The organism is Sorangiineae bacterium MSr12523 (genome assembly GCA_037157775.1).
Lineage (GTDB): Bacteria > Myxococcota_A > Polyangia > Polyangiales > Polyangiaceae > Pendulispora > Pendulispora brunnea.
In genome coordinates, this window is record CP089982.1 from 749,730 (window position 1) to 865,072 (window position 115,343).

The window sequence follows — 115,343 nt, forward strand, 5'->3', positions numbered from 1 at the left end:
ATCGCGTGCGGCGCCACGCATTACATGGAGATATGGACTCTCTGGACGCCGGTGTACCGGCTGTCCGGTGTCGTCAAAGCCATTACGGCGGCCGCTTCGGTTCCAACAGCGATTCTTCTGGTGAGGCTCGTGCCCAAGGCCCTCACCATTCCGACCCCCGCACAGCTGTCGAAGGCCCACGAGGAGTTGAAGAAGGCCCACGAGGTGCTGGAAACCCGCGTTCGCGAGCGAACCGAGGCGTTGCGCCGCAGTGAGAGCCGTTTTCGCAGGCTCGAGGAGGCCGGGATCATCGGGGTGATGACCGCGGATCTCCGCGGAGGCATCCTCGAGGCCAACAGCGCTTTGTTGAGCATGATTGGCTATACCCGCGAGGAGGTCCTCGCGGGCAAAGTCCGTTGGTCGGACATGACGCCTCCCGAATGGCGAAGCCTCGACGAGCGCGCCATCGAGCAGCTCCGGACGACGGGAATCGCCAAGCCGTGGGAAAAGGAATATTTCCACAAGGATGGTGCGCGGATCCCCATCGTTCTGGGCGTGGCGATGCTCGAGGGCAGCAGTGACGAATGCATCGTCTTCATCGTGGACCACTCGGAGTACAAACGCTCCGAACGGGAGAAGGTGGAGTTGCTCGGGCAGCTGCGCGCGCTCAACGGCCAGCTCGAAGAGCGCGTGCGCGCCCGCACGGCGGAGTTGTCGGCGATGCTCAAAGAGCGGGAGATCCTCCTGCAAGAGGTCCACCACCGGGTGAAGAACAACTTGCAAGTGATCTCCAGCCTCATCAACATCCAAATGAGAAAACTCGACGAGCGCGGGAGCCGCATCGCGCTCGAAGAGTGCCAGACGCGCGTGCAAGCCATCGCGCTGATTCACGAGAAGCTCTATCAATTCCAAGATTACGCGCGTGTTCCATTTTCGGAATATGCCAAGAGCCTTGCCGGCAACGTGCTCGCGGCGGGCATCGCCCCGTCGAACATTGCACTCCAGCTCGCCGTGGAAGATCTGACCATCGCCGTGGACAGGGCAATTCCGTGCGGGCTCGTGTTGAACGAGCTGATGACCAATGCCCTCAAGCATGCCTTTCCCGACGGGCGCCGTGGGACGATTCGCGTGGGCCTATCGCGTTTGGAAGATGGGCTTTTGCAGCTTTCGGTGCGCGATGACGGTGTCGGGCTGCCCGCCGGGGTCGACGTGCAAAGGGCCGGTTCGCTGGGGCTGCAGCTCGTGTCCACATTGGCCGAGCAGCTCGAGGGAACGGTGACCGTCCGCAACGACCTTGGGACGACCTTCGAGCTGACCTTTCCCTCGGATTGATGACCCGCGCTCTAGGTATTCTCGATGTATGCGCAGCACGTCCGCACCGGCGACGCGGAATGGCCGGCCCTCGCCATCCTCGGGTCGAGGTCCACATATCGAGCGCGGACCGTGCGACCGCGACCAGTCTTTTTCACCCCTGGAAGCGCGTCGCTACGAGGTAATCGCACCAGCGCATCACGCTCTCGAGGATAGGAGGATGCTCGAGCCCCATCGCGGCGGCGTGCGCCTCCGCAGTCGCCGTGTCGTAGCGGTCCTCTGAGAGGAACGTGAGCGTCTCCGGCTCGACCCCGGTGAGTGCTTTTGGCAACGCGCGAACGAAGCCCGCGCATAGCAAGAGCCGCGGCGAGGTCACCCCGAGGTGGGCCGCCGCGGCACGGATCAAATCCGGAAGCGGCGGAGTGGCCGGGTCCAGAACGCATAGCTCCTGCCCGAGCGTCTCCGCGCGCTCGGGCACCGTCGCGAGAAAGGCCGCGAGGTAGTCGACCGTCACCACGGGCACGAAGGTGCGCGAAGTACCGACCAGCGCGGGCAGCTTGCGCCTCCAGAGTCGCTCGATGGTCTCGCCGAGGCCGAGCACCTGCGTGGTCTCTCCCGTGCGCGAGTCCCCGATGACGCTGCTCGGGTGAACCGAGGTCCACGGCAGCCCCCGCGTTTTCGCGAAGTGCTGCAATGTCAAATAGGACTCGTGCTTCGAAGCCTCGTACGCGCCATGCCGTTGATAGAGTCGCGTCTGCTCGGCAGGACGCAACGGGTACACGTCGCGCGAAAGGCCGGGCACCGGCCGCGTCATGCGGTAGCCGCCGACGAAGACGAACCGCCGCAGCGCGCGCCGGGCCAGGGCCCACTCCGCCGCATGAAGCGAGCCCTCGACATTCGCGCGCCGCGCCTCGTCGGTCTTCATGCCGAAGGCGTAGCGCCCGGCCACGTGGAACACGTCCCGCACGTCCTCGAAGCCTTCATCGAGCCCGAGCGACGGAGCCTCGACGTCGCCCTCGACGAACACGAGATTCCCGGGCTTGCCACCGATCTTGCGCACGAAGGCCGCGAGCTCTTCGGCGCGCGCATCGGCGCGGCGCATCACTGCAGCCACGCGCCGCCCGCGTGCGGTGAGCGCTGCCAAAAGCCAGCGCCCGACGAGCCCCGTACCACCCGTGACCATCACCTCGATGCCGGCGTTTTTCATGCATTCAGCATGGCGCGCCCCAAGTATGAGCAAAAGAGAATATATCTCATGCCAAACCATGAGCGATTTCGATATCCACGCGATCAATCTGAACCTGCTGCCTGCGCTGGAAGCGCTCTTGGTCGAGGGCAGCGTTGGCGCGGCGGCGCGGCGCATGCACGTCAGCCAATCGGCGATGAGCCACTCGCTCGCAAAGCTCCGCGAGCTGTTCGACGATCCGCTTTTCGAGCCGTCGGGACGCCGCCTCGTGCCCACGGCGCGGGCCATGGCCCTTTCGGCGACGCTGCCGCTGGCGCTCGAGCACCTTCGCGATGCGATGAGCCCTGCCCAACCCTTCGATCCGCGCGCGTCGGTCCGCATCTTTCGGCTCGCCACGGTCGACCACTTCGAGCTCACCGCGCTGCCGGACGTGCTCGCGCACCTGCAGCGGCACGCGCCCGGCGTCGGCCTGGAGATCGAGCGCTTCTCGCCCGCGAGCCTGGCGCATCTCGTTGCGGGCGAGCTGGACCTCGCCCTCATCGGCGGTTCGGTGCCGACGCCGCCCACGGGCCTACGCCGCGCGTCCCTCTACCACGAGCCCTTCGCGGTCATTGCGCGGCCCGGGCACCCGCGCATGGGCCGGCGGCTCGATCTCGGCACGTACCTGGCACTCGGGCACGTGCTCGTCAGCGTCGAAGGGCGCCGCGACGGCGTCGTCGACCGCGCCCTCGCGAAATTGGGAAAGACTCGGCGTGTGGCCTTGCGTGTGCCGCACTTCATCTCCGCGCCCATGGCGGTGCTCCATTCCGATCATATCTGCACCATCCCGAGCAGCGTTGCCCGCCGCGCTCACGAGCTTCTTGGGCTTCGGGTCCTCTCGCCCCCGCTTGCCGTGCCAGCGGCGGAAGTCGTCGCACTCTGGCCGGAGCGCCACGAGAACGATCCCGCCCGGCGCTGGTTTCGCGACCTGTTCGTCTCGGGGCGGGCGCTCTCGTCCCATGCGCGCGCCCTCATGCGCAGGCGCGGCGTGGAAGGTGTATCCTCGCGCGGTGGCGCAGCTCCTTCCGTATCCGCCGAAGCCGAAAACGAAACCCGCCACGAAACAGGCGTGGCTCGCGGCCGAACTTCTCGAGCTCGCCGCACGCGGCGCCCCCAAGGAGGGTGACACGGAACATGCCTTCCCCGGTTTGCGATTCTTACGTGTCTCCAGGCCGTCCACCTATCGCAAATGGCACGCCTTCGGACCGATGCTCATCGTGGTGGCGCAAGGGCGCAAAGTCTCGACCTTCCGCGGTTTGAATCTTAGCTACGATCCGTCGCGCTTCTTCGTGGTCACGGGGGCGGCGGAGTTCGAAGGCAAGGTCATCGAGGCCACGCGCGAAAAGCCCTTTCTCGCGTTTTGCTATGCGATCTCGCCCGACATCGTCGCAAAAACGTTGCTGGCACTCGCCGGTGAAACGCCCGAGTCCCCCGAGGAAGACGTTCCCGCGTTCGTCGGTGCAATGGATACGGCGATGCTCGATTGCGCCGTCCGATGGTTGCGCGCCCTGGAGGACCCAGTCGAACGCCGCGTCGTCGCCCCGCTGGTCGTCGAAGAACTGGTCTTCCGGCTCCTGCGCTCGGACGCCGCGGCCGCCATCCGGAGTGCCGTCGGCCAGGAGCGCGATACCGACAAAGTGCAATTGGCGATGCAGTTTCTCCGCGCCAACGTGGAGCGCCCGCTCTCCGTCGAAGACGTCGCCCGCCACGTGGCCATGAGCTCATCGCACTTCGCCCATCGCTTCCGTGCCGTCGCGCGTGTGAGCCCCATGCGCTACTTGAAGCAACTGCGCCTGGAGCATGCACGCACCTTGATGGTCGGCGAGGGCCTCCGCGTCAGCGAAGCCGCGGTCCGCGTGGGCTACGAGAGCACGTCGCATTTCACGCGCGACTTCCGCCGCCTTTTCGGCGCCTCGCCCGGCGAATACGCGCGCCGCTTTCGCGAAGGGTAGTTTGGTTCGCGTCGCAGGATTGGGCACCATCTTCGCAGAAGCCGTCGTGGTGGGTTGGCCGTCCCATGCCCAAACATGCTCCTCGACAAAGGAGGATGTCGCATGCGCGCCATCGTTGTTTCGGAAATACATCGAGAGTGGACGCTCACCCAAGTTGCCGATCCAAGGCCGGGTCCCGGGCAAGTTCTCATTCGCGTTCGCTATTCGGGAATGTGCGGCACGGACGTGCACCTTCACCGCGGCCAATTCCCAGCGAAGCTACCCATCGTCGCAGGCCACGAGCCCACGGGCGAAATCGTCGAACTCGGCCCCGGTGTCACGGACTTGAAGGTGGGGGATCGCGTCGGCGTCGTCTGGGATCAAAAGGGCTGCGGCCGCTGCAATTCATGCCAATCGGGCGAGCCTTGCCCCCATTCGCAAACTTGGATGGACCTCGGCGGCGGCAATTCCGAGCTGATGCTCGCATGGGCCTCCGGGTGCGCGCTCATTCCGGACGGACTCGCGCTCGAGGCGGCGGCGCCCATGTTTTGCGCCGGATACACCGTCATGAGCGCCTTACGAAACGCGAACCCGAAGCCTGGAGAGCGCGTCGCCGTGCTCGGGGTTGGAGGCCTCGGCCATCTTGCCGTCCAGGTGGCGCACGCGCTGGGACTCGAGACCTTCGCGATCACCGGCCAGGCCAACAAGCGCGCGGAGCTCCTGGCCCTTGGCGCCGACGACGTGGTGGTGGCGGCCGACGACCCGGGCAAAGCGCTCCTCGACGCCGGAGGCGCCGACATCGTTCTGTCCACCACGAGCTCCGCCAAGCAAATTGGCTCTATTTTCCACGGCCTGCGGCGCCGCGGCCGGCTGGTCAACACCGGCGTCGCCGACGGCCCGGTGAGCATCGATTCGTTCGCCGCCATGCTCGCCTTTTGCGAGTTCCGCGGTGCCGTGCCCGATCACCGCGGCCACCTCACCGAGGTCCTCGAGCTCGCGGCCAAGGGCAAGGTGAAACCGAAACTCGAGATCTACGCACTGGAGCGGGCCAACGACGTGCGCGATCGCCTCGAGGCCGGCAAAGTCCGCTACCGCGCCGTACTCGCCCACGCGTAAATCGTATTCCGTCAATGCACTGTCGTGGTCACCTGACTTGTCAGACGTCGGCGTGAACATTCATTTCACACCAAAAATCGACATTCGATATCGCGATTATTAACAATTTCGTAAGATCTGCCGAGTAGACTCCAACGTGAATCGCCATCAAGGGGTATTCATTTTGGAGCTCGACGACTCGACGGTATACGAGGAGCTCCGTGCGTACATCGCGCGGGAATTGCTGGATGGACAGGACGATGGCCTCGACCGAACCACGCGTTTGCTCGAGTGGGGAATCATCGATTCGATGTCCATGGTGGCGCTGCTGGAATTCATTCGAGAGCGCTTTGGCGTCGCCATCCCGGACGACGACGTCATACCAGCTCATTTTTCCAATCTGGATGTGCTCACGCGATGCATATTGCGGCTCCACGCACTCCAGCAGGCGTCCGGCGAGCCGCGAACTGGTACACCGAATTACCATTATGCACTGATCCGCGCCCTCGAGCCGTATGGAGTCGTCTCCGAACGGCTCGAGGGGGAGGGGACTTCGGTGCACCATCTGCGCACGGTAGGTCGAGAGCCTGCGTGGGTGCTCCTACCGGCACTGGGTAACCCCGCGAGCTCGTGGGGAATCGTGTTGCGCGGCCTCGCCGGGGAACAAGAGGCCATTGCGCTGGATTTCGCTGGCTTTGGTCTCACCACGGGGCCTGTCGCCGCGCCCACGTTCGACGATCAACTCGCGCTCACGTTGGATGCCATGGAGCGATTGACCCGCGGCCGCGTGGTCCTCGTCGGCCACTCGGCAGGCGCCATGGTGGCCATCGACATCGCGCGGAGATTTCCTCACAAAGTCGCGGCGTTGGTCGTAACGAGCTTCGGCGCCATCGCCGAGCCCCGCGCGTGGTGGTCGTCGCTTCAGGAGCTGTCGCGCGATCCGAGCACCTTCCTCCAGCGCGCGTATTACGGAGCTCCGACCCTGGGCCGCGCGCTTCGCGGGTTGCTTTCGAGCGCCCTCGAGAGCACGGCCTACCAGAGCTTCCTCGACGAGCGCGCGCTCGATCGAATGCCGTCCATCTTCGAGGGGCTCACCGTCCCCACTTTGTTCGTGGCCGGCGAACAGGACCGCATCATCCCCGCCTCCGCGGTGAACGCCGCCGTCGCCGCCGTCCCGCACGCGCGGATCGAGTGGCTGGCGCGCTGCGGGCATTTCCCGCAGGCGGAGCGCCCTCAAGAGCTGTTCACCTTGATGCAATTGTTCGTCGCATCCCTGTCGGAGGGCACATGAATCGACGTTACGACGCCGTCGTCATCGGCGGAGGCCCCGGCGGCGCGGTGGCCTCGTATTTTCTGCGCCAGCATGGATTGTCCGTTCTCATGTTGGAGCGCACCCCCTTTCCGCGTTACCGCATCGGGGAATCGCTCACCGGCGTCACCGGTGATTTCATTCGAGAATTGGGGCTCGTCGAGAAAATGGGCGAGCATCGATTTCCGCCCAAGTCGGGGGTCAAAGTCCTCGGGCGCGAGGCCAAGAACGAGTTCTTCATTCCCGTGCCGCGTCCCACGTGGCAGGTCCTGCGGTCCGCGTTCGATGGCATCGTGTTGGAGCGCGCTCAGGAAGCGGGCGCGGAACTTCGTCATGGCACGGTGACGGCGGTCTTGCGCGACGGCGACCGCATCACCGGCGTTCGCTACCGTGTTTTCGAGAGCGACGAAGAGCTCGAAATCGAATGCCGCGCCGTCATCGATGCCAGCGGACACAGCGCGGTCCTGTCGAAGCTCGGCCTCGCGGGCCGCCGGCGCGTCGATGCCTTTGGACGGCAGATCGCCGTCTTTTCGCAATACCACCGTCCCATCCGCGACCCTGGGGCGATGGGTGACAACACCTTCATCTTCTATTCGAAGCAATACCACTGGGCGTGGTTCATCCCACTATCGCCCGACGTCGTATCCGTCGGCGTCGTCATGCCCGTGACGACCTACAAGGAGCGCGGGGACTCCCCCGAGGCGGTGCTCCAATGGGGTCTGGAAAACGTCAATCCCGATCTCAGCCGGCGTGTCCGCGACGCACGCCAAGTGGAGCAGGTGCGCTTCATCCGCAATTACTCGTACCGCATCGAACCTTTTGCAGGCAATGGCTGGTTTTGCGTGGGCGACGCCCACCGTTTCACCGATCCGATCTTCTCGTTCGGGGTCTCCCTGACCATGCTCGAGGCCAAGGCAGCCGCCGCCGCGGTCGCCGAGGGCCTTCGAACGGGCGACTTCCGCGAGCCCGTGGCCAACTACGTGGCCTACAGCGATGTCGGGCAGAATGCCATTTACGACTTCATCCGCTATTTCTGGAAGTATCCAGCCTTCTTCGGCATTCAGAGCCAAGGCCGCATGCGCAAGAGCATCATCAGCCTCTTCGCCGTGGAGTGCCACAACGAGGAGGTGCAACTCATGCTGAAGGAGATGCGCCGCAGCCTGTACACCATGCAGGCCGAGCAGCTCCCGGGCGAACGGCTTCGCGCCATCGGAGAACGAGCCTTGGCGCGCTTTACGGATTTTCAAGGCATCGACGCCATCTACGTCGCCGAGCGCGATACGGGCATCCATCTCTCCTTTTACTTGGACGAGAGCACCGACGACGTTCGCGAGTCGCTGGCGGACTTCGAACGCGAGCTGGACGCCGATTTCGGCAAGGACCGCGTCATCACGGCGAAGTGGCCCGCCACCGCGCCGCGCGACACCGCGGCCTCTGCCATCTTCGACCGCCGCACGCTTCGCGTGTCCTAGATAGAGGCCCCGCGGACGTGCTTTCATGTACGCATGACGGACGTTCGCGGTAGGAGCATTTTCGGCACATTCTTTCATGCACCGGCGCCCGGGGCGCTCGAGGTGCTCCACGAAGCGGTCGTGGCCGTCGATGAAAAAGGCACCATTTCACGGGTGGCGCGCCGTGGTGAGTCGGGCTACGAGGCGGCACGCGCCGCGGCCGATGTCGTCTTGCCCGATGGCTGTTACCTGCTGCCGGGCTTCGTCGACCTCCACGTTCACGCGCCGCAGTATCCCCAGTTGGGGCAGGCGCTCGACGTCCCGCTGGAGGTATGGCTGCAGAAATATACGTTCCCACTCGAAGCTCGTTATGCGAATACCGATTTCGCTCGGCGCAGTTACGAGGCGCTGGTGGCCGATCTTCTCTCGCACGGCACCACCACGGGGTTGTATTTCGCCACCGTGCATCAGGAGGCTACGCGCCTCCTCGTGGACATTTGCCTCGAGAAAGGCCAGCGCGCGCTCGTCGGCAAGGTCGTCATGGACGATCCGGCGACGTGTCCCGACTTCTACCGTGACGGTTCCACGGAAGCTGCGCTCGCAGACACGCGTGCCTTCATCGACTACGTGCGCGCTCACCCGGACAATGGCGAGGCGCGCGTTCTTCCGGTGGTTACGCCGCGGTTCATCCCGTCGTGCACCGACGAGAGCCTCGCGGGGCTTGGCAAGATTGCCGCCGAAAGCGGCTGCCACGTGCAGACCCATTGCTCGGAAAGCGATTGGGAGCATGGCTTCGTCCTCGAGCGTCACGGCGTCACCGACACCGAGAGCCTCGACCGCTTCGGCCTCCTCACGCGTCGCACTGTCCTCGCGCATGGCACCTTCATCACGGGCGCCGACATGGATCGCATCGCGCAGCGAGGCTCGGCCGTCGCGCACTGTCCATTGTCCAATGTCTATTTCTCCAGTGCCGTCTTCCCGCTTCGCGCCGCGATGGCCCGCGGGGTGCGCGTGGGCCTCGGCACCGACATTTCAGGCGGTCCCTCGGCGTCGCTTTTCGACTCCGTGCGCATGGCCCTCGCCGCGGGGCGCATGCTCGAAATCGGTGTGAATCCCGATTTGCCGCCCGAGCGCCGCGGCCGCCCCGATTCGCGCATCGATACCGCGACGGCCTTTCACCTCGCCACCGCCGCCGGCGGTCACGCGCTCGACCTCCCCATTGGGCAATTCACGCCGGGGTATCACTTCGACGCGATGCTCATCGACACGCGCGTCCCCGACGGCACCATCCGCATCCTCGCCGAGAGCAGCCTGGAGGACGTGCTCCAGAAGATCCTTTATCTGGCTTCCAAGCCCAACATCGTCCAGGTGTGGGTCGGAGGTCACTCCGTGGCGACACGTACCCCCAGCGCGATCAAGACGGTACCGAGCAATCCATCCTGAACGCGACGCGCTCGGCGCGACCGAAGCAGATCGCGCAGCCGATGCACGGCCAGCGCCGTGAGCGTAAGGCCGCAAAGGCTGAAAAGCACCGCGAGCATCGCCAGCCCCAAGGCCACGGGCAGCGCATGGGACGGTTCGCTCGTTCCAATGAACTGCGGCAGCGTGGCCACGAAAAAGAGCGTTGCCTTGGGATTGGTCAGGTTGCACAAAAGCCCCTGCACGAACGGTGTCGAGCCACGGACGCGGGCGGTTTCTTCCGCCGGCGGAGCCTCGGGGGCGCGGTACGCGGCCCAAAGCGTGCGACCGCCCAGCGCGATCAGCAGAATGGCACCCACGAGCTTCAGCGCGGCGAAGGCCGCTGCGCTTCGCAAGAGGATCTCCGCGAGGCCCATGGCGACGGCCACCGCGTGGACGAAAAGGCCCGCGGCGCATCCGATGGCGGTGCGCACCCCCGCGCGCTTTCCGCCGGCCAACGCCGAGCGAATGACAACGGCGGTATCGAGCCCCGGTGTGATGGTGATGAGCAAGCACAAGAGCAGATAGGGGACCAGCATGGCCGTCATCTTAGCCGCTCGGTTTCGCACTCGCACGGGATCCTGGGGCGTGGGAGAATCGCTGCCGAAAGGGGGCATCCATGGCGATCGATCCGCGCACCACCGCCGTCGTTCTCATCGAATATCAAAACGAGTTCACCTCCAAAGGAGGCGTACTCCACGAGGCTGTCGCACCGGTGATGGCCGAGACGAACATGCTGTCCAACACCGTCAAATTCGTGGATGCGGCCCGCCGCAAGGGCGTGACCGTCATGCACGCGCCCATCACGTTCGCGGCCGACTACGGAGAGCTCACCAAGCACCCGTACGGCATCCTGAAAGGCGTGGTCGATGGCAAAGCCTTCGTCAAAGGCTCATGGGGCGCGACCATCGTCGATGCGCTGAAACCCGCTCAAGGCGATATCGTCATCGAAGGCAAACGCGGCCTCGACACCTTTGCCAGCACGAATCTCGACTTCATCTTGCGCAGCAAAGGCATCAAAACCGTCATTCTCGGCGGCTTCCTGACGAACTGTTGCGTCGAATCGACGATGCGAACCGCCTACGAGCACGGCTTCGACGTGATCACCCTCACGGATTGCCTGGCCGCGACCTCCGCCGAGGAGCACCGCAACGCTCTGAAATTCGATTTCCCGATGTTCTCCAAGCCGATGCCCTCCACCGAGGTCATCGCGCAGATCGGTTGATTGATCCAAAGCGGCGCGGGCGATCGCAAGATCTTCCAAGAACCCCGCGCCGCGCGTCCTTAGGCTCTCGGGCATGGAGGACGTCAACATGTACGATCATATTGGCCTATTGGTGAGCGATCTCGATGCCAGCGTGCGTTTCTATACGGCGGCGCTGGAGCCTCTGGGCTTCGTGCTCTGCTCGAAGGATGCGTCGTGTGCAGGATTCGGCCCCGCCGGCGAGCCCGCCCTTTGGCTCTATCCGGCGTCGCAACCCGGCGCGGCGAAGACGCATATCGCTTTCCGCGCTTCCGGGCGCAAGGCGGTCGACCAATTCCACGCCGCCGGCACGAAAGCCGGCGGGCGCGATCACGGCAAACCTGGTTTGCGGGCCGACTACAGCCCGACGTATTACGCCGCCTTCTTGCTGGATCCCGACGGCAACAACGTCGAAGCCGTCTGTCTCAAGGCTCCTTGAGCGAGTTCATTGCGAAGATCGGACCGCTTCGGTGAGCAGCAGCTTCCACCCGGGAATCGCCGTCGTCGATGCCTTGGTATCGAGGTGGCTCGTCAGCTGATAGAGCCGCTGCGCATCGGGCAGACCCACCGCGAAGCGGTCGCGCAAGAAATAGGGCGGTATCGCCTGGTAATTCAGGCGAGCCCGCACCTTGGCATGGCCGCCCACCGCAGCGAGCGGCACGCGGAAGGTCACCACGTCGCAGCCGCACGCCGGTGATCCATCTTTGGGATACTCCGCATCATCGTCCACCCCGTGGGGCTCGAGTCCATCGGGGACCACGCCATTTTCCATCGTGGGCGCGAAATGCGATTTCCAGCCCGCCGGAAGAAGACGATTGTCCTTGATGGACTCGTAGATGCCGAGAAAGCTCGTGGTGAGCTGGTGGCTCGAATCGAGGGTGCGCTCCTCGTAAATCTGCACTTCGTCTTCGCGCGTGATGACGCGATGGTGCGGCTCGTATGCGGTCGCATCGAGTTCGCTCGCGAGCACGTTGCCGTCGTGCCCCACGATGGCGCCTGCGCCGTTGGTGCGGCCCGACGCCCAGAGAACGCCGCCCGAGCCATCCTCGATGGCCACCTCCAAAAAGGCGCGCCGGAAGGCCACACCCGAGGGAAGCTTGTGCCCCGCTTTGTTCGTCACCGTGACCGCGAATTCCAGCGCCCCATCGCGAACCTGGGGCGCACCAATGTCGATCGTCGCCGCCGTATCGGCAAAGGAACGGCCGCTGCGCAACGCCGTGGCCATTTGGAGGCGGGTCGGCTCGCCGTACTGGTTCGACATGTAATCGTAGTCGGCCAAGCCGAGCACGCGCGGCGCCTGCGCGAACATGCTCAACGTGAACAAATTGATGCCATTGAGCTGATGCCGCGAAAACGGCTTTCGCTCGACGAGGTCCACGCCCACGTGCAAATCGGGCACGCCGGGCAAATTGGCCGTCGGAAAATCCGCATCCTCGATGCTGGCCATCTTCTTTTGCAGATCGGTCCCGCCGAACTCGCGCGGCATATGGCAATCTTGACACCGCTTCGGGTTGCTCCCGTCGTGCCCTTCGTCTTTCACGAAGTCGTCGTTCTTCCGGTACACGCTATCGCGCCATTCGAGGAACGTCGCCTGCTCGTAGACGAAGCGGTCGTCCGCACACGAGCCAACTTTGCGCACGGGAAGCCGCACGGCATGGCACGAACCGCACAGCGCGGCGCTCTTCATCACGCGATCGCGTCCGCCGTCGCCCGACGGCGTCTTTCCCAGCGAGCGCACCATGGGATCGACCCGGACATCGGCCGCAAAGGGCCCTTGCAGATCGCCCGGCGCAGTCGGCGTCCAATTTCCCGTGTAGCTCGCCGGCGTACCCAGATCTTTCGCGCTGATTTGATGGCACACGGTGCAGGTGATTCCGTCCCGCGCCAAACTGCCATATTTGCCGTCCGGGCTATCGGGCAATGCGTAGACCATCGCATGCTCGAATTGTCGCGACGGTGCATCGATGTGCAGCTGATGCTGCCCCGCCGCGCCGTGGCACTTGTAGCACAAATCGGTAATGTCCTTGGCGCAGCCGCTGCGGTGATCCGTTTCCCACTCGCGCTGGGCGCGGAAAACGGGATCGCGACCCGCGAGTCCCATCATCGACATCGACCATTCGCCGAACGGCGATACGTCGGCAAAGCCCTGTTTGCCTGGAGTGAATTCCCCGTCCCGCGACACCATGGATCCATTGCTGTCGAGCTTCTGGGCGATGTGACCGACGGCCGAGTGGCACCCCCAGCACTGATTCGACGTGAGAAAGGTATCCGGCTTTCCATCGTCGGCTTTCGGGACCACGTGATCGAAAAAGCGCGGAATGTCTTCATGGGGCGCCTGCTCATTGGGCGGAATCCCAAACAGGGCCACGAAGTCCGTATCCGCACTTCCCAGCGCATGCGTGATCTTCGGCCGGTCGGGATGGTCGGCGATGTACGTCGACGCCGGCGTATTCTTGTATGCGTCGTACCCGTAATCGGGATTCTTCGCATCCGCTTTGTTCCACAACCGACGGAAGTTGTAGATCGTCTGTTTCGGCTCGTGCACACCGCCCGTGTTCTCCGGTAGGTGCGACGTCTGCGAAAAGGTCAGATCCCGCTGCGAGGCATGGCAGCGCAAGCACGGTTGGCCGAAGCTGCTCGGCGGCCGGCAGTCGTCGAGGCGCAACGTATCCGGCGATTCCCAGGCGAGGGGAGGCCTGTGACACTTCGCCTCGCCATGGCGTCCCTCTTCTTGGGATATCTCCGCCCAGAACCACCCGTCGCGCGCGTCCTTCGGGCGCCTTACCATCGGTTGCCAGGCGACGAATTTGAAGACCCCGCCGTCCTCCTTGGCCTCGCCAAGCGGTTTGTACCGTTCTTTGATGATGAGCGCCTTGTCGGGCACCTCGCCCTCGGGTCTCCCGCGCGCTAGCCACGCGGCCACCTCCGGCGAATACCAAACACGCACCCATCCGTGCGTGTCACCTTGTGTTTCCGTCCCACTGAGGTGGACGCCGTCTTCACCAGCCCAACCCGGCTGGCGATAACACTGTTTTTCGACGAACGCGTGAACACGTTCCGTGAGCCCGGCCTCGAGCCGCATGCGCGGATCCTCGACGGTCGAAGGGGGTTGCGACGCCACGATCGCATCGGAATCCTCGAACAGCGCCGCGCGGAGGCGAGCGCACTCTTCCGCGCTACCGAGTTCGTAGCCTGGCTCGTAGTCGCGAGACTCGCCACATCCCGCCATGGCGAGCAACGACACGGGCGGCAGCGCGCACGAAAGCCACAGTTGCCAACGCACCATGATCGACCCCCTGTCTCACATCGGATGATCCGGCGCGTGACGCGAGTCGATAAAAACGTTGCCCATCTCGCTGCAAAAAAAGCATGCCGCGTCCGCTCGGTGTGAGACGAACAGCGCGCGAACGATCCGTGCCCTGGACCTATGCCATACGGGCCCCATACTCCAGAGTATGGAACCCATGGCACCTCCCCGAACGCGGGATCTTGCCCGCGTGGACTTCCGCGACCAACACGAAGGGCCGCCCGCGGATGCGTCCCTCGATGAACTCGTGCACCGCCTCTTCCGAGACCGACCCCGCTGGGTCGATATCGCCATGAGCGTGCGTCATTTCCTCGTCCGCCCCTTTGGACTGGACACCACCTCGGGCTCCGACGCGCCACGGTCCCTGACCGAAGGGACTCGCGCAGGCCCTTTTTGGATCCTATCCGTCAACCCTGACGAAATCGTCGCGGGTCTCGACGATCGCCACCTCGATTTCCGCGTCTACCTCACGAAGAAACAGGGCCTCGTCGTTCGCACCGACGTCTCGTTCCACAACGCGTTGGGGCGTATTTACTTCGCCCTCATCCGGCTCGGCCACGTCTGGGTCGTCCGGAGCATGCTCCGCCGAACGGTGCCCTCGATCGCGTCTGCCGCATGACGAGGATCTCGGTCGACAATGTTCGACACTCCAAGAGACCCGCGCGCCGTACGAACCGCGTCCAAGCGCCCCTCGAGAGGCGGACTACTTCCATGTGTGAATAGAAATTCATGATAATTGGATAACCCCCAATCGAGTGTTCACATCACGTCGTCGCCACCGACGATGACGCACGCCCCTTGACTGCAAACGGCGCTCTTGCCGCGACAGGGATCGACGAAGCAAGCACCCGGGTTTTTGCACGTCGAGGATGAAGCTTTCAGCGAAGAGCCCGTCTGGAGCAGCGCATCGCAAGCGCAATTGCCTCCACACGTATTCGGCACTGCGCGGCAGTCGGAATCTTTGACACACGTATTCGGAGCCAGTGCTTGCTGGATCGACGTCCCCTCGTCCACGACCTTCGGAGTCGCCGATGATGTTTCGTCGTCCGATGCGCCCGCACACGCTCCAATGAATAGACAGCCCACGAGGATAATTTGTTTTGCAAACCGCGTAACAACCATGACGAGTCTTTATAAGCAGCACCCAGCCCGCGAGAAGAGGTAGGACCTATTGCTTTCACTCGTTTAGCGGGGAATTTACGCCTTTTACATTTGATTTACGGTCCTGAAGCCGAGCTCTCCACCGATTGTTATTTGCCAATTGAAACGAAATAATGGGCATTACCGCCTGCCCGCGCCCGTCATTGCGGCGGTGTCATCCTGACATCGCGACCGAGCGTCCGGTCTAGCTCGCTCGCAGGAAGCCCACGAAAATCGCAAGTCACCCGGTCGGATGACGCGACATGTAGCTGACGCATGCATACGATGGTCGTTTGGCAAGGGGGCGTCCTCAATGTCCGTCTCGAAACTATGGCGCGTGGTCGGAGTCGGTTCGTTCGTCGCAGCTGGGTACGTCGGCTGCACGTGCACGCCGCCCCCGAACAACCCCCCCGCCGGCGAAACCTGTGTGAATCCGAGCTTTTCGCCCACCAAGTGGGCGTTCGTCGATCAAGGCTGTGGCTGCCGACAAGACGATGCCAAGTGCCTCTATGAAGCTCGGATCATGCGATGTTTTGCCGCTTCGAAAGCGGAACCGTACCATTGTGGCAACTTGCCGCCGATCTCGTTGGCGAAGGACAACCAGCGCCAAGTCTGGGAGAGGCTCGACCTATCCGCACTCCAACTCTCCAAGGAAACCGTGAGCCGACTTCATGACTGCATCGACGAAGTAAACAAGGAACCCAGCATCTCGAGCTGCCCCGCCGGCTCCTCCGGCAAGCCGGTGGCCGGGCATTTCTCGAGGAGCTGCGAAACCAGCGCGGGCCTGCAGGCTTCTTCCGCATCCTCGGAAGCCTTCGACTCAGGCTCGCCGGCACCCGCGCAATATCCGTGCACCGGAGGCGGCTGCGCACTGCCCGAGCCCAACGCGCTCTGGTACCCGTGCACCGGCGCCGGCTGCTGCCTGCCCGACGGCAAAGACGCATCCACCCCGCGTTGACCCTCTCGAAACCCGATTAGGGACAGCGCAAGGGAAGCCCCTCGATCCTCTTCGTGGCGGCACGGAAAATCGGACCCGGTTCGATGGCCTCGTTGGCCATTCCGTGTTCGTCCGTGCCCACGCAGAGAAGCGCAAAATCGATGGGCGACTCCCCGGTTGCCAAATCGAAATCGAGCGGCGTGGCTGCACCGCGCAGATCGATTGACTTTCCCTCCTGCAGCAGGCGGAAGGCTTCGAAAATCTTGGTCGGCCCCACGTCGATGGGTTCACCCGGCGGAACCAATCGACCGATCCCGCGCGCCAAATTCGAGCCGGTCATGGGCAGATCGCCCATCGCGTAGGCGGCATAGGCCAGCAGATACACCGCATCGTACACGGCCCCGGGCGCACCGGATTGGGTCACTTTGGGCGTGTAGGTCTCATTGTAATGCATGGTCAACTTGGCATTGACCAATGTCGACGTCGGCAGACCCACCCCCAGAAAACGCCGCCGCCGCTCCGCGTTCTTTCCCAAAAGCTGAAAGAAATCGTCCCCGTACATTCCCGCAACGACGTAACGCGGTCGGAAACCCTCCGACCGCGGCCACCGCGTCTCGAGGGGCGCGAGCACCGTTTTGGTATTCGTATCGAACCCCGCGCTGATGATCACGTGCGGCCGGAACTTCAATAATGCATCCACGATGCTGGAATCCGCAATGGGCCGCGGATCTTGCGGATTCGTGTACAAAAGCTCGAGGTAATTCGAGCCATTTTCGACGGCGCTTTTGCCATTGAAGCGCAACGTGCCGAGCAGCGCATCGGAGCCGCTCAGGCCCGTCGTATTGCGGATTCGCAAATGCACCACGCGCATGGGTTCATCGGGCTTCAGCACGTGTGATGCGCGCAAGCTGGGTTCGATGACCTCGGCCACCACCGCGCTCACGGGAATCATGTTCACCGCCGTGTTGAAGGTGGTGCGCCACACCAGCCGCGGCTCGTAGGGCGGGTGCGGAATGGTCGTAATCAGCGAACTCCGGTTTTGCGTCGCCACGGCCAGGATGCCATTGGGAATGAACGACTCCGTGGCCAGGTCGATGACCTCTTGGCTCGAGGTAAAACCGATGACGGCGGGCACCTGAAGGTCCACCAAGTGGCGCGCGGCCTCTTTCGGATTCACGGCATCGTCGCACGCGATGATGCCAATGGGGCGAGCCGGCTTGCCGGGGGCGGGGGAGGGAATACCCCGTGCAATCTGCACGAAATCGCGGCGCGCCAGGTCGACGGTGTTGACGCTTTCCAGGCCGAACGCCTCCGCGTTCTTGCCTGACATGGGAAACATCGCGCCGAACCAAATCGTCGCATCGTTCTCGATGTCGCCTTTTTCCGCGAGCACTTTGCAGCCCGGTGCTTCGAGCGACACGCACGCGCCGTCCGTCGATTTGCGGCAGATATATGGATGCCCGTCGTTTTGCCTGACGCATGCGGCATTCGAGGTACACCCTGCGAGAACCGGTGCATCCTGCGTCGCCTCCGCAGCGGGATGCGTCCGCGCGCGCGACGCCAAGCCGATGCCCGCCGCCCCGGCCACCGCCGCCACCGCCGCGCCCATCGCGACCGCCGCCCAACGCGGCACGCGCCGGCGCCGCACGGTCTTCGAGTTCCCATGATGCGGTTCCGTGCGCGTTCCCGTGCTGGTGCGCCCCGCCGGATCGATGCCGAGCGCGATGACGGGCAGCGACGGAGCCTGCCCCAACACGGGAAGCACCTCGAACGACTCGTCCGCCCGTGCGGCCAGCCGCGCATCGATCTGGGCCTTGTCGGCAGCACGGCGCTCGGCAAAATAGGCGATCATCGTGCGCGCGAGCTCGACCCGCCCCACCTCGCCCCAGCGCGTACGCCGCTCGTGCGAAAGCGCGACGCGCAGTTCCTCCGCCGTCGTATAGCGTTGGGCAGGATCGAGCGCCAGCGCCTTCATGCAAATGGCCTCGAGCGCCTCGGGCACATCGGGCCGCAGGGTGCGCGGCGGATCGATCTCGCCCCGATCGAGCTTGTGAAAGAGGAGCGGCTCGGGCACATCCGCCCAGAGCCGCTGCCCCGTGAGGCACTGCCAGAGCATCACGCCCACGGAGAAAATGTCGGCGCGTCGATCCACGTTCCGCCGGCCCGCCTGCTCCGGGGCCATGTACGTGATTTTGCCCTTGATGATGCCGGTCGACGTCTCGTGCGAGGAAATCGCCGCCTTGGCGATGCCGAAATCGAGCAGCTTCACCGCTCCGTCGTAGGTGACGAGCACATTGTGGGGCGACACATCGCGGTGCACGATCGCGAGCGGCCGCCCATGCGCATCGGTGAGCTCGTGCGCGTAGTGAAGCCCTGCGAGCACCTGCTCCAGCGCAAAGATGCCCACGGCCCAAGGCAGCCCGTCCTTCGACGAAGCAGCCGTGCGCATGAGCACATCGAGGGTCTGCCCCTCGAGGTACTCCATCTCGAGGAAGTAATGCCGCGCCTCGAACCCGACGTCCCAAGTGCGAACGATGTTCGGATGATCGAGCCGCATCGCCAAATGCGACTCATCGAGAAACCCCTGGAGAAAGCGCAAATGCGACGCAAGCTCCGCCCGCAGGTGCTTCACCACGACCAACGCCGGCCGCTCCGCCACCTGATCCCGACGTGTCGCCAGGTAAACGGTGCCCATGCCACCGCGCCCCAGTTCAATCAACAGTCGATGCTTGCCTGCTGCGCGGCTCTGATTCATACCCCGCCCGGATCGCGACCTCCCAGCATAGAGCCTGCTTGAGCGTGGGCTAGCTAAGCAATCAAAATGTGTGACTTCTCGCACCTCTTTCGATGAAGAGGTCGCTTCTGCTCGACGCCAGGCTCACATGGCAAAGGCGAGTCGGAAGGGAAAATACCAGGTCGGCGTTCCAAGGTCTTCGACATCGACGATGCCGCGCGACATCAAGAGTCGCAGGGCACCGAGAGCGTCAATGGCCAAGACGTCGATGGTGGTCACATCGCCAGGCATGCCGGTGCCTTCATGGCGTTTCAACATGCGTCTGATCGCAGACCGGGCGCCGCGCCGGTCTTCGACGAGGCAGGCACTCACGAGTGCAGCCTCGGGCATGCTCGAAGGTACGTGGGCTAGCTCCTCACGTACGTTGCCGTCGACCAGCAGCGCCCGGACGGCGCGTGCTGCGCGCTGTTGGGCGAAGCTGCACGTTCGCGAGTTCGGACCCAGGTACGGTGCGTGGGGCGGATCCCACATGGGCTCGACGAACCTTCCGAGCAAGCGCGGCGTCACCAGCGGCGAGTGCGGCCCACGCATAACCGAGCGTCGCCCACGAATTCGTGGACGAGTAGTCGGGTTCGAGCGGCAGCGAGTCCGCCATGGCGAGGAACGCGAGTAGATCTTCCTTCGTAGCAATGGGCGTTGTACTTCGCTGAGAACCGGCGAGCGTGCGCTTCGGTTCCTCAGCGTCCCGATAGCGCTGAAGATCGACGAAATTCGAGGCGGCTCGCCGAAGCCATTCCCCGACGACGGTCCACGGCTCGCCCAGCGCATAACGCACCTTCGCGATCCACAGCGCATCGCTGCTCCCGAAGTCGCACGACTTGTCCGCCTCCAACTGCGAACGAAAATGCGCGAGGCTCGACTCGAGCGATGCTCGCGTTCTGCCTGGAACTCGAATCCTGCCGCGCGACTGATCCATTCACGAACCTCTGCGCTAAGGAGTTCGTCCGGCGTTGTCGGGAGTTGCGAACATTCCGGGCCGTGCCTGAACCATCAAATGTGTAACGTTTCTGCGGCATCCACAGCATGAAGCCGCTTCCCCGTTGTGGGATGGACCACTCCCGTGTATGAGAGCTGAGCTGCCAATGCTGGGCGCGCTTCTCTTCCACGCGCTCCGCGGCCTGCCGAAGGATGGTCGACGATGTTGAAGAATGACCGATTGGGTACGAAAACCTGGCGCCTGGTCTCGCTCCTCGCCTGCACCGCCGCGCCGTTCGCGGGGTGTTCGGGGCATGAAGATGAGACGGTGGCCCGAGGTGCCTCACAGGCGTTGGTCGGAGAGGGCATCGTCATCAGCCAGCTCTACACGGCGGGCGGAAATGCCGGCCCCCCGGTGGCTACCTTCAATCGTGACTTCGTCGAGGTTTTCAATCGATCGAACGTGCCTGTATCCCTCGCGGGCCTGTCTTTGCAGTACGGGTCGAACACGGGAAATTTCGGCGGAACGTTGTCCGATGGGGGGCTTGGCGGCAACGTTTACATCTTCCCCTCGAACGTCACGCTCGCACCGGGGCAATACTTCCTCGTTGGTATGGGCTCGACGAGCGCGACCAATGGTGCGGCGCTTCCAGAGGTGAATGACAGCGGGACCCTCAACATGGGGGCAACCAATGGGAAAATCGCTCTTGCCCGCACGGTGGAATCGTTGAGTTGCGGTAGTTCCGCGACGCCATGTGATTCGGCAAAGATCGTGGACATCGTCGCTTTTGGTAACGCGACACCGTTCGAAGGCACCGGTGCGACGGCGGCTCTCAATACGACGTTGGCTGCTCTCCGCAAAGATGCGGGATGCATCGACGCGAACGACAACAAGAACGACTTTACTGTCGAGACGCCTGCACCGCGAAACGCGGCCAGTGCAGCGCACGTGTGCGCGACGGATGGTGGTGCTCCGGATGCAGAGGTGGATGCCAATCCCGGCATCGACGCGGGCAGTCCCGATGATGCCGGTCCCGCCGATGGTGGCGGCGGCACGCCGGAGGATGGTGGTGGCATCGACGCGGCACCGGAGGATGCGGGGCCCGCCGACGCCGGTCCGGAGGATGCCGGCCCTGTGGATGCCGGTCCTGGCGATGCATCGACCGACGGCGGGAATGACGCCGGTCCACCGGGTGATGGAACAGGGGTCGTGATCAGTCAGATCTTCGGCGCGGGTGGTAACTCCGGTGCGAGTTTCAGCCGCGACTACGTCGAGCTGTTCAATCGATCGAACGGGCCCGTGTCGCTGGCTGGGCTGTCGGTTCAATATGGAAGCGCGACGGGCGACTTCTCGAACAACTCCTTCACGGCGCCGGTGGTCCTACCCAACGTGACCTTGCCCAAGGGTGGATACTTCCTCGTGGCCTTCGCGGGCGGCGACGCCGGTACGGGGGCTGGGCTCCCGAAGGCGGACGCGGAAGGGCTCACCAATTTCAGCGCCACGAAGGCCAAGGTAGCTCTTGCACGTGTGATTACGCCGCTCGGATGCGGAGGCGCGACCCGGTGCCCTGACACCAACATCGTCGACAAAGTCGGCTACGGCGACAACACCGTGACGGACTGGCTAGGCAATAGCCGCGCGCCCGCTCCTGCGGGCGGCGAGAACACGACGTCGATCGTTCGGAAGAACAACGGCTGCCAAGACACGCGCAACAACGACGCAGACTTCGCACTGACCAAGCCGGCCACGGTACCCCACAACAGCGAGTCCACGCCCGCTCCGTGCTCCGAGACCCCCACCGACGCGGGGACGGACTCCGGCACCGGTCGAGCCGATGCGGGTAAATCCGATGGCGGCACCGGCAATCCCTTCGACTCGGGAACGCCGCCTCGCAACGATGGAGGCAGCGGCAACGGTGCCGTCGATGTCGACTCGGGCTGCTCCTGCAGCACCCCCGGCTCGAGCACCCCGATGAACAAAGGCCTCGCCTTCGCCACCTTCGCTGCCCTCGGCCTGGCCATCACCGCGCGCCGCCGCCGCGCTTCGTAATGTGCAATGGCAAGGAGCTGGACGATCCCCGTCCAGCTCCTGTCTTGTTCAATAATATTGCCACTCGAAGTTGAGCGCGGAGCCCATGACGAAGGCGTCCTTGTACTTGGACGGAAACACTTCCACCGCGAAACGCAGCGAGTGGTGCTTCGTCGATAGGACGCCGAATCCTGCGCGGAAGGAGGCGCCGTAGCCGACTTCGGTGTCGTTCGTGCCCGTATGCAGGAACGTATTTTCACCGAAAAGAACGAGCCCGGGTCCTCCGCTCAGCATGATGTCGTCGTTCACCCAGAACTGAACGTGGCCGCCGTAAAAGCCATTCACGAATTGATGGAGATCACCGTGAGCGTCTTCACGGAAATATGAGGTGCCCGCGGCACGGGCTAGAAGAGCCACGTCCGGGGAAAGAAAGCCTCCGACGCTCATGGATAGCGGTGCGAGACCGAATCGCGTGAGGCTCTCCCCGCGCTCCGGCGAGACGTGGGTGAGCGCCCCGCCAAGCCCGAGTTCCAACGTGAAACCCTGGCGCAATGGACGGGAGGAGACGCTTTCGTCTCCCTCCGCCGCGTGCGCAAGTGACGGGAACCAGGCAGCGGCGCAGCATGCAGCCGCAATCGAAGCTTTTAAGAATTTCATATTGGGCGCCGGTTAGCAGAAAGCAGGCCAAGGCTTCGCACCGAACTTTCCCGGGGAAAGTCCACCCATTGCCCGCCAGAGATAACGCCCGTTGACGCCCTCTCGGAAACGACAGGGGGCCCCACGCACTGTCCGAGTACGACTTCGCGACCATCCGCATCGGGCGAAGGCAAGGAGCCGGACGTCGCCAGCTCCTTGCTCTGCGCATCACCGCTTCGCGCCAAGGCGATAAAGCATAGCCGCGACCCGATCGAGCAATTCGTCGGCGGCCTCGAGCTCGCGCGGTTGCACGTAGCCCCAAGCGACAGCCACGCGCAACGCAGCCCGCGATTCGCCGTTGGAGCCAGCCGCCGTCGAGAAGCGTGCGATGCGATGACCTCCCTGACTGCGATTTCCTTCCGCAATGTTGAGCGCGACGGAGCTGAGGGCCCGTCGAAGCTGCTCGCCGAGATCCCGGTCACAGCGGCGAATGCGAGCCACAACGGGCGCAAGGACCTCAATGGCCTGAACAGCGAGTTCGAGAACCTGAAAGCGAGAGGGGCGGTGGGGCGGGGTTGCTTGCATGCCCTTTTCAAGCGAAAGAATCATGACAACGCCCAGCCTCACCCCCCGCCAACCGCCGGCGTTGGCGTGATTCTTTCGCGCACAGCAGGCAAGCAACCCCGCCCCACCGCCCCGCCGTGAGGTCGACCCGCGATCTGTCAACGATGTCCTGTCCTGCTCCCTGTCCTGCTCCCGGAGTCGGAATCGGAATCGGAATCGGAGTCGGAGTCGGAATCGGAATCGGAGTCGGAGTCGGAATCGGAATCGGAGTCGGATTCGGAATCGGAGTCGGAGTCGGAATCGGAATCGGAATCGGAATCGGAGTCGGAATCGGAGTCGGAGTCGGAGTCGGAGTCGGAATCGGAGTCGGAGTCGGAGTCGGAGTCGGAGTCGGAGTCGGAGTCGGAGTCGGAGTCGGAGTCGGAGTCGGAGTCCCTCGGCAGCCGCCTGGAAGCCGGCGAACCGCCGGCAAGATGCCGGCGCTCCATGCCGGCGCTCCATCAAAAGCGCGCGGCAAAGAAAAAGGCCCCCCGCCCGCGAACCGGGGGGGAGCCCTCTTCATTCAGCCCGAAGCGACGGCTTACTGCGTCTCTTCGAACTCGGCGTCGATGACGTTGCCGTCCTTCTTCCCTTTGCCATCGGCACCCGGGGCGCCACCCTCGGCGCCGCCGTTCGGCGGGGCGCCCGGGGCGCCGCCTTCGGCGCCGGGGGCGCCTTGGTACATCACGCTGGCGATGCGGTGCGCTTCCTTCTCCAGCTTCTCGAGAAGCTCCGTCACCTGGGCGTCGTCTTGCTTCTCGACGGCGGCGCGGCCTTCCTTGATCAAGCCCTCGAAGGTCGACACGTCGCTGGCTTGCAGCTTGTCCTTGTTCTCGCTGATCGTCTTCTCCAGCGAGTAGCACAGGTTGTCCAGCTTGTTGCGCCGCTCGATCTGCTCGCGGCGGGCCTTGTCCTCTGCCTCGTTCTCGGCGGCTTCCTTGACCATGCGCTGGATGTCCGAGTCGCTCAGACCGGAGTTCGCCGTGATGGTGATCTTCTGATCCTTGCCCGTCGCCGTGTCCTTCGCGTGGACCGACAGGATGCCGTTCGCGTCGATGTCGAACGTCACCTCGATCTTCGGCACGCCACGCGGGGCCGGCATGATGCCCTCGAGGTGGAACTTGCCCAAGGTGCGGTTGTAACGCGCCTCGGTGCGCTCGCCTTGGAGGACGTGCACTTCCACGCTGGGCTGGCTGTCCGTCGCCGTCGAGAACACTTCCTTCTTCTGCGTCGGAATCGTCGTGTTGCGCGGAATCATCGCGGTCATCACGCCGCCGAGCGTCTCCACGCCGAGCGACAGCGGGGTGACGTCGAGAAGAACCATGTCCTTCACGTCGCCGGAGAGAACGCCGGCCTGCACCGCCGCACCGATGGCCACGACCTCGTCCGGGTTCACGCCCTGATGCGGGTCCTTGCCGAAGAACTTCTTCACCGTCTCCTTCACGAGCGGGATGCGCGTGGAGCCACCGACGAGGACGACCTCGGCGATGTCCGAAGGAGACTTCTTCGCGTCGGCGAGCGCCCGCTTCACCGGCTCCATCGAGCGATCGATGAGCGGGGTCATCATCTGCTCCAGCTTGGAGCGCGACAGGCGCATGTCGAGGTGGACCGGGCCGCCCGGACCGACCGTGAGGAACGGCAGGTTGATGCTCGTCTCCTGCACGCTCGACAGCTCGATCTTTGCCTTCTCCGCGGCCTCCTTGAGGCGCTGCAGGGCCATCTTGTCCTTGCCGACGTCGATGCCCGAGGTCTTGCGGAACTCCGCGACCAGCCAGTCGATGATCAGGTTGTCGACGTCGTCACCGCCGAGGTGCGTGTCGCCGTTGGTCGAGATGACCTGCACGACATTGTCGCCGACCTCGAGGATCGAGATGTCGAACGTGCCACCGCCGAAGTCGTACACGGCGATGATCTCGTCGCTCTTCTTGTCCAAACCGTACGCGAGCGCGGCCGCCGTGGGCTCGTTCACGATGCGCTTCACATCGAGGCCGGCGATACGGCCGGCGTCTTTCGTCGCCTGGCGCTGGGCATCGTTGAAGTAGGCCGGGACCGTGATGACGGCTTCGTTGACCTTCTCGCCCAGGTAATCTTCCGCAGCCTTCTTCAGCTTTTGCAGGACCTTCGCGCTCACCTCGGGGGGCGACACGACCTTGCCACGCACTTCGAACGCCGTGTCGGCGTTGGAGGCCTTCACGGCCTTGTACGGAACGCGCTTGAGTTCTTCGGAGACCTCATCGAAACGCCGGCCGACGAAGCGCTTGGCGCTGAAAATCGTATTCTCGGGGTTGGTGACCGCTTGGCGCTTGGCGATCTGACCGACGAGGACCTCACCCTTGTCGTCCCACGCCACCACGCTCGGCGTGATGCGAGAGCCTTCCTCGTTCACGATCACTTTGGGTTCCCGACCCTCCATGATCGCCACGACGCTGTTCGTGGTGCCGAGGTCGATGCCGATGATCTTACCCATGGTTTTTCGTCCTTTTTGCCTTCTCGTCGAGTCAAGAATTTCAGTGCGGAAAACGTCGATACTTCGAGGTCCGGCCCCTACAACCCAGGTGAGACACACGTCTCCGGGGACGGGTCATAGTCCAGCTCGCGGCGCCAGGGGAAGGTCGTGCCCAGGAAATCGGGTTCAACCCGGGCCCCGTCTCCAAGAGGCGAAGGCGAGGCCCAACCCCGCCAAAAAAGCCCGTGAAATCGTGGGCTCCCGGCTGGCCAAGGGTTGGAGGGGAAGCTAATCACATGGACGCTGGCGTCAACGGTTCCGGCACGGTTCTCTCCGGCATTCGCCCCCAGGTCTGCCGAGGGGTCCTTTGCCGCCCGATCGGCTTCGTGGTCGCATTGGCCCAGTGTATGGATTGCCGCGGTGCGTGCCCCCTGGTAGAGTCCACGCCACCTTAATCCAAAGCGCATCGGCTCCACCGGTCTTTCGGGCGTCTTTCGGGCACGCACCCGCTCGGCTCGAGGCGCGGCCGACCCAGCTTCGCATGCGACAGCCCAAGCAAAAGAACACGTTGTTGATGACCCCCTCGGATTCCCCGCCCGACGATGGGCCGCGGTCCGACTGGCCCGATTTACCTGAGCTCCCCTCGTTCACGATCCAACACGCCGACGAGTACGTGGCCCGGCAAGAGCCGCCCGAAAGTCTCTCGGCCGAGGACGCTGCAGCGGCCTTCAGACCGGACGAGGACGCGATTCTCGAGCGCCATGCCGGAACTGGACTCATCCGCCATGACGCCCCCCTGAACGAGGCCAACATCGATCCGGACGCGGCCAAAGTCGTGCGCCGGTTGGAACGCAGCGGCTACCAGGCCTACCTGGTGGGAGGCTGCGTTCGCGATCTCCTCCTCAATGGCCGCCCCAAAGACTTCGATGTCGCCACCAACGCGCGCCCCGAAGACGTACGCGGCTTGTTTCGCAACTGCCGCATCATCGGTCGCCGTTTCCGTCTTGCCCACATCCTCTTCGGCGGTGGCAAGGTCATCGAGGTGGCCACCTTCCGCCGCAACCCGCAGGTCGAGAACCCGGGCGAGGACGACGCGCCGCCGAGCTACGACGACCTTCTCATCCGCAGCGACAACGTCTTCGGCGACGCGCATGAAGACGCCCTCCGGCGCGACTTCACCATCAACGCGCTCTTCTACGATCTCGACCGGCGCCAAGTCCTCGACTGGTGCGGGGCGATGCAGGACATCCAGCGTCGCGCCATCCACACCATCGGCAACCCGGTGGTTCGCTTCCGCGAAGATCCCATCCGCATCCTGCGCGCGATCAAATTCGCGGCGCGCCTCGACCTGGGCATCGACCCCGACGTGTACGAGGCCATGGTCGGTTGCCGGGACGAGCTCGCGAAGGCCGCGCGCCCGCGTATTTTCGAAGAAATTTTGCGGCTTCTGCGGGGTGGCGCTGCCCACCGTTCGATGTGGCTCCTCTGGGAGACCGGCATCATGGCCGTGCTCATTCCGGAGCTTTCCGCCTTCCTCGACGACGGAGACGCCACCGACGGTGGCGCGGATCGCTTCTGGCGAAGCATGGACATCATCGACGAGATGACCAAAGAGCGCGGCGGTCCGTTGGACGACGTGGTGCTCTTCACCACCTTGCTCCGCGAGCCGCTCGAAGAGGCCACCTCCGGCGTTCGCGACCGCGGGCAGGCCACCCTCGAGTTCATCGACCCCATCATTGCGCGCATCGCCCTGCCGAGGCGCGTGGCCGATGCCATGCGCGGCATTGCCGCGTTGAAGCCGCGCCTCTGGACGGCTGCACGCAGCCTCCCCGAGGGCGAGGTTCCGCGCCTCGGCCGCCTCGCGCGGAGCGAGGTCATCGTGCAAGCGCTCGATGTCGTCGAGATCGATCTTCGCGCGCGCCAGATGCCCGCCGTGGGGCTGCAGTCGCTCCGGCGCGAGCTGCCCGCGGAGTTGTACGATCGCAGCCGAGGCACGCCGCGCCGCCGGGCCATGCCCGAGCGGCGCCGTCTCAGCAGCGGGCCCCCCGCCCGCCGCCGCTAAGCTATTTCCCCTCGGTAAGAAGCTCCCGCAGCGCTGCCGCGTTCGACACCGGCAGCGAGCACGTTCGCCCGCGGCAGACGTAGGCCACGGGCGCCTCGCCCTTGGGTTCCTTGCCCTCCGCCAGCGCCGCACAAGCTTCTCGCGAGGCCGCGTCGTTCGGGTCGAGCCAGGCCACATTGCGGTTCGGGAGGTACGCGCGGAAGGCCTCGCGCGCCAGCGCCTGCGTGCGCGCATCGTCGCGCTTTCCCACCACGACGACATCGACGGCCCCGCGGGCCAGCCGATCGAGCACCGCCAATGTCTGCCCGAGGCCGAACGGATTCTCCAACGCCGCCGGCGCAAGCCGCTCCAACTCGGCCACCGCCGGCTCCGCGTACGAAGCTTCCACCAAGCTTCCCAAGCGAAGCAGGAGCAAGCATGCCATCGCTTGCCCGCTCGGCACGGCCTGATCGTACGGATCCTTGGCGCGGTGGATCAGCGCCTCGCCGTCGTTCGGCGTGAAGAAGAAGCCACCCTTGTCGCGGTCCGCGAAGTGCTGGAGCAACGAATCCGCCATCGCGCGCGCGGCCGTCATGTACTCGGTCTTTCCCGTTGCCTCGTACAGATCGACGGCGGCATTGCCGACGTATGCATGGTCGTCGAGGAAGCCGGGGCCCTTCACGATGTCGCCCTTCACGTGCCGGAGCACGCGCCCCCCGTCCAGCAACCGCGCCCGCAGAAAGCCGAATGCGCGCTCCGCGAGGGCGAGCATCTCCGGCGCATCCAGCGCGATCGATGCATCCGCCAGCGCGCCGATGAGCAGCCCGTTCCATCCCGCGAGGATCTTCTCGTCGCGGAACGGCTTTACGCGCTCTTCGCGCACTTCGAAGAGCTTCGCCTGAATGCGCGCGAGCAAGCCTTTCGCATGCTCGTGCGTCATGCCCAGGTCCCGCGCCACCGTTTCCAGTGCACGCGGCGTATGAAGCACGGTCTTTCCCGTTTCCTCGAAGTTCCCTTTGTCCGTCACGTCGAAGTACGCGAGCGCAAGCTGCGTAGCCTGGTGCGAATCGACGTCGTCTTGCGAAGAATCGGCCGCCAGCGCCGTCTTGATCTCGTCGCGCGACCATACGAAGAACTTCCCCTCGACGCCTTCGCTGTCGGCATCTTGCGTCGCGTAAAAGCCTCCGCCTGCGTCGGTCATCTCGCGTGCGACATACGTCGCAATCTCGCGTGCCGTTTCGGCATACCGCGGCTCCTCGAGCCCGCGTGCGCCATCGGTGTAGAGCCGGAGCAAGAGCGCGTTGTCGTAGAGCATCTTCTCGAAGTGCGGAACGAGCCAGCGCTCGTCCGTCGAGTAGCGATGGAACCCACCGCCGAGATGGTCGTAGATACCGCCCGCCCGCATCGCATCCAAGGTGATGGACACGTGCGCACGCGACGGCACGTCCCCGTCGAGCGCCGCGTAGCGCAGGAGCAAATCCACGGACATCGTGTTGGGGAACTTGGGCCGCGAGCCAAAGCCACCGTGGCGCGCATCGAAACGCGGCGAAAGCTTGGCCACCGCCCGCGCGAGCCGCTCCTTGGCCGACAGGGCATGCACTGCCGCGGCCTCGGCGCCTTCCTTCTCGGTGGCGGTTGCCTGGGCAATGGCCCGCGTCAGCTCGGCGGCCTGCAGATCCACCTCACCGCGCCGTTCACGGTACGCCGACGAAATCGCCTGCAGCACCTTGGGGAAGCCCGGCATCCCGTAGCGGTCGTGCGGCGGGAAGTACGTGCCGCCGAAGAACGGCTTTTTGTCCGGCGTGAGGAACACCGTGAGTGGCCAGCCGCCGTTCTGCCCCATCAACTGCACCACCAGTTGGTAGATCTGATCGAGATCCGGCCGCTCCTCGCGGTCCACTTTGATGTTCACGAAGAGCTCGTTCATCGCCTGCGCGATGTCCGGATCCTCGAAGCTTTCGCGCTCCATCACGTGGCACCAGTGGCAGGCGGAGTAGCCGATCGACAGCAGGATCGGCCGGTCCTCGCGGGCCGCGCGCTCGAGCGCCTCGGGGCCCCACGGATACCAGTCGACCGGATTTTTCGCATGTTGAAGCAGGTACGGTGACGCTTCCTTCGCGAGCCGATTTTCGTGCGATCCCATGTGAAGACGCTAGCACCACAGGCTCCCGAAGATCCCCTGGCCGGAGTACTGTGCAGGGACATGCCTCGGGCAGCTCGCTCTTCTCGCGAATCCCAAGACCAGGATGCGGTCGCGCTGGCCCAGCGGACCCTGCTCGAAGGTGTCGGTGCCGAGGTCGCTGCAAGCTTTCCCGGCGTCACGCGCCTCGGCGGGCAAATCGTGGCGGCGCTTTACTTGGCCGAAGGCCCCGTCTCGATGGACGAACTGAGCCTTACGCTCGGTCGCTCCAAGAGCAACATCTTCGGCAACCTGAAGAACCTCGAGGCGGCCGGCATCGTGGAGCGCCAGCGCATCTCCGGCGAGCGCTTCGATGCCTACTCGCTTCGCGGCAAGTACCCCGATGTCATCATCGGCGCCTACCTCGCGCGCCTGCGCCGGGTCGTCGCCGACAAGCGCGCCCTCTCCCAGCGCGCGCTTTCGCTGCTAGGCGATGCCCGCGGCAAGGAGGCCGAGGCCCTCCGCACGCGCCTTCACGATCTCTCGCGCAAGTACGACCGCTTCGGTGTTCTCTTCGAAGCGCTGCTGCCCGGCATCGATGGCCCGTTCGATCTGGAGTCGCTCCTCGACGCCGTTCCGGTCAACGTCATCTCGGTGTTGGCGAGCCTCACCCGCCGCGCCGCCGGCCTCACGGCGGGTCTCACCCCCCCACGCGAGAAACGCAACGGCAAGAAATAAGCTTACGCTGCCGTGATCTCGACGCGCAGCAGCTTGCGCCCGATGAACAGGTAATCCCCGTGCGTGAGCTCGCGCTCGCCCTTGAGACGGACGTACGTCCCATTGCGGCTGTTGAGATCCGTCAGCGTCAGCCGCCCGGTGTTCTCCTCCAGCTTGCAGTGCGAGGCGCTCATGTAGAGATCCGTCGGGAAGTTCAAATCCCCGCCTTCGCGCCCGATCTGCAATCCCTGGTTGCGCGCACACACCGTCATGCCCGTGGCGCCGCCTTGCAGCAGCTGCGTGATGCGGAAGGGGCTCTGGTGCTTCGGGGACGAATAGAAGTACGTGCCATCGGGTGCGGGGCCGTCGGCCTGTTTCGGCGTGGCGTCGATGCGAAAGAGCTGCTCACCCGCGAGGAAGTGATCGCCCACCGCGATGTCGACGGTGCCGCGCACGCGCAGGAACACGCCGTTGAGCGAGCCCTCGTCGCGCACCACCAATTTGCCGCTTCGGTAGAACAGGTTCGCGTGCTTCGGCGACACGAAGGGATCGTCGGGGAAGACGAGCTGCCCGTTGCGACCCACGATGTGTTGCTCGGCGTTGAGCTGGTACGAGAGCCCTTCGACCCCTTCGCCGCGGATCAAAATGAGCTTGGCTTTGCCCGGAACCTGGAGCTGACCGAAAAACTGCGTCCGCGCATTCAAGATCTCGGGAGGAACCGCGGCACCGCACCGACCGCAGAACTTGTGCCCCATCGGCACGGGGGTCGAGCACGACCTGCAGACGAAGTTTTTCGCTTGATCCATGAGTTCCTCCAGACTCAATCCGGATGCAACTTGTCCAAGAGCGCCTTTGGCTTGCGCACGCTCACCTGACGCACCCTGTTGCAAAACAGAATTTTCCGCTTCGCGCAAAGATGAAGTCGACGTCGACCGCGTCCGAGTCGAAACGCGGCTGTCGAATGCCCCCGATGACGACACCGCCGAGTCACCCATTCGTTGTTGCCCAGGCACCCGCCCCGTGCTGACGGGCGGCGGCGTCGGAGGGGGGGGTTCCGCGGACTTCGGGCCCTCGCCCGAACGCGGGCTGGCGTTGTCGAGATTCGCCGCCGCGGACGATCCGCGCCGCGGACGAAGGGGATCCAAGAAGAGCGCCGACGGGGGCGCAATGTCGCTGTTCTCCAGATCGGGCTGACTCGGTGCAGGCTCGCGTGACGCGAGCTCGCCCTCCACATCGATGTGGGTATCGCGCGCCGTCGGAGGTATCGACGCTGGTCGCGGAAAAAGCGCAAGCCCGTGCCCACACGATGGGCACGTGGCGGTCTTCATAGGGCTGTACCAGTCGCAACGCCCGCAGACGATGCCGAGCTCGATCTCCATGGGGTAGTTTCGGGCGGAGCTTATCAGATGTACGTGCGGCTCGTCCTTTGCCGATCACCGGCGAGACTATCCGAGCACGAGGTCGAAGCCCACTTCTGCGCCATTTTTGCCGTTCTGGGCAAAGACGGACCCCCCATGAGCCTCGATGATGCGCCGAACCAGGGCCAAACCGAGGCCCGTCCCTCCGGTTGCGGACGATTCCGGCCGGACCCGAGCGACATCCCCCCGCACGAATGGGTCGAAGATTCGCGGCAAAAGCTCGGGCGCAAAGCCAGGCCCGCGGTCGCGGACCGTGGTGCGGAGCTTCCCATCCGACGTGCGCGAGACCTCGACGAGCAACGGCTCTGTTTCGGGATGCCCATGGGCCCGGGCATTCGCGAGCAGGTTGTGCAGCGCCCGCCCGAGCAACGCTCCATCGATGGTCACCTGCGCCGTTTCGATGCTTTCGTCCTCGATCACGAGCTCCACATCGCCGGGGCGCTCGGTGGCCATGCGCGCCCGCACCCAGGCGAGGTAGCCCACTTTTTCCGTGCGCAGATCCGTGAGCCCCGCACGTGTGACCGCCAAAAGGTCCGACAGGATGGCGTCCACGTCGACCAGCTGCCGCTCCACGCGATCCAGTGCGGTGGTGCCTTGCTGCTCCCGCGCGATTTCGAGCGCCACGCGCGCACGCCCGAGCGGGGAGCGCAGTTCATGACTGATGGCCGCGAGCAGCTCCCGCTGATCGCGCAGGGTGCGCTCGACGCGTTCGGCCATCGCGTCGAAGGCGCTGGCCACTTGGTGCACTTCGTCGGACACGGGTTTGCTGGCGGACGCGCCACCGACGCCCGTACGCGCGCCCAACTCCCCGCCGCCGAAACGATGCGCCGCATCTGCCACGCGCTCGAGCGGCCTCGCCAGATCGCGTGCAACGCGATCCGCTGCCAGCGCGAGCACCAGGGCTCCGGCGAGCAGACCGGCAAAAAGACGCCACCAGCGCGTGTTGGGGATGTTCGCGGGGAATGCGACCGCGCCCAGGATTTCGCCATGGCGCATGACGGGGATGTAGCCGTTGCGTTCCCGGTCGAACAGAAAGGGGCCACGTCCGCGACCGCGGCGCGCATTCTCCGGGATGGCGTGCGGATCGCGGCGCAGCTCGAAAGCGTAGCCGGAGAGTTCGCGCATCTCGGCGATGTAGTTTTCGGCCGCGCCGGCATCGTCCCAGAGGGTCTCCAGCCGCGAGGCGATGTTGCGCCCCATCATGCCGCTGGGCACGGGCGGGGCCTCGGGGCGCATGAGCGCGACGGTGAGGGTGCTCGTGCCCATGGCGAAGACGATGGCCGCGAGAAACCAGAGAAAGATGCGCGTCTTCAGGCGAAGCACGGGCTCACCGCGCGGGCTGCACGAGCACGTAGCCTACGCCGCGCACCGTTCGGATCCGACGCGGATCGCGCGGATCGTCCCCAAGTTTTTGCCGCAGGTGGCTGATGTGCACGTCGAGCGAGCGATCCACCGAGGGATCATAGCCGGCGGTCGCTGCCGCATCGCCTCCTCCTTTGACCGCCGCCGCGAGCTCCTCACGCGTCACCGTCTCACCGGCCCGCCGCGCCAGGGCAACGAGCACGCGAAACTCGAACGACGTCAGCGGCACGGCTTTTTCTCCGAGCGCCGCCGCATGCCCGGGGACGTCGACCCGGAGATCGCCCACCTCGAGCACGTCGCCCATGTTCGCGGCTCGGCGTTGAACATCGGCCGCCTGCGGCGAACCTCCGCGAGTGCGCCGGAGGACCGCCTTCATGCGCGCGAGCAGTTCACGTGCGTTGTACGGTTTGGGGACGTAATCGTCGGCCCCCAGCTCGAGGCCAACGATGCGATCGTTGTCGTCCCCGCGGGCCGTCAGCATCAGGATGGGCAGCTCAGGCCGGGTTTCGCGGATGGTGCGGCATACGGCAAACCCATCCATTCCCGGCAGCATGACGTCCAGCAAGACGACATCGACGGCTGCGGCTGCCGGGCGGGCGAGCCGTTCCAGCCCCTTGGGTCCGGTGGCGGCGTGTTCCAGCTCGACTTGGTGGGTCGCCAGGTATTCGCGCAAGAGCCGCGCGAGTTCTTCGTCATCGTCAATCAGGAGCGCTCGAATCATTTTCTTACAGAGCAACCAATCCTTGGACGACATTGTCGCCGCGAAAAGTCGCCGGGGTTCGTAAAGAAAAGTAAGCTCATGCTACGTTAGAGTTTTGCTCGCTTTTCCGCGCACTTGGAAAAGCACTTGGAGGTTTCCCGTGGAGTTACGTCGGACGCCGCGTGCCCCCATCGATCTGGTCGTCGAGTTCGTGTCCAAAGCCAAAGAGGCGGACAGGCGCACGGGGCGCGCCAAGGATATTTCGCTCGGTGGCATGTTCGTCGAGACCGTCGATCCTCCAGGCTTCGGCGACGAGGTCGTGATCGAATTGACGTTGCCTGGGCAACGTTCAGCCTTTGCGATACCGGGCGTCGTTCGGTGGACACATCCCCATGGAATGGGCGTCCAATTCCGAACCTTGAGCGCCCGGGAGACGTTTGCCATCACCGAGATCGTGCGCGCGAGCGAAGGCCGGTAGCGCCGATTCGCGAAGCTCGTCACTCACTCACTTGAAAGCGGGATCTCGACGTCGCCGCCGTGGGGGAATCTCGTCTTGTAGATGATGCGCGAGGCGCATTCCTGCGCCTCGGGGGCGAGCGGTGGATTGAAGCGTGCAAAGTACACCGATCCGTCCTCGGCGACCTTGAGCGAAAGCTTGGAGCTGACCGTCACGCGGACGGTCGCCTCGCGAAGCTGGCTCGCGACGCAGGCGCGCACGCCTTTGGCGATGATCTCTTCGGGCTTCATCGGCGCGGCGGGTGCCGATGCGGTGCGTACGTCGGGCGTCTTCTCGCGCGCAAGTGTCTCGCGCAGTTGCGGGCGCGATGCATCGGGCCGATGCCCGCCCAACTGCACCGGCGTGCGAATGGACGTGGGCGTGCGATCGAGCCGGAAGGAGCCGGAGATGTCGGCCGTTTCGAACTCGACGTGCGCCGGTGCATTCACCACGGTGCCCTCGGTGAGGCCGGCGCTCGGGATCGGGCCGACGGCGACGACGCCTTCGGTCAGATCGACCGCCACGTGTCCGCCCTCGCGCGAGACGCGCAAGTGCGTTCCGTGCACGGCGACGCGGACGCCATCGATGTCCACGGCAAAGGCTTCACCATGGTCGACCGGAGCAACCTGCGCTTCGACCGCGCCCTTGGTGAGCGTGAGAACCAGCGGCAGCTGTGCGTGCTGCACCTCGACGCGGGAACGCTCTTCGAGGAGCCACGTGACGGCGGGACGCGATTCCGGCCCGCTGATGAAGATGGCGCGCGCATCGGCCGTTTCCACCGACTCGGACAGCGCGAGGGTGTGCCCCGGTTCGACGGCGGTTCCGGCGATGCGGATCTCCCCCGTGCCCTGACGTTCGCGGAGCGATGCGGCCGATTCACCGCGTGCTCGTTCGGGGGCTGCGTTCGGGGAAACCTCGGTGGGCTGCGTTCCGATTTGCGTGCCCTGCACGAGGGTATTCTCGATGGGCGTTCGGGTCGGACTGCGAAAGACGACGAACGCCGCCGCGGCCGCTGCCACCAACGCAACGCCGCCCCAGAGCCGGGGCGATCGCACCGCACTCCGCTCGCGTCCCGTTCGTGACTCCGAAATGGAGACGGGCTCGCGGGCGATGCGTTCGAAGAGCTTCTCGTCGATGGCGGAGAAATCTCCATCGATGCCGCGGTTCTTGGGAACCAAGTCCTCGCGGGCTTCGCGCAGTATGACGTCGAGTGCCGTCTTTCGATCGCGTCTCATGGATCCCCCCCGTCCTCCAGATCGATCGTAGATTTTAGCCCGGCGAGCGACGGTTCGTCGGCCAACATCGCTTCGATCTCACGCCGTGCATAGAACAGACGGGTGCGCACGGTAAGTACAGGTGCGTCGACGATCTTTGCAATCTCCGCAGGGGCGATCCCTTCGAGCTCGTGCAGAACGAAGACGATGCGTTTCTTGTCGGGCAGCCGCTCCAGCAGCCGCTGAAAAGCACGAACGCGTTCTCGACGCGCTGCATCCTCGTCTGGGAGCGCCACGCGTGGATCCGCACTCAAATCGGGCGGGGCCTCGTCCGTCAACATGGGGCGGCTGCGGGCCGCGCGCCGATGCATGAGAACGACGTTGACCGTCACACGATGAAGCCAGGTGGAGAATTTCGACTGTCCGCGAAAATCTTTGAGGCTGCGATAGACCTGGAAGAAGACTTCCTGGACGACATCGTCGAGGTCCGCACTGGCGCCCAGCATCCGATAGACGAGCCGTGCGACGTCCGCGCGGTGTCGCGCATACAGTGCGCGGAACGCAGCCGTGTTCCCGCGGATCGCGTCCGAAAGGATCGCGTCGTCCTGAACGGGGGCCACCGCAACGGGGCTCGCAACCGCAAAGGTCTTCGTCGTCGTTGTTCGTGCAGCCGCGGCGGCGGCCTCCGCACCCGCAGTGTAGGCCTTGGCCGCCTCGCCCGGGGAAGCTTCCCCAGGTCCAAGCACGGTCCCGGACTTACGTCCCTCCGGACTCATGCGCCAACCCCGCACGAGGTTGGAATCGAAAACGAGCGCCGCACCCACCACGCTCTAACGTTGCGCAGGAAAACGTCAACATTCACTCGCTTCGAAGCCGCCTTGGGTGACTTCGATGCCGGTGCATGCCCAATGGGCCCCGCGGACTTAGCGGAGGAGGCGAGGGCGGGGGCGGCGGCGGTTGGCGAGGTCCAGCACATCGACGGTGAAAAGCACGACGACGATGACGAGCGCAATCGGCAGCATGGATTGCACACTGCACGCGTCGTGCGGAGAGGGCGAATTTTCAACATCACGACGCGCTGCGGCGCACAGCGCGAAGGGATGGCTTGCGAAGGAAGGGCGAGATTGAGGCGAAAGACTAGAAAAGCGCCTTGATGTCGACCGGCTCCTGCTTCTTCTGCTCCAGCACCTTGTTCACGGCGCGGAGGAGGCGGGTCTTTGCCGGGCCGCTCAAATCGCCACCCTTGAGGGCTGCATCGAGCGCGCGCGGGGTGACCGGACGTCCGCTGTGCGGCTTGCGCGTCTCCTTCTCGGCCTTGTCGCCCTCACCACCCTTGGCGCGGCGCTTGGCCAGCCGGATCGTGCGGTCTTCGCGGGTCAGTCGCTCGATCGCGCGCGAGGCCACGAGAACGCGGCGCGGGTCGATCTTTTTCGAGGAGAGGAGCTGAGCAAACTTCGTGTCGGACATGGGGCGGGGACCCTAGTTTAGAGTGGGCGCCCGCGCAAGGACCGCCAACGGCCCGAGCCTTTTGTAAGCCTGTCCGGGACAGGCCCGAAATCGTCCGGGACAGGGGCCTAGGGGCCAAAATAGCGGATTTCCGCAGGCAAGCGAACGGCACGGGCGCTGCTGTTGGCCTGGGCATGTACGTCGATCCCGTGCTGGCGGTGGGGCTCGCCATGACGAGCGGCGCCTTGCTGCGTCATCACGCGGCAGAGGTGCTTGCGGTCGCGGTGGCTTGCCTCGTGTGCGTGCACCTCACCAAGGGGCGAGCTCTCCTCATGACGGTCCTGGTGGCGCTTGGCCTGGGTGTCGGTTGGCTTCGCGCCGGTCACGCCATCGCGGCGCACGAAGACGTGCTGGCCCGGGTGGGGGAAGACGCACCGGGCATTCAACGCTGCGATGGCACTGCGCGGGTCGTCGGTTCCCCGGTGCGCATGGGAGGTTCCGTGCGCTGGCTGGGCGAGGTGCTGGATGTCTCGTGCGGCGAGCGCACCATTCGCACGCCGTTTCAGGCCTCGTTGTACGACACCGACGTTGCGGGTGAGCCCCTTGCGCGCGGCGATCGGGTGGCCTTCGTCGCTCAGCTGGGCCCCCCGGAACGGCTGACCAACTTCGACACGAGCGATCCGCTTCCGGCGGAGGTGCGGCGAGGTGCCGTTCGTTCCGGAGGTCTTCTCGATCGACACCTGCTCGCGCGCGGGCGTGGGCCGCCGGCCTGGATCGATCGCACCCGGGCGGCCGTGCGCACGCGCATCGATGCGACGTTCCCCGCCGATACCGCGCCCATGGCACGAGCCATGGTGCTCGGCGAAAACGATCTCACCTCGGACGACGCCGCGGCCTTCCGCGGGAGCGGGCTGTCGCACCTTCTTGCCGTTTCGGGCATGCACCTCGTTCTCGTGGTGCTGGGGCTGACGCGCCTCCTGCGCGCGTGCTTCATTCGCATCGAGGGCATCTCGGCGCGCATCGATGCCGGTCGCCTCGCCGATGCCGTGGGCATCGTCGTCTCGTTTCTCTATGCCGATTTCGCCGGCTCGAGTGGCTCGGCGCTTCGCGCGGCGTGGATGACCAGTGTGATCCTTTTGGCGCGGCTTCTCGCCCGCCGAGGTGATGGTGCGCGTGCCCTCGGCCTCTCCATCGTCGGGATGGCCTGGCTGGACCCGCTCGTGGCGTACGATCTGTCCTTCGTGCTCTCCGTTTTGGCGACGGCGGGTCTGTTCGTCTTTCGTCCGGCCATGGCCAATGCGTTCTCGAGCGCGCTGCGCCTTCCGGGAAAGCTTGCGCAGCCGCTGGCCGCGACCTTGGGCGCCACGGTGGCATGTGCACCGGTGACGTCCCTGCTTTCGACGACGCTGCCCCTCGGCGGCGTGCTCGCGAACCTTCTTGCCGTTCCGGTGGGGGAAATCGTGTCGCTGCCGCTTTGTCTGGTCCATGCGCTCCTGGCACCGCTGCCCATGGCGGAGCGGGGGTGCGCTTGGGTGGCCTCGCTGGCCCTCGCCACCGTACGCGGCATCGCCCGCGCCTTCGCGCGCATTGGTTGGCTATCGATCGAGATACCGCCCCCCACGTCCGCGCAGCTCGCCGTGCTTGCGTTTGCCCTTCTTGCATGGGGGCTTCTCCAGCGCTCCTCGCGCCGGCTGGTCGTGATGGCGACCTGCCTGGCGCTCTGTGTTGCCTTGGAGATCCCCGCGCGCCGGGATGGTGCGCCCTCGGGAAAGCTGCGGGTCACCTTTCTCGATGTGGGGCAGGGCGATGCGGCGCTCATCGATCTTCCCAATGGCGAAGCCATGCTGATCGACGGAGGCGGCATCGTCGGCAGCCCGGTCGATGTCGGGGCCCGCGTCATTGCCCCCACGTTGCGTGCGCGCCGTCGCGACGCCCTTGCGCTCGTGGTGTTATCGCATCCGCACCCGGACCATTTCGGGGGCCTTCCCACGGGGCTCGATGGCATCGCCGTGCGCGCGCTTTGGGACACGGGTCAGGGGGAGCGCGAAGGCACCGGTGGCGCGTACGCGGCATGGCTTCGCACGTCGCGCGCGAAGGGCACGCTCGTGCAGCGGCCGGAGACGCTCTGCGGGGTTCACGCCATCGGCGGGGTCACCGTGGAGGTGTTGGCGCCGTGCCCGGAGGCATCGGCGGACCGCGGGCCCAATGACAATTCGTTCGTGCTTCGAATTGGCTACGGCTCGCGGCACATTCTTTTCACGGGCGATGCGGAACGGGAGGAAGAAGGCGATCTCTTGCGGCTTCCGGCCGGTGCGTTGCGCGCCGATGTTCTCAAGGTGGGGCATCATGGGAGCCGCACTTCGACGTCGGCCGACTTCGTCGCGGCCATTCGTCCCGAGTGGGCCATCATCTCGGCGGGGGCGCGCAACCGCTTTGGTCATCCGGCCGGCATCACGCTGGCCACGTTGCACGCGGCCGGCGTGCGCACGTACCGGACGGATCGCCATGGAGCCGTTCTCGTCGAGACGGACGGCCGGTCCATCTCCGTGAGGTCCGCCGAATGACCCTGCGTTTACTTGCGATGGCGCCGTTCCACGTCGGCCAACCGCGCGACGCCGGCGGACCCTTTGTCGCCGGGAGGCGTATCGAACCACGCGGCGAGGATCTCCTTGGCGACGTCGCCCGACAGGGTGCGGTTCGAGAGGCAGAGCACGTTCGCATGGTTCCACACGCGGGCGCCCGCTGCGGTGGGTGGGTCCGCACACAGCGCGGCGCGGATCCCTTCCACCTTGTTGGCGGCGATGCTGATGCCCGTCCCGGTCCAGCAGAGAAAGATGCCCTCGTCGCACTCCCCTCGGCGTACGGCGAGGGCGGCTTGCTCTGCCGCCTCCGCCCAAGGCTCGTCGTGGGCGCTGGCCACGGCGCCGAAGGGAACCACCTCGTGGCCTCGGCGTTTCACCTCATCCGCGATGATCTGATGAACCGGATACGGCTCGTCGGAACAGAGTGCGATGCGCATGAATCCTTAATGGCACGCCGTGCTGCGTGCGGACAATGGACGCCGTCAGGCGGGCTTGCGCGGGCGCAGAAAGACGGAGGCCAACGTGATCGACACGAGCGCTGCGCCTGCGCCGCTGGTGAACGGTGCGCTCGGTCCAATGCGCGCGTACAAGATGCCGGCGGCCGTGGGACCCAGCGTGCGCGCCAGCCCTCCGGCCGATTGTGCAAAGCCGAGGATGGCGCCCCGCCGCGAGCTGCCGGCCAATTCGGCGGCCAAGGTCGACAAGCAAGGGTTAATCACGCCGAGCCCTGCCCCGAGCAGCACGAGCCCCACCACCACGGCCGCCACCTGGCCGCTCCACGCCACGACCAGCAGCCCACACATGGCGCACACCGATCCGGCGATGATCAACCGCCGCGCGCCCCAAGCACGGGACATGCGCCCGATGAGACCCCCTTGAATCACGAGCATGATGAGCCCGAAGAGACCGAAAACGTGCCCGATCTCGCGTTCGGTCCACCCGAGGCGCACGTTCGTGATGAGCGGGAGGGTGACGTTGATGGTGCTCAGGTAGAGAAACGTCAAAAAATACAACGCGAAGACGATCAGGATCCCGCGCTGCGAAATCGCCTCCCACAAACTGGGGCGCTGATCCGTCGCGCCCGTGACGTCGCGGAGGCTCACCGATTCGGGGCGCCGCGTTTCCGGCATGAAGAAGAAGGCCGCCGCGAAATCCGCGAGCGCGAGCGCCGAGGCCACGAGCGGCGGCGCCCATTCGCCGAAGTGGCTCGCCGCGCTTCCGAGCACCGGGCCCAGGACCATGCCCAGGCCGACGCCCGCACCGATGCGGCCCATGCCCTTCGTGCGATCCTCGGCATCCGTCACGTCGGCGATGGCCGCTTGGCAGGCCGCAATGTTGCCCGACGTCGCACCGGCCACGATGCGCGAAATGAAGAGCAGCGGAAGGAGCGAGACCTTGGTGGCCAGCGCAAACAGGGCCATGGAAACGGCGTTCCCTGCCAGCGACACGAGGATGACCCGCCTTCGTCCCACGCGATCGCTGAGGCGCCCCAGCACCGGCGTCAGCAGGAGCTGGGTCAGCGAGAACGACGAAAGAATGAAGCCCACCGTCTCGGCCGTCCCGCCCATCGACTTCACGTAGAAGGGCAGCAGCGGGATGATGATCCCGAAGCCCACGAGGTCGAGGAACACCGTGACGAAGGCAAACGCCAGCACTCGCTCTTTTTGCGGCATGACGTGCGGCTTTCGGGCTCGGGTTACGTGCGGGCTACGGTGAGGACTTCGGGTAGAGCGCGCACTTGCCCTTTAGACAGCCGCACGTGTTCGAGTCGGCCGAGGTACAGGCCATCATCATGGTGCACATCGTGTCGGGCTTGCGCGGCACCGCCTTGGCCTTGGCCACACATGCGGGTGCGTGGCAAGGGACCGACGGAGCGCAGTCGGCATCGGTGCTACAGGCGTCTTCGCTCACCACCGGCTCGCACAAGGAACAGCCGCACTGCTTCGGCGTCGACGTCGAGGCCGTCCCGCTCGCGGCGGGCGCGCTGGTCGCGGGCGCCTCGCTGGATGCACTGCCCGCGGGGGGAACGTCAACCGTGGCCGGCGGCGGGGACGACGAGCCCGACGCACACGCGGCAAGGGCCAGCGCAAGGAGCGTGGCTGCACCGAAAAGAGGCCTACCGAACGAAAGAGCGCGCATGGCCGCTTTATACATCGTTATCGCGTGGATGCGGGCAGCACCGCATTGGCCACCGCCGCCGCGTTCGTCTTGTGATGGCGGTAGCTGGGATCGGCGGTTCGCAAAGGATGCATACCGTCGACGTGGCCGATGAAAGGCGGGTGAATGCTGTAGCCGAGCATGCTCTGCAGCCTCGGCGAGGCCCGCCGGACGATTTCGGCCGACGCAATCAAGAGCTGCGACTCCTGGGGCCGAAGCCACGGCTGGCAATACTGCGGGCTGATGCAAAGCCGCGTTCCCCGCGATCGGTTCGCGCCCCCGCGGTGCCAGAGGCCCGCATCGAAGACGAGCACGGAGCCGGCCGGCATGATCGCTGGGACCACGGTGTGGGCGCGATCGTCGGGGTGCTCGAAGCCCCACAGGTGGCTGCCGGGGACGACTTCGGTGGCGCCGTTTTCGGCGGTGAAGTCTTCCAGCGCCCAGATCGTCGACACGCCAAAGCGCATCGCGCGCGGCCGCTGCGGCATGTAAAAGCTGTCGTCCGTGTGCCAGCCCTGGCGCGTCTCGCCGGGGTGAAGGCGAATCGATTGCAGCGTGGAGAGCAGCCAATTCGGGGCGAGGAGCGCATCGAGCAGCGCGGCGATGCGCGGATGCTCCGCGAGTGCGAGAAACACCTCCCCCTTGCCCGCGAGCGAGTAAACGCGCGTGGAAAATTCACCCTCGAATGGATTGCGCCCGCGTGGCCGTTCCCGCTCGAACGGGGCCAGCGCCTTCTGGAGCTCCGCCCGCTCGCGCTCGTTCAAGACGCCCTCGAGGATCACATAGCCGTCGCGTTCGAGGCGGCCGACGTCATCGTCCATTCTTTAAAGTCGCACGTCTGTGCGACTTGTGCAAACCCGCTCGATTTCCTGCTCCAAGAGCGATTTGCACAGATCGAAGACCTCCGGTCGAGGGTCGACGAGCTGGCGGAGGGCGAGGCCGTGCGCGAGGGCGACCAGGCGCTCCGCCTCGGCGTCGGCATCGACCCGGGAGGCGAGCTCGCCGCGGCGTTCGGCCGGTCCAAGGACGGCGGCAAAAAAGCCAACGAGGGCCTGGTGCGTGCGCATTTGCCACTCGGCCATCTCGGGATCGCTCGAGGCCGCGGCGGTGATGGCGCACCAAAATCGCCACCACACGCGCACCTGGTCGCGCTGGAGCAGGTAACGCTGGAACAATCGGCGGAGGGCGGAGCCGGTGTCGCCTTCGTGTGCGCTCCAATCGGGCGGTGGCTGGTAGGCGTACGACAGCGCGAACCGAATGAGCCCGCGCTTGTTTTCGAAGTGGTAGTTCAGCGTCCCGGTGCTCAGGCCCGTGGCGGCGGCCACGGCACGCATGGACGTGCCGTCGATTCCATGATCGGCCACCAAGCCGAAAACGGCGATGGCGACCTGCCTCAAAAGCGTCGGATCGGCGCGGGGACGGGCCATGAAGGAGAGTCCTAGTGGAACACGTGGCGTTCGCGAAGTAGCATCCGCCGCACCATGTCGGAACGTATCGTCACGATGATTTCGAAAGAGGAGATCGACAAGCGCGTCCACGAGCTGGGTGCGGAGATCTCCGACCACTACAGGGCCAACCCCCCGGTTCTGGTGTGTGTCCTCAAAGGAAGCTTCGTCTTCGCGGCGGATCTCGCCCGCGCCATCGATGCCCCCGTTCGCATCGACTTCCTCGGGATGCGCTCCTACGGCGAGGGAACGGAGTCGAGCGGCGTGGTGCAAATCACGCAAGACCTGTCGCGCCCCATCGCAGGCGAGGACGTGCTCATCGTCGAAGACATCGTCGACACCGGCCTGACCATCGCGCACCTGATCGACCTGTTTCGCACGCGCGCCCCGCGCAGCGTGAAGGTCTGCGCCCTGTTGCACAAACCGGCGCGCGCCAAGGTGCAGGTGAAGGTCGACTACCTGGGCTTCACCATCGAAGACCGCTTCGTCGTGGGCTACGGATTGGACTGGGCGGAGAAGTACCGCAACCTCCCGTACATCGGCGTGGTGGAGAGGAGCTGAACATCATGGCCGAGTTGGACGAGAAGAGCGCGAAGCGCCTCAAATTCCTCGAGAAAATTACCGCCGACGGTTCGACGGATCCCCTCGCGTGGTACGGCCTCGCGCTGGAATACAGCAAGGCCGAGCGATACGACGAAGCGCTGCAAACCTTCACCACCTTGCGCACCTTCAACGCCGACTACGTGCCCATGTACTTGATGTGCGGCCAAATGCTGAGCAAGTGCGAGCGCTGGTCCGAGGCACGCGATTGGCTCGAGGCCGGCGTCGCCGTGGCCACGCGAAAGGGAGAATCCCACGCCCTCGGCGAGCTGCGCACCGCCCTGCAGGGTGTGCTCTTCGAGCTCGGCGAGGAATAGCCGCTACTCGCTGTTCTCTTTCTTCTCTTGCACGGCCGCGCGCAGCCCTTCGATGCGCGTGCGGATGCGCGCTTCCTCGCCACGGTCGGCCGGCTCGTAAATGGCCTCGCCGACCAGCGCCTCCGGCAGGTACGTCTCACCGGGCACGACGCCGCCCTCGAAGTCGTGCGCGTACTTGTAGCCTTGGCCGTAGCCCTCGTTCTTCATCAGCGACGTGACGGCATTGCGCAGCTTCTTCGGCACCGGAAGCGCGCCGTGCTGCTCGATGAGGGCGCGGGCCCGCTGCCAGGCTTTGCCCGCCGCGTTCGACTTCACCGTGGCCGCCAGGTACGTCGCGGCTTGCGCCATCGCGTACAGACCCTCGGGCATGCCGATCCGGCGAAACGCGCTGTCGGCGGCTTCGACGACCATGAGCGCGCGCGGATCGGCATTGCCCACGTCCTCGCTCGCGAAAATGAGCATGCGGCGCAGCACGAACAGCGGATCGTCGCCCGCATCGAGCATGCGCATCATCCAGTAGACCGCCGCATCGGGATCCGAGCCGCGCATCGACTTGATGAACGCGCTCACCACGTTGTAGTGCTCCTCGCCCGCCTTGTCGTACAGCAGCGGATCGTGGCTCTGGCCCGCGATCACCGCGTCGGCGGTGAGCTCCTGCTCGCCCGCCGTATCGAGATAGTCCACCGTGGTTTCCAGCGTGGTGAGCGCCCGCCGCGCATCCCCGCGCGCGAGCCGCGCGATGGCCGTCAGTGCATCGGGCGTGGCGCGCACCTTCCGCGCACCGAGGCCACGCCCTTCGTCGGCGAGCGCGCGTTCGAGAAGCGACGTGAGCTCCTTTTCGTCGAGCTGCTCGAGCCGAAACACTTTGCACCGCGAAAGGAGCGCCGCATTGACGGCGAACGACGGATTTTCCGTGGTGGCGCCAATCAGTGTGATGGTGCCCGCCTCCACGTGCGGCAAGAACGCATCCTGCTGCGCCTTGTTGAAGCGGTGGATCTCGTCGACGAACACGATGGTGCGCTTGCCGTGGTAGTCGAGCCGCTCGCGCGCCTCGCCCACGATCTGCCGCAGGTCGGCGAGGCTGCCCAGGACCGCACTGAAGAGCACGAACTCCGCCTTCGTCCCCTCCGCCACGATGCGACCCAGCGTCGTTTTACCTACACCGGGCGGTCCCCACAGAATCATGGACGGCAGCCGATCGCCGGCGATGGCGCGGGTCAGCAGCTTGTTCGGCCCGAACAGGTGCGCCTGCCCGACCAACTCCTCGAGTCGGTGCGGCCGCATCCTCTCCGCGAGCGGCACGTGCGCCTTCGCCGACGGATCGTTTCGCGCCGCGGCTGCGAAAAGGGTCTCGCCACCCGAATGAGAGCCGCGTGCTCGCGATGCCATGTGCGTGGTAATAGTGCACGTCCGCATGTTCGTCATGGTCAAGAGGCCAGGGGGAGCCGCCTTCTTTTCGCTTGCCTTCGCTTTTTGTCTCGCGGCCTGCGGGGATGCGAAGCCCGCCGACACGGCTTTCGAGCGCCGCGGTTTCGAGCTGGAGCTCTCCGAGCTGGAAATTCACGGCAGCGGGGTCGACCGCTTCGCGCATTGCCCGTCGAGCGGCAGCCTCGGGCAGGCCTGGATCCCGGCGCACGTTTCCGACGCACCGCACGACTCGGCGGTGACCGAGCGGGCCATCGAGCAGACGCTGAAGCCGTTTCGAAGCTGCTACACCAAGGGCACGTTGCACCGATCCAACGGCGACGGCCGCGCGGCCATCGCAGCACGGGTCGGTCCGGGCGGGAAAATCGCGTCCGTGGAGAACTACGCCACCTGCGGCCTGCCCATCGACGTGGTCGACTGCATGGTGACGGAGGTCTCCCGCCTCACCATCGAGGCGCCGTCGGATGGGAGCACGCGAACCGTGGTCATTCCTGCGGTCTTTGCCCCGCGAAACGGCTACGCGGCCTCCGGCGGATCGGCCTCCGACGCCTACGCCGCCGAGGCCTACGTCATCATGGAGCAAGCGCGCCCCGGCCTTCATGCATGCGAAAAGGGCGCACGCACCGGGGCGACGTCCGTGCAGGCTCAGGGCGTTTTCACCCTGCAGCTCGATCCGCAAGGCCGAATCGTGCAGCAGCAAGTCGAACCGTGGACGGGCCCCGAGGAGCTCAAGGTGTGCACCTCGGCCGTCCTATCCAAACTGGGCTTTTCCAGCCCGCCCGAGGGGGGAGCTCGCATCCACGTGCGCATTGCATTCAATCCTCGGAGAGCGTCACCCTAAGACGAGAGGGGACGGAGCCATGTCGTCGTCACCGCGGGTCGTCGTCATTCCGTTCGGGGTTCCGCCATCGGGGGAGGGGCTGGGCCTCGGCCTCGCGGCCCTCGTGCACGGGTTCGTGCAGCTCCGTGGTGAGAGCGTCGCCCTCGCGCAATTGATGTCGCAAGAGCCCGAGGAGAACAAAGGGCCCAAGCCGGTGGAGACGTTCCTTCCGCCGCAGGCCTGGCGCGATCTTTCCGCACGCGGAGAAACGCCGCCCGACGTGCACATGGTGATGACCGGCGCCTTCGAGCCGCCCGCCGATGGCCTTCCCGGCTCGATCCAATTGCTCGCGTTCGACCCCCGCGACGGCGTTACCCGTGCGCGCGTCGAGGCGCATTTGGACGATCGCGGAGCCGGCCGCACGCTCTGCGAGGCCTTCGAGGACTTGTGCCGCCCGCTCGAGGGGGAGCTCGGCGTCTTTCGCGACATCGGCGATCTCGAATGGGAAGCTCTGGAGAGCGTCTTGCGCGGCGAGCGATGCCTCGTCCACGATCCGCGCCGCGGCCGGCCCTACGACCGACGCGCGGCGTTGGTGCATCTCGAGCGCGCCGTCGAAGATGCGCCCGCGTCGCGCTTTGCCGCGGGTCGCTTGGCTGCGACGGCCATCGACGCCGTGATGAACGGCCGCGACCACCGCCTCGCGGATGCGGCCATGCGCACCTTGCATCGGGCCATGGCGGGTGCGCCCGAGCAAGTCGATCTTCTCGAGGCCTCCGCCGCGCTGCGCGCCCGCACGGGTGATTTGCGCTCGGCGGAAAGCGACGCGCTCGCAGCCATCGCCCTCGAGCCAAAGCGCGCACGCCTCTACGGCCTTCTCTCCGAAGCGCGCCGCAGCCAGTCGGATCTCGACGGCGCCATGGCCGCCGTCGATCGCGGCCTCGAAGTCGCCTCGGAAGATCCCGTGCTTCTCACCGAGCAAGCCATCTTGCTCAAGTTGAAGGGCGACGTCGTGAACGCGCGCCGCGCCTTGGAGCGCGCGCTGCTTGCCGCCCCGCCGTTTCCCGGCGCCTTCGTGCAGCTCGCCTCCATTGCCGTGGAGCAGCAGGACGTGCTCCTCGCGGAGGCCCTCGTCGATCGCGCGCTCGCGTGGAATCACCCGCACCCGGAGATCCTGCGCCAGGCCATTTTGCTCTCCTTTGGAGCAGAGCCGGAAGGCATCGCGCGCGCGACCCGCATCGTGAAACTTGGTCGAACCCTGCTCGATGGATTACCGAACGATGCATGGGCCCACTTGATGCTCGGTCGCGCCCTGAAGCAGCAGGGCGAGCGCGAGGAAGCGCTCGCGGTCCTGCGCCTCGCCGAACGCCACGCTCCGGGAACGAACATCGCCTCCGAGGCCGTCCGCGAGCGGCTCCCGTTGGAAGATCCCGAGACGTCGCTCGAGCTCGAGAGCGTCATGCATGGCGCGATGCACGCCCCGTTGCCGGATCTTCCGCTCATCGCGGCGCGTGCGCAGCGGCTCGCCGAGCGGCACACCCTCTGGATTGCGCACTACGCCGTGGGCATCGCGCGAAGGCGTATGGCCGCGTGGGGCCTGGCTCGACGCGCCTTCGAAGCGGCCATCGCCCTTGCGCCGGGCTCACCGGATCTGCTCTTGGAGCTCGCGGAGGCCAGCATGGCGCTCGGCGAGGGCGACGAAGCTCTGCGCCTCGCCGAGCAGGCGCGGGGCGTGGCCGGCGATGGCCCGCGCACGCTGGGAGCGCTTGCAAAAGCGGAGTGCTCGCGAGGAAACTACCGCGAGGCCGAAATATGGGTCCTTCGCGCGCTGATTCACGATCCCAAGGACGAGGCCAATGTCCGCCTCGAGGCGGAGATCCGCGTCAAAAGCGAAGCCGCCTCGCGCACCCCGAGCTCGCCCTCGGGCACGTCCGCCCGCCTCAAGGACGTCGTCACGAAGTGGGTTCGCCGCCGATAACCATCGCCCCCGACGGCTGTACGCGATGACGGAACGGCGTCCTCACCGCCTTGCCGTCATCATGGCCGTGTTGATCGGTGGTACCACGGGCGGCGCCGCGTGCATCCTCGCCCTTTGGCTATGGGACCTTTGGCCCCCGCGCCCGCGTGTCACGATCCAGGTTCGTCCGCCCGAAGCACCGGTGGCATCGGTGGCCGATGCCGCACCTCCTCCTGCGCCGCAGCCTGCGCAGCCCGTGGAAATCGTGCCCGAAAAGCGCGCGTTCAACGTCGTCCTGATCACCGTCGACACCTTGCGGTTCGACCTCGGCTTCATGGGCTACCCGCGTCCCATCACACCGAACATCGACGCGCTCGCCGCGCGATCCACGGTCTACGAGCGCGCCTACGCCACGGCGTCGTACACACCGAAGAGCCTCGGGCCGCTCCTCATTGGCCGCTACGCGAGCGAGACGTTTCGCGATCCCGAGCATTACACGACGTTCTTTCCCAAGAACGTCTTCCTCGCCGAGCGCTTGCACGACGCGGACGTGCGCACGTTCGCGGGCATGTGCCACCACTATTTCAAGTGGGACACCGGCTATCGCCAAGGGTTCGACGTTTGGGACACCGCCGCGATGCCGAAAGGCATGACCGACAACGACACGAGCATCACCGGCGAGCGGCTCACCAACCGGGCCCTGGCCCTCCTCGCCGATCCCGCCAACGTCGGACGTCGCTTTTTTGCCTGGTTTCACTACTTCGACCCGCACGCTCCGTACGTGCCGCACGATGGCGCACCCAGTTTTGGCAAAAAGGGCCCTCCCACCAAGCGCACGCTCTACGACCAGGAAATATGGTTCACCGATCAGCAGATCGGCCGCGTGCTGGACTTCATCGCCAAGCAGCCGTGGGGCGCCGAAACGGCCATCGTGCTGACCGCCGATCACGGTGAGGCCTTCGGGGAGCACGGGCACTTGATGCACGGGCGCGAGCTTTGGGAGGCCATCGTCCGCGTGCCTCTCGTCATGTACATTCCGGGCGGCAAACCTCGCCGCATTGCCATTAAACGCTCGCAGATCGACCTCGTTCCGACGGTGCTCGAATTGGCCGGTGCCCCGGCGCCCACCGATGGTCTATTGCGCGGAAAAAGCTTGCTCGCCGACCTGCGCGAGGACGCCGAAATCGAGGAGCGCGACGTCTACCTGGACATGCCCGAGGGGCCGTTCAATGAAATGCGCCGCGCCATCATCACCGGGCCTTCTCCCGGCATGAAATTGATCGATTTGGGCGACCATCGGTATGAACTCTACGATCTCAGGGTCGATCCCGAGGAAAAGAGGGACCTGGTGCTGAACAAAGAGCGGTTCCGGGCCTCCCTGACGAGCTTGCAACGGTTGCGCGCGCAGCTGCAGGAAATTCGGCCGACGCGGTGATATAGAGAGCTCGCGATGTTTTCTACCACCGACGATCTTCGTATCGATCGCCTTAGGCCACTCATTCCGCCTGCAATTCTTCTCGAAGAATTTCCCATGTCGAACGCGGCGCTCACCTGCGTGAACGACGCTCGCCAGAACGTGGCGCGCATCGTTGCGGGGCAGGACGATCGCCTCCTCGTGGTCGTGGGGCCCTGCTCCATCCACGATGTCGATGCAGCGCGCGAGTACGCCGGGCGCCTTCGCGAGCTAGCTCCCACCTTGGCGAACGACCTCCAGCTGGTCATGCGCGTCTACTTCGAGAAGCCGCGCACCACCGTCGGATGGAAGGGCCTCATCAACGACCCCAACCTCGATGGCAGCTTTTCGATCAACGTGGGCCTGCGCCTCGCGCGCAAGCTGCTCTGCGATCTCGCGGAGATGGGCGTCCCCTCGGGGTGCGAATTCCTCGATACGATCACGCCGCAGTTCATCGCCGATCTGGTGAGCTGGGGCGCCATCGGTGCGCGCACCACGGAGAGCCAAGTGCACCGCGAGCTGGCCAGCGGTCTTTCGATGCCGGTCGGCTTCAAGAACGGCACCGACGGCGACGTGCAGATCGCCATCGATGCCGTGGGCGCTGCCGCGAGCCCGCACCAGTTTCTCTCCGTCACCAAGCAGGGCCTCGCCGCCATCGTCGTCACGCGCGGCAACGAGAGCTGCCACGTCATCCTGCGCGGAGGCGCCAAGGCGCCGAACTACGACGAGGCATCGGTTGCAGCCGCCTCGGCCCGCCTGGAGAAAGCGAAGCTCGCGCCGTATTTGATGATCGACTGCTCACACGGCAACAGCAAAAAAGACCCCGCGAACCAGCCTTCGGTGGCGGCGGACATCGGTGCGCAGCTCGCGCGCGGAAGCAAGAACATCGTCGGTGTCATGCTGGAGAGCCACCTCGTGGCCGGCCGGCAGGATGTGCCGAAAGACGGCGGGCAGCTCACCTACGGGCAGAGCATCACCGATGCGTGCCTCGGCTGGGATCACACGGTGGAAGTCCTCCACCAACTCGCCGCCGACGTTCGCAAGCGCCGCGAAGCGCGCTAGCTTCTCGGCTTCTTAAGAGCGGGCGCCAAAGATCGCGGTTCCAACCCGCACGATCGTGGCGCCCGCGGCAATCGCTGTCTCGAAGTCGCCCGACATACCCATGGAGAGCTCCGGCAAGACAGCCGGACCTCCGTGCAGATTGCGCAGGGAGGCCAGCGTCTCGAAGACCTGCCGGGCCACGTCCAGATCTCCCTCCGGCGGCACGGTCATCAGACCGCGGACCGAAAGGGTAGGGAACGCGCGCACGCCGGCGAGCACCTCGGCGAGCTCGCTCGCCACGATGCCGTGCTTCTGCGGTTCGCCGCTCACGTTCACCTCGACGAGCACCTCGAGCGTGCGGCCCGCGGCCTCCGCCCGCCGCGCAAGCTCTTTGGCGAGCGAAGCGCTATCGACGGTGTGGACCACGCGGGCGCGCGGGGCGACGAGGCGCGCCTTGTTCGACTGCAGGTGGCCGATGAAGTGCCACTCGATGTCGCTCAGATCGGCGAGGGCATCGGCCTTGGCGGCGAGCTCTTGCGCGTAATTTTCACCGAAAAGCCGCTGGCCGGCGGCGTACGCCTCTCGAATGGCCTCGGGCGGCATCTTCTTCGAAACGGCGATGAGGCGGACGGACTTCGGATCACGGCCCGCAGCGCGCGCAGCCTGCTCGACGCGCGCCTGAATGTCTGCGAGCCGCTCCGCGATTCCGCCCAAAGGGACGTGCTCTAGATGGCGCTGTTGCGGCGCTGGACTTCGATCCACTCTTGGACGACGTCGTTGCTCAGACGATCGTAGTGGACCTTGCCGGCCGCAATTTCGCGCAGCGCGGTGACCGCCGGCTTGTTCTTCGAATGAACGAGGGCGGTGGCGCCCTTCATGAGCTGACGGGTTCGCTGGGCGGCAAGCACCACGAGGGCAAAACGGTTCTCCTCACGCTCGAGGCAATCTTCGACGGTGACGCGGGCCATGCTGGTCTTACTCCTAGGGCTGCCGATAGGGAACGGGCTGGGGAAACTAGTCCGCCTGGTGCGTTCCGGCAAGTCCCTCGTTTTTCGAGCACCCGTCGAGCCGTAGGCGCAGTGTTCGACGGAACGGACCGGTCCGAACCATCGCCTTCGACGTCGTGTTTTGGGACAATCTCGTCGCATGTTGCGTCATTGGTGTGTTTTCGTGCTCCTCGAACAAGGGTAGGGCTGATAAAAGACGCTATCCTTGCTTGACCGTAGGGAGGAGTGGCCGAGCGGTTTAAGGCACCGGTTTTGAAAACCGGCGATGGCGCAAGTCATCCGTGGGTTCGAATCCCTCCTCCTCCGCCCCACCGCTTGTCTTGTCTTTGAAAAGCCGAGATTCCCCCGGTGGAGTGAACCGTTGATTCAGCCGAAGCAAGACCTCGTTCTCCAAATCAAGGACATCCTTTTGGCGGACGGCGATCGTGCAACCAAGGGCAGCCAGATCTGCAAGGTCATCCGTACCCGCCTCGACCAGAAGTGGGTCGGCATCTACGACGTGCACAAGAGCGAGTACGCCGTGGTCGCCTGGAGCGGACCGGCCGCACCCGCTTTCTTCCGCTTCGCCGGCGGGAAGGGCCTAACGGCCGAGGCCGTCACACTTCGCAAGACGGTGGTCGCCGGGGACGTCAAGAGCGATCCCCGCTACGTGAGCACCCACGGCAACACGCAATCCGAGATCATCGTCCCCATCATCAGCTCCGCCCGCGACACCGTCGTCGGCACCATCGACGTCCAAAGCGAACGCCTCCACGCCTTCTCCAAAGCGCACCGCGAACTCCTCGAGGAGTGCGCGGCCGCCTTGCTGCCGCTCTGGCAATAAGCGGCGCTTCACAAAAGGAAGAAGGAACCGCCAGGACGCCAGAAAAGATTCGCCAGGATCGCCAGCTGAATCGACAATAAAACCCAAATCAGAGTTTATTGTTGGTTCACCTGGCGATCCTGGCGAATCTTTTTTGGCGACCCTGGCGGTCTACTCTTCACGGGTCGAAGTTCGCGACGAGGGCTTTGGCTTCGACGATGTTGTCTTCGATGGAGCAGTAGGTCCAGCCGCCGTAGCGGCCGGCCGAGTAGATGCCGTGGGCCTGGAGGATGCGGGAGAGGCGTTGGTGTTCGGCGATCGATTTGCGTGTGATGTGCACGTAGGCCGGATCCATGACCACGGAGTGGTGGGCGACGAGGCGGTGGCCTTGGGTGACGCCTTCGGCTTCGAGATCGGCCAGGACGCGTGCGAGGGAGGCTTCGACGTCGATGGCGGCGTCTTTGGCGAAGCCCAATTCGACGTAGAGGCTCATGCGATCGGTGTCGAAAATGTTGTCGTAGTAGCCAATGCGGTAAAAGGACCGCGCGCGATTCGGGTAATACATCCAGTGCACGTCGCGGGCGCCTTTGCGGTCGAATCCCAAGTTGAAAACGAGCACCTTGTTCCAAGAAAAGGCGCTTTCGTCGTGGGCGAGGCCCGCGAGCTTCAGCAATTTGGGAAACGGCGCGGAGGACACCAGGCGCTCGAATTGAATCTCGCGCTTCGTGGTGCGGGCCACGCGGTGGCGTAAATCCAAACCGACCAATGCCTCGCTTAGCGCGATGTTGTGCGGATGCACCTCGCTGGCAATGGCATTCACGTATTCGATGGCGCCGCCCTCGGGGTAGGTGAACGTCGCGTTGTAGCTTGCATTGTCGGCAACGCGCATGTTGCGCACGATGTCCGTCAGGTTGGCGTGGGGGAAGAAACGCCCCATCGCATCCTTGTCGAGCGTCGACAAATCGCAGGCGTACAGCTTTTCATTGTACGGGATGAGAAACTTCTCCGCGATGCCACGCCCGAATCGCGCATAGAGCATCTCTTTGAAGTTCGCCGCCTCGCCCTGCGACGACGCGAAGTACAGATCATACAGACACTCGATGAACTCCGCCTGCGGGAGCTGATGAATGTTCTTTTGGAATGGGAAATCGATCTTGCGGTCGCCGTAGGCGATGTACGTCTTCTTTTCGACCACGCGGATATCTTGCTTGGGCATGCGCTTGCGCAGCCACGCTTCGACCTCCGGGTGCTTGAAATGGAAAAAGTGGCCCGAGTAATCCCAGACGAAGCCTTCCTTCTTGATGGTCTTGCAGTAGCCACCAATCTGGGTGTCGGCCTCGAGAACGAGGTAGTCGGGATCGCGAAGGAAGGCTGCTGCCGTAAGGCCGGTGATGCCGGCGCCAACGATAAGATGACGACACGTTTCCATGGATGTTCGGATGCATGCTGCCACGAAATGCCCACCGCGGCGTCATGGGAGCGTCATCTGCTTGCAGGACCGTCAGCTACGCCGCATCTTTCTTTGGCCATCCCATGGGACACGACCACGCGCACCACGATCACGGCCACGGAGCCGCCGAAGGCTTCGACGATGGGCGGGCGTATCTCATTGGAATCGTGCTCAATCTCGGCTTCGTCGTGGTGGAGGTGGCGTTTGGCCTCTTCGCCCACTCGATGTCGCTCATCGCCGACGCCGGGCACAATCTGGGCGACGTGCTCGGCCTCCTCGTGGCCGGCGGTGCCAGCTTGCTCGCCCGCCGAAAGCCGTCGCTGCGGCGGACCTATGGGTTTCGGCGCGCCACCATCCTCGCGGCGCTGGCGAATGGACTGCTTCTCGTCGTGGCCACGGGCGCCATCGTGTGGGAGTCGATTGGGCGCCTTCGCGAGCCCGGGACCATCGACGGCGGGCTCGTGGCCGTCGTGGCCACGGCAGGCGTGCTCGTCAATGGCGCATCGGCGCTCTTCTTGATGAAGGGGAAAAAGCGCGATGTGAACGTGCAGGCCGCGTTCATCCATCTGGCGGCCGACGCCGCGGTGTCCGCCGGCGTCGTGGTGACCGGTGTGCTCATTCGGTTCACCGGCGCGAGCATCCTCGATCCGGTGGTCAGCATCGTGCTGTCGCTCGTCATCCTCGGCTCGACGTGGTCGCTGTTGCGCCGTTCGCTCGACCTGGCGCTCGACGCCGTGCCCGAGCAGATCGACCCCGGTCAGGTGCGCGGCTACCTCGGTGGCCTTCCCGGCGTGCGCGAGGTGCACGATCTGCATATCTGGGCGATGAGCTCCACGGAGACCGCGCTCACCGCGCACTTGGTCACCGTCGATGGCGCCTCGTCCCCCGGGTTCTTGCGTGACGTGAGCAACGAGCTTCACTCGCGCTTCCACATCGGCCACGCCACCTTGCAGCTCGAGGCGCACGACACCAAGGCTCCCTGCGACGTGCCCTGCCGCCTCGCCACGGACGAAGCCGAGTAAAGGCTACTGCGCGCCCTCGAGCACGCGGCGTACGCCCACCTCGGCGAGCGAGGCGCTGCTGGCGAGGTCGATCATCTTGAGGCGCGCGTCGTGGAAGCTTTGGTACGCGTCGACCAATTCGAGCACGGAGAGGCGCGCCTCGCGGTAGCCGGCTTCCGCCTCGGAGCGCATGTTCATGCTGATCTGGCGCGTCTCCGTGCGGTATTTCTCCAGGGTCTCGCGCCGGCGCACCAGCTCCGCGTGCGAGGCGGTGAGGCGCTCGCGCGCGGCGATCACGATGGCGTCGGCCAGTGCCTCGTTCGCATCGGCGCGGGCGCGGGCGGCCGGCACGATGCCTTGCCCACGGTCGACGAGCGGGATCGGCAGCACGATGCCGACGCCCAGATCCGTCTGGTTCGGCGCTTGGCCGTAGCCCGCGCCAATCCGCACCCCGAACCCCGGAAACACGGAGCGCTGGGCCGTCTCGATGTCGAGTCGCGCGGACTCCGCACGGTGCTGCGCGGCACGCAAATCGGTGCGGTGCGACAGAAGATCGCGCTGCAACTCCGGCAAGTTCGGCAACGGCGGCGTGGCATCGAAATCGTACACGGGATCGCCTCGCAACGTCGCGAAGGCAGGTCCCACGGCGGTCGCCAGATCGCCTCGGGCGCGCGCAATCTGCGCCTCGGCCTCGCCCAGCTCCGCGCGCGCCGACGCCAGCGCGATGGCAATGCGCGATGCATCGTACTGCGGGGCCATGCCCGCGCCGACCCGCGCCCGCACGATGCGATCGGCCCGCTCCAGATCGCGGACCGTCTCCTCGGCCACCCCGCGCCGTGAGATCTGCGCGGCCAGACCGATGTACGCTTCCTCCGCGTCGAACGCGAGCCTTCGCGCCACGCCGGCGCCGTCGGCCTCCGTGGCACGCATCTCGGCCTCGGCCGCGCGCCGCCGCGCCTTGGGGGCACCTGCCACCTCGACGAACTGCGTGATCCCTGCAGTGCCGTAGCCAAATCGGTCGAAGCTCGTGGTGCCGAGGGAACGCGTGTAACCTGCATCCAATTGCGGATTGGTCCACAGGCCCGCGGCGGTGGCTTGCGACTCGGCGGCCCGCACGTTCGCCTTCGCCGCCGTGAGCAGCGGGTGCCCGACCTTCAGCGCCGCCAGCGTTTGCTCCAGCGTAAAGCCGTGGGGGGCATCGGTCTCGGGCACGGTGATGACCGGTGCCGGGCCCTGCGCATGCGCGCTCGGTGCGCCCAGGAGGAGCGCGGCCACGCCGGCGACGAGCGCTGCATGCCAGCGTCCGCCCTTGGTGACGGCGTACGCCAGCGGCACGAGCAGCATCACCATGGGAATGCCCACGATGAGCCCCGCCAGGATGGCAATGGCGAAGGGCCGCTGCGTCTCACTGCCCATGGCATGCGAGAGCGCGCTGGGCGTGAGCCCCAGCACCGCGAGGGATGTCGTCAGAAGCACGGGGCGAAAGGCCGTCTTGGTGCCTTCCACGATGGGGTTCGCCTCGCCTTGAAGCTCCGCCTCCTCGATGCGTGTGAGCAGCAGCACCACAGCGAGCACCATCTGCCCGAGGAGTGCCACGCACCCCACGGCGCCGCTCACCGAGAAGTTTTCCCCCATGAACCGCAGGCCCGCGATGGCGCCGGTGATGCCGAAGGGCAGCGCGCCCATGATGAGCAGGGCCGGTCGCACCCGGCGAAAGTGGGCGTACAAGATGCCGAATACGGCAAACAACGCGAGGGGAACGGTGAGCCCGAGACGCTTCATGGCGCGCTCCTTGTTCTTGAATTCGCCACTCCACGACAAATACGTCTCATCGGGAACTTGGATGTCTCGGATCGCACGTTTTGCCTCTTCGACCGTACTTCCCAGATCCCGGCCGCGAACATTAAATTTGATTGCGACGAAGCGCGAAAAGTCCTCCCGCCATATGGCCGTGTGACCGCTTCCGTAACGAATGGCCGCCACCTCGGAGAGCGCGCTCGAGCGCTCGGGCGGGCCGACCAAAAGGCGCCCGAGCGCATCGGGGCTTCCGCGCACCACGTCGGGAAGACGCAGCGCCACGTCGTAGCGGCGCTCGCCTTCCCACACTTGCGTGGCCGGCTGCCCGCCGAGCGCGACCGCCAGCGTATCTTGTACATCGCCAATGGAAAGCCCGCGCCGGGCGACGGCATTGCGATCCAGCTCGATCTGAAGCTGCGGAATATCGCCCGCTTGGTACACGGACAAATCCGCCACACCCTTCACGCTGGCCAGGCGCGCGACGATGTCGTGGGCGAGCGCCGTGGTCTTGTCCAGGTCCTCGCCGTGCACCTTGATGACGACCTGGCCAATGATGCCCGATATCGTCTCGAACACGCGATCGGTAATCGGTTGCGAAAAATTGTGATGGGCCCCGGGAATATCGGCCAGGCTGCGGCGCAATTGTTCTTCCAGCTTCGCGCGCGTCATGCCCTTTGGCCATTTTGATTCGGGCCATAGTTTGACGAAGAATTCGACATTGAACGACCCTTCGGCCTGCGTCGCCTTTTCCGGACGGCCAATGTGCGAGAGCACGTCGGCCACCTCGGGGAACTTGAGAATGCGCTCGCGCATGTCGGCCGTCGGGTGTTTCACCTCGTCGAGGCTAATGGTCGAAGGGAAGGTGGTGGTGATGTAGAAGCCGCCTTCGTTCAGCTCGGGGAGGAATTCGCTGCCAATGCCCTTGGCGTAGAGACCAATGGCGAGGAGCGTGGCGAATCCACCGGCCAGAACGAGCCGCTTCCGCCGCGCGGCCAAATCGAGGATCTGCAGAAATGCTGCGCGGATCGCCAGCAGCCAGCGCGCCTCCGCCGGCGGTGCGCGGTTGGGCAAAAGCACCGTCTCCAATGCCGGCACCACGAAGGTCCCGCACGCGAGCGCCCCGATCAGCGCGAAGGCGTACGTGTAGGCCATGGGGGCGAAGATGCGGCCCTCGGTGCGTTCCAGCGCGAAGATCGGGATGAGGGCCACGATGATGATGAGCATCGAGAAGCCCACCGGCCCGGCCACCGAATCGGCGGCCCGCTCGATGAGCATCTTTTTCTCCTCGCGATCGAGCGCGTGGGGATGCGTACTCATCGTGTGCAAACTCGCCTCGAGGACAATGACCGCGCCGTCGACGAGGATGCCGAAGTCGATGGCGCCCAGCGAAATCAGGTTGGCCGGAAGCCCCATCAGCCGCAGCCCGATGAAGGCGGCGAAGAGCGAAAGCGGAATCACCACCGCGACGATCAAGGTGCCGCGCGCGGTGCGCAGAAACAGGTACAGCACGAACACGACGAGGAGGGCGCCCTCGCTCATGTTGCGTCCCACCGTGGCCAAGGTGGCCTCGAGCAGCGAGGTCCGATCGTAGAACGTGTCGATGGTCACGTCCTTGGGCAAGACGTCGCGCTGGAGCTCCTCGATGCGTGCGCGCAAGGCTTTGAGCACGCGGTCCGGGTTTTCCCCGCGGCGGAGCATGACGATGCCCTCCACCACTTCGTCCTCGTGTCCGCGACCCACGGCGCCGCGGCGTGGGGTCGAGCCCTCCACGATGTCGGCCACGTCGCCGATGCGGACGGGGACGCCGTCGACTTCGCGCACCTCGGCGAGGCCGATGTCCACCGGCGAGAGCACGGCGCCGAGGCCGCGCACGATGAACTCCTGCGAGCCGAGCCCCACGTAGCCGCCGCCCGCGTTGGCGTTGGTGCGCGCGAGCGCGTCGTACACCTCTTTGAGCGACACGCCGGCCGCGGCCAGCCGGCCCGGATCGATGCGCGCTTGGTATTGCCGCTCGAAGCCGCCGAAGGTCCACACCTCGGCCACGCCCTGCACCGCTCGAAGCCGCCGCTCCACGACGAAGTCGTTGATCGCGCGCAGGTCCTTCAGGCTGCGCGGGCCGCGCAGCGTATACCGGTAGATCTGCCCCACGGGCGTGGACTGCGGGCCCATGTCCGCGCTGGCCGATTCGGGCAGGTTCGCCTCACGCAGGCGCTCGGCCACCAAGGTGCGCAGCTCGAAATCGGTGCGCGCGTCATCGAAGGTGAGGGTGACCAGCGCCAGCCCGAACACCGAGACCGAGCGCAGGCCGATGAGGCTCGGCGTGCCCGATAGAACGCGCTCCAATTCCAAGGTGACGCGCTTTTCCACCTCCTCGGCCGATTGCCCCGGGTAGACGCCGACGACGTCGACCTGCGGATCGGTCACGTCGGGAAAGGCCTGAATCGGCAAGGATTGGAACGCGAAGATCCCTGCAACGGTGAAAAGCGCTGCCGCCAGCAGGACGAACCACGCCCTTTGAACCCCCAGTCGCGCGAGCCATGCGAACATCGTCAGAGGACTCGGTCGAGCTCACCATCGAAGAGCACCGCATTGGCGGTGACCACGCGCTCGCCGGCTTGCACGCCTTTGACGATTTGCACGTTGTCCCCCACCGCCGCGCCGAGATCCACGGTGCGGCGCGAAAGCCCCTCGTCGCCCGTGGCCACGAAGACCACACGCGCATCGCGCCGCAGAAGCACGGCGCTGCGTGGCACCACGAGCACGCCGGTGCCGCGCACGGTGACGTCGACTTTCGCCGTCATGTCGGCCGACAATCGCGGATCGCTGGTGCTCGGCGCGCACGATGCCTCGACGGTGTGCGTGCGCATGTCCAGCGCATGCACCAGGTTCACCACGGAGCCCGCGATCTTTCCGCTGCCCAGGGCCGGAACGCAGACGGAACAGGGGCTGCCCTCGCGAAGGAGCGGTGCATCGCGTTCGGGAAAGGCTGCACGCACCACCACCGCATTGGGATTGCCAATGAGAAAAATCGGTTTGTCCGAACTGGGATCGACCCGTTCCCCCGGTGCAATTTGCCGGGAAAGCACGCGTCCTGGCGCGCTTGCGCGAAGGACGAATTCCTCGCCGCCCTCGCCCGAGGTGCTGGCCGCGGCGAGCGCCTCGCGGATGCCCTGCAGTTCCGCGGTCGCCGCGGAAAGGCGCCCCTTCGATTCGATGAGCTCCCGGCCCGAGGCCGCGCCCTCTGGAACGAGTTTCTCGATGCGCCCGACGGTGTCGCGTTCGGTGTCGACCACCGCTTGCAGCTTGCGCGCATCGGCGCGCATTTTCGCGAGATCGCTGCTTCGCAACGTGGCGAGGGGCTGCCCGATGCGCACGTCGTCTCCCACGGCCACGTGCACGCGCAGCACGAACCCGGAAAACGGCACGCGAACCGCGTACGATCCATTGGGCGCGAAGGCCACGCGCCCAAAGCCTTGCACGATGGCCTCCACGTCGCTCTGGGTGGCGGTGGCGAAGACCAGCTTCTCGTACAAATCGTGCCGAACGCGGAGGTCGTCTTTGCTGACGATCTCATAAGGAGGTGCAGGAAGGGCGGCGGCGGCCGAGGGAACGTGCTCCGCGCCTTGCGCCTTGCATCCCCCAACCGACATCAGCCATCCGAAGAGAAAGAAAAACCGGAGCGTGCCGGTCTTTTTTGGACGTGCCACGATGTTATAAAATGTAGTCGGCCATGCGGATGGTCGGTGCTTACATCAGTGTAAGAGGGATGGCCTTAGTTTCTAATGACACTATCCCCGAGTTTTTCTAGCCCCTCCAGCCGGAGATTCCGCCGTGAAAGTACTGATTATCGAAGACGATCCCACGCTCGGTGAATTCCTGGTTCGCGTGGTGGCAGAAGAGGGCGATACGCCGGAGCTTGCGGTCGATATGACGACCGGGCTGGCACGCGCCCGCAGCGCTTCCAATGACGTGATCATTCTCGACTGGATGTTGCCCGACGGCGATGGCCCGACGTTCTGCGATCAGCTTCGGCGTGCGGGCGTGCTGACGCCCATTTTGATGCTCACGGCGCGCGGTGAGGTTGGCGATCGCGTCACCGGGCTGCAATCCGGCGCGGACGACTATCTGGTGAAGCCGTTCGAGGTGGAGGAGCTGCTCGCGCGCCTCAATGCGCTGGTGCGCCGGAGCGCGCAGCTCGCGGAGCTTCGCGTTGGGGAGCTGGTCATCGATCGATTGCGCCGCCGCTGCACCTTGGATGGCAACGTGCTCGATCTTCGCTCGCGCGAGTACGAGCTGCTCTTGCGCCTCGCGATTGCGCGGAGCGAACCGGTCTCGCGTGCGACCTTGCTTGCGGACGTGTGGAACCTCGGGTTCGACCCCGGCTCGGGCATCCTCGACGTGCACGTGAGCCGCCTGCGCGACAAGCTCGGAACCGACGCGTGGCGCATCGAAACGGTGCGCGGGGTGGGCTATCGCCTGCGCGAACGTCGCGACGAAACATGAGTTTTCGCGCGCGGACCACGGCGGTGTTGGCCGCAGTCACCGCGCTCGCCTTGGGGGGCGCGTTCGCCGCGGTGCTGGTGGCGTTCAACGGGCTGCAGCAACGTCAGCTCGACGCATCGTTGCTCGCCGTCGCACGTACCGAGGCGGTGGAGGTGCATCAGCACGCGTTGCGCTTTTCCGATCGACCCGGGCCGGCGGCGAACGACATCGGGCCACTGACCAAGTTTGGCATCATCTACGAGGACAGCGGCACGGTGATCGCGGCGACGTATCCGTTCGAGCGGACGCCGCCCCACCTGGCCGACATTCGGCATCCCAACGCGCAGCCGTTCAATTTCCTCTTCGAGCGCGAGCACATGCGGGGCGTGTTCATGCCCATCCCGCAGCACGCGAACACGTTTCTCTTCCTGGCCACGTCGCGCGAAGACTTCGAGGGCGACAAGGAGTACCTCTTTCGCGCGATGCTCGCGGCGGTGGTGGTCGCGGTGGGCTGGGCCTCGCTCATCGCGTATTGGATGAGCGGAAGGCTCACGCGCGATCATCGCAACATCGCCGCGGTCGCGCGGGGCGTGGCGCGGGGCGATCTCACCGCCCGCACCGACGTGAGCTCGCCCGATCCCGAGATCGTGCAACTCGGCTCCGACATGAACGACATGGTGGAGCGGCTCGCGGAGCTCGTGAGCTCGCAGCAGCGCTTCATCGCGCACGCCGCCCACGAGCTGCGCTCGCCCCTGACGGCCTTGTACGGTGAGCTGCAGCAAGCGTTGCGCAAAGAGCGCGATGCCGCGGCCTATCGTCAGGCGATTCAACAGGCACTCGAGGCGACGCGGCGGCTCAAGTTGCTCGCGAACGATCTGCTCACCCTGGCCCGTACGAAGCAGGACGCGGGCGAGAGTCCCGAGGCCATCACGCTCGAGCGGATGGTCGAGGATGCGCGCAAGCTGGTGGCGGATCTCGCCACGTCGCGCGAGGTCGCGCTGGACATTCGTCTCCCGAAGGCCACGGTGTCGCACCGGCACGGCGACGTAACGCGCCTGTTTCGGAACTTGCTCGAGAACGCCATCATGCATTCGCCCTCGGGCGGCGTGGTGCGGGTGGAGAGCGAGCACCACGGGTCGATGTTGCACACGTGGATCATCGACCAGGGGCCGGGCATCGACGAAGAGGATCAGGAGCGCATCTTCGAGCCGTTCTTCCGTGCGCCCAACGCGGCGAAGACGCGCGACGGTTCGGGCCTCGGCTTGGGCATCGCCCGCGAGATCGCGCGCGGCTACGGCGGCGATGTGCAACTCGACACGAGTTCGCGGGCGCCGGGCGCGCGGTTTCTCGTGGTGCTTCCCGCATCGTAAAAATATGTCGCTTGGACACGGAGGTCAGTACTTACTGAACTCCTGCCTGAGCTTTTAGGTCGAATATGTTTGAGGCGCTTCCGTCTCTCGTCGTATGAACCGGTCGCAGAATGCGAAATCGAGGGCAGATAAGGCCTATGAGGGCCCCCAAGCCCCGAATGAGCCGGTCGCAGAATGAAAAATCAAGGGCAGATGAGGCCTATGAGGGCCGCTAGGCCCGAATGAACCGGCGACTGGATTGACCCTGTTTTGCAGCGCCTCGAAAGACGTCTCTAAGGGCAATAAGGAGTCACTATTCATGCGACGAACGATTCTTGGACTCGGCATGTTGGCGGGTGCACTTCTCGCGAGCAGCACGGCACATGCACAAGGCAAAACGGATCTCGGACAGAAGGGACAGTTCATCCTCAGTGCCGACCGGTTGTTGCCGGTGATGGCTTATGAAAGCCGCAAAACGGGGGACGATGACAATGGTTCGACGACGGAGTCGAGCCTTCGCTTTTCACTCTTGACGAGCAATTTCACGCATCGCACGGTTTTCGACGTGCCGCGCGTGTCGCTCGACTACGCGATCATCGACCATCTCACGTTGGGTGGTTCGGTGTTCGTGGCCTTCGATCTGAGCCACGAAACGAAGTCGGAGGAGAACGGCAGGAGTGTCAGCGTCGACCAAGCCAAGGAATCGTTCTTTGGTTTCGCGCCCCGCGTTGGCTACGTGCTCCCTCTTTCCGCGTCGGTTGCGTTTTGGCCGCGTGGAGGCGTTTCGTACATCCGCCGGAGCTTCCAGAGCCCCCAGGTCAACGATGCCGACTTCAGCGCGTCGATCGATCAGTTCGCCCTCGATCTGGAGCCCATGTTCGTGCTCTCGCCCGTGCCCCACTTCGGCATCACGGTCGGACCGAACATCGACATCCCAATCACGGGTACGTCCAAGGTCGATCTCCAGCGCAACGGCAAGACCACCTTGTCGGTCGATGCCACGCAGTTCTACATTGGCGCGAGCGCGGGCATTCTCGGTTATTTCTGAGTCGTATCCGCCAAATAAGAAAACGCCCTCGCCAGTCCGGAGAGAGGGGGAAAAAGTACGAGGGGACCCTAGTTTAGGTGCGTACCGTTTCCCACCCTCTTCGGAGCGACGAGGGCGTCGTGTTTCTGCTCGTGTCTTCTATTCGGTGGCGTCGATTTCGAGCGAGATCGCCGTCGCGTGAATCGTGGCGGCGAGGCGCACGGCATCGTGGACTTGGTCTTCGCTGAGACCGTGTTCCAACACCGTTTTCTCGTGGGCCTGCACGCACATCTCGCATCCGTGGATGGCGCTGACGGCGAGCGAGAACAGCTCGAGGTCGGCCTTGTTGTGCGCGGGGGCGGCCAGGCGATTCATACGAAGGCGCGCCGGCTTGTCCGAATACGTCTGCTTACCGATCATGTGACGGAATCGGTAATAGACGTTGTTCATGGCCATGAGGGCCGCGGCGGCCTTGGCGTCTTCGACGACCTTGGCATCGACCACGCTGGCGGAGTCGGAAACGAGTGCCGCGCGAAGGCGCGGGCTGCGCGCCGCGATGGCCGAGGCAATCGCGACGCCCCACTTCTGATCCGTGGTCAACGAGCTGGTACCCGTGAGGGTCGACTGCAAATTGAGACGAATGTCTTTCGCCGCCTCCGGGATCAGCGCGCGAAGCGCCTCGGTGGCGGGAATTTCCGTGCTCACGCAGCCTCCAGGGTGGGGTCGCCCTTCTTCCAGTTGCAGGGGCAGAGCTCGTCGGTTTGCAGCGCGTCGAGGGTGCGCAGGACCTCTTCGACGTTACGGCCGACGGACAGGTCGTGAACGCTGGCGAAGCGGATGATGCCCTCGGGGTCGACGATGAACGTGGCGCGGAGCGCGACGCCGTCGGTCTTGTGCAGGATGCCGAGGGAGGCCGAGAGCTCGTGCTTGACGTCGGCGAGCATGGGGAAGGAGAGGTCCTTCAGGTCGGGGTGGTTGTTGCGCCACGCCAAGTGCACGAACTGGCTGTCGATGCTCGCACCGAGAACCTCGGCGTCGCGGTCGCGGAAGTCCTGCGCGCGCTTGCCGAACTCGGCGATCTCCGTCGGGCAGACGAACGTGAAGTCGAGGGGCCAGAAGAAGAGCACCTTCCACTTGCCGGGGTAGCTCGCCGAGGTGATCTCCTGAAACTCCTTGCCCTTCTCACGGCTAACCACAGCGTTGAGCTTGAACTCCGGAAGCTTGTCTCCAACGGTCAACATAGCGATAGATCTCCTTGAATTCCTTGAGGATTCCTTGGTGACGTCTTAGATTTAGACATAGTCTAATAATAGTTTTCAACGCGTCAAGAAGCTTCGACGCAAGGCGCGAAATGCCCGGAGATCATCAACCCAGGAGAGTTTTACGCGCCACAATGTACGGATCGCGCCAAGTGCACCGCTGGAACGCCCCTTGCTCAGGTCGCTGCCCGGAGGTGACCCGTGGTGAGAGTTTTCGCGGCTGCAGGGTTCGTCGGGTTGGCGTTGGTGTGCGGTGTCGGGTGCAATTCATCGGACGGGGACGCGGCGAGTGGAAGCGATCGGCTCGCGACCAACGACGATGCGGCGGACTTCTGCGACCACACGCTCGGCGTGCTCGCCAGGGCGGTCGACTCGTGCTGTACGGCAGCCGACAAGACCACGTCCGAATACGGCGTGGCCAATGGCTTCATCGTCGCGCTCGCACCGCAGTGTGCGGGCGCCGTGCAGCGTTCGACGGCCAAGCAACGCGTACTGCTCCATCCCCGCGATGCCGAAGCCTGCTACGCGGCGTACGCAGCGAGGCTCGGAGGCGCCGACAAATGCGCGAACCTCACGATGACCTTCAGCGATCCGGCCGGCACCTCCTGCCGCACCACATTCACCGGGGTTCAAGACGCCGGGCAGCTCTGTGGCGGCGATCACGAGTGCAAGGACGGGCTCACCTGCGTGGGCGCCACCGCCACAGCCGACGGCATGTGCCAACCGCCCCCGCCGGTGGGAGCGCCATGCGGCTCGTCGGGGACGGTCTCGCTCGAGTTCGGATCCCACCCCGCGTGCGCCGCGGGGGCCTATTGCAAGAGCGGCACGTGCGCGCCGCGGATTGCGGCGGGTGAGGCGTGCAGGATGATCGGCGATGACAAGTACTCCGATTGCGCCGAGGGACTGCATTGCCACCTGGGCAAGTGCAGCGCGGAGGGGCCCGCCGGCGCGGGCGGTGCCTGCCGCTCGGGGTCCGACTGCAATCCCGGTTACTACTGTGATGTATCCAGCGGTGCACAGGGGACGTGCGCCGAGCTGAAGGCCGCGGGGGGAACCTGCCACGGCGGTGGAGGATTCACCACCGAGTGCAAAGGTCGCTGCGATGCCAAGGCTGGAGCGACGGGAACGTGTGTGACGTTCTGCGGTTCGCAGTGACGTGATATAGCGAAGCCACGCAACCCGAGCACCTTCGCAGGCCCATCACGCTCGTTCCGCTCGTCGGGGCGCTCTACTTCATGGTCTCCGGCGGGCCATACGGGCTCGAAGAGCTGGTGCAGAAAACCGGTTTCGCGGCGGCCATCGCCATCTTGGTGGCCACGCCACTCGTGTGGAGCCTGCCCACGGCGCTGATGGTGGGCGAGCTCGCGGCCGCCGTGCCCGAGGACGGCGGTTACTACGTCTGGGTGCGCCGCGCGCTCGGTGACTTTTGGGGATACCAGGGCGCATGGCTCTCCCTCGCGGCCAGCGTCTTCGACATGGCCATCTACCCGACGCTGTTCGTCCTCTACTTGCAGCGGCTTTGGCCTGCGATGGGACAGCCACCGTATCCCATCCTGGTCTCCATGCTCGTCATCGGAGCGTGCGCCGCGTGGAACATGGCGGGCGCGCGCGCCGTGGGCGATGGCTCGGCATTGATGACCGTGCTGCTCGTGGCACCGTTCGCAGTGCTCGCCGCGCTCGGGCTCCTATCGCCGCGCACGATGGCGAGCGCGCCGCCATCGCTTTCGCTGGCCGATGCCGGCTCGGGGGTGCTCATCGCCATGTGGAATTACATGGGCTGGGACAACGCCTCCACCGTCGCCGGCGAAGTGCATCGCCCGCAGCGCACGTACCCGGTGGCGGTGCTCGCGGCCATCGTGCTCATCGCCTCGAGCTACGTCATTCCGGTCGCCGCGATGTGGTACGCCGGCGTCGACCCCTCCGCATGGCAGACCGGCTCCTGGGTCGATGTGGCGCGTGGCTACGGTGGGGCGGCCCTCGCGACCTCCATCGTGGCCGGCGGGATGCTCAGCTCCCTCGGCATGTTCAATGCGCTGTGCCTATCCTATTCGCGCTTGCCCGTCGTCTTGGCCCGCGACGGCTATTTGCCGGCCGTGTGCGCGCGCCGATTTCGCGCGAACGATGCGCCTTGGGTAGCGATTCTCCTGTGCTCTGCGCTGTGGACGGCGTCGCTCGGTCTCAGCTTCAAGCGGCTCGTCTCGCTGGACATTTTGCTCTACGGAACGAGCCTGGTGCTCGAGTTCGTGGCCTTCGTCGTGCTTCGCCGCCGCGAGCCAGACCTGCCGCGCCCCTTCGTCGTCCCCGGCGGGCTTCCCGTGGCCATTCTCCTTGGCGTGGGGCCATTGCTCGTCCTCGGCGTGGCGCTACTCGACAATCTTCACGAGGACGCCTTCGGCATGAACGCCCTCGTCTTCGGTGCCCTCGTCGTCGGCGCGGGCCCCATCTTGTACGGGGTCACGCGCCGACGATTCACAGCGGATGCTTCTACGGCGTCGTCGACGTCTCCGACGCGTTCCAGCCCGTGAGTACGACCGTGGGCTGCGCATTTCCAAGATCGCTGGCCGCGAATTCGCCGACCAACTCGCGCTTCTCGCCGGGCAACAGCGAGATGTAGTTGTCGCTCCACGTCGACGGCAACACCTCCGGCCCGCCCGCGCCCTTCGTCACGCGCACGCGCACCAGGAACGAGATGCCTTTGTTGTCGTTCTGCACGGTCACGCGCAGCTTACGTTGCGCGCCCGTTCCTTCCGCCACCGCGGTCAATGTCGGCTTCGTCGCGGGCAGCGACTTGAGCTGCGTCAGATCGGCGTGCTGCGTGGTCGGTGCGCCCCACCAATCGTGCTTGCTCCAATCGATTTTGTCCGTCTTGGTCGAGAGCCAATAGAAATTGTTGCTCACGACACGGTCTTGATTGTCGCGCAGCACCAGCCGCACGAAATACGTCGGGGTGAGGTTCGCCACCGCCGGAATGGTCAGCGCGGCGGTGCTCTTCGTCGTATTCACGGTCAGATTCGTCTTCTCCTGGGAGAAGAGCTTTTTCGCATTGATGTCGTAGACCTCGGCCGTCGCCTTCAGCCCACTCACCGAGCCCGCCGTGTCGTTCACCACCACCACGGCGCGCGTCTCGTAATTGTAGATGATGTGCACCGGGCGATTGGCCGTCTTGGTGCCGTAATATCCACCCGACGCGGCCAGGTAATAGTCGTACGAATGCCAGAGCATCGACGGCCAGCCGTTGTTCAGCATCCACGAGATGATGCCCGTGGTCTTGCCCTTGCCCCAACGGTACGACTCGAACTTGGCTCGCTCGCCGTCGTAGGCCAAAGCTTGCGCCTTCAAGACGTAGTTTTCGAGCGTCGTGGCCTTGCCATAACGGCCTTCCAGGGCCGCCGTATGGATATCCAAGTTGGCAAACGGCCCGCCGCCCATGTGGTAATGCCACACCTCGTTGATCGGCCAAAGCTTGTCCGCGGGAAGGAACTTCTTCAGGCTCTCGATCTCGGGAACCGCCGGACCGATGCCTGCCTCGCTGATGAAGCCACCCCACGCCCCGCCCTTGCCGTACTTGTCCTGGTACCAGTAGACGGGCGGAATGTAATCGTAGGGGCCCGGCATTTTGAAGCCCGAGGGCCCGGTCAGCGTGCTCGGATCGCGCTCCGATGCCTGATTGTGCAGCGGCAGGTTCCATCGTGCCTGCTCGGCCGCGCGCAAGTAGATCTTCTCGATGTCTTCCGGCGGGTGGCTATCGCTCCCGTAGAGCCAGCCGAGCGAGCTCGGGCGGCTGCGCAGGCGCAGCAGCTGGCTCTTCATCGATGCCTCCGCGATGCCCCAGCTCTCGGACGTCCACTTGCCGTGCCTCTCCGGATCGATCCAAGTTTCCCAAATGCTGCAACACTCCCAGCCGGTTTGCACCAGGATGCCTTCGCGGTCCGTCACCTCGAACAAGTGATCGTTGGCGAGCTTGCCCTCGATGCGGATGGTGTTCATCCCCATGTCTTTGACGAGCTTCATCTCCTGCTCGTCGCGCTTGTCGTCGTAGCGGAAGAGCATGTTCTGCGTGTAGCCGCCGCCGCGAATGAAAATGGGCTTGCCGTTGACCTTGTAGCTGGCCCACTTGCCGTCCACGAGGTTCATCGCGATTTCGCGGATGCCGACGCGAGCCTTTGCCCGATCGGAAACCTGTCCATTCACCACGAAATCCAAGGTGAGATCGTGCAGGTTCTGTTCGCCGTAGGCGTAGGGCCACCAGAGCTTCGGCGATGCGATGACCAATTCCGGATGCTTGTCCGGCGTGATGCTCAGCTGCTTCTTCTCATTCGGCCCGAGGGTCACCGTCTCGGTGAATACGATGTTCCCGAGGGTGCCTTTTACCGTACCGGTGACGGATGCATTGGTCGCGTTGGTGAGCTCCGCATTGACGGTGACGCGTGCCTCGTTGGTGTTCGGCACCTTGGAGACGATGGTCGGGTATTCGACTTTGACCGCGCCCGTGGTGGTGAGGAACACGTCCTGCCACAGGCCCATGTTCTTGTCCGCCGCCGTCGGATTCCAATCGATGAAGCTCGGCGCCAAGTCGGTCTTGTGCGGCGAGAAGATCTCGATGGCGAGCGCATTGCGCTGCCCCGGCTTGGCGGCAGCCGTCACGTCGAGCGCAAATCGCCGGTACGAGCCCGCGATTTGATCGCTGGAGGCGACCTTTTTGCCATTGAGCCAAATATTGGCGCGGTAATTGATACCATCGAAATGGAGCCACGTGCGTGCGCCACCATTGGACGGAAGCTCGAATTCCGTGCGGTACCACCAGGGCACCTTGTACGGATTCGTGTCCTTCATTTCGTACCAGGAGAAATTTTCGCCAATCGGATAGTCGGTCGTACCCGGGATGTTGCGCATGTTCATCCCGAAGTTCGGATCGGGGAAATCCCCATGCGCGACGCGCGCCGAGACCACGGTGGTGGGGACGGTGGCTTGCGTCCATTGGTTCGTGTCGAAGCCCACCATCGATAGGGTCGCACCATCCTTATTGAGTCCGGCCGATGTGCGAATCGCCCAACCGTTACGTAGGAACAACTTGTCGGCCGGTGCAGGCGCCGGACTATAGGTGTCGTCCGCCGTCGAATCGCTCGTCGACGAATCGAGTCCTTTCGGATTGTCCAGATCCCCGGGCTGGCCGGGCGGATTCGTGGCATCCTCACTGCTGCAATTGGGAAGCAGCGCGGCGAATGCGGCCGTGCTCAAGAGGGCCAGTGCCCTTCGTGACATCGTCAGAGAACGAATCATTGCGACCTCCTCCACATCCCGGGTCTTCAAGAATGACTCGTCTAGTTAGTAAAGTTTCTTAACGAATGCAAGCCTCAGGGGACCAGGACAGCTCGGAAGCGCACAGTTCCAGCGGCGACACGGTCGTAAGCTGTGCGCACGTCGTCGAGGGTGAAGGTCTCCGTCAGCACGCGGATCTTGCCGCTTGCCGCAATGGCCACCGCCTCGTGCAGGTACTCGCGACCATTTTGCTGCGAGAAGATAATTTTCTGCCGATTGACCATCATCTGCGGGAACACGGTGCGGTTCGGGATGACGAGATCTTCCTCGGGGCCCGCCGCTCCCATGACGACCAAGCTGCCCTCGGGACGCAATCCCAGAAGGGCGTCGCTGGCCGGGCGGTACCCGTTGCCGGTCGACAGAATGACGTCGGCGCCGCCCACGCGGGCGAGCTCCTCGCCGCTGCCTACGACTTCATCGGCGCCCAATTCGCGGCTTAGCGCGACTTTGTCCTTGGAGCGCGTGACCGCGACGACGCGGAAGCCGGCGGCCTTCGCATATTGCAGCGCAAGGTGACCGAGGCCTCCAATGCCCACGACGGCCACCGTCGAATGGGGCAACGGTTCGGCGGCACGCAGGCCGCTCCACACCGTGTTGCCCGCGCAAAGGATGGGCGCCGCGTTCTCGAAGGAAAGCGCGTCGGGCAGGAGAATGGTCGCGGCCTCCTCCGCCACGAGGTACTCCGCGTGGCCGCCGAATTGATGGATCATGAGGAGCTTCTGATCCGCGCAATAGATCATCTTGCCGCGGCTGCACCACTCGCAGCGTCCGCAGCCGGTCTGCAGGCTGTTCGTGCCGACGCGATCCCCCACGTTGCGGGTGCGAACGGAGGAGCCAACCTCGACGATCTCGCCGACCGGCTCGTGGCCAAGGACCGACGGCGTCTGCAGATCGAAGAGCCCTCCCTGGGTGAGGTGCACGTCCGTGTAGCAAAGGCCGCTCGCGCGGATGCGAATGAGAACCTGCGTGGGGCTGGGGCGCGGCGTGGGAACGGCTTTCACCTCCCAGGGGGCTTTGATGGCGGTAACAACGGCGGCTTTCATCGTTTCGTGAATCGTCATGCCGTTGAAACTAGAGAGTCGGAGACCCAAGAAAAAGTAGCGAAATCTTGATGCACTTATTAGCCTGGCTAAGCAATGAAGGACGAGCTGGCAGGCATCGCGACGTTCCTGCGCGTGGCGGAAAAGAAGAGTTTCACGACGGCGGCTGCCGAGTTGGGGGTCACGGCATCGGCCGTGAGCCAAACGGTGCGGCAGCTGGAAGATCGGCTGGGCGTGCGCCTCTTTCAGCGCACGACGCGGAGTGTGAGCCTCACCGAGGCGGGGCAGCGCCTCTTGGATCGCGTGCGCCCCGCGGTCGCGGACGTGCGTGATGCCGTGGAATCGCTGGCCGAGTTGCGCGATCGCCCGGCCGGCACCCTTCGCATCACCATTTCGCAGGTGGCCATGGCCATCGTTCTCGAGCCGGTGATGGACGCGTTTCTCGCGGAGCATCCCGACATACGGCTCGATCTATCCATCGACGATGGGCTCGTGGACATTGCGGCGCACGGCTTCGACGCCGGCGTGCGCCTCGGCGAAGTGCTCGACAAAGAGATGATTGCGGTGCGCGTCTCCGGCGAGCAACGCTCGGCCATCGTGGGGGCGCCGAGTTACTTTGCCAAACACGGCAAGCCGAAGCACCCGCGCGATTTGCATCGCCACGATTGCATCGGATACCGCCGCATCACCGGCGGCGATATGTACAAATGGGAATTCGACGAGCCCGACGGAAAGGCCTTCCAGATGGCCGTGGATGGCCGAATCGTCGCCAACGATGGAAATATGATGTTACGCGTCGCGGCGAGGGGGCTTGGCGTTGCCTATGCTCTGGAAGACGTTGCGCGTCCCTATCTCGAGCGGGGCGATTTGGTGCGTGTGCTCGCGGATTATTGCGCGCCGTTTCCGGGGTTCTTTCTTTATTACCCCAGCCGGATTCAAGTACCGCTCAAGTTGCGGGCACTCATCGACTTTTTGAGCAAAGCCCCAAAACGGCGCAAGCGAAAAACCTGATTGTGAACGCCGGGGTCTTCCGTTTTGAAGATCCGAACGGATAATTCCCTTTAGAGGGACGCGTTCAGATGAGACGCCGGGAATTTCTCCGTGTGGCCGAAGCGGGGGCGGCGCTCGTGGCGTCCCGGTGTTTGTTGGGCTGCGGCGACGATGCGATGCCTCCAGGCAGCCCTGCTGCCCCTCTTGTGCCGCCGGCGAGCACGCTTCATCTGCCGAGCGCGGAGGAGATGCTCGGATGGATTGACGCGATTGTGCGTCAAGGCATTCGACGCCCGGGTTATGCCGCCGATCGGTGGGTCGAGGAATGGGCGCTCCAGCGTTTTCGAGACATTGGTCTCGAGGACGCGCGGCTCGAGCCGGTGACCGTGCCCTATTGGGAAGCGCACACCGCCGAGCTCACCCTCGCGGATGGGACGAAATTCGTCGGCTTCGCCTTGCCGCACACGGCACCGGGCGTCGTATCGGCGTCGTTGGCACGCTTCGATGGAGGCGCGGTCGAAGGGCGCATTGCGGTGCGGGAAATCGGATTTGCGCAGTACCCACAAGCGCTGGTTCGCGGTCTGGCGACGAGTACGTACGATCCTACGAACGAATTCGACACGCTGGTGCAGACGGTCCCGTTTCACTCCGAGCAAAACCATGTGATGGACTCGACGGTCGCCAAGAAGGCGGCAGGCTTCGTCGGATTGCTCACGGGGTTGCCGTGGGAGACGTGCGACTATTACGTGCCCTACGACGCCGAGCCGCGCCCCATCCCAGGAATCTGGCTTTCCGGCGCCAATGGACGCGCCTTGCTGGCGCGCATGGCGCAAGGGCCCCTCGAGGCGCGCCTCGAGGTGCAAGCCGAGCGGTACGATGTGACGTCGCACAACGTCGTGGGCACCCTGCGGGGGCGATCCAACGAATGGGTGATCATTGCCTCGCACCACGATGGACCGTGGGCGTCGGCGGTGGAGGACGGCTCGGGGATCGCGATGGTGCTCGCGCAGGCGACCCATTGGGCGGCGGTGCCCGAGAGCGAGCGGCCGCACAATCTGTTGTTCTTGCTTTGCGCGGGCCACATGGTGAATGCGGCGGGGACGCGCGCATTCATCGCGGCGCATGGGGATCTTCTCGCGAAGACGGTTCTCGAGGTGCATCTCGAGCACGTCGCGCGCCGGTGCGAGCCCGATGGTGCAGGCGGCTTGCGCGCGACGGAGGAACCCGAGGTGCGCTGGTGGTTTACCTCGCAAAATGAAGCGCTCCGAGCGACCGTGCGCGAAGCGATTGCGAACCATGCGCTCGGCCGCTCTCTGATTTTCCCCGCCACGGCGTTCTCGCCGATGCCGCCGACGGACGGCGCCTACTTCTATCCCGCGGGTGTGCCGCTCGTGCACTTTCTCACCGCGCCGATGTACCTGTTCGATTCGCGCGACACGATCGACAAAGTGCACGGGCCGAGCCTCGTTCCTTTGAGCCGCGCCGTGGTGCAGATCGTCGCCTCCACGCGGGATGTCTCTGCGGCGGCGATGCGAGCTGGATGATGGAACGACGCGACTTTCTTCGCCTGCTGACCTATGGTTATTTGGGTTTCGGCTGCCGGGGAGCCATCGTCGATGCGTCGTCGCGGGATGAATCCTTTTTGCAATTGGGTCAGCCATGGGGAACGCGCGTGAGCCCCTACGGCCAGTGGGTGTCGCGTTTTGGCCTGCCGGCGTTCGCCTACGATGCCGACCAAGACTCGATGCCCGAGGCCGAGTGGGATCCGATGACGGGACCGCGCACGCGGCGTCACTGGCTGATGGTCGGCAACCGCGCCATTCGTCTGTGGTCGGCCAACGATGGGACGGTGGGACTCTTCGACGAAGGGTACGGCTTGCGCTGGATCGTGGCGCCGGAGCCCGAGGGTTCCGGTGTGTCGGTTCTGCAGGACGGCGGCAAGCGTTGGAGCAGCCGGTACGCCGAGCGCGCGGGCGCGGCGCCCTCGGTGCGGGTATTCGGCCCGACCTGGTTTCAGGTGAGCGACGCGTACGAGGGGCTCACGTTGGAGCGCACGGTGCTCTGCCCCGAGGGCGAGAGCCCATGGCTCCTGGTGCGCGTGCACCTCGCGTTGCATCGCGCGAGCAAGGTCCGGCGGCCGCTTCGCCACGTGGAGCAGTGGACCTTGCGTCCGCGGTTTCTGCAGGTAAAGCAGACCCCGGCCCAGGCGCGAAGCCGCGCGGCGTTGGCCGTTCGGTACGACGTCACGCATTGCGACCGAGGGCTCCTCGCGCGCGAGCTCTTCGCCGATCCGAACGGATCGGGACCGGCGGCGGAGGCGGCGAAGTTCCTCTTCGGCGCGCCCGCGGAGATCGTACTCGAGCCGCTCGGTGCCACGGAGGGCAGGGCCTCGTTTCGGCTCGCCGAGGGCGAGGCGCATCCCACGCTCGAGATCGAATCGGCCCTGGAGCTCACGCCGGGAGAATCGCGCGAGCTCTGGTTTCGATTCGGTCTCCGCGACGAGCGGCCGGCCCCCGAGCCTCACGTGCTCGCGGCGCAGTCGCTTGCATCGTTGCGTGCGCGCCTTCCCGTGGCCAGCGTGGACGATGCGCCGGAGGCCGCGCACGAGATCCCCTGGCACACGGCGCTTCTCACCGGCAGCCTCGCGTGCGATCGCGTGCTGGGCGGGCACACGCTGAATCAAGGTTCGGCGTACGCGTACCTGTTTGGCTTCAATGGCGCCGCGCGCGATCCATTGCAGCACGCCCTTCCGTTGGTCTACATCGAGCCCGACACGGCCCTCTCCGTGTTGCGCAACACGGTGGCGTGGGCCAAGCCGGACGGGGACCTTCCCTATGCGCTGAACGGCGCAAAGCGGCCGACGAACTTGCTCTGGCGTCCGTCGGACTTGAACCTGTGGGTCTTGTGGCTCGCCGCCGAATACGCGGCGGCCACGGGCGATCTCGCGGCGTTCGACGAGCCGCTCGCGTACCATCCGGTGTACGGAGCCGGGGCGGTGCCGCTGCGCGAACATTTGCGTCGGCAATTTCGGTTCTTCATCGACAGCGTGGGTCGGGGAGAGCGCAAGCATGTGCGGATCCTCAATGCCGATTGGAACGACGTGGCGCTCGACGCAGCGGGGGTGGATCGCGACGCGATGATTGCGCACGGGAGCTCTGTGCTGAATTCCGCGTTCGCGTCGTGGGTGCTCGGCGTCTTTGCTGCGCTGGCGGAGCGGCTTGGAGAAGGCGCCTTGGCCGCCGAGGCGTGCGAGCAGTCCGAGGAGCTGCGGCGTCTCGTTGCGGCGGCGTGGAATGGTCGCTGGTTCCATCGCGCGTATGGGCCGGGCGGCGCCATCGTGGGCGAGACCGATTGCTGGCTCGAGGTGCAGCCGTGGGCCATCTTGTGCGGGGCTGCGGACGCGCAGCAGGCGCGCTCACTGCTGGAGCTCATCGACCAAGGCCACCGCGAGGGCTCGCCGCTCGGTGCGCGTCTCAAGTGGCCGGACAACTCCGACGCGGATTGGGGGCAGGGCACCAAAGGGGGCGTCTGGTACGCGATCAACATGACCTTGATCTGGGCGGCGACCCGCGTGGCGCCGTCGCTGGCAAGGGACGAGTGGCGGCGAATGAGCCTTCGCAGCCACACGGCGAACTACCCGGATATTTGGGAGGGAACGCTATCGGGCCCCGACGCGTGGAACGCGCCCGAATTTCCCCGACCGGGCCGCACCTGGGCAACGGCGAAGTTCGCGATGCAGCCTTTCCCGGTGAACAACCTGCACGCCCACGGGCAACCGCTCCTCGCGTACCTGCGCTTGCTCGGCATCGAACCGACATCGCGCGGCAGCCTCCTGTTGGGGAAGGCGGCGAGCGGGGCAGGGACCTTTGCGAGCCGCGTGCTTCGGATCGATGGCGACGGCCACGGTCGCCTGCGCACGAACGGGGAGGTGACGCTCGAAACGCGCCACGGCATCGTGCACGGCGGCCCGGGGATCGTGCGCTTTTGAGAGCGACTGCTCTTTTCGAGCAACCGCACCCGCGGCTTGGTCGAAACAACGAGCACAATGACACGAACTGCGGTGACCGCCGCCGGGTTTCTCGTCCTAGGTATCACCGTTGCGGGCTGCGGAGACGATTCGTCCCCGGGTCACCACTTGACGCCCAAGACGGGGGATCGCATTCCGCGCATCTCCGGGCTGGCCTTCATCTCGCCGCCGACCGATTCGGCGACGGATTTGCCGTTGGCCCCGATGGTGCGTGTGGCGGTGGTCGATTCCATGGGCGTCCCACTCGCTGCGTGGAACAAGCCGGTCACGATCTCTCTGAGCGAGAACGCGCCGGGTACGATCTTGGCGGGGCCGCATACGGTGAACTTGGTGGAGGGCTCGGGTGAGTTCGAGGGCCTTTCGCTCAACGTCGCAGGCACCTATTCGCTGGTCGCGTCCACCCCGGGGCTGCCTCCGGTCACCAGCCGGCCATTCGTGATCAGCAACCACGGATGGTTCGCGGCCCGCAAGGGCCTCGAAGGCGCGGGCGACGGCGCTGTCACGGTCGATCCAAGTTCGCCGAACACGCTCTACTTCGGCGGTGGCGGACGTTACGTCTCCGAGGGTTCGGGAGGTGTGTTCACGTCGACGACGGGCGGACAAACCTGGTCTGTCGCTGGCGCAGAATTGCCCGATACCGCAAAAGTCGTGGGCATCGACCCCGCATCATCGGCCGTGTATGCGTTTGACAAGGATGCCCACGCGTGGCGTAGCCAAGATGGCGGCTCTTCGTGGACTCTTTTGAACTTTGGGTTTCCCTTTTTGGATATCGCCGTGGACCCTCGAACCAGTGGTTCGGTTTGGGCCATCGCCACGGACCGGCGCACGCTTTACCATACCTCCGACGCAGGGCGGACTTGGTCGGCGGACAATGCCAAATCAGATTGTTCCTACCTCGACGTCGACCCGACGGATTCGACGCTCATCTGCGATGGCGGGCTCCGTCGCATGACGAGCGACAGCGCGGCCTGGGATGTGCCGTCGGGGCTCCCCAGTCCGTATTTCGCCTGGTTCCATCATGTCGACCACGCGGGCAACATCTACAGTGCGGGAGGACAATGCATAACATGGCCATGCCCCGGTGCCGCGATTTACAAGCTGGCCAAGGGCAGCTCCACTTGGCGCAAGTTGACGGCCCGAGGTTGGACCAACCTCGATCACTATATCGGTCCCATCGCGACGAGCCCGTCGAGTCCCTCGACGGTGTACGCCGTCGGATGGGACGGGCTCTATAAATCGGTCGATGGCGGCGAGACGTTCGCTCTTACCGGAAACGACTATTTCAGTTGCTCCTCACTGACGATCGATCCCTACGATCCCAATGTCGTCTATGCCGGCGTTTATGGTGGCCCGGCCAAATCGACCGACGGGGGCCGCACCTTCACGCGCATCCTTACGGGATTGCACAACGTCCGCGTGGACCACTTTGCGGTCGGCGCAGGAGCGGCACCCACGATTTACGCTGTCGCATCCCCCTGGGGGTTGTTCCGCAGCACCGACGGAGCGCGCACGTGGTCTCAAAGCTTCACCAGCGTCAAAGCCATCGCGACCGATCCGGTGCACGAGGGGCTCGCCTGGGTGCACTCTTATGATGGAAGCATCCAACGAACCATCGACGGCGGCACCACATGGCATGAAGTATCGGCCAAGGGCCCGGACGCGACCGTCATGCTCAGCGACGGTACGAATCTGTGGGCGGCTGACGCGCATGCGAAGGTGTGGCAATCCACGGATGGAGGCAAGCATTGGCCCGTGGCCGGTGTGGACCTTCCCGGCAACGTGAACGCACTGTTGCTCGACCCGGCAGACCCAAAGACGCTTTATGCCGCCACCACCAAGGGCTTTGCGAAGTCGACGAACGGCGGTGCGAGTTGGTCCGTGTCCGGCGACTGCAGTCCGAGCATTGGTACGGACCAAGCTTTGCTGTCGATGGCTATCTCGGGGACCCATCTCTACATGGGAGGCACCGAAGGTCGGGTTTACGTCTCCACCGACGGTGGCAAAACGTGCGAAAGGCGTCTAGCCTTCAGCGCGGGCAAGATCCGCGGGCTGGCGGTCGATTCGAGCGATCCGAGCACCGTTCTCGCAGTCACCGAGTTGAGGGGCATCTACCGCCTCACCGAGCGCGGTGGAGACGACGGCCCCAGCAACGTCGGCTTGCAGGGACTAAAATTCAACGACGTCATCGCGCCTGCTGCGTGGGGCCTGCACACGTTCTTCGCGGCCTCGTCGGTCTACGGAGTCTTCGAGAATTCGAGCGGTGGTCGATGAGCCGCCGCGGGCACCTGCGATATCGCGCGAGGTGACGAGCCCCTTCATGAATACGAGCGACGGACGATGAGATGGCCGAGGCCATCGAGAATGCGCGCCAGGCCAAATTCGAAGCCCTGGTTCTGCAGCGGGCTCGCGGACGCGGAGGTCACCACCCGCGTGGTGGCCGGGTAGCGATCGGCGCGCCCGCGCAGAAGCTCCGTGAGCAGTTCGAGCAGGAGCGGCTCGTCGGCGCCTTGCTGGCTGCTCGTCGTCATCGTCTGTTGCGCCATGTTTCGCACGTGCCCCAGAACGACGAGGGTCGCGTCCAGTTTCTCGGCGCCGTCGAGCGGCGTGCCCTCGAGTGCGGTCAGCGCAGACTCCATCCAGCCTAGCTCGTTGGGCCCGATCACGCGGTGCCCCACCGTGGCGCCGAGGAGCCAGGGATGCGCACGAAAAATGCTCCACATGTGGCCCGCCCACGTTTCCAGGTTGGCGCGCCATCCGGCGGCGCGGTCGAACACGGGGGCGTTGCCCATGGCCATGTCGATCATCAGATCGACGAGCTCCGTCTTGCTTGGCACGTACCTGTAAAGCGACATCGTGGTAAAGCCGAAGGTGGCCGCGACGCGCTGCATCGACACGGCCACGAGCCCTTCCGCATCCGCGATGGAAATCCCCGCCTCGGCGATGCGCTCCACACTGAGCCCTGGCTTGGGCCCGCGGTGGGGACGCTCCCGCACTGGCGTGAGCTGCCAGAGCAGCGCGATGCTGCGAGCTCGGTCACCGAAGATGCTCTTCTTCTTCATCTGTGTACAATATACACAAAATAGTATATTTGGTACACAGTTCGTACGAGACCATGCCGGTGCCGCCTGGCGTCCCTTGCTGCGTTCTGCATCTGGAACGAATCCGCAACGAACTCCGGAGTGGAGCATAGTTGGTAATGTACGTAATACGCTGTATGCCACAATCCGTGGTCGAGACTCGTGCTCTACATAGATGGATATCGACTGATTGGTATGGTGTGTCGCATCCATTGAATTAAATTTCGTATGTGACATTTGCGTGCTATTCGAATGGTGCACAGTCCCCCGGATGAGTGGTTTTGCGGGTCGAAGGCGCAGCCCGCGAAGACGCTTGCGGAGTGCCGGCGCTAAACCTTTCAATCGCGAGGAGAAAACATGCGAAAGATGTTCTTCGCCATGGCGGCCATTCCGGCATTGCTATTGGCACGTCACGCCTCCGCCGACGGTAGCCTCGACGTGACGTTGTACGCTCAAAAACAGAGCATGTGGTGCTGGGCAGCCAGCGGCCAAATGATCATGACGTACATCTCACCGGCCAATGCGCCGAGCCAGTGTAGGCAGGCGAACGTGCGGTTTGGCAGAACGGATTGCTGCACGTCGCCCACGCCGCGGGCCTGCGACGATGGTGGGTGGCCCGAATTCGAAAAATACGGCTTTTCGTCCAGAACCACCTCGTGGGGATACGCGCTCACGGAAAGCCAAGTCAAAACCCAGATCGATGATCGCAGAACCCCTTTTGCCTTCGCGTGGGGGTGGAATGGTGGCGGAGGTCACATCATGGTCGGCACCGGCTGGTCGCAAGATGCCGATGGGACCATGTACGTCACCTTGAACAATCCAGGACCGGTTGGCGTCGGCGAAGAGCAGACGATTCCCTACGACGAATTCGTCGGCGGAGACGGTTACGACCACTGGCATCAAATGGATTATTACGATATCGCCAGGAATACGGGGGTGACGCCATGAGCTCGCGAAAGATCATCGCCGGGTTGTTCTTCGTGGCCATGGCAATAGGGTGTGCGTCATCCCCCTCCGAAGACCCTGCTCCGCCCGCGCGGGGCCCGGAAAGCGCCGCGGCCGCCGCCATTCGAACGTTGCGGCACGTGACGGAGAATCAACGAAGGGCGGCACAGGACACGACACCGTCGGCCTCGCACTTGGATGGCGCCTCCCTCGGCGACGGTGTCCCAGTTCGTAGGGTGCGCCTCGATGCGCTGCGCGCCTATCGCACGACCGACGACCCGCGCGCCTTGCTCGTCGACCATGGTGCCTTTCTTTATCCCATCACCGTCGGCGACGAGGTGCGCTCCTCGGTCGTGATGGTGCAGCGCCAGGGCCGCTGGGTGCCGTCGAGCTTCGGTCGCGTGGGCCTCGCCAGGGCGCTGCATGCGAATCGGCAGCAGCTCGACGCTCGGCATGCGAAGGCCGTCGTTCTGGTGGAGGTTCCCGCGCTGCAAGCAAGATTCATGGGGCATGAAGGCGATGACGGCCTTCATCTCACACCGTTGCAGGATGTGGAGGGCACCCCGTTGCGCGCCGGAAAATCGGAGAAAGCGGCCGTGGTCATGGCCGCCCTGGTGCCGCTGGCCGCCCGAATCGACGACAGCGCGCCACCGCGTTGAGCGTGAGCGACATCGCCGTGTCAATACGATGAAGGCTTTCATGTCCAAACGTGCTTTGCCGTAGGCGGCCATAAGGGGGCGGAGGCGATGCCGATGAAATCGGATTCGAACTGCGCAGTTCTCTGTGGGTTGTTCCTGCTCGCGGGCTGCAGCACTCACGATCCCAGCGATCCCAGCGAGCGCACCGAACCCGGCGAATCTCCTCCGTTCCCCCAAGCCGTCGTGGCCTCCCCGCCGCCAACGATTCCCGCCTTGCGCGAGTGGCGGTCGGCGTCGGGGGTGGCCTATACCTTCACGCGAAGGACGCGCATCGTCGTGCACTCGGAGTACGCGTCCGATTTGCTCGACACCGCCGCCGTGTTTGCCGCCGATTTGAAGAGCCTCAGCGGTTTCCCCATCCCGATTATGGCCGGCGGTGCGAGCGATGTTCGAGAGGGTGACGTCTTTTTCGAGCTTGGGTCCACCGATGCGGAGCTGGGCACCGAAGGGTATACGCTCACGGTTGGCCCGTCGATCGCAGTGCGGGCGCGCACGTCGGACGGCGTCTTTTACGGTACGCGGACGCTCCTGCAGTGGCTTTCCAAGAAGTACACGCTCGATGCGGGGACGGCACGGGACTGGCCGCGTTATCCAGAGCGCGGCCTCATGGTCGACGTGGGACGCAAGTATTTCACGGTCGGCTGGCTCCGTGGCCATATCCGCGAGCTCGCCTATCTGAAGATGAATTACTTCCACGTTCACCTTTCGGACAACAAAGGCTTTCGGCTCGAAAGCCTGAAGCACCCCGAAATCGTCTCCTTCGACCATTACTCCAAAGTAGAAATGGCCGAGCTCCTCGCCCTCGCAAAGGCCTACCACGTTGCGATCATTCCCGAGATCGACATGCCCGGCCACATGGACCCGATTCTGGCCGCACACCCGGAGCTGAAATTGAAGAGCTCCAATGGGACGGTGCAAAACGGCTTCATCGATCTCTCGATGGAGAGGTCCTACACGCTGCTCGAGGACCTCATCGAGGAGTATCTGCCCTTGTTTTCGTCGAAGTATTGGCACATTGGCGCGGACGAGTACGTCAGCAACTATGCCGACTACCCTCAACTGCTCACCTACGCTCGGGCGAAGTACGGCCCCAACGCCACCGCACGCGATGTCTATTATGGATTTATTCATTGGGCCAACGACATCGTTCGTGCGGCGGGCAAGACGACCCGGATGTGGAACGACGGAATCGCGAGCCACGGTGCGCCCGATACGCTGAAGGTCGACGCGAACATCGTCGTCGACTATTGGACCAATTCGGGGCTCAAGCCGCAGCAGCTCATCGACACGGGCCATGACGTCAACAACAGCAGCTGGACACCGACGTACTACGTTTTGGACGGCGCAAAGCCCGATCTGACCTACGGATACGAGAGGTGGACGCCGAACATTTTCGAGCGCGAAAATACGGTTTCTCCGGCGGAGCCGCACAACCTTGGTTCGAAGGTTCACGTGTGGTGCGACAATCCGAACGCGGAAACCCAAGAGCACATTCGCGATGGCATCCGTCCTGCGCTGAGGGTTCTCGCGCAGCAAACCTGGGGCTCGCCGAAGCCTGTTTCATCCTACAACGGTTTCCAAACGCTTATGGACACCGTAGGCTCGGCGCCCAGCGGGACGGACGTGAAATCCGACGATCTCGCGCTCGGCCGCCCGGTGACGGTATCCAGCACGGAGACGCCGAACTTCCCGGGCACGCGCGCCGTGGACGGCACGCACGCGACGCGCTGGTCGAGCGAAGCAAGCGATGCGCAGTGGATGCAAATCGATTTGGGCAGCCGAAAATCAGTGCGCAAAGTCATTTTGAACTGGGAAGCGGCGTACGCCACGTCGTACGAGCTGCAGATCTCCGACGACGCCTCCAGCTGGACGACGATCTACGCGACCACGAAGGGCAGGGGCCTCACCGAGACCCTCAGCGGGCTCGATGCCCACGCGCGCTACCTTCGATTGAACCTGAAGAAGCGCGGCACGCGGTATGGCTATTCGCTGTACGAGGTGGAGGTCTACGGGTCGTTCGAGGAGTGAAAGGCTCTTAATTTACCTATCCGCACCGGCAATGGGCGCATTCCAGTGCCGCCAGAGTGCCAGCACGCGGACGAGGCAGATGAGTGCGGCACCAGCCAACGATACCGGGCCCGCCGGGAGTGCGAGCCTTGCCCCGAGAGTGACCACCATCGCTCCCGGGAGCGCGGCGAGCGCGTAGATTTCCTTGCGGAGAACGAAGGGGATTTCGCGCAGCAGGACATCGCGCAAGACGCCGCCGCCGATGCCGCCGATCATCCCGATCAAGCACGCGGTGTGCATGGGGGCGCCATGCCCGAGGGCGGTGACGGTGCTTGCGGTGGTGAACAGGCCAAGACCGACGGCGTCGGCCAACAAGACGGCCTTGCGCAATCGGGCGACGTGGGGATGCAGCCAAAACACGGCCAACGCGGACCCGCCGGAGACGACGAGGTTGCGCCAATCGACCAGAGACGTCGGGGGGCTGATTGCAAGAAGCACGTCCCGCGCGATGCCGCCGCCCAACGCGGTGACCATGCCGAGAACGACGACGCCGAAGAGATCGAGACGAGCTCGCACGGCAGCGAGCGCCCCTGAAGCACCAATGACACCAACACCGACCAACGCCAACAGAGTGAGCAACACGGGCGCACCGTAGTACCCCTGGGCTCTGCGCGGAGGCGGATTTTCGATGCGTCGAACGTCCCCTCCACGACACGTAGGACCACGTAGCGTACCCAACTGCCGTCGCCAGACGACCAGCCGCGGAGCGTTCTCAACCTGCGACATTCGTCCCGATTCAAAGGCCCGTTCGGACCGAAGTACTCCATCTCGAGCAGCTCCGCGAGAGTGGTCTTAATGTCAAATGCGCGAATTTGCCATTCGCGCATCAATTAATATTTCATAATGTGGATCGGCTGCCTTGCAGCGCGATCCATGAGCGCGAGATGTAATATGCAAATAGCGGCTTGGCTCGTGTCCCACCTTGACGCGACGCCAGCGGCATGCGAAAGGCTCGAAGGCGGTTTCGGAACGGAGAGCGTCTTGGCCAACGGCTAAGGCAACTTGGATGGGCGAACCCACGAAATGACGTTGTAGATATCCAACTGGTTGCTCGGGGGGAAATGACGTGACGAACCTATTGTGGCTGTATGACCTTTCCGATTTTTGGTTCTGCCTCATCGTCGTCGGGGCAACATCTTTCGTCGGTGTGGCCGGTCTCGTGCCGGCCCGCATCCTTTTGAAACGCTATTTGTACAAGACGGGCCACAAGAACGAAGTCGTGAGCTATTTCCTTGCGGCCATCGGAGTCTTTTACGGCATCACGCTCGGCTTGATCGCCATTGGCTCGTGGGAACAGTTTTCCGATGTGCAGTCGAACGTTTCCGACGAAGCGGCGATTGCCGGCTCACTCTATCGCGATCTGTCACAATTCCCCGAGCCCGCACGTACTCGCCTTCACGATGAGTTGCGCCAATACATCGTGGCTACCATCGAGAAGTCATGGCCGGGCATGCAACGGGGCGAAAATCCGCGCGAGGTGACCGAATTGCTCTCGCGCTTCACCGATCATTTGGGAGCGTTCGAGCCCGCGAGCGCACGGGAGCAAGTTCTCTTTGCCGAGGTGCAGCGCCAGCTCAATCGCATGACCGAGATGCGTCGCAGACGCATCGAGGCCATCGCGAGCAACATGCCCGGGGCCGTCTGGGTCATGGTCTATGCGGGGGCGTTCATCAACATCGCCATCTGCTGGCTGTTCATGATCGACAGCTTTCGTCTGCACGCTTTGCTCGTGTGGAAGATGTCAGCCCTCATCGGCTTACTCCTCTTCGTCACGTTGGAGCTTGACCGGCCGTTCCGCGGGGACCTGAGCATCGGGCCCGATGCGTTCAAGCTGGTGCACGACGACATCATGATGGCGCCCGACCAGGTCCCGCGAGCAACGGCGCGCGGCGACAAGTGATCGCGGCGCCTCCTTTCATGACGACGAGGTTGCCGTGGGACGCGAGAGGGTCTCGTCGAGATACCCCACCGCCGCGAGCTCCGCGGCATTGCGCAGGGCGATGTCCTGTCCGCGGCGCAGCTCGCGGTACAAGTCGATCGCCGCTCGCAGCGCTTTGCCACACGAAGCGCGGTCGTGAAGGCACAGCGTTTTCTCCAGCGCCGCCGATGCCTCGGGTGAGGCCTGCTCGATTCGTCGCACCCCCGTCGGCCGCTTGCCAGCACGTAGGAGCAGGAGCGGGCCGAGCACCTGTTGGCGTAGATAGCCGATGAAATCGATGGCCTCGAACAATTCGCCGCGGCCGATTTTCAGCGCACCATAGTGGACCCAGATCCAGAAGCGATCCTCGATCCATTGCAAATCCGGCTGCGGATAATGGGCGCGGGCGCCGGTCAGGGCACGCGACACATCGTCGTTGCGCTCCCAGAGAATCGCAGGATCTTCGACACGGTTCGTGGCGAGATCGGAGAGCGCAGCAAACTTCAAATCGACGTGCAGCAATGGCGGGCCGTAAAGGCAAATGAGCAAACGCGGCTCACCGACGTGCTCTCCCGTGAATGCCGTGAGAAGAGGCCCGCACCGTTTGGCGATCGCGAATCGTTCGCGGCTCACGGCCGCCTCGCTCTCTGGATAGACGGCGATGACGAGATCGAGATCCGAGTACGCATCCATCCCCGTGAGCCAGGAGCCACCGGCGGCGATGCCAGCGATTCGGGAGTCCTTCGAGAGCTCTGCAATGATACGGTCGGCGGTTTCGCGATGGATAGGCAGCATGATTTTCCCAATTGGGTCCCTTCGACCAAACTATGGCGATGGCGTGGCACCACGGGTAGGCCCAGATTTGGAGCACCTCATGATGCCAGCGGGCGGCATGCGCGCTAGAAGAAGATGACCTGCGAGTCGAGCTCGATGGCCGTGCGACATAGGGTCGCCAACGTTTCAATCTTGTCTTCGTACTCGGCGAGGGAGCGCGGTCGCTGTTCGACTCCATAGACCCCATCGGCCCATCCCATGGGGCCGACCCACGTGCGCGCACCGCGTTCGGCATCGTTCGGGTCGGCGCTGGAACGATAGCCAGCTTCGGGCGCTAGATGGGAGACATCGGTGAGTTCGTAGACGGCGGGTCGGTGGAAGAAACGCCGGCCACAGACGCGTATGCCTCGTCTTCCCTCGTCGAGAATGCGCGAGCGAGCCTGCACCGCTCGGAAAAGCTCGTGACCTGCGTTGTCTTCGACGAAGATCCCTCGCTCGTCGCAACTGAGCGTGAGTCCATCGTGCCATATGCATCCCCATAGGACGAATTCGTTCCGGTTCAATCGAATCAGTTGCGGAAAAGTCCCCAGGTCCGATTGGCGAAAATGTTCGAGCTCTTGAAGCACGCGCTCGCATGCTTCGGGGGAGAGCCTCTCGCGGTTGCACAATGGACCGGTGAGCGTGGGGAGCGTGCCATCTCGACCCGCGTGGAAGATGGCCTCACAGAATGAGCCCCATCCGCTCATATTCGCGATGCGTTCGCTCATGAACCAGAAATTGCTATGAGGACACGGATCCTGATCCACCCATGCGGAGAAGCTTTCGTGGACGCGCTCGTGGCCCTCCTCGGGCACGGTCAACGAGGGCATGCCTTCCTCGTCCGTCTCGACGATGTTTGCTGGTACGTCCGCAGGCAAGGGGGCAACGGTGCCATCGCGCCAACACCGGCAAGGGATGAAGGCATCTACGCCCATGCGAACCTCGCCGAATCCTCTCGCGCGAACAACCATGGCTGGCGGCCGCGGAATTCCGTCACGGTTCTCACTCGTTCTTTTACTGCAGGCTCGGTGCTGTCCTTCCCCGCGCAGCTGCCTGCATTCAGGGTGTGCTCCCGTGGTTCACGGAGCACGCTGTTCGATCGTGCCTAGTTGGATATGTGGTCGGTTCGACCGACTTCGTTCGCGGGCGCTTCCACGAGCTGGTCATCCACGACCGACGGTCGGCATCCCAGGACTGACGATGGTCATTCGACACCGCCGACCGAGCTGGCGCGTCCGCGAGATGAAGCAGAATGGGACAGCTGGGCGGCGAGTCGCCCAAGTTGCCCGGTGAATCTGCGGAGAGGGCGGGATTCGAACCCGCGGCAGAGTTTTAGCCCTGCGCCCGCTTAGCAAGCGGGTACCTTCGGCCACTCGGTCACCTCTCCAAGAATGAGCTCCGAAAGAGGCGCCGAACCTATCTCACTCCGAGGGGAACGTAAAGTCGTGCAGTGAGGAAACTGGTTCGACAGGTTCGACGTGGATCGGGACGGGCAGGGGGCCCTCCACCTCGGGGCAGATCTCCGGGACCCCCGGGCCGATCGGCGGGACCTCGGCACAGATCTCCGGGGTTGAAGGTTCCGGGGTTGAAGGCTCGGGGCTCGAAGGCTCCGGGGTTGAAGGCTCGGGGGTTGAAAGCTCGGGGCCTGAAGGCTCCGGGGTTGATTCTAGAACGGCCGTGTCTGCCACAAAACTGGGTGAAGAGGGGAGAGGCGGAGGGAGCGACGGGACCGGTAGGGGCAGGGGAGGCGGCGGAGGAGGCGGCAGCTCGAAGCCGATGCACTCGGGTTCGAACCTCGCCAGCCGGGTCGCGGCGACACGGACCGCCTCCGGGTTGCTGTCGATAAGGACGAAGCCCCGGTCGTGGCGGATGGCGGCCTCCGCCGTAGTGCCGCTGCCAGCGAAAAAATCGAGCACCACGTCGCCCGGGCTGGAGTGCACCTTGATGACGCGATTGAGGATGCCGAGCGGCTTTTGGGTGGGGTAGCCGGTTTTTTCGCGTCCCGCCGTGGGGACGATGGTGTGCCACCACACGTCCGTGGGGGTTTTTCCGCGCTTGGCTTTCTCTTTCGAGACGAGACCCGGCGCCATGTACGGGATGCGGTCCATCTCGTCGAAATGAAAGACGTAGTCGTTGGGATCCTTCGTGTACCAGAGGATGGTGTCGTGCTTCGAAGGCCAGCGATTCCGCGAGCGGCCGCCGAAGTCGTACGCCCAGATGATCTCGTTTTTGAAGTGTTTCCGCCCGAGAAGGCGGTCCAGCGCCACTTTGATGTAGTGGACCTCGCGGTAGTCGAGGTGAACGAAGAGGGAGCCGTCCGGCGTGAGGCACCGCAGGGCCAGCTGGATGCGGGGCATCAAAAACGCTTCGAAATCGCCGAAATCGTCCTCGTAGGAGCCACTTTCGACCTTGGAGACCTCGTAGCGGCGCCCGCCAAAGCCGCCACGGTCACCGGCCCCATCGGTGGCAACGACCCGGATGCGCTCGCGCTTCTGGGGTTCGCCCGTGTTGAAGGGCGGATCGATATAGATGAGCCGTGCAAAACCCTCGGGCAAAGTCGGGAGCACCTCCGCGTTGTCGCCGAGGATGATTCTCTTCATACCGGGCCAGGTTACGACCGTTCTGGTTCGGATGGAACGCGCTCCCCAACGTGTGCTAGGTTTTCACCAGCTTCAACGGGGAGTCGCACAGCCCGGTAGTGCACGAGCTTTGGGTGCTCGTCGTCGGGGGTTCAAATCCCCCCTCCCCGACCCTTGCTCTCGGCAAAAGCCGAGAGCCATTGAGGGGGGCTTCGTCGTTCCTGTACTTCGCAAAGCCTCCGTACAGGAACGAGCAAATCCCCCCTCCCCGACCCTTGCTCTCGGCAAAGCCGAGAGCCAACGAGGTGGGCTTTGTCGTTCCTGTACATCGCAAAGGGGGAGCTGGCGTTTCCAGAGCCTCGTGAAGTTGGATCCGCTCCGAGGAGCGAATGGATTCTTTGTGTGATAGCAGGCGCGATAAAAGTCGCCCTTGCGAAGTTCGGGGCGAGGTGTGGAGCGCGAAGACGGCATTGGATTGAAGGCTCCTTTGAGTGCGGCGCCTGGGAGGCCGACGCACAACCTGGCGCCATTGAGGGTGACGATGGCGCTGAGTGGAATTGCGAGCGCTGCGTTTGCGGCGATTGACCCATTTGAAGAATCGATTGACGACATCGATGTATCGATCACGCCACGCGTTCTGCCGTCCGTGCTCCTGTAGTGGCCAATCGTTGGTGAACCAGTGCGTGCGTGTACCAATTGTATCGTTTGCCGGTGTGCTGTTTGGTACACGGCTGGAGGCGGCGACTCGCGTTTTGGGCCGAATACGTTGGATGAGAACTGCAAACGCAGTGGTTCGGTTCTTGGATGGCCTTTGGTCGCCGTTTCGCTAATAGGAGTCAATCGTTCCATGCAAGTTCGTCATCGCCCCGTGAAGCTCATTGGCCTCGTTCTCGTCGCGCTTGCCAGCGCAGCCTTCGTGCCGGCACTTCAGGGGTGTGCCACCGTGGATAGCGTGAGGGACACGCCGATTACGTACGGGACTCCGCGATTGTTCACGGGTGAATACAAGACCATCATTCAAGCATCGCGCAAGGCGCTCACCGACGGCGGACTGAGCACCGAACTGGACTATGCCGTCGACGACCATACTTGGATGCTACTTGGAAAAGATGGTGCGGATATGACCAGCTGGGGAAGTTACGTTCGCCTGGTCGTTGAAAAACAAGCCGGAGGCGCATACGTGCGTCTCTATGCGAAGAAGGCCATGGCGACGAACGTCACGGCGAAGGACGACTACCAAGAAGTGTTCGATCGCATTGCTGCGAACCTCCCGCGAACGCCCACGGCGCCCGCAGGCAATGCCACCCCCGTGCTGGCCGCCACCCAAGTCGCAAGCGCCAACCCCGCGCCCGCGGCAACCGCCGCCCCGGTTCCTGCCGCAAGCGTCAGCCCCGCACCCGCGGCAAGCGCCCAGTAAATCGCTGAAAAATGGCGACCCCGCGAGGGCGGGGTCGCCTCCAATTCAGCGGCACGCGCCTTTGTGCAAAAGGGTTGCGCCGCTTCGGCGCCGCACACAATCGTTGCTATAGGTCTGATTGTCGCAACCACAGACCGGGTCCACTTCTGCCGTACACCTCGTCGGGCGCGCAGCGCACATTCCACGTGCAGTGCATTGGCCCGCGGGTTTCTCGCAGAACTCTCCGCTCGCGCATTGCACGTTGCTGGTGCAGGCCGTGCCAATCTGCGCGGCCTCCGATGCGGATAAGTTTCCCTTTTCCGTATTCTGATAATCGATAGCGGATTCGCTCGCCGCGGACGGCTCCGTATCCGTCGCATCCGTCGAGGAGCATCCGACCACGCCCAGGGTGAGCGCGGCGAACAAGTAAAGCGTCATTCGGAACATGCACATCCTCCTTGGCTACGCAAACATGTAGCCGTTCTCGCATCTCTCGAAGGAGCAATGGGCATGCCTCCACCCGAACGAGCTTTCGACTCATGAAAACATTCCCACGGCCCGCGCGCAAAGGGGGCGCTGGTCCGGCTCATCGTGGAATGCGCGTGGAGATCACTCTGGATCACGCATCCCACGGGCAGGGGCATTCTCGACCATTGCAACTGGCCCGCGCGATCGCGGTACGGGCGCGGTACATCCTTGGTACGGTACGGCGCCCAAGCCATGGATCACCTGCTCGCTATCCGCGTGTTCGCCCGTGTCGTCGAAGCTGGCACGTTTACGAAGGCAGCCCAATCCCTTCAGATGCCGAAGGCGACGGTCACCAAGCTGATACAAAGCCTCGAGGCTCACCTTCGCGTGAAGCTCCTTCAGCGCACCACGCGTCGGGTCACCGTGACCCTCGAGGGCTCGGAGTATTACGACCGCACGCAAAAGCTCCTGTTCGACCTCGACGACATCGAGGCGGGCATCACCAAGGCCCATGCGCGTCCGAGTGGCCGATTGCGCATCGACGCGCCCGCATCGCTCGCGCGGTTGCTGCTCATTCCTGCTCTCCCCGACTTTTTGGCGCGCTACCCCGATGTTCGAATCGAATTGGGCGTGAGCGATCGGCCCGTCGACATCGTGCGGGAGAACGTCGATTGCGTGCTGCGTGCTTGTCCTCTTTTGGAGAGCTCATGGGTCGCCCGTCGCGTTGCCGAATTGGAACACGTCACCTGCGCATCCCCCGCATACTTGAAACGATACGGCACGCCGGAGCACCCATCGGATCTCGCTCGACGGCATCTCATTGCCGGCTATTTCTCGGCGAACACGGGCCGGCTTCTTCCGCTGCAATTCACGCGCGGCGACGAGCGCATCGAGCTGCGAGGCCGCTTTGGCGTGGCGGTCAACGATAGCAATTCGCACGTCGAAGTCGCGCTCGCGGGTCTCGGTGTCATCCAGACCGTCGAATTCATGGTTGCCGAGGCTATTGCCGAAAAGCGACTCGTTCGCATTCTGCCCGATTGGAAATGTGAGACCCAGTCCATCTATGCCATTTACCCCTCGCGCCGACACGTGGGTGAGAAGGTGAAGGTCTTCGTGGATTGGGTGGCTCAGCTTTTTGCCAAAAATCGTACGACCCGCCCTCGCAGGATTGTTCACCAGCAGAAACAATGAAGTGGCGAAGTTTCGCCTAATCGCGCGTCGCGAGGGGCCCATCTTCTCCGGTCATGACGAAGATACTCGCAGGCAAGGTAGCGCTGGTGACCGGAGGCTCTCGAGGTATCGGCGAGGCGATTGCGCACGCGCTGGCCGACGAAGGCGCGGACGTGGCCATTGGCTATGCAGCCTCCGTGGAAAAGGCGGAATCGCTCGCACGGGCCCTCGAGTCCAAAGGCGTGCGGGCGGTGGCAGTGCGCGCTGATTTCACGGAGCGCGCACAGGTCGAGCGCATGGTTCGGGTCGTCGTGGAGCGGTTCGGAGGCCTGGACATCCTCGTCAACAATGCCGGCATCGGCCTCACCGGCGTGGTGGCCGGGCCCGATGCCGATGTCGCTGCCCTCGACCGGCTCTGGGCCGTCAATGTCGGCGCCGTTGCCGCCGCCGTTCGCACCGCCGCGCCCTTTCTCCGCGAGGGCGCCCGCATCATCTCCATCGGATCCATCGCCGGCGCTCGCACGCCGAGCGCCGGCATTGCCGACTACTCCGCGACCAAAGCGGCGGTCGCGGCGTACACACGCGGGTGGGCACGCGACTTCGGCCCGCGAGCCATCACCGTCAACGTCATCCAACCAGGTCCCATCGAGACCGATATGAATCGCGAAAGCGGCCCGTCGGGGCCAAGGCAAAAAGCCGCCACTGCGCTGGGACGCTACGGCAGGCCCGAAGAAGTCGCCGCCGCGGTCGTCTTCCTCGCAAGCCCGGCGGCATCGTTCATCACCGGCGCCACCCTCGACGTCGACGGCGGCTCGAACGCGTAATCGCGATGCGCGAAATCAAATCTCAGTTCTCGGTCACCGATAGCGCCTTGGCGGCCTGCACCCCCAGCGTGACCGGCTGCTGCCCGCCCATTTCCGCCATGGAGACCATGGTCTTGCCGTCCTTCTCGACGGCGCTGGCGAACACGATCACGCCATCTTTCATGTATGCGCGGCCCAGCGCATCCTCCGGGTGCTGCAAGCCTTTCCATCCGCCATTCGTCATGTCCGCATCCATTTGATCGAGCACGTCGCGCGGGGTCGCCCTCGAGAGGTAACCGCGCACGCCGTAGGGCGTCCCTTCCACCGTGCCGGAGAGAACGCGGCGCGCTTGGATGGGGCGCGGCAAGAGCGGATTGTCCGACCCCGGTTCGAAGGTCTCCGTCGGCATCAGGCGGTCGATGCGGAAATGGCTCTCGGTCCACAGCATCGTGATGCTCGTCACGCCCTTGTCGACGGCCGCGTACGCGTAGCGCAGCTTGCCCAGTGCGCTCAAATCGTGCGTCTTGTTGAACTGCTGCAATCGGCCGAGCAGCGTATCCGGCGTATCTTCGGTTTTGATGAAGCAGAGCACCACGCCCTCGAGCTTCGTCGTCGAGCGAATCACGCCCATTTCGGGCACCGCCTGCGGCAACACCTTCGCCGAGTCCAAGGCCGCCTTGCTCCACGTCCCCACGACGCCATTTTCGCGGCAATGGTTTTCGAACTTGTCCAACACGGTGTTCAAGTCATCGGGGCTCGTGCCCATGCCCATCGAAATCGATTCGCCGTCGATATCGATCTTCGAGCGCTCGTGAATCATGTGCGCGAGCGGCGCCAAACTGCGTCCGAGCTGCATCCCCGTCTTGGCGACCTCGGCGCGCGCGGAATGCACGGAAAATGCGCCGAAGACCAGCGCGATCAAGAGCACGTACGCGAACACGCGCAGGATGCCTCGATAGGTGCGGGCGCGCTTCGAATTGAAGTTGCTTCTGTTGCGCAAAGCCATCCACATCAATGCCCACATGATCGGCTCCTACAATCCCACCGCGCCCTTGAGGGCGTGGAATCCGGCTTTGAAGGCTTCGAGAAGAAAATCCAGACCGGTGGCGGGGCTGCAAAATACGTACGAGCTGGCCGTCACATTCTTCGTCCAGCTCAACACGCTCAGTCCGGAGTTCGTCGCATCCTTGCTGGCGTTGCCCGTGGTCGTGAAAATGCCTTGGCTCACCATGCCATCGACGGGGCTTTTGGCGGCGACCTCCCCAGCCCCCTGGCCACTGGGCATTTCCGGCTTGATGGGAAACGCTTTGCCGCCGCCGCATCCACCTTGAAGTGCCTGCGAAAAGGCACCATTGCGACTCGCTGCCATGACCTCCTGCTTCGTGCTGTAGCCGGCGTAGAAGAAGGTCAAGAAGCCGAAGAAGCTGATGAGCACGGGCATGATCACCGCCGCCTCGATCATGGCCGCACCGCGGCTGCGGATGCGACGAAGGGATTTTTCCATCAGATCGCATTCTCCTGATCAGTGGTAATTGTCGGCATCATCGAGAATCTCTTTGCCAGCGTTCTTGATGGCATTACCCGCTTTCGGAAGCTCCTTGTTCGCGAAGTCCGACCTGTCGAAAGCATTCCGTGCCTGCTTCGTGATCGCGCCGGCGAGCTTGTCGGGCGCCCCGATGCCTTTCAGCCCCGCCTCGAGGCCGTCGAAGGCCAGACCGAGAACGGCCGTCTGCGTGCCATTGACCAGATTCTCGAACAGAAGCTGCGCGGGGCTCTTGTATTTCATGAGCCGCGCCCTCCAGCCGATCGAATAAAGGGCGTGCTCGCGCCCCACGCCCGTTCCGGCAATGGATTGGCCGTTGCAATCACGCTCCCAGAAGTACCCGTTGCACTCGTAGAAGAACTCGGCTTGGGCGTTGTAAGCGTATTCTTTCGGCCCACTGTCGCCGCCACCCCAGGTCGAGCGCGCCCCTCCCAACTTGACCTTGCGCTCCCACTTGTCGGAGAAGTTGCCATTGGCGAAACCGTAAACCTGCGTTTGCGCCGAGCCATTTCCGCCGGCCATCTTTTTGGGGCCAGGCCAGTCGAATGGCCTCTTGTTGCACGCGCGCTCGGCGTAGATGCCCGCCACCGTGCCGATGACCAAGTCGATGGCCCATTTCACCGGGCTCGGAAGATGGAGCAGATCGGCAATCAGATCGGGCACGAAAACCATGGCGCGAACGCACAACGTCTTGTTCGGCTCGAAGGCGACGGGCAAACCGAGGCGGATCGTGCCGGCGATGTCGTTGACGTCCTTCATCTTGTCTTCACGATCGCGCTCCGCCTGCTTCTCGGGTGAGAGCGGCTCCTCGTTTTCTCGGTCCTTGGCGTTCTTCTTGGCTCGGGAATTGTTCTTGTACGCCGCCTTTCCCGTGGAAAAACCTGCTCCGGGTATATTTTGCAATCCAAAAGCGGGGAAGGGGCCGCTGTTCTCGAATCCTTGATAGTGCGATGCGACCTCGGGTGCGATCATCAAGGTGCCGACCCACGGTGTTGCCACGGCAACGACCGCCTGGCTCGCGCCGAGAACCGGCAGGGCGACGGTCAGCACGCCGTTCTGCACGACGTTGGTATTGAACCGATCGACGCTGATGCCCTCGGGCTCGAAAATGATCGATGCCATCATGGCGTCGGCCACGATTTGGATGAGCAGGTAAATGCCCACCAATGCCAACATGATGATGTTGATGACCGCGATGAGGTCCATCCCTCGCGCGTCGACCGCGGCGACGGAAAATGCCATGGCGTCGGCTGCTTCTTGCCCCCGGTCCCGGAAGATGATCGCCTGGCCAATGCCAATCAAGAACCAAAGCGAGGCGACCAACGAAAGGGCCATGAACAGCCCCATGACCATGATGGCGCCGCGCTGATCATCCTTCAGGGATGCTTTTCCGATTCGGGATTCACTCACAAGCATGGCTGTAGGGCGCTCCGTGATGCGGGAGGGTGACTCGGACTTCCTTTTGCAGCTTTCCCCCGTTGCAAACGATGTTCTTTCCCAGCGGCACGGTGCACGTATATGCAAACCGCAAGGTCGCGGGCAGCGGGCCGTAAGGTCCTGCGCCCGAGTACGAAGCCTCCACGCTTTGCACCTCGATCTTCGACGACCACGGGCCCAAAGCGGCTTTTGCAGCCGCGGGCAGGTCGGATGCGGGACTACCAGGCATGCACTTGCCCTGCGTCACCGACGCGTAACGTGCGGTAACCGTCGCGGCGTGCCGCATGACGATGCCGGCCGTGTAGGCAAAGCCTAGTTGCGTGAAGGAGAAGAACGCGAGTGCCATGGGCATGAAGGCGATCACGAATTCCACGGCAATGGCGCCTTGGGTGGCTCGGATCAATCGTCCGGTGGTCCTCACTGTGTTCTCCTCGGAAGTGCGTCCAATGGCTCATCGATTCATCTGTCGCGAAAGTCTCACTCGCTGACGCGCTTTTTCCCGACTTCGGAAGTAACGCGCCGCCATCGTAGAAATGACGACAGCCACGCGCCCGCGCGTCGAGGAGCAATTTGGCCTATCGATAATGGATACGAAAAACGTTGCCGCTCTCATCGAGCGTCGTTCATATTCCGTGCAGTGCGCTTCGTTTGCGTGAAAACGCACGAGCCGCCAAATGGATCGCTTCGGCCTTACGAAGGGATCTCACGACGGCTCTCGCGGATCGATGCGCCACGCGGTGGCGTCAAAAGTAAACCTGCCCGCGAAACATCAGCTCATGCAAGGTGTGACGCGGCGCGAGTGGGCTCGTGGGCACGGCCACCTCGGGAAAGACGTACGTCTCGAATTCGATGCGAAAATCCCAGCGCTTCAGGAATTGCCCTGCAAGCGACAGCCGCACGCGCCGGAAGGCAAACGTGGGTTTGAGGCTCGTGTCGCCGATGCCCGGCCCAAAGTAACTGAGATGATCCATCTGGAAAAAACAGATGGGCTGATTACGAAGTTCTCTTTTTCGTCGCGCAGAGTGAATGACCCATTGCGATATCCGGCAAGAGACGCCGGGCACCCGATACGGGATCTGCTGTTGCAGCACGCGCAAATAAGACGACGGCGGCGATGACGGGATAACCGATCTTCATGCGTCGCTCCTCGTGATTAGGTTGGAAATGCCACCTTCGCATGTTTTGAGTGGGCTTCGCCGCCAATGGGCATGTGGGATTGTCGAAATCGCATCGAGCGATTACCGCGCAAAGTTCAAGTCGTCATTTTGATATCGAAGTGACACGTTTCGAATCACTCACCCGTGCATCGATATCCAATCGCGAATGCGATGGCCTTCCGACGCGCAAGCAGACCCATCCGACAGGAAATGGTGACAAACGTCATCATTGGATGCAAATTGACGACTTATTTTGCGCAATAAGTCGACATGCAGCCAAATTTGGCCAACCGGAAGGCAGGCGTACCCATGAGAGATGCAGGACGATCAGGCCTCACACGCACGCTCACGCGAAAACGCGCGTGGCGCACGGTCATGGCGCTCGGCGCGACGGCGCTGCTTACGCAGGGCGGCGCATGCAGCTCGGACGACGACAAGAATGGCGGCTCGCCCGGAACCGGGAACGATGGAGGTGGTGTGGCCGATGTGAACGTCGGCGACACGAACACGGGATCGACGCCGCTTCCGCCCAAGCGAGGGTGGGCCGCACCGTGGATCGAGCACCAAGCGGAGGACGGAACGACGAATGCGACGGTCATCGGGCCGAGTCGCGTCAAATGGGACGCGAACCACATCGAGGCCGAGGCCATCGGACGCAAAGCGGTTCGCCTGGACAAAACCGGAGACTACGTTTCGTTTCGCACCACCGCGAAGGCCAACTCCATCGTGGTTCGCTTCTCCATTCCCGATGCGCCGGAGGGCGGCGGCATCGACGCGACGCTCGGGTTGTACGTCAATGGCGTGCGCGTAAAGTCGCTGGCGCTCACCTCACGCTACGCGTGGTCCTACAAAGGCGGCCTCATTGGCGACTCCATCGTGGACAAGCCCGCGGAGCAGCCGCACACCTTCTTCGACGAGGCGCACACCCTGCTCGACGAGATCCCCGTGGGCGCCGAGGTGAAGCTGCAACGCGATGCGCAGGACACGGCGAAGTTCTACGTCATCGACTTGGTCGACTTCGAGGAGGTCGCGCCGCCCCTGACGATGCCCGCGGGCTTCCGTTCCGTGACGGAATTCGGCATACAGCCGAACGACGGGAAGGACCACGCGAACGACATCATCAATGCGATGAAGCAGACGCAGAAGCTTTGGTTCCCGCCTGGCGAATACTTGGCGCAGAAGATCGACGGGGGCAACCTGGGCATCGACAACGCGGGCACGGAAATTCGCGGCGCCGGCATTTGGCACACTGTCTTCAAGGGGCCGAAGTGGATGTTCTTCTGCGTCGGCGCCGATACGAAATGCAATTACCGCGACTTTGCCATTTTCGGCGAGGCCAAGGCGCGCAACGAGGAGACGGCCGGGCCCCAGAAGGCCTTCGTGGGCCCGCTCGGCAATGGGTCGGTCTTGGAAAATCTCTGGATCGAGCACGAGGTCGCCGGCATTTGGGTGGGCAATGACCCGCCGTACCAAGACGCGCCCACGCAGAACTTGACGGTGCGCCACGTGCGCGTGCGCAACACGTACGCCGATGGCATCAATTTGGACAATGGGACGTCCAATTCGCTCGTGGAAGAATCGCACTTCCGCAACACGGGTGACGATGCCACCGCGATTTGGTCGATCAAATGGACCAAGTGGGTACGCGACAAATCGTACCAGATTGGACCCGACTTCATCCGCCCCGAAGCCCGCAATTCGCCGGACCAAGGCGTGGGCCACGGAAATACGATTCGCCACGTGTCGGTGCAGATGCCGTGGCGCGCGAATTGTTTTGCCAACTATGGCGGGTACGACAACCACTTCGAGGACAACACCTGCGAAGACGTTCTCACGTACCCGGGCATCCTGATCGACAACGAGTTTTCCTCGTATCCATTTGGCTCGGGTGTGACCACGTTCAAGAACATCTCGGTGACCCGCGGCGGCGGTGAAATGTTCTTCGAGGACACCGACAAGCCGTGGCTCCACGGCGCGCTCAAACTGTATTTGCGCGAGGGCGACGTGAATGACATCCTCGTGGAAAACGTGGACCTCATCGAGCCGCTCTATGCCGGCATCGAGTTCCGCGGATTCGGCACGGCCTACGTCCCAAAGGGTGAAAAGTACCATCCGGAGCTCTTGGCAGCCGCGGACAAGGCCAAATTCGTCAACGTGACCTTGAAGAACATCACCATCACGAAGGCGGGTACCTACGGCATCGAGATCCTCGACGGCGCCACACGCGGAAGCGTGACCTTCGACAACGTCTCGATCTCGGGCTCCACCAAAGGCGCCATCGAGCGCGGCGGGGCGCCGGATTCATTCTTCAACAAGGTCGGAACGAACCCGGGCTGGTAGGCTTTCTCGAAGAGGAAGAAGGAAACCGCCAGGACGCCAGGGTCGCCAGGGAGGCCGAGGGAAACGGCAATAAACCAAATCAGGGTTTATTGTTGGTTCACCTGGCGATCCTGGCGACTCTCTTTTGGCGATCCTGGCGGTTTTTCTTCTTCTTGACCTAGACCGTGAGGGTGGGCAGTGCGGTGAGGGTTTTGCGCACGCCCTGCTCGTCGAGTTGCTTTCGCAAGGCCAAATATTGCGCCACGAAACGCGCGTCCTTCGAGGCGCGCGTACCGACGAGCTCCTCGCACTCCAAGAGCGTCATGGGCGAGGGGCTGTCGATGATCGGTTGCAAGAGGCGCATCGCGTTCGGCTCGCGCAGCGGGTAGCTCTCGCCATTGTCGTCTTTGCGGACTTTGATGTAGCGGTCGTAGCACGCGAGCAAGAACGCGATGCGCCGCGCGTCGCGTCCGTTCGACAGGCACGCGTCCAGCGTCGGCACCAAGAAACCGGGAATCTTCGGGCCGCCGTCGAGGCAAAGGCGATCGAGCCGATCGCCGATGGCCCGATTGGCGAATCGCTCCAAAAGCAGGCGCTGGTAGCTGGTGAGCTCCATGCCGGGGAGGGACTTCAGCCACACCGCCGAATCGTTGGCCAAGAAGTCGCGAAGGTAATCGCGGAACAGCGGATCGCGCAGCGCTTCGTCGACGCCGCGCAGGCCCGCGAGGAAGGCCGGATACGAGAGCATCTGGTGCGCCCCATTGAGCAGGCGGATCTTGGCCTCCTCGTACGGCGTGACGTCGTCGACGATTTGCACGCCCACGTCTTCCCATGCGGGGCGGCCCTGACGGAACTTGTCCTCGAGCACCCATTGGATGAAGTCTTCGCAGATGACCGGCGCGCGGTCGTCCAATCCGGTAATGGCATTCAGCTCCGCGCGGCGTGCGGCATCCGTGGCGGGCGTGATGCGGTCGACCATGGCATTGGGAAAGTCGACCTCGGTCTCCATCCACGCGGCGAGCGCGGGATCGTACGCTTTGGCATACGCCAGGCATGCGCGCCGGGCTTGGTCGCCGTTGTGGCGTAGGTTGTCGCACGACATCACGGTAAAGGGCGGTACGCCATTTTGGCGGCGCAGTGCGAGTGCGCCGATGATGAAGCCGAATACGCCGTGCGGTGCATCCCGGTGCGCGAGATCGTGCACCACGGTGGGATCGTCCAGCTTGAATCGGCCTTGTTCGTCGAGAAGGTAACCGCCCTCGGTGATGGTGAGCGAGACGATGCGGATGGCCGGATCGGCCAGGCGCGCGAGCACTGCCTCGGGGCCGTCGGGCGCATAGAGGTAGTCGACCATGACGCCGAGCACGAGGCTCGTTTTGGTGCCGTCGGGCGCCATCTCCGTGACGCTGTAGAGACCATCTTGCGCCGCGAAGGCCTCGGCCAGCGGACGATCGTGCGGGAGCAGGTTGATGCCGAGAATGCCCCACGCATTCTGCCCCGCGTTTGCCAGACACCGATCCGTGTAAATGGCCAGGTGCGCGCGGTGGAAGGCTCCCACCCCGATGTGCGCGATGCCTGCGCGAACCGCGGTGCGATCGTACTTCGGTCCAACGACGGCGGGCGGCAATGCCGCCAAGGTTTGACGATTCAGCGCTGCCATTCGAGATCCTTTCTATTGAACCCGGTCCGAAGGATGGTAGACCGCCTCGCCCTTCGCGTCGAAGACATGACATCGGGCCGGATCGAGCCGCAGGCACACCGAGGCGCCTGCGCGCTCGGCATATTCGCCGTCCGTTTTCACGGTGAGCGTGCCCAGCTTTTCCACCTGCACGTAGGCGCAGGTGTCGCTGCCGAGTCGTTCGACCACCGCAAGGCGGCCCTCGAGCTTCACACCGCCGCCGTTGTCCGACGCCGCGCAAAAGACGAGCTGCTCGGGCCGCACGCCCAAGGTGAAACTCTTCGGCATGCCGCGGCTTTCCGAGAGCTCCAACGCTTGCCCGTTGGCCAAACGCTGGGCGCCGTCGCTCATCGACACATCGAGAAAGGTCATCTGCGGCATACCGAGGAAGCCCGCCACGAACCGATTCGCGGGGCGGCGGTACAGATCGAGCGGCGAGCCCACCTGTTCGATGCGGCCCGCGTTGAAGATGACCACCTTGTCGGCCAACGTCATCGCCTCGACCTGGTCGTGCGTCACGTAAATCGTCGTCGCCTTCAGCTCCTGGTGGAGGCGCGCGATCTCCAGGCGCATCTGCACGCGCAGTGCGGCATCCAGGTTGGACAGCGGCTCGTCGAAGAGGAAGATGCGCGGCTCCCGGACGATGGCGCGTCCAATGGCCACGCGCTGCCGCTGCCCACCGGAGAGCGCCGCCGGCTTGCGATCGAGCAACGGCTCCAGCGCGAGAATCCTCGCCGCGCGCTCGACCTTTTTGGCAATGACGTCCGGCTCCGCCTTGGCCAGCTTGAGCGCGAACGACATGTTCTCGCGCACCGTCATGTGCGGGTACAGCGCATACGACTGGAAGACCATCGCCAAATTTCGATTGACCGCCGGTAAATCGGTGATGTCCCCGCCATCGAGAAGCAGGTTCCCTTCGTCGACGTCTTCCAGCCCCGCGATGAGGCGCAGCAAGGTCGACTTTCCGCACCCGGATGGCCCCAGGAAAACGCAGAATTCGCGATCTTCCACCTCGAGGTCGACGCCTTTGATCACGTCGACGTCGTCGAATCGTTTTCGCAGCGAACGGATTTCCAATCGAGCCATTCCGGTGTTCCTTTATTTAACTGCGCCAAACGTAAGGCCGCGGACCAGCTGCTTTTGCGAGAGCCAGCCCAGAACGAGAATCGGCGCGCACGCCAATGTCGAGACGGCGGAGAGCTTCGCCCAAAAGAGCCCCTCGGGGCTGGAGAACGATGCGACCAACGCGGAAAGGGGCGCCGCTTGACTGGTGGTCAAATTGAGCGACCAGAACGACTCGTTCCACGAGAGAATGAGGCAAAGAAGCGCCGTGGAGGCGAGGCCGCCGCGGCTCACCGGGAGCAGCACGTGCATCATGATCTTCCACGTGTTCGCGCCATCCATCCGAGCCGCCTCGAGAATGTCCATGGGGATGTCGCGGAAGTAGGTGTAAATCATCCACACCATGATGGGCAGATTCACCATGGCAAAGACGACCACCAGTGCCGTGCGCGAATCGAGCAAATTCAAATCGCGCGCAAGCAAGTAAATGGGCACCAAAACGCCGACGCCCGGCAGCATCTTCGTCGAGAGCATCCATAGAAGCGTGCCGCGCGTGCGCTTCGTCGGGTGGTAGGCGAACGCATACGCCGCCGGCACCGCGACCACCATGCCCAGAACGGTCGCACCCCCCGCGGTGACGATGGAATTCCATGCGTAGTGCATGTAATTCGCCCGCTCCAGAATGGTCGCGTAATTCTCCAACGTGGGTGTGAAGAAGAAACTCGGCGGCATGTGAAAGGCGTCCAGCTCCGTTTTGAAGCTGGTGAGCAGCATCCATAGAATGGGGAAGAACATGGCGAAGCCCACCGCCCACGCGGCAACGGTGCGGATGTTGCGCCAAAGCTGCTTGCGGGATTTCGCCGTACTCATTTGGCACCTGCGGTCAACGACTTGCCAATCAGACGGACCAGGAAAATGGACACGAGGTTCGCCAGAACGACGGCAAACAAGCCGCCGGCGGACGCCGCACCCACATCGAATTCGAGCAGGGCCTGCGTGTAGACCAAAAACGGTACGTTGGTGGTGGCATCGCCCGGGCCGCCATTGGTGGTGACGAAGATTTCGGCGAACACGTTCAGCAGGAAGATGGCCTCCACCATGATCACCACGGCAATGGGCCGGCGCAGGTGCGGCAAGGTGAGGTGCCAGAAAATGTCCCACGCCTTGGCGCCGTCCATTTGGGCCGCTTCCTTCTGCTCCCGATCCATCGATTGCAGCGCGGTGACGAAGATCAGAATGGCAAAGGGCAGCCATTCCCAGGCCACCACCATGATGACCGAAAGAAGAGGCCAATCGGCAAACCAGTTTACCGGCGTCATGCCCAGCGACGTTGCAATCCACGCGAAGAATCCCGACACCGGATTCATGAGCAGGTTCTTCCACGTGAGCGCCGCCACCGTCGGCATCACGAAGAAGGGCGAAATGAGGAGCATGCGCACGATGCCCTGCCCGGGAAAATGGTCATCGACGAGCACGCTGATGAGAACCCCGCCCACCACGGTGACGAGCAAGACGCAGCCCACCAGCAGTACGGTGTTGAGGATGCTGGTCCAGAAGCTCGGATAGGTGAAGAAGTAGGCGAAGTTCTCCAACCCCACGAACGACGATTTGTTCGGATAGAGCAGATTGAAATACTGGACCGAGAAATACACGGTCATCGCCAGCGGGACGATCATCCACGCGAACAGCATCAAGGTGGCCGGCTGCGCCAGGAGGCGTTCGGCCTGCGTTTTTGCTTTCGAGCTCATGGTTGCTCTGCCTTGTTTGGCTGGTAATAGCCCGCGCGTTTCATCGTGCGCTCGACGGCGTTTTGACAGGTGTGGAGCACGTCATCGACCTGACCGCGTCCGGTCAATGCTCCGGCGATGAGCCGTCCCACGAGGGTGGCGACGGCTTGAAACTCCGGAATGGAGACGAGCTGAATGCCTTTGTACGGCACGGGAAGCAAGGTGGGGTGCGCCGGGTCGACGGCCTTGAGCGAATCGAAGGTGACCTTGGCGAACGGCGCCGTGTTCATGTACGCCGCGGAATCGTAGGTGGAGAGACGCGTGCCCGGCGGTGTGCTGGAGATGCCATAGCGTTCGCCCACCCGCTGCAAGTACGGGCGCGAGGTCGCCCACAAGATGAAATCGCGTGCCTCGTTGAATTGACGCGTGCTCGCGGGAATGGCGAGCGACCACACCCAGAGCCACGAGGAGCCGCGATCGGTCATCTGTTTGGGGGCGCGGGTGAAGCCGACTTTGTCGGTGACGGTGCTTTCCTTCGGGTTGACCAAGGTGCCGCCGGCCACGCTGGCATCGACCCACATGGCGCAGCGGCCTGCAGCGAACAGCGCGAGGTTCTCGTTGAATCCATTGTCGCTCGGGCCTGGCGGGCCGTAGTGCGAGAGTAGGTCGATGTAGAACTTCACCGCCTCGTGCCAAGGTGGCGTGTCGATCTGGGGCTTCCACCCCGGGTCGAACCAGCGGCCACCGTAGCTGTTCACGATGGTGCCGAGCAGGGCCATGTTCTCACCCCACCCGGCTTTGCCGCGCAGGCATACGCCGTACATGCCGTGACTGGGATCGTGCAACTTGGTTGCAAATTCGCGGATCTGCTGCCACGTCGGTTGCTCGGGCATGGTGAGCCCGCGCGCCGCGAAGAGGTCCTTGCGGTAAAAGGTGATCGACGCCTCGGCGTAGAACGGCACCGCATAGAGGTGGCCATCCACGGTGAGCTGCTCGCGCACGTTGGGAAAAAGGTCGTTGATGTCGTAATCACCGGGGAGGTTGTCCAGGGGCTTCAGCCATTGCTGCGCACCCCAGAGCGGAGCCTCGTAGGCGCCGATGGTCATCACGTCGAACTGGCCGCCGTGGGTGGCGATGTCCGTCGTGAGGCGTTGTCGCAAGGTGTTCTCTTCGAGGACGACCCAATTGAGATGCACGCCCGGGTGGGTCTTCTCGTATTCGCCCGACAGCGCTTGCATCCGCACCATGTCGGCGTTGTTGACGGTGCCGATCGTGAGGGTGGCATCGGCGTGCGCCGCACCCGCGATCAGCATCGTCGTGGCCATCGTCGCAACCGCGGTAAGTCGGGTCGTTCGCGCCATGAGACGATACGATATAGGCTTCCGCAAACGTTTGCGCGCCTTTCTCACCAAGGCCGCCTCATTTGCCGATTACGCGTTGCAGCATATGATGCAATGCACGCGATCGGGACACGGCGGCGTGCTGCTCGTTCACACGTTGTTCAGGACCGTGCGTCCGGTCGAAGGAGAGCGTGCGACCGGAAGGGCCGGGGCTTGGTCGCGCTCCAGCACCTAAGTCCCTCTTGGCGTCCTGGGTGCCGTGGCGGTTTGCTTCGCAGGCGCCGTTCGGGCCTTTGCGTTGACCCTAGCAGCGTGTGACGACGTTGAGTTCGTCGAATGGGAAGTCGCGAACGTTTCGCGTTACCAGGGTCGCATCGTGAACGAACGTGATAGCGGCAATCATCGCATCGATATTCGGTTTGACGAAGTTCATCTGAATACGCTTTTTCGCGTACCAGGCCGCAGCCTCACCGTTGAAGTCTAGGATGGGAATGTTTTCTATGACGAATCGGGCAAAGCTTTGCACGTCAGCCAGATCAGGTCGACGCAGGGCGCCGTACAAGATCTCGCTCAAATTGAACGATGTGGTGGCAACCTCGCCGGCACTTACCAAGGAAGGATCGAACCGCATCGCCGAGAGAATGTTCGTATCGAGCACATACAGCATTAGCGATGCTCTTCGAATGCATGACCAGGCGTAGGTGTGTTTTCCGCAAGCCATGCGCGTAGTCGCGCGGGAAAAGGGCGACTGAGGCGTTTGAACTCGTCGCTCGAGAGCAAGACGAGGACGCCATGGCCATGCCGGGTGATTTCAATCGGCTCCTGCTCCGCTTCGCGGGCTGCTACCGTGAAATTCTGACCCACCTGGGCGATCGTCATCTGCTTCATGCCTAGAAGTATAGGCATTGAATGGCCATTGTCCAGGAACCGGTCTGGACCACGCTATTCTGCGTCTAAATCTGCAACCAAGCTGCGGTGTCCGGCGGCAAGCTGTCGCCGGACAAGGGCCCGCTCGCGAGCAAAAGCCGATGGTGCGGCGGCAGGCGGATCGCGCGCTCGGACAAATTGAGCACGCACGCGAATTCGCGGTTGCCGTCGCCGGGCCGCGTGAAGGCCAAAACCCGCTCGCTCGTGTCGAGCCACGTCATTGGGCCGTCGCCCAAATGCGGAAGGGAACGACGCAGGCGCAGTGCCGTGCGGTAAAGCTCGAGTATCGACGACGAATCGCCCATCTGGACTTCCACGGTGTGCGCTTTCCAGTTGGCCGGTTGCGGAAGCCACGGCACCGCCGTCGCATCGTGCGGGCTGAACCCGAATGGGGCGGCGTGACCGGCCCAGGGCAGGGGAACGCGGCAGCCGTCGCGCCCGGGATCCACGTTGCCCGTGCGGTGCCACATCGGATCTTGCCGCAGGGTCGGGTGAATGTCCTCCACCTCCCAGAGGCCCAATTCCTCGCCTTGATATAGATACGCCGCGCCCGGCAACGCGAGGGTCAACATCACCGCGGCGCGCGCACGTTTGTGGCCCAATTCGAGATCCACCGGGGTGTCGTGGCGCCGCGTCGCGAAACTGAACGACGTTTCCGTTCGCCCGTAGCGTGTCACGTGGCGCGTGACATCGTGGTTCGAAAGCACCCACGTGGTGGGGGCGCCCACCGGAGCATGCGCCGCCAGGGTCTCCGAAATGACGGATCGAAGTCGCGCCGCGTCCCACGGACAACAAAGGAAATCGAAATTGAACGCCGAATGCAATTCATCCGGTCGCAGATAATTGGCAAATCGCTGCTTGTCGGCCAGCCACACTTCGCCGATGAGTGCCCGATCGCCGCCGTACGAATTCGCGATGCGGCGCCACGCCCGGTAAATGTCGTGCACGTCGTCCCGATCGGTGAACGGGTGTACCCCGGCCCCGTTCACCTCGGGCAGCTTCGGGTCCTTGGCCAGCAGCGCCGCCGAGTCGACGCGGATGCCATCCACACCGCGGTCGAACCAAAATCGTAATACCGATTCGAACTCGGCGCGCACGTCGGGATGCTCCCAATTCAAATCCGGTTGTGCCGAATCGAAGAGGTGCAAATACCACTGTCCGTCGTCGATTCGCGTCCAGGTGCCGCCGCCGAATTGCGATATCCAATTCGTCGGTGGGAGCTCGCCCTCCGCGCCGCGCCCTTTTCGGAACCAAAAGCGGTCGCGCTCGGGCGAGCCTGGTGCGGCGGCCAAGGCCGCGCGAAACCAAGGATGTTCGCGCGACACGTGATTGGGCACTACGTCCACGATGATGCGTATTCCGAGCTCGTGCGCCTCCGCAATGAGCGCCTCGGCTTCTGCCAAGGTCCCGAAAATCGGATCGATGGCGCGATAGTCCGCCACGTCGTAACCGGCGTCGGCCATGGGCGAGGCGTACCAAGGATTGAACCAAATCGCATCGACGCCGAGCCATCGCAGATACGAAAGCCTCGAGCGAATGCCCTCGAGATCGCCCACACCGTCGCCGTTGCCGTCGGCGAAGCTGCGCGGATAAACCTGATAAATGACGGCATCCCGCCACCATGTTTTGCTCATCGATGTCCTAGCCTTTTAGGCCGCCTGCAGTGAGGCCTTTGAGAATGCTGCGCTGGAATACCAAGAAGGCGGCGATCATCGGTACGCTTGCGATCACCAGCCCCGCCATGACTTCGGTCAGCGGAACGCGTCCCGTGGCGGACAATCGACTGAGTGCCACACTGAGTGTCTGTGTTCGCGGTTCCTGCAAGACAAGGAGCGGCCAGAGAAAATCCTTCCACATGGCGATGACCGCGAAGATGGAAACGACCGCGAGCACCGGCCTCGAGAGCGGCAGCACGATGCTCACCAGAATGCGCAGGCTGCCAGCGCCATCCATGCGCGCAGCATCCAGAAGCTCGTCGGGGATCTGGTCGAAAAACTGCTTCAGTATATAAATGTTGAAAGCGTTTGCCGCCGACGGAAGCCAGAGCGCCCACGGCGTATCCAGCAAATTCACGTGCAATAGAGGGACGTCGCTTATCGTGAGGTAAGCAGGTACGAGCAGCGCGGCCGTTGGCAGAAGCAATGTCGAGAGCATTGCGCCGAGCACGACATTGCCGAGCACGGGACGGAGCTTCGACAAGGCATACGCCGCTGTGACGTCGACGACGAGCTGCACGAGCCATGCACCAAACGCATAAAAGGCAGTGTTCAGAAAAAAGCGCCCGATATTGAGCTCGTTCCACGCTTGGACGTACACCTCCGGATGAAAGCTCTCCGGAATCCAGGTGGGAATCGGCCGCGCAAGCTCGGCCGGTTCCTTCAATGAGCCAATCACCATCCAGTACATCGGAAAAAGAAAGGCCGCGGCGAACAGCAAGGTGAGCAGGGTGAGCACGACGAAATAGACCCACCGCGCACGTCCGCGTCGAAGCTGCGCATCCGAGAAAAGCGACCGCGTTTCGCTCATGCCCGCGTCCCCTCGCGAGAAATCAACCGTATGTACGCCATCGAAAATGCGCCGAGCACCACGAAGAGAAGCACGCTCATGGCCGCGGCCATTCCAAAGTCATGATTGACCGTAAATGCGTATCGGTAAATGAGAACCATCACCGTGATCGTGTCCGGATTCGTCGTTCCGGTAAGTTGGAATGGCTCGATGAACACCTGCATGGTCGCCACGATTTGCAACATCAGCAGCACGGCAAGGATGAAGCGCATGTGCGGAATGGTGACGTACCAGAGCCGCTGCCAAACATTGGCGCCTTCGAGCTCGGCGGCTTCGTAAAGCTCGCCAGGGATGTTTTGCAGCGCGGCCAAATACATGATCGTCGCCGTGCCCATGTTGGCCCACGTCGAAACGAGCACCAGCGACACCATGGCCATGCGCGGCGATTGCGTCCATTGCGACTCGGGCAGGTGCAACCCGCGCAAGACCGTATTGAATAGGCCGTTGCCCGGATCGTAGAAGTATTGCCAGAGCAGCACCACGACCAGCGGCGGAAGCATCACCGGCAGGTACACCGCCACGCGGAAGTAGCCTTTGAGGTGGCGCATCTCGTTCACCACCACCGCGAGAAAGAAGGGCACCACGTAGCCGAAGGCCAGCGCAATGCCGGTGAACTTCACCGTGTTCCACCATGCCGTCCAAAACAGCGGATCGTGGAAGATGGCCGAAAAATTGGCGAAGCCCACCCACTCCGGATCGCTGACGAAGTTGACCTGCTGGAAACTCAGAATCACCCCGCGCACCAGGGGATACCAGGAGAAGAGCGCAAAGCAGGATATGGCTGGGGTGAGAAAGCCATAGGCCAAGCCATTGTCCGCGGCGCGCCGCCTTCGCCTCGCGGGTCGCCGGGCCCTGGGACTCGCGCCCGTCACGTGCGGCGTGTCGCTCACGTCGGGCGCATCCTCGTCATGCCTTCGCGGTCGCGCAACGGTGTTCACGTGCCGCGGTGCTCACTTGACCGTGGCCAGAATCGCGTTGGCTTGCTTCTCCGCATCGGCCAAGAGCGCCCCGATGTCCGCGTTCTGATCCGTGAGCACTTTGGCCATGGCCGTATCGAGCACCGCGTAAATCTGCTGTGCCAGCGGCGGCTCCAATTTGAGCTGCACTTGGTTCGAGCTTGCGTTGAAGGGCGCATAATTGGCCGCCGGCAAATTCGCATGCGCCGTGACCGCCGCCGCGTATTTCTTCGCAGCGTCCCCCACCCAAAGGGCCGGCTCGGGCAGGCCCACCGGCCGCTTGGCGGTGGCCTCTTGCTTCTGTTGCTCGTCGAACCGCTCCGGGTTGTCGTACTTGAAGAGGAGCCACTTCAACCCGGCTTTGATCTTCTCCGGCGTCGCCTTCGCGTTGAACATGAAGCCTTCACCGCCGGCGAGCGTGGCCTTGCCGCCGGGCATCGCCGCAAGTCCATAGTCATCGTAGTTGCCTTTGAACTGGCTCACCATGACCGGAATGTTGTCCGAGGTCGCGATGTACATGCCGAGTTTGCCCGAGGCCATCATCTGCAGCAGATCGGCCCATTCCAGGAACTGACGCTGGCCCATCGAGTTGTCCGTCCAGCGCATCTCCTTCAGCTGCTGGAGAACCTGCTTCCCTTTGTCGTCGTTGAAGGCGGCCTTCCACGTCTCGCCGTCCTTCACCGCAATGTCGCCGCCAATGGAATAGAGCTCCGCGGTGAAGTGCCAGCCGCCGGTATTGCTCTTGCTGTAGTCGCCATATCCCACGACACCGTCGCCAAGGGCCGCAATCTTCTTCGCGGCCGCGCGCACCTCGGGCCACGTCTTGGGCGGATTGCTCGGATCGAGCCCTGCCTTGGTGAACAGCGTTCGGTTGTAGAGCAATCCCATCGAATAATTGGTCGACGGCAATCCGTAGACTTTGCCGTCGGCGCTGAAAACCTTCATCAGCTCGGGCCGTATCTGGGCCACGGAGGGGAAGTCCTTCAGATACGGAGTGATCTCTGCGACTTGCTTCTTCGCGATGAGATTCGCCGGGTCGGTGAAGTAGACGTAAAACACGTCCTCGAGCTGGCCGCCGGCCAGCTTGGTGGTGAACGTGCGCGGATCCATCTTTCCTTCGCGCGCATCGATCTTGATGCCAGGGTTCTTCGCCTCGAAGGCTTTCACATCGTCGAGGAACTGCTGACGTAAGAACGTCTCCGTTTCAGGCGGCAGCGCATTGACCGTGATGGTCGTCGCCGCGCTTTCGGAGGCGGCCGCCTTCTCCTTGCTACAGCCGGTGACCAACGCGACGATGGTCGCGGCAAATGCAACGAGCCCGCTGACGGCTATCTTGCCGAACGTTCCTCGATTCATGGCCCACTCCTTCTGCTCTCGCGAGGCATTCTATTAAAGGAGGGGACGTGCAAAAAGTCTATAGATTCTTGCAAAAAGTCGATCGAGCTTCCGGCACGCCGTTCGCTCAGCGCCCAGCATGAATACGGATGACGCACTGGTTGACGAGGCCGTGGCCGAATCATTTCCTGCGAGCGATCCGCCCTGCTGGACCGCGACGCATGGCGGCATGCCCGCCGTACCGTACCGCGGGCTCGCGCCCGAGAGGGAGATTCAATCCTGGATCGATGCGGATACGCTGGCGCTTTCTCGCGGCGGGAACGTGCATGCGTCGCTCGAGCACGTCTCGAATGTGCTGCGCCGAGCCCATCGCACGATCACGCATTACCCGGTCGATGGTGGCGGGAAAATTCGCGACATCGAGGCGATTCTGCCCGGGACCGATCTGGCGGAAGATCATGTGGTCATCGGCGCGCACATCGGCGACGCGGCCTGCGTTGCCGTGCTGCTGGCGCTTGCGCGCATCCTCGAGCCGCGGCACTTCGCGCGGACGGTGCGGCTTTTCACCTTCGTGACGGCGGGGGCGGATCCCGGGGAACTTTTGCGCGCGCGCGGCGTCCGCGTCCAAACCGGGATTCTACTGGGGAATCCGAGCTCCGATGTGGGGCACCTCGCCCGCGTGGTGCCCGGTCTCGTGGCGACCGCAGCACGCATCGCGGGCGCACCGGTGCACGATCACTTGTCCACTTGATGGTTCCGGATCTCTGCGCGCTGCGAGAGCGCGGTGAGCCAGGAGGGCGACCACATGGATTCGCTCTCCGAGCCGCGCATCGCACGGGCGCGGATGCCGCCGGCGGACGGAAGGATTCGGTTCACCAAGCGGAGTACGTCCGACGTGGCGCTCGGAAAGAGGCCATGGACCTTGGCGAGGCACTTGGCCACCCATGTGAGCACCAGCTCGGGATCGCCGCGCCGGCACGCCTCCATGATCTGACGCGCCGCGCGCTCCGAGCCGATGGTGATGCCGGGCAGTGAGTCCGAAATGCTGAACCACGCGTACTCCGCGCGATGGTCTCCCTTGAACGAGGCATTGCGCGGGCTTCCCGTGCGCATCAGACCCGGAAAGACGGTGGTGACGCGGATGTTCTCCTGCGCCAGCTCGGTGCGCAGCCCGGCCGAGAACCCGGCGAGCGCGAATTTGCTCGCCACATACGGCAAGAGGTGCGGCACGGCCACGAGGCCACCGATCGAGCTGATGTTGACCACGCGCCCGCCGCCGCGCGCGCGCATCGCGGGAAGGGCGGCCACGATGGTGTAGAGCGCGCCCCAGAAGTGGGTGTCCATCGCTTCGCGAAAGTCCTCGAGGGTCATGCACATCGCGGGACCCGTCTGGATGATGCCCGCGTTGTTGACGAGTACGTCGATGCCTCCCCACCGCTGCACGACGGTCTCGATGAGGGCCTTCACGTCATCCCGGCGGCGCACGTCGCAGGGGACACCCATGGCTTCGTGCCCGCCCTCGCGGAGCTCGTCTGCGGCGCGTTGCACGCTTCGTTCGTCGCGCCCGCACACGGCCACGCGTGCGCCTTCGGACGCGAAGCATCGGGCGAGCTCCAGGCCGAGGCCGCGCGAGCCACCCGTGATGACCACGACCTTGCCGTGAAAGTCTTCACGTGGGCCGCGCAACCAGCGCGCGGCCATCAAGGCCGTCCATGTGACTGTGGCAGAGGTGCGCGCGATCCATCCCATGATGCGATTCTCCTTGGGGCTCGAGGCAGTCCTTCCATGCGGCGGGTGACTTCGCCCAGGGCCCATCCCCAGACGACGTGGGAAGCGATCATGAGCGCGTTGCGGCGCAGGCTGTGTCGCTTCGGCGGTGCGAGCAATCCTATGGCGGGCAAGATGCCCAAGTAGCTGCCGGCCCATACGGCGAGGCCATAGGCGATGCCGCTGCCCGAGCCGGGGTGCAGTGCCCGACGGTTCGCATAGCGATACACGACGCCCGCCGCGGCGCCGTACGAGAAGTGCGCGGCCAACGTGAGGGCCTTTCGGGCAAACGGTACGCGGGGCGGGCTCCGCCCGAGCATCTTGAGCGCCCTCATCGTGATCCAGCGCGGAGGGAGCGGATGCCGCTCGTGCAGTGGCAGCAAGCGATGCAGGATCTTCATCGACAGCGTCATGGGGACGGTGGCGATCAGGCCGGCAACGCTGCCCTGAACCGTGTCGTCGGCGATGCGTTGGAAGGTCATGGTGCACGCGTTTGCATGCACCGTTCCCCAACGAGGGAGCTCGAGGGTGCTCAGCGCTTCGCAGCAGACGCCGCGCGGATACCCGTCGAGCCGCGCACCACGAGCTCCGGCTCGAACAAGAGCTCGTCCGCCTGCACCGCGCTGCCGCCAATTTCGCCGGCCAGCAGGGTGACGGCGGCCTGGCCCATCGCCTCGATGGGCTGCCGGATCGTCGTGAGCGGCGGATCGGTGCACGTCATCATGGTGGAGTCGTCGTAGCCCACGACGGAAATGTCTTGCGGCACCGAGAGCCCCGCCCGGCGCACCCCGCGGATGGCCCCCAGCGCCAAGACGTCGCTCGCGCAAATGAGACCGGTGGCACCCAGCTCCACGAGCCGTGCCGCGGCCGCATGCCCACCCTCCATCGAGAAGATCGTGCGCTCCACCATCGCCGCACGCCCGGCGTGGCGAACGAAGGCATCGTGTTTGCGCTGCGAGGGAACGTGGTCCGGCGGTCCGAGGATCAAGCCGATCTTCGTGTGCCCCAGCGAGATCAGGTGCTTGTACGCCTGTTCGACGGCGACGGCATCGTCGGCCGAGATGCGCGAGAAGCCCAAGCCATCGATGCTCGCGTTGATCAAGATGGCGGGCAGCCCGCGTTCGAGCATCCGCTGGTAGTGCCCGTGCTCCGCATCGGCTTGGGCGTAGTTGCCGCCGGCGAAGATGACGCCCGACACATGTTGCTCGAGCAACATGTCGACGTAATCACCCTCGGTCACGCCGTCCGTGGTGCGCGTGCACAGCACGGGCGTGAACCCGCGCCGCGCCAGCGCGCCCGCCACCGCCTCGGCGAACGCCGGGAAAATCGGGTTCTGCAGCTCGGGCAACACCAGGCCTACCAAGCGGGCCCGTTCGCCTCGAAGCTTGACCGGCCGCTCGTAGCCCAACACGTCCAGCGCGGTTAACACCGCCGTACGCGTGGGATCCGAGATGCCCGGTTTGCCGTTGAGAACACGGCTCACCGTCGCCTCGCTCACCCCCACGTACTTCGCCACCTCCGCAAGCCTGCGTGTCATGCGTGCAATTATACCGCATAACCGTGCAAATAATTTGCACAGTGGTGGTCATTCATCTGGCGCGTCGCGACAATGTCCGTCATCATCGTTAGCGGCTGAGCCTCTCGGGAGAGCGCTCGCTGTGCCACTCCTCCGTCGTCAATCACCGTTTTCGCGAGGCAATCGTGCGAAATTCGATGCGTGTCTAGCTGTGTCTCATCGCATTTAGTGCCACCCTGCCGCTTTTTGGTAGCGTATTCGGTTGCAAATCTTCATCGTCGAACGACCCGTCGTCCGGCCAAACGGGCGGAGATGGTGACGACGGCACGAACGGCGGCACGCAGGTCCGGCTACCGATCGAAGTGTTGGGCACCGGCTCTCCGGACGAGCCCGCGATCGCGAGCACGCGCCTCGGTCTCGACGCGGCCGATGTGGGTTCCGCAGAGCGGCTCGTCGTGCTCTGCCATCGATGCGGCAACAACCAGGACGCGCCCGAGTTCGAGCCGCTGGCCAAACCCATCGCGAAGGTGAAGGCGAGCTTGCGCATCGTGGGCGGCGACGGGAACGACGCGCCCTGGATCGACGTGACCGATACCAACGTGCAGCTCGACGACGTATCGCGCGCCCACGGCGGCATCAACGGCGGCTTGGTCACCACCACGTTCTCCATCGCGCTCGATGCCCAGACCCGCGCCCGTTTGGTGGGATTGCCCGGCACGAACCGAATCGAATTCCGCTTCAATGGCACCGACGGCAATTCGAATGGATTTCGCATTTTGGATGTGCAACTTCGAAATGCCGCCGGTACGGATTTGAATCGCACGCCGCGCAAGTACGTGGACATTGGCGCCGAGAAGGAAGCCGGGAAAGCGTGGTCGGACGATGCCGCCAAAGGGCAGGCGCTCTGGCATGGGAAGGACCTTCTCATCAAGTCGCCGGTCGTCCCGCGAAAGATCCACGCCGCATGCGACTCGTGCCACGCCGAGGATGGTCGCGATTTGCAGTATTTCAATTATTCGAACAACTCCATCGTCCAGCGGAGCAAGTTCCACGGCCTGTCCGACGAACAGGGAAAGCAGATTGCCGCGTACCTGCGCGCGAGCCTGCACGACAAGGTGCCGCACGTGCCCGCGGCCGCACCCGAGAATCCGCCGTATCAGCCGGGCCCGGGGATGGACTCGAAACCGGTGATCGAGTGGGCGGCGGGTGCGGGGCTCCGTGCCGTGCTGCCCGACGGCAAAGCCTTCATGAAGGCTTTCGTGGGGCAGCCGGTGGACGACAAGCCTTTGTCCGTGACGCAAGCGGAGCTCGATCGGGCGATGGACCCGAAAGGCAAATTGAATACACGCGAGATGCCCGTGCCGTTACAATTCCCGGATTGGAATGCCTGGCTTCCCAACGTGCACCCCCTGGA

Annotated in this window: 98 protein-coding genes and 3 tRNA genes (2 of these 101 cut by a window edge); 45 read left to right on the top strand and 56 right to left on the bottom strand. The window is 64.2% G+C overall.

From position 1 onward, the window contains the following. Positions 1-1,311, top strand: the 3' portion of a protein-coding gene (locus LZC95_03190) for a PAS domain S-box protein (GenBank protein WXA95844.1). It extends 216 nt beyond the left edge of the window; 1,311 of the gene's 1,527 nt are visible here — the last part of the coding sequence; its start codon lies off the left edge, out of view; its stop codon occupies positions 1,309-1,311. A gap of 133 nt (positions 1,312-1,444) precedes the next feature. Here LZC95_03190 and LZC95_03195 read toward each other — a convergent pair whose 3' ends face one another. After that, positions 1,445-2,497, bottom strand: coding sequence for an SDR family oxidoreductase (locus LZC95_03195; GenBank protein ID WXA95845.1), 1,053 nt, complete (start codon positions 2,495-2,497; stop codon positions 1,445-1,447). A 58-nt stretch (positions 2,498-2,555) separates the two neighbouring features. Between LZC95_03195 and LZC95_03200 the strand changes: the two genes are divergently transcribed. From LZC95_03200 to guaD, 6 genes are all read left to right on the top strand, one after another. Next, on the top strand, positions 2,556-3,641 hold the full coding sequence (locus LZC95_03200; GenBank protein WXA95846.1) for a LysR family transcriptional regulator: 1,086 nt from the start codon (positions 2,556-2,558) through the stop codon (positions 3,639-3,641). After that, positions 3,526-4,467: an AraC family transcriptional regulator gene (locus tag LZC95_03205; GenBank protein WXA95847.1), complete on the top strand. Its 942-nt coding sequence runs from the start codon at positions 3,526-3,528 to the stop codon at positions 4,465-4,467. The genes LZC95_03200 and LZC95_03205 overlap by 116 nt, the downstream gene beginning before the upstream one ends. 102 nt (positions 4,468-4,569) lie before the next feature. Further along, on the top strand, positions 4,570-5,562 hold the full coding sequence (locus LZC95_03210; protein ID WXA95848.1) for an alcohol dehydrogenase catalytic domain-containing protein: 993 nt from the start codon (positions 4,570-4,572) through the stop codon (positions 5,560-5,562). Positions 5,563-5,698: 136 nt separating this feature from the next. Continuing rightward, a complete protein-coding gene (locus LZC95_03215) occupies positions 5,699-6,832 on the top strand; it encodes an alpha/beta fold hydrolase (protein WXA95849.1) in 1,134 nt (377 codons plus the stop codon). Beyond that, positions 6,829-8,322 carry a tryptophan 7-halogenase gene (locus tag LZC95_03220; GenBank protein ID WXA95850.1) on the top strand — a complete coding sequence of 498 codons (1,494 nt, stop codon included), beginning with the start codon at positions 6,829-6,831 and terminating at the stop codon, positions 8,320-8,322. Before LZC95_03215 ends, LZC95_03220 begins: the two co-directional genes overlap by 4 nt. Positions 8,323-8,355: 33 nt before the next feature. Then, positions 8,356-9,744, top strand: a complete 1,389-nt coding sequence (gene guaD / locus LZC95_03225; protein WXA95851.1) for a guanine deaminase — start codon at positions 8,356-8,358, stop codon at positions 9,742-9,744. Here guaD and LZC95_03230 read toward each other — a convergent pair. Continuing rightward, positions 9,684-10,298, bottom strand: a complete 615-nt coding sequence (locus LZC95_03230; GenBank protein ID WXA95852.1) for a LysE family translocator — start codon at positions 10,296-10,298, stop codon at positions 9,684-9,686. The genes guaD and LZC95_03230 overlap by 61 nt on opposite strands. An 80-nt stretch (positions 10,299-10,378) precedes the next feature. Here LZC95_03230 and LZC95_03235 point away from each other — a divergent pair, with 80 nt between their 5' ends. Both LZC95_03235 and LZC95_03240 read left to right on the top strand, forming a co-directional pair. After that, positions 10,379-10,984, top strand: coding sequence for a cysteine hydrolase (locus LZC95_03235; GenBank protein WXA95853.1), 606 nt, complete (start codon positions 10,379-10,381; stop codon positions 10,982-10,984). An 88-nt stretch (positions 10,985-11,072) separates the two neighbouring features. Beyond that, positions 11,073-11,441, top strand: coding sequence for a VOC family protein (locus LZC95_03240; protein ID WXA95854.1), 369 nt, complete (start codon positions 11,073-11,075; stop codon positions 11,439-11,441). Between the two features lie 6 nt (positions 11,442-11,447). Here the strand turns inward: LZC95_03240 and LZC95_03245 are convergent, their stop codons facing one another. After that, complete coding sequence (locus LZC95_03245; GenBank protein WXA95855.1) at positions 11,448-14,288, bottom strand: hypothetical protein; 2,841 nt, start codon at positions 14,286-14,288, stop codon at positions 11,448-11,450. Positions 14,289-14,466: 178 nt separating this feature from the next. Here LZC95_03245 and LZC95_03250 point away from each other — a divergent pair, with 178 nt between their 5' ends. Together LZC95_03250 and LZC95_03255 are read left to right on the top strand one after the other, a co-directional pair. Next, positions 14,467-14,928, top strand: a complete 462-nt coding sequence (locus LZC95_03250) for a DUF2867 domain-containing protein (GenBank protein WXA95856.1) — start codon at positions 14,467-14,469, stop codon at positions 14,926-14,928. 834 nt (positions 14,929-15,762) lie between these two features. Continuing rightward, positions 15,763-16,407, top strand: coding sequence for a hypothetical protein (locus LZC95_03255; GenBank protein ID WXA95857.1), 645 nt, complete (start codon positions 15,763-15,765; stop codon positions 16,405-16,407). Positions 16,408-16,423: 16 nt separating this feature from the next. On the opposite strand, the gene LZC95_03260 is transcribed toward LZC95_03255, so the two are convergent. Continuing rightward, complete coding sequence (locus LZC95_03260; GenBank protein WXA95858.1) at positions 16,424-19,141, bottom strand: bifunctional serine/threonine-protein kinase/ABC transporter substrate-binding protein; 2,718 nt, start codon at positions 19,139-19,141, stop codon at positions 16,424-16,426. 123 nt (positions 19,142-19,264) lie between these two features. Continuing rightward, the gene (locus LZC95_03265) at positions 19,265-19,711 is read right to left on the bottom strand and encodes a hypothetical protein (GenBank protein ID WXA95859.1); all 447 of its coding nucleotides are present in this window, start codon (positions 19,709-19,711) and stop codon (positions 19,265-19,267) included. Positions 19,712-20,318: 607 nt separating this feature from the next. On the opposite strand from LZC95_03265, the gene LZC95_03270 reads away from it, so the two are divergent. Further along, on the top strand, positions 20,319-22,145 hold the full coding sequence (locus LZC95_03270) for a lamin tail domain-containing protein (protein ID WXA95860.1): 1,827 nt from the start codon (positions 20,319-20,321) through the stop codon (positions 22,143-22,145). 48 nt (positions 22,146-22,193) lie between these two features. On the opposite strand, the gene LZC95_03275 is transcribed toward LZC95_03270, so the two are convergent. From LZC95_03275 to dnaK, 3 genes are all read right to left on the bottom strand, one after another. Beyond that, positions 22,194-22,781 (bottom strand): hypothetical protein, encoded by a 588-nt coding sequence (locus LZC95_03275; GenBank protein ID WXA95861.1) that lies wholly within the window; start codon positions 22,779-22,781, stop codon positions 22,194-22,196. 207 nt (positions 22,782-22,988) lie between these two features. Beyond that, on the bottom strand, positions 22,989-23,369 hold the full coding sequence (locus LZC95_03280) for a four helix bundle protein (protein WXA95862.1): 381 nt from the start codon (positions 23,367-23,369) through the stop codon (positions 22,989-22,991). A 535-nt stretch (positions 23,370-23,904) separates the two neighbouring features. Then, the gene (gene dnaK, locus LZC95_03285; GenBank protein ID WXA95863.1) at positions 23,905-25,830 is read right to left on the bottom strand and encodes a molecular chaperone DnaK; all 1,926 of its coding nucleotides are present in this window, start codon (positions 25,828-25,830) and stop codon (positions 23,905-23,907) included. A gap of 520 nt (positions 25,831-26,350) precedes the next feature. Between dnaK and pcnB the strand changes: the two genes are divergently transcribed. Continuing rightward, positions 26,351-27,871 (top strand): polynucleotide adenylyltransferase PcnB, encoded by a 1,521-nt coding sequence (gene pcnB / locus LZC95_03290; protein WXA95864.1) that lies wholly within the window; start codon positions 26,351-26,353, stop codon positions 27,869-27,871. A gap of 1 nt (position 27,872) precedes the next feature. Here the strand turns inward: pcnB and LZC95_03295 are convergent, their stop codons facing one another. Further along, on the bottom strand, positions 27,873-29,993 hold the full coding sequence (locus LZC95_03295; protein WXA95865.1) for a thioredoxin domain-containing protein: 2,121 nt from the start codon (positions 29,991-29,993) through the stop codon (positions 27,873-27,875). 60 nt (positions 29,994-30,053) lie between these two features. Here LZC95_03295 and LZC95_03300 point away from each other — a divergent pair, with 60 nt between their 5' ends. Then, entirely contained in the window at positions 30,054-30,707 is a 654-nt protein-coding gene (locus tag LZC95_03300; GenBank protein WXA95866.1) for a MarR family transcriptional regulator, read from the top strand. Between the two features lie 2 nt (positions 30,708-30,709). On the opposite strand, the gene LZC95_03305 is transcribed toward LZC95_03300, so the two are convergent. The 3 genes from LZC95_03305 to LZC95_03315 form a co-directional block, all read right to left on the bottom strand. Further along, positions 30,710-31,492, bottom strand: a complete 783-nt coding sequence (locus tag LZC95_03305; protein ID WXA95867.1) for an FHA domain-containing protein — start codon at positions 31,490-31,492, stop codon at positions 30,710-30,712. A 639-nt stretch (positions 31,493-32,131) separates the two neighbouring features. Next, positions 32,132-33,427: an ATP-binding protein gene (locus LZC95_03310; protein ID WXA95868.1), complete on the bottom strand. Its 1,296-nt coding sequence runs from the start codon at positions 33,425-33,427 to the stop codon at positions 32,132-32,134. A 4-nt stretch (positions 33,428-33,431) separates the two neighbouring features. After that, positions 33,432-34,187: a response regulator transcription factor gene (locus LZC95_03315; GenBank protein ID WXA95869.1), complete on the bottom strand. Its 756-nt coding sequence runs from the start codon at positions 34,185-34,187 to the stop codon at positions 33,432-33,434. A 139-nt stretch (positions 34,188-34,326) separates the two neighbouring features. On the opposite strand from LZC95_03315, the gene LZC95_03320 reads away from it, so the two are divergent. Continuing rightward, positions 34,327-34,644: a PilZ domain-containing protein gene (locus tag LZC95_03320; GenBank protein ID WXA95870.1), complete on the top strand. Its 318-nt coding sequence runs from the start codon at positions 34,327-34,329 to the stop codon at positions 34,642-34,644. Positions 34,645-34,667: 23 nt separating this feature from the next. On the opposite strand, the gene LZC95_03325 is transcribed toward LZC95_03320, so the two are convergent. The 3 genes from LZC95_03325 to LZC95_03335 form a co-directional block, all read right to left on the bottom strand. Beyond that, positions 34,668-35,897 (bottom strand): FecR family protein, encoded by a 1,230-nt coding sequence (locus tag LZC95_03325; protein WXA95871.1) that lies wholly within the window; start codon positions 35,895-35,897, stop codon positions 34,668-34,670. Further along, a complete protein-coding gene (locus LZC95_03330; GenBank protein WXA95872.1) occupies positions 35,894-36,622 on the bottom strand; it encodes an RNA polymerase sigma factor in 729 nt (242 codons plus the stop codon). The genes LZC95_03325 and LZC95_03330 overlap by 4 nt, the downstream gene beginning before the upstream one ends. A gap of 391 nt (positions 36,623-37,013) precedes the next feature. After that, complete coding sequence (locus LZC95_03335; protein WXA95873.1) at positions 37,014-37,343, bottom strand: hypothetical protein; 330 nt, start codon at positions 37,341-37,343, stop codon at positions 37,014-37,016. A 173-nt stretch (positions 37,344-37,516) separates the two neighbouring features. On the opposite strand from LZC95_03335, the gene LZC95_03340 reads away from it, so the two are divergent. Further along, positions 37,517-39,886 (top strand): DNA internalization-related competence protein ComEC/Rec2, encoded by a 2,370-nt coding sequence (locus tag LZC95_03340; GenBank protein ID WXA95874.1) that lies wholly within the window; start codon positions 37,517-37,519, stop codon positions 39,884-39,886. A gap of 8 nt (positions 39,887-39,894) precedes the next feature. Here the strand turns inward: LZC95_03340 and LZC95_03345 are convergent, their stop codons facing one another. Genes LZC95_03345 through LZC95_03365 form a run of 5 tightly spaced genes read right to left on the bottom strand, consistent with a single transcriptional unit; the run spans position 39,895 to position 43,488 of the window. Continuing rightward, on the bottom strand, positions 39,895-40,341 hold the full coding sequence (locus LZC95_03345; GenBank protein ID WXA95875.1) for an RpiB/LacA/LacB family sugar-phosphate isomerase: 447 nt from the start codon (positions 40,339-40,341) through the stop codon (positions 39,895-39,897). A gap of 45 nt (positions 40,342-40,386) precedes the next feature. After that, positions 40,387-41,577, bottom strand: a complete 1,191-nt coding sequence (locus tag LZC95_03350; protein WXA95876.1) for an MFS transporter — start codon at positions 41,575-41,577, stop codon at positions 40,387-40,389. 34 nt (positions 41,578-41,611) lie between these two features. Beyond that, a complete protein-coding gene (locus LZC95_03355) occupies positions 41,612-42,043 on the bottom strand; it encodes a hypothetical protein (protein WXA95877.1) in 432 nt (143 codons plus the stop codon). A 17-nt stretch (positions 42,044-42,060) separates the two neighbouring features. Next, the gene (locus LZC95_03360; protein WXA95878.1) at positions 42,061-42,882 is read right to left on the bottom strand and encodes a phytanoyl-CoA dioxygenase family protein; all 822 of its coding nucleotides are present in this window, start codon (positions 42,880-42,882) and stop codon (positions 42,061-42,063) included. Between the two features lie 3 nt (positions 42,883-42,885). Beyond that, the gene (locus LZC95_03365; GenBank protein WXA95879.1) at positions 42,886-43,488 is read right to left on the bottom strand and encodes a TetR family transcriptional regulator; all 603 of its coding nucleotides are present in this window, start codon (positions 43,486-43,488) and stop codon (positions 42,886-42,888) included. Positions 43,489-43,542: 54 nt separating this feature from the next. Between LZC95_03365 and hpt the strand changes: the two genes are divergently transcribed. Together hpt and LZC95_03375 are read left to right on the top strand one after the other, a co-directional pair. Then, complete coding sequence (gene hpt / locus LZC95_03370) at positions 43,543-44,067, top strand: hypoxanthine phosphoribosyltransferase (protein ID WXA95880.1); 525 nt, start codon at positions 43,543-43,545, stop codon at positions 44,065-44,067. Positions 44,068-44,072: 5 nt separating this feature from the next. Next, the gene (locus LZC95_03375) at positions 44,073-44,423 is read left to right on the top strand and encodes a tetratricopeptide repeat protein (GenBank protein ID WXA95881.1); all 351 of its coding nucleotides are present in this window, start codon (positions 44,073-44,075) and stop codon (positions 44,421-44,423) included. Between the two features lie 3 nt (positions 44,424-44,426). Here the strand turns inward: LZC95_03375 and LZC95_03380 are convergent, their stop codons facing one another. Next, positions 44,427-45,812, bottom strand: a complete 1,386-nt coding sequence (locus tag LZC95_03380; protein WXA95882.1) for a replication-associated recombination protein A — start codon at positions 45,810-45,812, stop codon at positions 44,427-44,429. 25 nt (positions 45,813-45,837) lie between these two features. Between LZC95_03380 and LZC95_03385 the strand changes: the two genes are divergently transcribed. From LZC95_03385 to LZC95_03400, 4 genes are read left to right on the top strand one after another with little or no spacing between them, the layout of a single operon-like run. Beyond that, on the top strand, positions 45,838-46,689 hold the full coding sequence (locus LZC95_03385) for a hypothetical protein (protein ID WXA95883.1): 852 nt from the start codon (positions 45,838-45,840) through the stop codon (positions 46,687-46,689). Positions 46,690-46,708: 19 nt separating this feature from the next. Beyond that, entirely contained in the window at positions 46,709-48,643 is a 1,935-nt protein-coding gene (locus LZC95_03390) for a tetratricopeptide repeat protein (GenBank protein ID WXA95884.1), read from the top strand. A 25-nt stretch (positions 48,644-48,668) separates the two neighbouring features. Further along, positions 48,669-50,057, top strand: a complete 1,389-nt coding sequence (locus LZC95_03395; protein ID WXA95885.1) for a sulfatase — start codon at positions 48,669-48,671, stop codon at positions 50,055-50,057. A gap of 15 nt (positions 50,058-50,072) precedes the next feature. Continuing rightward, positions 50,073-51,137: a 3-deoxy-7-phosphoheptulonate synthase gene (locus tag LZC95_03400; GenBank protein WXA95886.1), complete on the top strand. Its 1,065-nt coding sequence runs from the start codon at positions 50,073-50,075 to the stop codon at positions 51,135-51,137. 12 nt (positions 51,138-51,149) lie between these two features. Here LZC95_03400 and LZC95_03405 read toward each other — a convergent pair whose 3' ends face one another. Beyond that, positions 51,150-51,830 (bottom strand): YggS family pyridoxal phosphate-dependent enzyme, encoded by a 681-nt coding sequence (locus LZC95_03405; protein WXA95887.1) that lies wholly within the window; start codon positions 51,828-51,830, stop codon positions 51,150-51,152. Positions 51,831-51,841: 11 nt separating this feature from the next. Further along, entirely contained in the window at positions 51,842-52,084 is a 243-nt protein-coding gene (gene rpoZ / locus LZC95_03410) for a DNA-directed RNA polymerase subunit omega (protein WXA95888.1), read from the bottom strand. 258 nt (positions 52,085-52,342) lie between these two features. Here rpoZ and LZC95_03415 point away from each other — a divergent pair. Both LZC95_03415 and LZC95_03420 read left to right on the top strand, forming a co-directional pair. Next, a tRNA-Ser gene (locus LZC95_03415) sits at positions 52,343-52,429 on the top strand. 55 nt (positions 52,430-52,484) lie between these two features. Continuing rightward, entirely contained in the window at positions 52,485-52,946 is a 462-nt protein-coding gene (locus LZC95_03420; GenBank protein WXA95889.1) for a GAF domain-containing protein, read from the top strand. 157 nt (positions 52,947-53,103) lie between these two features. On the opposite strand, the gene LZC95_03425 is transcribed toward LZC95_03420, so the two are convergent. Then, complete coding sequence (locus LZC95_03425; protein WXA95890.1) at positions 53,104-54,354, bottom strand: NAD(P)-binding protein; 1,251 nt, start codon at positions 54,352-54,354, stop codon at positions 53,104-53,106. Positions 54,355-54,458: 104 nt separating this feature from the next. Here LZC95_03425 and LZC95_03430 point away from each other — a divergent pair, with 104 nt between their 5' ends. Continuing rightward, complete coding sequence (locus tag LZC95_03430; protein WXA95891.1) at positions 54,459-55,397, top strand: cation diffusion facilitator family transporter; 939 nt, start codon at positions 54,459-54,461, stop codon at positions 55,395-55,397. A gap of 3 nt (positions 55,398-55,400) precedes the next feature. Here LZC95_03430 and LZC95_03435 read toward each other — a convergent pair whose 3' ends face one another. Together LZC95_03435 and LZC95_03440 are read right to left on the bottom strand one after the other, a co-directional pair. After that, positions 55,401-59,720 carry a CusA/CzcA family heavy metal efflux RND transporter gene (locus tag LZC95_03435; protein WXA95892.1) on the bottom strand — a complete coding sequence of 1,440 codons (4,320 nt, stop codon included), beginning with the start codon at positions 59,718-59,720 and terminating at the stop codon, positions 55,401-55,403. Positions 59,721-59,722: 2 nt separating this feature from the next. Continuing rightward, on the bottom strand, positions 59,723-60,823 hold the full coding sequence (locus tag LZC95_03440; GenBank protein ID WXA95893.1) for an efflux RND transporter periplasmic adaptor subunit: 1,101 nt from the start codon (positions 60,821-60,823) through the stop codon (positions 59,723-59,725). Between the two features lie 181 nt (positions 60,824-61,004). Between LZC95_03440 and LZC95_03445 the strand changes: the two genes are divergently transcribed. The 3 genes from LZC95_03445 to LZC95_03455 all read left to right on the top strand — a co-directional run bounded on the left by LZC95_03445 (position 61,005) and on the right by LZC95_03455 (position 64,052). Further along, complete coding sequence (locus tag LZC95_03445) at positions 61,005-61,676, top strand: response regulator transcription factor (GenBank protein WXA95894.1); 672 nt, start codon at positions 61,005-61,007, stop codon at positions 61,674-61,676. Then, positions 61,673-63,025 (top strand): HAMP domain-containing histidine kinase, encoded by a 1,353-nt coding sequence (locus LZC95_03450; GenBank protein ID WXA95895.1) that lies wholly within the window; start codon positions 61,673-61,675, stop codon positions 63,023-63,025. Before LZC95_03445 ends, LZC95_03450 begins: the two co-directional genes overlap by 4 nt. Before the next feature lie 298 nt (positions 63,026-63,323). Further along, the gene (locus tag LZC95_03455; GenBank protein ID WXA95896.1) at positions 63,324-64,052 is read left to right on the top strand and encodes a hypothetical protein; all 729 of its coding nucleotides are present in this window, start codon (positions 63,324-63,326) and stop codon (positions 64,050-64,052) included. Positions 64,053-64,190: 138 nt separating this feature from the next. On the opposite strand, the gene LZC95_03460 is transcribed toward LZC95_03455, so the two are convergent. Together LZC95_03460 and LZC95_03465 are read right to left on the bottom strand one after the other, a co-directional pair. Continuing rightward, complete coding sequence (locus LZC95_03460) at positions 64,191-64,724, bottom strand: carboxymuconolactone decarboxylase family protein (protein ID WXB00296.1); 534 nt, start codon at positions 64,722-64,724, stop codon at positions 64,191-64,193. An 8-nt stretch (positions 64,725-64,732) separates the two neighbouring features. Then, the gene (locus LZC95_03465; GenBank protein ID WXB00297.1) at positions 64,733-65,278 is read right to left on the bottom strand and encodes a peroxiredoxin; all 546 of its coding nucleotides are present in this window, start codon (positions 65,276-65,278) and stop codon (positions 64,733-64,735) included. A gap of 213 nt (positions 65,279-65,491) precedes the next feature. Between LZC95_03465 and LZC95_03470 the strand changes: the two genes are divergently transcribed. Together LZC95_03470 and LZC95_03475 are read left to right on the top strand one after the other, a co-directional pair. Further along, positions 65,492-66,445 carry a hypothetical protein gene (locus LZC95_03470; protein WXA95897.1) on the top strand — a complete coding sequence of 318 codons (954 nt, stop codon included), beginning with the start codon at positions 65,492-65,494 and terminating at the stop codon, positions 66,443-66,445. Positions 66,446-66,525: 80 nt separating this feature from the next. Next, the gene (locus tag LZC95_03475) at positions 66,526-67,815 is read left to right on the top strand and encodes an APC family permease (protein WXA95898.1); all 1,290 of its coding nucleotides are present in this window, start codon (positions 66,526-66,528) and stop codon (positions 67,813-67,815) included. On the opposite strand, the gene LZC95_03480 is transcribed toward LZC95_03475, so the two are convergent. Both LZC95_03480 and LZC95_03485 read right to left on the bottom strand, forming a co-directional pair. Further along, on the bottom strand, positions 67,775-70,570 hold the full coding sequence (locus LZC95_03480) for a hypothetical protein (GenBank protein ID WXA95899.1): 2,796 nt from the start codon (positions 70,568-70,570) through the stop codon (positions 67,775-67,777). The genes LZC95_03475 and LZC95_03480 overlap by 41 nt on opposite strands. A 74-nt stretch (positions 70,571-70,644) precedes the next feature. Further along, positions 70,645-71,670, bottom strand: a complete 1,026-nt coding sequence (locus tag LZC95_03485) for an alcohol dehydrogenase catalytic domain-containing protein (protein ID WXA95900.1) — start codon at positions 71,668-71,670, stop codon at positions 70,645-70,647. 75 nt (positions 71,671-71,745) lie between these two features. Here LZC95_03485 and LZC95_03490 point away from each other — a divergent pair, with 75 nt between their 5' ends. The 4 genes from LZC95_03490 (at position 71,746) to LZC95_03505 (ending at position 78,937) form a co-directional block, all read left to right on the top strand. Next, positions 71,746-72,660, top strand: coding sequence for a LysR family transcriptional regulator (locus LZC95_03490; protein WXA95901.1), 915 nt, complete (start codon positions 71,746-71,748; stop codon positions 72,658-72,660). Between the two features lie 68 nt (positions 72,661-72,728). Beyond that, complete coding sequence (locus LZC95_03495) at positions 72,729-74,183, top strand: M28 family peptidase (protein ID WXA95902.1); 1,455 nt, start codon at positions 72,729-72,731, stop codon at positions 74,181-74,183. Continuing rightward, entirely contained in the window at positions 74,180-76,627 is a 2,448-nt protein-coding gene (locus tag LZC95_03500) for a hypothetical protein (GenBank protein WXA95903.1), read from the top strand. Before LZC95_03495 ends, LZC95_03500 begins: the two co-directional genes overlap by 4 nt. 57 nt (positions 76,628-76,684) lie before the next feature. Next, positions 76,685-78,937, top strand: a complete 2,253-nt coding sequence (locus LZC95_03505) for a hypothetical protein (protein WXA95904.1) — start codon at positions 76,685-76,687, stop codon at positions 78,935-78,937. Positions 78,938-78,981: 44 nt separating this feature from the next. Here LZC95_03505 and LZC95_03510 read toward each other — a convergent pair whose 3' ends face one another. Next, positions 78,982-79,725 (bottom strand): TetR/AcrR family transcriptional regulator, encoded by a 744-nt coding sequence (locus tag LZC95_03510; protein WXA95905.1) that lies wholly within the window; start codon positions 79,723-79,725, stop codon positions 78,982-78,984. A gap of 375 nt (positions 79,726-80,100) precedes the next feature. Between LZC95_03510 and LZC95_03515 the strand changes: the two genes are divergently transcribed. From LZC95_03515 to LZC95_03525, 3 genes are all read left to right on the top strand, one after another. After that, on the top strand, positions 80,101-80,691 hold the full coding sequence (locus LZC95_03515) for a hypothetical protein (GenBank protein WXA95906.1): 591 nt from the start codon (positions 80,101-80,103) through the stop codon (positions 80,689-80,691). Then, positions 80,688-81,347 carry a hypothetical protein gene (locus LZC95_03520; protein ID WXA95907.1) on the top strand — a complete coding sequence of 220 codons (660 nt, stop codon included), beginning with the start codon at positions 80,688-80,690 and terminating at the stop codon, positions 81,345-81,347. The genes LZC95_03515 and LZC95_03520 overlap by 4 nt, the downstream gene beginning before the upstream one ends. A 93-nt stretch (positions 81,348-81,440) precedes the next feature. After that, entirely contained in the window at positions 81,441-83,414 is a 1,974-nt protein-coding gene (locus LZC95_03525) for a family 20 glycosylhydrolase (GenBank protein WXA95908.1), read from the top strand. Between the two features lie 12 nt (positions 83,415-83,426). Here LZC95_03525 and LZC95_03530 read toward each other — a convergent pair whose 3' ends face one another. Continuing rightward, a complete protein-coding gene (locus LZC95_03530; GenBank protein WXA95909.1) occupies positions 83,427-84,035 on the bottom strand; it encodes a TRIC cation channel family protein in 609 nt (202 codons plus the stop codon). Between the two features lie 484 nt (positions 84,036-84,519). On the opposite strand from LZC95_03530, the gene LZC95_03535 reads away from it, so the two are divergent. Beyond that, positions 84,520-85,353: a DUF4239 domain-containing protein gene (locus LZC95_03535; protein ID WXA95910.1), complete on the top strand. Its 834-nt coding sequence runs from the start codon at positions 84,520-84,522 to the stop codon at positions 85,351-85,353. 15 nt (positions 85,354-85,368) lie between these two features. On the opposite strand, the gene LZC95_03540 is transcribed toward LZC95_03535, so the two are convergent. The 4 genes from LZC95_03540 to LZC95_03555 all read right to left on the bottom strand — a co-directional run bounded on the left by LZC95_03540 (position 85,369) and on the right by LZC95_03555 (position 88,784). Continuing rightward, the gene (locus tag LZC95_03540; GenBank protein ID WXA95911.1) at positions 85,369-86,166 is read right to left on the bottom strand and encodes a nucleotidyltransferase domain-containing protein; all 798 of its coding nucleotides are present in this window, start codon (positions 86,164-86,166) and stop codon (positions 85,369-85,371) included. A 104-nt stretch (positions 86,167-86,270) separates the two neighbouring features. After that, on the bottom strand, positions 86,271-87,014 hold the full coding sequence (locus tag LZC95_03545; GenBank protein ID WXA95912.1) for a hypothetical protein: 744 nt from the start codon (positions 87,012-87,014) through the stop codon (positions 86,271-86,273). A 468-nt stretch (positions 87,015-87,482) separates the two neighbouring features. Further along, positions 87,483-87,571: transfer RNA gene (locus tag LZC95_03550), tRNA-Ser, on the bottom strand. Between the two features lie 34 nt (positions 87,572-87,605). Further along, positions 87,606-88,784, bottom strand: a complete 1,179-nt coding sequence (locus tag LZC95_03555; protein WXA95913.1) for a site-specific DNA-methyltransferase — start codon at positions 88,782-88,784, stop codon at positions 87,606-87,608. A 76-nt stretch (positions 88,785-88,860) separates the two neighbouring features. Here LZC95_03555 and LZC95_03560 point away from each other — a divergent pair. After that, positions 88,861-88,934, top strand: a tRNA-Pro gene (locus tag LZC95_03560). 676 nt (positions 88,935-89,610) lie between these two features. Continuing rightward, positions 89,611-90,180, top strand: a complete 570-nt coding sequence (locus tag LZC95_03565) for a hypothetical protein (protein ID WXA95914.1) — start codon at positions 89,611-89,613, stop codon at positions 90,178-90,180. Between the two features lie 45 nt (positions 90,181-90,225). Here the strand turns inward: LZC95_03565 and LZC95_03570 are convergent, their stop codons facing one another. Then, positions 90,226-90,606, bottom strand: a complete 381-nt coding sequence (locus LZC95_03570; GenBank protein WXA95915.1) for a hypothetical protein — start codon at positions 90,604-90,606, stop codon at positions 90,226-90,228. Positions 90,607-90,879: 273 nt separating this feature from the next. On the opposite strand from LZC95_03570, the gene LZC95_03575 reads away from it, so the two are divergent. Then, entirely contained in the window at positions 90,880-91,818 is a 939-nt protein-coding gene (locus LZC95_03575) for a LysR family transcriptional regulator (GenBank protein ID WXA95916.1), read from the top strand. A gap of 53 nt (positions 91,819-91,871) precedes the next feature. Further along, on the top strand, positions 91,872-92,621 hold the full coding sequence (locus tag LZC95_03580) for an SDR family oxidoreductase (GenBank protein ID WXA95917.1): 750 nt from the start codon (positions 91,872-91,874) through the stop codon (positions 92,619-92,621). 22 nt (positions 92,622-92,643) lie between these two features. Here LZC95_03580 and LZC95_03585 read toward each other — a convergent pair whose 3' ends face one another. The 5 genes from LZC95_03585 to LZC95_03605 all read right to left on the bottom strand — a co-directional run bounded on the left by LZC95_03585 (position 92,644) and on the right by LZC95_03605 (position 96,551). After that, the gene (locus LZC95_03585) at positions 92,644-93,624 is read right to left on the bottom strand and encodes a hypothetical protein (protein WXA95918.1); all 981 of its coding nucleotides are present in this window, start codon (positions 93,622-93,624) and stop codon (positions 92,644-92,646) included. 9 nt (positions 93,625-93,633) lie between these two features. Beyond that, positions 93,634-94,104, bottom strand: a complete 471-nt coding sequence (locus tag LZC95_03590; GenBank protein ID WXA95919.1) for a pilus assembly protein — start codon at positions 94,102-94,104, stop codon at positions 93,634-93,636. A gap of 18 nt (positions 94,105-94,122) precedes the next feature. Beyond that, positions 94,123-95,553, bottom strand: coding sequence for a hypothetical protein (locus LZC95_03595; protein ID WXA95920.1), 1,431 nt, complete (start codon positions 95,551-95,553; stop codon positions 94,123-94,125). Further along, entirely contained in the window at positions 95,546-96,001 is a 456-nt protein-coding gene (locus tag LZC95_03600) for a pilus assembly protein (protein ID WXA95921.1), read from the bottom strand. The genes LZC95_03595 and LZC95_03600 overlap by 8 nt, the downstream gene beginning before the upstream one ends. Before the next feature lie 322 nt (positions 96,002-96,323). Beyond that, positions 96,324-96,551 carry a hypothetical protein gene (locus LZC95_03605; protein WXA95922.1) on the bottom strand — a complete coding sequence of 76 codons (228 nt, stop codon included), beginning with the start codon at positions 96,549-96,551 and terminating at the stop codon, positions 96,324-96,326. A 495-nt stretch (positions 96,552-97,046) separates the two neighbouring features. On the opposite strand from LZC95_03605, the gene LZC95_03610 reads away from it, so the two are divergent. Then, the gene (locus LZC95_03610) at positions 97,047-99,077 is read left to right on the top strand and encodes a hypothetical protein (GenBank protein WXA95923.1); all 2,031 of its coding nucleotides are present in this window, start codon (positions 97,047-97,049) and stop codon (positions 99,075-99,077) included. 157 nt (positions 99,078-99,234) lie between these two features. On the opposite strand, the gene LZC95_03615 is transcribed toward LZC95_03610, so the two are convergent. The 11 genes from LZC95_03615 to LZC95_03665 form a co-directional block, all read right to left on the bottom strand. Then, positions 99,235-100,716, bottom strand: coding sequence for a mannitol dehydrogenase family protein (locus LZC95_03615; protein ID WXA95924.1), 1,482 nt, complete (start codon positions 100,714-100,716; stop codon positions 99,235-99,237). Between the two features lie 12 nt (positions 100,717-100,728). Continuing rightward, entirely contained in the window at positions 100,729-101,820 is a 1,092-nt protein-coding gene (locus tag LZC95_03620) for an ABC transporter ATP-binding protein (GenBank protein WXA95925.1), read from the bottom strand. Positions 101,821-101,832: 12 nt separating this feature from the next. Next, a complete protein-coding gene (locus LZC95_03625; protein WXA95926.1) occupies positions 101,833-102,666 on the bottom strand; it encodes a carbohydrate ABC transporter permease in 834 nt (277 codons plus the stop codon). Continuing rightward, positions 102,663-103,544 carry a sugar ABC transporter permease gene (locus LZC95_03630; protein WXA95927.1) on the bottom strand — a complete coding sequence of 294 codons (882 nt, stop codon included), beginning with the start codon at positions 103,542-103,544 and terminating at the stop codon, positions 102,663-102,665. Before LZC95_03630 ends, LZC95_03625 begins: the two co-directional genes overlap by 4 nt. After that, positions 103,541-104,884 (bottom strand): sugar ABC transporter substrate-binding protein, encoded by a 1,344-nt coding sequence (locus LZC95_03635; GenBank protein WXA95928.1) that lies wholly within the window; start codon positions 104,882-104,884, stop codon positions 103,541-103,543. The genes LZC95_03630 and LZC95_03635 overlap by 4 nt, the downstream gene beginning before the upstream one ends. 283 nt (positions 104,885-105,167) lie before the next feature. Further along, positions 105,168-105,521: a PIN domain-containing protein gene (locus LZC95_03640; protein ID WXA95929.1), complete on the bottom strand. Its 354-nt coding sequence runs from the start codon at positions 105,519-105,521 to the stop codon at positions 105,168-105,170. A gap of 8 nt (positions 105,522-105,529) precedes the next feature. After that, entirely contained in the window at positions 105,530-105,751 is a 222-nt protein-coding gene (locus LZC95_03645) for a type II toxin-antitoxin system Phd/YefM family antitoxin (GenBank protein ID WXA95930.1), read from the bottom strand. A gap of 65 nt (positions 105,752-105,816) precedes the next feature. Continuing rightward, positions 105,817-107,424, bottom strand: coding sequence for a glycoside hydrolase family 13 protein (locus LZC95_03650; GenBank protein WXA95931.1), 1,608 nt, complete (start codon positions 107,422-107,424; stop codon positions 105,817-105,819). A gap of 7 nt (positions 107,425-107,431) precedes the next feature. Beyond that, positions 107,432-108,316: a carbohydrate ABC transporter permease gene (locus tag LZC95_03655; GenBank protein ID WXA95932.1), complete on the bottom strand. Its 885-nt coding sequence runs from the start codon at positions 108,314-108,316 to the stop codon at positions 107,432-107,434. Further along, the gene (locus LZC95_03660; GenBank protein ID WXA95933.1) at positions 108,313-109,245 is read right to left on the bottom strand and encodes a sugar ABC transporter permease; all 933 of its coding nucleotides are present in this window, start codon (positions 109,243-109,245) and stop codon (positions 108,313-108,315) included. The genes LZC95_03655 and LZC95_03660 overlap by 4 nt, the downstream gene beginning before the upstream one ends. Positions 109,246-109,305: 60 nt before the next feature. After that, positions 109,306-110,667 carry a hypothetical protein gene (locus LZC95_03665; protein ID WXA95934.1) on the bottom strand — a complete coding sequence of 454 codons (1,362 nt, stop codon included), beginning with the start codon at positions 110,665-110,667 and terminating at the stop codon, positions 109,306-109,308. Positions 110,668-110,785: 118 nt separating this feature from the next. Here LZC95_03665 and LZC95_03670 point away from each other — a divergent pair, with 118 nt between their 5' ends. Beyond that, positions 110,786-111,397, top strand: a complete 612-nt coding sequence (locus LZC95_03670) for a hypothetical protein (GenBank protein WXA95935.1) — start codon at positions 110,786-110,788, stop codon at positions 111,395-111,397. Here the strand turns inward: LZC95_03670 and LZC95_03675 are convergent. From LZC95_03675 to LZC95_03685, 3 genes are read right to left on the bottom strand one after another with little or no spacing between them, the layout of a single operon-like run. Beyond that, a complete protein-coding gene (locus LZC95_03675) occupies positions 111,382-112,395 on the bottom strand; it encodes an SDR family oxidoreductase (protein WXA95936.1) in 1,014 nt (337 codons plus the stop codon). The two genes, LZC95_03670 and LZC95_03675, sit on opposite strands and share 16 nt — an antisense overlap. After that, on the bottom strand, positions 112,347-112,895 hold the full coding sequence (locus tag LZC95_03680) for a DUF1440 domain-containing protein (GenBank protein ID WXA95937.1): 549 nt from the start codon (positions 112,893-112,895) through the stop codon (positions 112,347-112,349). Before LZC95_03680 ends, LZC95_03675 begins: the two co-directional genes overlap by 49 nt. 50 nt (positions 112,896-112,945) lie before the next feature. Then, the gene (locus tag LZC95_03685) at positions 112,946-113,950 is read right to left on the bottom strand and encodes a LacI family transcriptional regulator (protein ID WXA95938.1); all 1,005 of its coding nucleotides are present in this window, start codon (positions 113,948-113,950) and stop codon (positions 112,946-112,948) included. A gap of 344 nt (positions 113,951-114,294) precedes the next feature. On the opposite strand from LZC95_03685, the gene LZC95_03690 reads away from it, so the two are divergent. Next, positions 114,295-115,343 carry the start of a hypothetical protein gene (locus LZC95_03690; GenBank protein ID WXA95939.1) on the top strand. The gene runs 1,336 nt beyond the window's last position, so 1,049 of the gene's 2,385 nt are visible here — the first part of the coding sequence; the start codon lies at positions 114,295-114,297; its stop codon lies beyond the right edge, outside the window.

Bases quoted from the DNA above. Each gene is read 5' to 3' on its own strand.
- LZC95_03195 (WXA95845.1), bottom strand. From the start codon at position 2,497: ATGAAAAACGCCGGCATCGAGGTGATGGTCACGGGTGGTACGGGGCTC.
- LZC95_03200 (WXA95846.1), top strand. From the start codon at position 2,556: ATGAGCGATTTCGATATCCACGCGATCAATCTGAACCTGCTGCCTGCG.
- LZC95_03210 (WXA95848.1), top strand. From the start codon at position 4,570: ATGCGCGCCATCGTTGTTTCGGAAATACATCGAGAGTGGACGCTCACC.
- LZC95_03220 (WXA95850.1), top strand. From the start codon at position 6,829: ATGAATCGACGTTACGACGCCGTCGTCATCGGCGGAGGCCCCGGCGGC.
- guaD (WXA95851.1), top strand. From the start codon at position 8,356: ATGACGGACGTTCGCGGTAGGAGCATTTTCGGCACATTCTTTCATGCA.
- LZC95_03230 (WXA95852.1), bottom strand. From the start codon at position 10,298: ATGCTGGTCCCCTATCTGCTCTTGTGCTTGCTCATCACCATCACACCG.
- LZC95_03235 (WXA95853.1), top strand. From the start codon at position 10,379: ATGGCGATCGATCCGCGCACCACCGCCGTCGTTCTCATCGAATATCAA.
- LZC95_03240 (WXA95854.1), top strand. From the start codon at position 11,073: ATGTACGATCATATTGGCCTATTGGTGAGCGATCTCGATGCCAGCGTG.
- LZC95_03245 (WXA95855.1), bottom strand. From the start codon at position 14,288: ATGGTGCGTTGGCAACTGTGGCTTTCGTGCGCGCTGCCGCCCGTGTCG.
- LZC95_03250 (WXA95856.1), top strand. From the start codon at position 14,467: ATGGCACCTCCCCGAACGCGGGATCTTGCCCGCGTGGACTTCCGCGAC.
- LZC95_03255 (WXA95857.1), top strand. From the start codon at position 15,763: ATGTCCGTCTCGAAACTATGGCGCGTGGTCGGAGTCGGTTCGTTCGTC.
- LZC95_03260 (WXA95858.1), bottom strand. From the start codon at position 19,141: ATGAATCAGAGCCGCGCAGCAGGCAAGCATCGACTGTTGATTGAACTG.
- LZC95_03265 (WXA95859.1), bottom strand. From the start codon at position 19,711: ATGCGTGGGCCGCACTCGCCGCTGGTGACGCCGCGCTTGCTCGGAAGG.
- LZC95_03270 (WXA95860.1), top strand. From the start codon at position 20,319: ATGTTGAAGAATGACCGATTGGGTACGAAAACCTGGCGCCTGGTCTCG.
- LZC95_03275 (WXA95861.1), bottom strand. From the start codon at position 22,781: ATGAAATTCTTAAAAGCTTCGATTGCGGCTGCATGCTGCGCCGCTGCC.
- LZC95_03280 (WXA95862.1), bottom strand. From the start codon at position 23,369: ATGATTCTTTCGCTTGAAAAGGGCATGCAAGCAACCCCGCCCCACCGC.
- dnaK (WXA95863.1), bottom strand. From the start codon at position 25,830: ATGGGTAAGATCATCGGCATCGACCTCGGCACCACGAACAGCGTCGTG.
- pcnB (WXA95864.1), top strand. From the start codon at position 26,351: ATGCGACAGCCCAAGCAAAAGAACACGTTGTTGATGACCCCCTCGGAT.
- LZC95_03295 (WXA95865.1), bottom strand. From the start codon at position 29,993: ATGGGATCGCACGAAAATCGGCTCGCGAAGGAAGCGTCACCGTACCTG.
- LZC95_03300 (WXA95866.1), top strand. From the start codon at position 30,054: ATGCCTCGGGCAGCTCGCTCTTCTCGCGAATCCCAAGACCAGGATGCG.
- LZC95_03305 (WXA95867.1), bottom strand. From the start codon at position 31,492: ATGGATCAAGCGAAAAACTTCGTCTGCAGGTCGTGCTCGACCCCCGTG.
- LZC95_03315 (WXA95869.1), bottom strand. From the start codon at position 34,187: ATGATTCGAGCGCTCCTGATTGACGATGACGAAGAACTCGCGCGGCTC.
- LZC95_03325 (WXA95871.1), bottom strand. From the start codon at position 35,897: ATGAGACGCGATCGAAAGACGGCACTCGACGTCATACTGCGCGAAGCC.
- LZC95_03335 (WXA95873.1), bottom strand. From the start codon at position 37,343: ATGTCCGACACGAAGTTTGCTCAGCTCCTCTCCTCGAAAAAGATCGAC.
- LZC95_03340 (WXA95874.1), top strand. From the start codon at position 37,517: ATGTACGTCGATCCCGTGCTGGCGGTGGGGCTCGCCATGACGAGCGGC.
- LZC95_03345 (WXA95875.1), bottom strand. From the start codon at position 40,341: ATGCGCATCGCACTCTGTTCCGACGAGCCGTATCCGGTTCATCAGATC.
- LZC95_03350 (WXA95876.1), bottom strand. From the start codon at position 41,577: ATGCCGCAAAAAGAGCGAGTGCTGGCGTTTGCCTTCGTCACGGTGTTC.
- LZC95_03355 (WXA95877.1), bottom strand. From the start codon at position 42,043: ATGCGCGCTCTTTCGTTCGGTAGGCCTCTTTTCGGTGCAGCCACGCTC.
- LZC95_03360 (WXA95878.1), bottom strand. From the start codon at position 42,882: ATGGACGATGACGTCGGCCGCCTCGAACGCGACGGCTATGTGATCCTC.
- LZC95_03365 (WXA95879.1), bottom strand. From the start codon at position 43,488: ATGGCCCGTCCCCGCGCCGATCCGACGCTTTTGAGGCAGGTCGCCATC.
- hpt (WXA95880.1), top strand. From the start codon at position 43,543: ATGTCGGAACGTATCGTCACGATGATTTCGAAAGAGGAGATCGACAAG.
- LZC95_03375 (WXA95881.1), top strand. From the start codon at position 44,073: ATGGCCGAGTTGGACGAGAAGAGCGCGAAGCGCCTCAAATTCCTCGAG.
- LZC95_03380 (WXA95882.1), bottom strand. From the start codon at position 45,812: ATGGCATCGCGAGCACGCGGCTCTCATTCGGGTGGCGAGACCCTTTTC.
- LZC95_03385 (WXA95883.1), top strand. From the start codon at position 45,838: ATGTTCGTCATGGTCAAGAGGCCAGGGGGAGCCGCCTTCTTTTCGCTT.
- LZC95_03390 (WXA95884.1), top strand. From the start codon at position 46,709: ATGTCGTCGTCACCGCGGGTCGTCGTCATTCCGTTCGGGGTTCCGCCA.
- LZC95_03395 (WXA95885.1), top strand. From the start codon at position 48,669: ATGACGGAACGGCGTCCTCACCGCCTTGCCGTCATCATGGCCGTGTTG.
- LZC95_03400 (WXA95886.1), top strand. From the start codon at position 50,073: ATGTTTTCTACCACCGACGATCTTCGTATCGATCGCCTTAGGCCACTC.
- rpoZ (WXA95888.1), bottom strand. From the start codon at position 52,084: ATGGCCCGCGTCACCGTCGAAGATTGCCTCGAGCGTGAGGAGAACCGT.
- LZC95_03425 (WXA95890.1), bottom strand. From the start codon at position 54,354: ATGGAAACGTGTCGTCATCTTATCGTTGGCGCCGGCATCACCGGCCTT.
- LZC95_03430 (WXA95891.1), top strand. From the start codon at position 54,459: ATGGGACACGACCACGCGCACCACGATCACGGCCACGGAGCCGCCGAA.
- LZC95_03435 (WXA95892.1), bottom strand. From the start codon at position 59,720: ATGTTCGCATGGCTCGCGCGACTGGGGGTTCAAAGGGCGTGGTTCGTC.
- LZC95_03440 (WXA95893.1), bottom strand. From the start codon at position 60,823: ATGTCGGTTGGGGGATGCAAGGCGCAAGGCGCGGAGCACGTTCCCTCG.
- LZC95_03450 (WXA95895.1), top strand. From the start codon at position 61,673: ATGAGTTTTCGCGCGCGGACCACGGCGGTGTTGGCCGCAGTCACCGCG.
- LZC95_03455 (WXA95896.1), top strand. From the start codon at position 63,324: ATGCGACGAACGATTCTTGGACTCGGCATGTTGGCGGGTGCACTTCTC.
- LZC95_03475 (WXA95898.1), top strand. From the start codon at position 66,526: ATGGTCTCCGGCGGGCCATACGGGCTCGAAGAGCTGGTGCAGAAAACC.
- LZC95_03480 (WXA95899.1), bottom strand. From the start codon at position 70,570: ATGATTCGTTCTCTGACGATGTCACGAAGGGCACTGGCCCTCTTGAGC.
- LZC95_03485 (WXA95900.1), bottom strand. From the start codon at position 71,670: ATGACGATTCACGAAACGATGAAAGCCGCCGTTGTTACCGCCATCAAA.
- LZC95_03490 (WXA95901.1), top strand. From the start codon at position 71,746: ATGAAGGACGAGCTGGCAGGCATCGCGACGTTCCTGCGCGTGGCGGAA.
- LZC95_03495 (WXA95902.1), top strand. From the start codon at position 72,729: ATGAGACGCCGGGAATTTCTCCGTGTGGCCGAAGCGGGGGCGGCGCTC.
- LZC95_03500 (WXA95903.1), top strand. From the start codon at position 74,180: ATGATGGAACGACGCGACTTTCTTCGCCTGCTGACCTATGGTTATTTG.
- LZC95_03505 (WXA95904.1), top strand. From the start codon at position 76,685: ATGACACGAACTGCGGTGACCGCCGCCGGGTTTCTCGTCCTAGGTATC.
- LZC95_03510 (WXA95905.1), bottom strand. From the start codon at position 79,725: ATGAAGAAGAAGAGCATCTTCGGTGACCGAGCTCGCAGCATCGCGCTG.
- LZC95_03515 (WXA95906.1), top strand. From the start codon at position 80,101: ATGCGAAAGATGTTCTTCGCCATGGCGGCCATTCCGGCATTGCTATTG.
- LZC95_03520 (WXA95907.1), top strand. From the start codon at position 80,688: ATGAGCTCGCGAAAGATCATCGCCGGGTTGTTCTTCGTGGCCATGGCA.
- LZC95_03525 (WXA95908.1), top strand. From the start codon at position 81,441: ATGAAATCGGATTCGAACTGCGCAGTTCTCTGTGGGTTGTTCCTGCTC.
- LZC95_03540 (WXA95911.1), bottom strand. From the start codon at position 86,166: ATGCTGCCTATCCATCGCGAAACCGCCGACCGTATCATTGCAGAGCTC.
- LZC95_03545 (WXA95912.1), bottom strand. From the start codon at position 87,014: ATGCCCTCGTTGACCGTGCCCGAGGAGGGCCACGAGCGCGTCCACGAA.
- LZC95_03555 (WXA95913.1), bottom strand. From the start codon at position 88,784: ATGAAGAGAATCATCCTCGGCGACAACGCGGAGGTGCTCCCGACTTTG.
- LZC95_03565 (WXA95914.1), top strand. From the start codon at position 89,611: ATGCAAGTTCGTCATCGCCCCGTGAAGCTCATTGGCCTCGTTCTCGTC.
- LZC95_03570 (WXA95915.1), bottom strand. From the start codon at position 90,606: ATGTTCCGAATGACGCTTTACTTGTTCGCCGCGCTCACCCTGGGCGTG.
- LZC95_03575 (WXA95916.1), top strand. From the start codon at position 90,880: ATGGATCACCTGCTCGCTATCCGCGTGTTCGCCCGTGTCGTCGAAGCT.
- LZC95_03580 (WXA95917.1), top strand. From the start codon at position 91,872: ATGACGAAGATACTCGCAGGCAAGGTAGCGCTGGTGACCGGAGGCTCT.
- LZC95_03585 (WXA95918.1), bottom strand. From the start codon at position 93,624: ATGTGGGCATTGATGTGGATGGCTTTGCGCAACAGAAGCAACTTCAAT.
- LZC95_03590 (WXA95919.1), bottom strand. From the start codon at position 94,104: ATGGAAAAATCCCTTCGTCGCATCCGCAGCCGCGGTGCGGCCATGATC.
- LZC95_03605 (WXA95922.1), bottom strand. From the start codon at position 96,551: ATGGATCATCTCAGTTACTTTGGGCCGGGCATCGGCGACACGAGCCTC.
- LZC95_03610 (WXA95923.1), top strand. From the start codon at position 97,047: ATGAGAGATGCAGGACGATCAGGCCTCACACGCACGCTCACGCGAAAA.
- LZC95_03615 (WXA95924.1), bottom strand. From the start codon at position 100,716: ATGGCAGCGCTGAATCGTCAAACCTTGGCGGCATTGCCGCCCGCCGTC.
- LZC95_03620 (WXA95925.1), bottom strand. From the start codon at position 101,820: ATGGCTCGATTGGAAATCCGTTCGCTGCGAAAACGATTCGACGACGTC.
- LZC95_03625 (WXA95926.1), bottom strand. From the start codon at position 102,666: ATGAGTACGGCGAAATCCCGCAAGCAGCTTTGGCGCAACATCCGCACC.
- LZC95_03630 (WXA95927.1), bottom strand. From the start codon at position 103,544: ATGAGCTCGAAAGCAAAAACGCAGGCCGAACGCCTCCTGGCGCAGCCG.
- LZC95_03635 (WXA95928.1), bottom strand. From the start codon at position 104,884: ATGGCGCGAACGACCCGACTTACCGCGGTTGCGACGATGGCCACGACG.
- LZC95_03645 (WXA95930.1), bottom strand. From the start codon at position 105,751: ATGAAGCAGATGACGATCGCCCAGGTGGGTCAGAATTTCACGGTAGCA.
- LZC95_03650 (WXA95931.1), bottom strand. From the start codon at position 107,424: ATGAGCAAAACATGGTGGCGGGATGCCGTCATTTATCAGGTTTATCCG.
- LZC95_03655 (WXA95932.1), bottom strand. From the start codon at position 108,316: ATGAGCGAAACGCGGTCGCTTTTCTCGGATGCGCAGCTTCGACGCGGA.
- LZC95_03665 (WXA95934.1), bottom strand. From the start codon at position 110,667: ATGAATCGAGGAACGTTCGGCAAGATAGCCGTCAGCGGGCTCGTTGCA.
- LZC95_03670 (WXA95935.1), top strand. From the start codon at position 110,786: ATGAATACGGATGACGCACTGGTTGACGAGGCCGTGGCCGAATCATTT.
- LZC95_03675 (WXA95936.1), bottom strand. From the start codon at position 112,395: ATGGGATGGATCGCGCGCACCTCTGCCACAGTCACATGGACGGCCTTG.
- LZC95_03680 (WXA95937.1), bottom strand. From the start codon at position 112,895: ATGACCTTCCAACGCATCGCCGACGACACGGTTCAGGGCAGCGTTGCC.
- LZC95_03685 (WXA95938.1), bottom strand. From the start codon at position 113,950: ATGACACGCAGGCTTGCGGAGGTGGCGAAGTACGTGGGGGTGAGCGAG.